Source organism: Enterobacter sp. BNK-16, assembly GCF_048684955.1.
Classification (GTDB): Bacteria; Pseudomonadota; Gammaproteobacteria; order Enterobacterales; family Enterobacteriaceae; genus Enterobacter; species Enterobacter bugandensis.
Map to the genome: position 1 here is coordinate 1 of NZ_JBLQTQ010000001.1, position 115,343 is coordinate 115,343.

Consider the following 115,343-nt stretch of genomic DNA (forward strand, 5'->3'; position numbering starts at 1 on the left):
TTGATGCCTGGCAGTTCCCTACTCTCACATGGGGAGACCCCACACTACCATCGGCGCTACGGCGTTTCACTTCTGAGTTCGGCATGGGGTCAGGTGGGACCACCGCGCTAAAGCCGCCAGGCAAATTCTGTTATCTGTATCAGGCTGAAAATCGTCTCTCTCACCGCCAAAACAGCTTCGGCGTTGTAAGGTTAAGCCTCACGGTTCATTAGTACCGGTTAGCTCAACGCATCGCTGCGCTTACACACCCGGCCTATCAACGTCGTCGTCTTCAACGTTCCTTCAGGAGACTTAAAGTCTCAGGGAGAACTCATCTCGGGGCAAGTTTCGTGCTTAGATGCTTTCAGCACTTATCTCTTCCGCATTTAGCTACCGGGCAGTGCCATTGGCATGACAACCCGAACACCAGTGATGCGTCCACTCCGGTCCTCTCGTACTAGGAGCAGCCCCCCTCAATTCTCCAGCGCCCACGGCAGATAGGGACCGAACTGTCTCACGACGTTCTAAACCCAGCTCGCGTACCACTTTAAATGGCGAACAGCCATACCCTTGGGACCTACTTCAGCCCCAGGATGTGATGAGCCGACATCGAGGTGCCAAACACCGCCGTCGATATGAACTCTTGGGCGGTATCAGCCTGTTATCCCCGGAGTACCTTTTATCCGTTGAGCGATGGCCCTTCCATTCAGAACCACCGGATCACTATGACCTGCTTTCGCACCTGCTCGAGCCGTCACTCTCGCAGTCAAGCTAGCTTATGCCATTGCACTAACCTCCTGATGTCCGACCAGGATTAGCTAACCTTCGTGCTCCTCCGTTACTCTTTGGGAGGAGACCGCCCCAGTCAAACTACCCACCAGACACTGTCCGCAACCCGGATTACGGGTCCACGTTAGAACACCAGCCATTAAAGGGTGGTATTTCAAGGACGGCTCCACGCAGACTGGCGTCCACGCTTCAAAGCCTCCCACCTATCCTACACATCAAGGACCAGTGTTCAGTGTCAAGCTATAGTAAAGGTTCACGGGGTCTTTCCGTCTTGCCGCGGGTACACTGCATCTTCACAGCGAGTTCAATTTCACTGAGTCTCGGGTGGAGACAGCCTGGCCATCATTACGCCATTCGTGCAGGTCGGAACTTACCCGACAAGGAATTTCGCTACCTTAGGACCGTTATAGTTACGGCCGCCGTTTACCGGGGCTTCGATCAAGAGCTTCGCGTTGCCGCTAACCCCATCAATTAACCTTCCGGCACCGGGCAGGCGTCACACCGTATACGTCCACTTTCGTGTTTGCACAGTGCTGTGTTTTTAATAAACAGTTGCAGCCAGCTGGTATCTTCGACTGATTTCAGCTCCGCCCGCAGGGGCTTCACCTACATATCAGCGTGCCTTCTCCCGAAGTTACGGCACCATTTTGCCTAGTTCCTTCACCCGAGTTCTCTCAAGCGCCTTGGTATTCTCTACCTGACCACCTGTGTCGGTTTGGGGTACGATTTCGTGTTACCTGATGCTTAGAGGCTTTTCCTGGAAGCAGGGCATTTATCACTTCAGCACCGTAGTGCCTCGTCATCACGCCTCAGTGTTAAAGTGAACCGGATTTGCCTGGAACACACACCTACACGCTTAAACCGGGACAACCGTCGCCCGGCTGACATAGCCTTCTCCGTCCCCCCTTCGCAGTAACACCAAGTACAGGAATATTAACCTGTTTCCCATCGACTACGCCTTTCGGCCTCGCCTTAGGGGTCGACTCACCCTGCCCCGATTAACGTTGGACAGGAACCCTTGGTCTTCCGGCGAGCGGGCTTTTCACCCGCTTTATCGTTACTTATGTCAGCATTCGCACTTCTGATACCTCCAGCATGCCTCACAGCACACCTTCAACGGCTTACAGAACGCTCCCCTACCCAACAACACATAGTGTCGCTGCCGCAGCTTCGGTGCATGGTTTAGCCCCGTTACATCTTCCGCGCAGGCCGACTCGACCAGTGAGCTATTACGCTTTCTTTAAATGATGGCTGCTTCTAAGCCAACATCCTGGCTGTCTGTGCCTTCCCACATCGTTTCCCACTTAACCATGACTTTGGGACCTTAGCTGGCGGTCTGGGTTGTTTCCCTCTTCACGACGGACGTTAGCACCCGCCGTGTGTCTCCCGTGATAACATTCTTCGGTATTCGTAGTTTGCATCGGGTTGGTAAGCCGGGATGGCCCCCTAGCCGAAACAGTGCTCTACCCCCGAAGATGAATTCACGAGGCGCTACCTAAATAGCTTTCGGGGAGAACCAGCTATCTCCCGGTTTGATTGGCCTTTCACCCCCAGCCACAGGTCATCCGCTAATTTTTCAACATTAGTCGGTTCGGTCCTCCAGTTAGTGTTACCCAACCTTCAACCTGCCCATGGCTAGATCACCGGGTTTCGGGTCTATACCCTGCAACTTAACGCCCAGTTAAGACTCGGTTTCCCTGCGGCTCCCCTATACGGTTAACCTTGCTACAGAATATAAGTCGCTGACCCATTATACAAAAGGTACGCAGTCACACCCGAAGGTGCTCCCACTGCTTGTACGTACACGGTTTCAGGTTCTTTTTCACTCCCCTCGCCGGGGTTCTTTTCGCCTTTCCCTCACGGTACTGGTTCACTATCGGTCAGTCAGGAGTATTTAGCCTTGGAGGATGGTCCCCCCATATTCAGACAGGATACCACGTGTCCCGCCCTACTCTTCGAGTTCACAACCTGTGCATTTTCGTGTACGGGACTGTCACCCTGTACCGTGCGACTTTCCAGACGCTTCCACTAACACACAAGCTGATTCAGACTCCGGGCTGCTCCCCGTTCGCTCGCCGCTACTGGGGGAATCTCGGTTGATTTCTTTTCCTCGGGGTACTTAGATGTTTCAGTTCCCCCGGTTCGCCTCGTTAACCTATATATTCAGTTAACGATAGTGTGACGGATCACACTGGGTTTCCCCATTCGGACATCGACGGGTCAAAGGTTCATATCACCTCGCCGTCGCTTTTCGCAGATTAGCACGTCCTTCATCGCCTCTGACTGCCAGGGCATCCACCGTGTACGCTTAGTCGCTTAACCTCACAACCCGAAGATGTTTCACTTCTGATTGCGAAAATTTGAGAGACTCGAACACACCATTAAAGATGTGTCGTTTCAATTTTCAGCTTGATCCAGATTTTTAAAGAGCAAATATCTCAAACGTGACTCGCAAGTCAGTTTTGAGATATGACGGCAGGTGACTTTCACTCACGAACCAGCAAGTGGCGTCCCCTAGGGGATTCGAACCCCTGTTACCGCCGTGAAAGGGCGGTGTCCTGGGCCTCTAGACGAAGGGGACACTGAAGTCTCAATCGCAAGACGCCTTGCTGCTTACTTTTCATCAGACAATCTGTGTGAGCACTGCAAAGGCAGGTTCTTTAAGGTAAGGAGGTGATCCAACCGCAGGTTCCCCTACGGTTACCTTGTTACGACTTCACCCCAGTCATGAATCACAAAGTGGTAAGCGCCCTCCCGAAGGTTAAGCTACCTACTTCTTTTGCAACCCACTCCCATGGTGTGACGGGCGGTGTGTACAAGGCCCGGGAACGTATTCACCGTGGCATTCTGATCCACGATTACTAGCGATTCCGACTTCATGGAGTCGAGTTGCAGACTCCAATCCGGACTACGACGCACTTTATGAGGTCCGCTTGCTCTCGCGAGGTCGCTTCTCTTTGTATGCGCCATTGTAGCACGTGTGTAGCCCTACTCGTAAGGGCCATGATGACTTGACGTCATCCCCACCTTCCTCCAGTTTATCACTGGCAGTCTCCTTTGAGTTCCCGGCCGGACCGCTGGCAACAAAGGATAAGGGTTGCGCTCGTTGCGGGACTTAACCCAACATTTCACAACACGAGCTGACGACAGCCATGCAGCACCTGTCTCAGAGTTCCCGAAGGCACCAAAGCATCTCTGCTAAGTTCTCTGGATGTCAAGAGTAGGTAAGGTTCTTCGCGTTGCATCGAATTAAACCACATGCTCCACCGCTTGTGCGGGCCCCCGTCAATTCATTTGAGTTTTAACCTTGCGGCCGTACTCCCCAGGCGGTCGACTTAACGCGTTAGCTCCGGAAGCCACGCCTCAAGGGCACAACCTCCAAGTCGACATCGTTTACGGCGTGGACTACCAGGGTATCTAATCCTGTTTGCTCCCCACGCTTTCGCACCTGAGCGTCAGTCTTTGTCCAGGGGGCCGCCTTCGCCACCGGTATTCCTCCAGATCTCTACGCATTTCACCGCTACACCTGGAATTCTACCCCCCTCTACAAGACTCTAGCCTGCCAGTTTCGAATGCAGTTCCCAGGTTGAGCCCGGGGATTTCACATCCGACTTGACAGACCGCCTGCGTGCGCTTTACGCCCAGTAATTCCGATTAACGCTTGCACCCTCCGTATTACCGCGGCTGCTGGCACGGAGTTAGCCGGTGCTTCTTCTGCGGGTAACGTCAATTGCTGAGGTTATTAACCTCAACACCTTCCTCCCCGCTGAAAGTACTTTACAACCCGAAGGCCTTCTTCATACACGCGGCATGGCTGCATCAGGCTTGCGCCCATTGTGCAATATTCCCCACTGCTGCCTCCCGTAGGAGTCTGGACCGTGTCTCAGTTCCAGTGTGGCTGGTCATCCTCTCAGACCAGCTAGGGATCGTCGCCTAGGTGAGCCGTTACCCCACCTACTAGCTAATCCCATCTGGGCACATCTGATGGCAAGAGGCCCGAAGGTCCCCCTCTTTGGTCTTGCGACGTTATGCGGTATTAGCTACCGTTTCCAGTAGTTATCCCCCTCCATCAGGCAGTTTCCCAGACATTACTCACCCGTCCGCCACTCGTCACCCGAGAGCAAGCTCTCTGTGCTACCGTTCGACTTGCATGTGTTAGGCCTGCCGCCAGCGTTCAATCTGAGCCATGATCAAACTCTTCAATTTAAGTTTGATGCTCGTGAATTAAACTTCGTAATGAATTACGTATGTTCACTCAGAGACTTGGTATTCATTTATTGTCCGAAGACATTAAGAATCCATGTCACTTTGAGTGCCCACACAGATTGTCTGATAAATTGTTAAAGAGCAGTGCCGCTTCGTTTTCGCTGCGGCGCGGGGTGTGCATATTACGCTTTCCCGCTTCAGAGTCAAGCGTTTGTTTCGCTTTTCTCTGCTGACCCGGCGGCGTGTGTGCCGTTGTTCCGTGTCAGTGGAGGCGCATTATAGGGAGTAATTCCGAAGCTGCAAGGATAAAGTGAAAATTATTTACTGACTGCTCACTTTCCAGGCAAAACGCATCCCAGACCTCAATTTTCGCCTGGTTTTTAAACAAAAACGAGCCGCAAGCGGCTCGTTTTTGCGTTTTGTGACTTACTGCACTGCCACAATACGATCGTCGTTGGCTTCCAGACGGATAACTTTGCCCGGAATCAGTTCTCCGGAGAGGATCTGCTGCGCCAGCGGGTTTTCGATCTGCTGCTGAATAGCACGTTTCAGTGGACGCGCACCATAAACCGGATCGTAACCATTCTCGCTCAGCAGCTTCAGCGCATCGTCGGAGATGTGAATTTCATATCCACGCTCTTCCAGACGTTTGTACAGACGCTGCAGCTGGATCTGCGCAATCGACGCAATGTGTTTCTCACCCAGAGGATGGAATACCACCACTTCGTCAATACGGTTAATGAACTCCGGACGGAAGTTATGGCTCACCACACCGAGCACCAGATCCTTCATATGGCTGTAGTCCAGCTCACCGAAACGTTCCTGAATCAAATCGGAACCCAGGTTCGAGGTCATGATGACGACCGTATTACGGAAATCGACCGTTCTCCCCTGCCCGTCTGTCAGACGACCATCATCCAGCACCTGAAGCAGGATGTTGAACACATCCGGATGCGCTTTTTCCACCTCATCCAGCAGGATGACGGAATAAGGACGCCGGCGCACCGCTTCGGTCAGGTAGCCGCCCTCTTCATAACCAACATATCCCGGAGGCGCACCGACCAGACGCGAGACGGAGTGTTTCTCCATGAACTCGGACATGTCGATACGCACCATCGCATCGTCGCTGTCGAACATAAAGTTTGCCAGCGCTTTACACAGTTCGGTTTTACCGACACCGGTCGGCCCCAGGAACAGGAACGAACCGATCGGGCGATTTGGATCGGAAAGCCCAGCACGGCTACGGCGAATAGCGTTGGAGACCGCTTCAACCGCCTCGTCCTGACCAATCACCCGCTGATGCAGATCCTGCTCCATACGCAGCAGCTTATCGCGTTCGCTTTCCATCATGCGCGCCACCGGAATACCGGTCCAGCGAGCGAGCACTTCGGCAATTTCGGCATCCGTCACTTTATTACGTAACAGACGCATGGTTTTGCCTTCAGACTGCGTGGCGATCTCAAGCTGTTTCTCCAGCTCAGGGATTTTGCCGTACTGCAGTTCAGACATACGTGCCAGGTCACCCACACGGCGAGCCTGCTCAATGGCAATTTTGGCCTGTTCGAGTTCCGCTTTAATGGTCTGCGTGCCAGAGAGGGAGGCCTTCTCGGCTTTCCACTCTTCTTCCAGCTCAGAATATTGGCGCTCTTTATCGTCCAGCTCTTCATTGAGCATATCCAGGCGTTTCTTACTGGCTTCATCAGACTCTTTTTTCAGCGCCTGCTGTTCCAGCTTGAGCTGAATGATGCGGCGGTCGAGTCGGTCCAGTTCTTCCGGCTTCGAGTCAATCTGCATACGAATGCTCGACGCCGCTTCATCGATCAGGTCGATTGCTTTATCAGGCAACTGACGATCGGCGATATACCGATGCGAAAGCGTCGCCGCCGCAACGATGGCCGGGTCAGTAATTTGCACATGGTGGTGCAGTTCATAACGCTCTTTCAGACCACGCAGGATCGCGATGGTATCTTCAACGCTTGGCTCAGCAACAAACACTTTCTGGAAGCGACGTTCCAGAGCGGCATCTTTCTCAATGTACTGACGATACTCATCAAGTGTAGTGGCACCGACACAGTGAAGTTCACCACGCGCCAGCGCAGGTTTCAGCATGTTCCCGGCATCCATCGCGCCGTCGGCCTTACCAGCCCCCACCATGGTGTGCAGTTCGTCGATAAACAGAATGACGTTGCCTTCCTGTTTCGCCAGGTCGTTAAGCACGCCTTTCAAACGCTCTTCAAACTCACCGCGGTATTTCGCACCGGCCACCAGCGCGCCCATATCCAGCGCCAGTACGCGGCGGCCTTTCAACCCTTCCGGCACTTCACCGTTTACGATACGCTGCGCAAGCCCTTCAACGATGGCGGTTTTACCGACCCCCGGCTCACCAATCAGTACCGGGTTGTTTTTGGTACGACGCTGCAGTACCTGAATCGTACGGCGGATCTCTTCGTCACGGCCGATAACCGGGTCAAGTTTGCCCTGCTCGGCACGTTCGGTCAGATCGACCGTAAATTTCTTCAAAGCCTGACGTTGGTCTTCGGCTCCCTGATCGTTCACGCTTTCACCTCCGCGCATTTTCTCAATCGCCTGAGTCACATTGGCGGTGGTCGCACCGGCAGATTTCAGTAGGTCGGTCAAGGTACCGCGTGATTCAAGCGCTGCCAGAACAAACAGCTCCGACGAAATAAAGTTGTCCCCACGTTTTTGCGCCAGCTTGTCGCAAAGGTTCAGCACGCGCACCAGATCCTGCGACGGTTGAACGTCGCCGCCGGTACCTTCTACCTGCGGTAAACGGCTCAGCGCCTGATCGATAGCGGTGCGTAACTGGCCAGCATTAATGCCAGCAGACGTTAATAAAGGACGTACCGATCCCCCTTCCTGATTCAGCAAGGCGCTCATTAAATGAAGAGGTTCGATGAATTGGTTGTCGTGCCCCAGTGCAAGGGACTGGGCATCGGCGAGAGCAAGCTGGAATTTATTAGTAAGACGATCCAGACGCATAACTCCTCCCATAACAGGTCAAATTTGCTACTGGAGATTAAATGAGGTCATCCCTCAATTATTCAAGGTTAATGACCTGAATTATGTGAAAAGAAAACGGCACGTGCCGGATCGTCTTGATTCTTTAGGTTATATCAGCCAAATGAAACTTGCCATACGACCCGTCGTCTTGTCGCGGCGATAGGAGAAGAAATCACCCTTTTCGGTGAACGTACAGCGATCGCCGCCGAAGATCTGCGTTACGCCAATATTATTCAGACGCTGGCGGGCAAGCTGGTAAATATCCGCCAGATATTTTTCCCCGGCAGGCAGGAAGGCCTCAATGGCTTGCGGATCTTTTTCCATGAATGCTTCGCGAACCTCCGGCCCCACTTCAAAAGCACGAGGGCCAATCGCCGGACCTAGCCAGGCCATGATATTGGCGGGATCATCATTGAAGCAGGCGACGGTCTCTTCCAGCACGCCCTCGCATAAGCCACGCCAGCCCGCGTGCGCTGCTGCTACCTCCGTACCGGCACGGTTACAAAACAGAACCGGCAGACAATCGGCGGTCATTACGGCACAAACCGTGCCCGGCGTATTACTGTAAGAAGCATCGGCGCGTTTGGAAGCGTAAGGTTCTCCCGTCAGCTTCAGTACCGCTTTGCCGTGAACCTGCTCCAGCCAAACCGGCTTCGACGGCAGATTTCCCGCAGCAAACAGACGCGTGCGGTTCTCTTCAACGTGTTCCAGGCTATCGCCGCAGTGTGCGCCGAGGTTTAAAGACTCCCACGCGCCCTGGCTCACGCCGCCAATACGGGTCGAACTACAGGCAGCCACGCCTGCAGGCAGCGGCCACTCCGGGACAATCAGTTTGGTCATAACCAGTCCACTTGATCCTTATGTTCTTCGAAATCGGCACGCATGGCATCAATGAGTTCCACCATATCCTGCGGGATAGGCGCATGCCATTCCATCTGGATACCACTGATCGGGTGATAAAGACGCAGCATGGTCGCGTGCAGCGCCTGACGATCGAATTTACGCAATACGCTGATGAACTCATCCGACGCGCCTTTTGGCGGACGCGGACGACCGCCGTACACCTGATCTCCCACCAGCGGATGGGTAATGTGCGCCATGTGAACGCGGATCTGGTGAGTACGACCGGTTTCCAGGCGCAGGCGCAGGCGGGTATGAATACGGAAGTGCTCCATAATGCGATAGTGCGTCACCGCCGGTTTACCCATCGGATGCACCGACATATGGGTACGTTTCGTCGGGTGACGGCTGATCGGCTCTTCTACCGTGCCGCCAGCGGTCATGTGTCCAATCGCCACCGCTTCATATTCGCGAGTAATCTCACGCAGCTGCAGCGACTCCACCAGACGGGTTTGAGCGGGAACGGTCTTCGCCACCACCATCAGACCGGTGGTGTCTTTATCCAGACGGTGAACGATGCCTGCACGTGGGACATCCGCAATCGGCGGATAATAATGAAGAAGTGCGTTAAGTACCGTACCGTCTGGATTCCCTGCGCCCGGATGAACAACAAGGTCGCGCGGCTTGTTGATCACCAGAATGTCATCATCTTCATAGACGATGTCCAGTGGGATATCCTGCGGCTCGAAGCGGATTTCCTCTTCGATTTCAGCATTGATGGCAACAGCTTCCCCACCAAACACTTTCTCTTTTGGTTTGTCCCAGATCTTGCCGTTTACCAGCACGCGCTGGTCAAGGATCCATTCTTTTATGCGTGAACGCGAATAATCAGGGAACAATTCGGCCAAAGCCTGATCTAAGCGTTGACCGAGCTGATTTTCGGAGACTGTTGCGGTGAGTTCTACTCGTTGTGCCATAAACTGCTTCTTTGTTTAACGTTGGGTTTTACGGCTTTGCCGTTTAATATAGTGTGCTATTGTAGCTGGTCTTAATCGGGAGCAGGAACAGAGTTTCTCCCGGACAAACATTTGAGGAAAGTCAAAACGTCATGACGCGCATGAAATATCTGGTGGCAGCGGCCACGTTGAGCCTGGCTTTGGTGGGCTGCTCCGGTTCGAATGAACAGGTCCCTGACAATCCGCCGAATGAAATCTATGCGACTGCACAACAAAAGTTGCAGGACGGTAACTGGAAACAGGCGATAACGCAACTGGAAGCGTTGGATAATCGCTATCCATTTGGTCCGTATTCGCAGCAGGTACAGTTAGATCTTATCTACGCCTACTACAAAAATGCCGATCTGCCGCTGGCTCAGGCAACTATCGATCGTTTCATGCGTCTGAACCCGACTCATCCTAACATCGACTACGTCATGTACATGCGCGGCCTGACCAACATGGCGCTGGACGACAGCGCCCTGCAGGGCTTCTTCGGCGTAGATCGCTCCGACCGTGACCCGCAGCATGCGCGCGACGCCTTCAATGACTTCTCCAAGCTGGTGCGCGGCTATCCGAACAGTCAGTACGTGACCGACGCGACCAAACGTCTGGTGTTCCTGAAAGATCGTCTGGCGAAATATGAGTACTCCGTTGCGGAATACTATACCCGCCGTGGCGCATGGGTTGCCGTGGTTAACCGCGTAGAAGGTATGCTGCGTGATTACCCGGATACTCAGGCAACGCGCGACGGCCTGAAGCTGATGGAAAATGCTTACCGTCAGATGCAGATGACCGCTCAGGCTGAAAAAGTGGCGAAAATCATCGCCGCGAACAGCAGCAACACCTGATATCGCTTCAATGCAAAACGGCAGCCCGAAGGCTGCCGTTTTTTTATTCAATTCAGACATCCGCTGAAGCGCTTTAGCCTCAACACATCCCGTCAACTATGACCGCAATTCGTACCTTCCACAAGGTAAATCTCATCTCTTCCTGCCCTGCCTCACAAAAAAGATTCCCTGACAAAAACCGACAAAATAACGTGATCTAAATCACACATTTTGACATTAGGTCGGGTATGCTGGAATCACCAAGACGGAAAGACAAGAGGTAAAATTTATGACAATGAACATTACCAGTAAACAAATGGAAATTACTCCGGCAATTCGCCAGCACGTCGCAGACCGTCTCGCCAAACTGGATAAATGGCAAACACATTTGATTAATCCACATATCATCCTGTCCAAGGAGCCCCAGGGTTTCATCGCTGACGCAACTATCAATACTCCAAACGGCCATCTGGTCGCCAGCGCAAAACATGAGGATATGTACACCGCAATCAACGATTTGATCAACAAGCTGGAACGGCAGCTCAATAAAGTGCAACACAAAGGTGAAGCCCGTCGCGCCGCAACGTCGGTGAAAGACGCCAGCTTCGCGGAAGAAGTTGAAGAAGAGTAATCCTTTAAATTGAGTGTACCGCCAACGCGCCTTCGGGCGCGTTTTTTATTGACAGGGTGAAAACAGTACGGGTACTTTAACGGTATCAATCACAGGATGACTTTATGAAACTTACGCCGTTCTTCTTCGCATTCTTTTTTACCTTCCCCTGAACGGGAGGCGTTTCGTCGTGTGATAAAGAATGCGAAGACGAACAACAAGGCCTCCCACACCGGGGGGCCTTTTTTATTGATAACGATAAAATGAGACAGGCAACACTATGACACCGGAAAACCCGTTACTGGATCTGCGAGTAAAAATCAGCGCGCTGGATGAAAAATTACTGGCGCTGCTGGCCGAACGTCGCGCCCTCGCCGTTGAAGTGGGCAAAGCTAAGCTGGACTCCCATCGTCCGGTCCGTGACATCGACCGCGAGCGGGATCTGCTGGAACGTCTCATCCAGCTCGGCAAAGCGCATCACCTCGATGCCCACTACATCACCCGGCTGTTCCAGCTCATCATCGAAGATTCCGTTCTGACCCAGCAAGCGCTACTCCAGCAGCATCTCAATAAAACCAACCCGCACTCGGCGCGCATCGCCTTCCTCGGGCCTAAAGGCTCCTACTCTCATCTGGCCGCACGCCAGTATGCCGCACGTCATTTTGAAGAGTTTATTGAGAGCGGCTGCGCAAAATTCGCCGATATTTTTAACCAGGTTGAGACCGGCCAGGCGGATTACGCCGTCGTGCCGATTGAAAACACCAGTTCCGGTGCCATCAACGACGTCTACGATTTACTGCAGCACACCAGCCTGTCGCTGGTCGGCGAGCTGACGATCCCTATCGATCACTGCGTGCTGGTCTCCGGTTCAACGGACCTGAACACGATCGAAACGGTCTACAGCCATCCGCAGCCTTTCCAGCAGTGTAGCCAGTTCCTGAACCGCTATCCGAACTGGAAAATTGAGTACACCGAAAGCACCTCGGCGGCAATGGAAAAAGTAGCGCAAGCCAACTCCCCAACCGTTGCTGCGCTCGGCAGCGAAGCGGGCGGCGCGCTGTATGGCTTACAGGTTCTGGAACGCAATCTTGCTAACCAGACGCAAAACATCACCCGCTTCGTGGTGCTGGCCCGCAAGGCAATCAACGTGTCAGACCAGGTGCCGGCGAAAACCACGCTGCTGATGGCGACCGGCCAGCAGGCGGGCGCGCTGGTAGAAGCCCTGCTGGTGCTGCGCAACCACAATTTGATCATGACCAGGCTGGAATCACGCCCAATCCACGGTAATCCTTGGGAAGAGATGTTTTACCTCGATATCCAGGCCAACCTGGAATCTGCATCCATGCAGAAAGCCCTGCGCGAACTGGGTGAAATTACCCGTTCAATGAAAGTGCTGGGCTGCTATCCGAGCGAAAACGTCGTCCCGGTCGATCCAAGCTAGCATTCGATAAAACGGCTTTTCTTCATCCCTGCCACATTAACCGGCAGGGTGAAGACGGCTCCGGAAAGCGGATACTTCGCCACCTCCTCCGCATCCATATTTTCCCGCGTGGTGGTAATGAACAGCGTTTTCATATCATCGCCGCCAAAGCAGACCATCGTCGGGCAACGCACCGGCATGCGGTATTCTTCCAGTTGCTCCCCTTGTGGAGAAAAACGCGCGATACGCCAGCCGTCAAACAGCGCGCTCCAGTAGCAGCCTTCCACATCCATCGCCGCACCGTCCGGTATCCCTTCTCCCGCGTTAAACTGACGAAATACCTCACGCCTGCCGGGTTCGCCCTGCTCGTTAAGCGGCGTGCGGTAAATTACGCCGTTTGGCGTGTCTGAGGTAAACATCCACTGTTTATCCGGGGTAAACGCTAAGCCGTTGTGCCCGTGAATATCGCACTGGATCACTTTCGGCGTCAGGTCGTTGTCGATGCGCATCAGCAGGGCACCGTTGTAATCTCCCGGCCCCCAGAACGTGCCCGCATAGAACCGGCCCTTATGGTCGGTACCCCCATCATTAAAACGTGCGAGCTGCGGGTTTGAGGGGTTATCGCACACCTTGCGCTGCAGGAGCCCATGCTTATCGGCAAGCCAGATGCCGTTGCGCATAGCGACGATAAAACCGCCTCGCTCACGCAGGGCAAAGCAGCCCACCTCTTCATGGAAGGAAAGCACGGTATGTTCCGCCGTCGGCAGGTGATAGCGGTGGATCTCCCCTTCCAGAATATCAGCCCAGTAAAGCGCATTTTCTTCTGCGCTCCACGTCGGGCATTCGGGCAGATGCCCGGTGTAGTTCAACAGCAGCTGCGGTTCAGCCATGACAGTTCCCCAAAATGAAAAAAGCCAGCATTGCTGGCTTTCAGTATATACATCATTGGATTACTGGCGACTGTCATTTGCCTGACGCAACAGCGTGCGGCTTTCACTCTGGAAACGAGTGGCGTAATCGCCGAACCAGTGCTCCACTTTGCGGAAGCTGTCGATAAACGCCTGCTTGTCTCCGTGCTCCAGCAGCGTAATAGCTTCGCCAAAGCGCTGATAGTAGCGCTTGATCAGCGCCAGATTATTTTCAGACGACATGATGATGTCGGCGTAAAGTTGGGGATCCTGCGCAAACAGACGCCCGACCATCGCCAGCTCAAGACGATAGATCGGTGAAGAGAGCGCCAGCAGCTGTTCAAGCTGCACGTTCTCTTCCGCCAGATGCAGGCCGTAGGCAAAGGTCGCAAAGTGGCGCAGCGCCTGAATGAACGCCATGTTCTGATCGTGCTCGACCGCGCTGATGCGGTGCAGCCTCGCGCCCCAGACCTGAATCTGTTCCAGGAACCATTGATAGGCTTCAGGCTGACGGCCGTCGCAGTAAACCACCACCTGCTTCGCCAGGCTGCCGCTGTCCGGGCCAAACATCGGGTGCAGCCCGAGCACCGGGCCCGTATGCGCAGCCAGCATCGCCTGCAGAGGACCGTTTTTAACGGAAGCCAGATCCACCAGAATGCAGTCTTTTGGTAAAGGAGGAAGCTTCCCGATGATCTGCTCCGTCACGTGGATCGGCACGCTGACGATAACCATTCCGGCATCTTTCATCAGTTCCGGTGCTTGTGCCCAGTCCTCTTTTTCCAGAATGCGCACCTGATAGCCAGAAAGCGTCAGCATTTTCTCGAACAGACGCCCCATCTGCCCAGCTCCGCCAACAATCACCACCGGACGCAGGGACGGACAGAGGGTTTTAAAGCCCTTGTCGTTTTCGCTGGAATAGGATTCCCGCATCACGCGACGCAGAACATCTTCAATCAAATCCGGCGAAACGCCCAGCGCCTGCGCCTCTTTACGACGGGAGGCCAGCATTGAGGCTTCGCGCTCCGGGACGTAAATCGGCAGGCCGTATTTGCTTTTCACCTCACCGACTTCGGCAACAAGCGCCATACGGCGCGCCAGCAGGTCCAGCAGCGCCTTATCCACTTCATCAATTTGATCGCGCAGTGCGGTCAATTCAGCAACCATAACTACCCTCTTAAGCCAGACGCGTCGCCAGCTGGCCGCTTAAATCTTTATGGATCTCACGCAGCAGCGCATCGGTGGTTTCCCAGCTGATGCAGGCATCCGTCACGGAGACGCCGTGCTTCATCGCGCTGCGCGGCTGTTCTGATGACTGATTACCTTCATGAATGTTGCTCTCAATCATCAGGCCGATAATCGAACGGTTTCCGTCTTTGATCTGTGCGACCACGGATTCCGCAACCGCTGGCTGGCGACGGTAATCTTTATTCGAATTACCATGACTGCAATCTACCATCAGTGCCGGACGCAGTCCCGCCTGTTCCATCTCTTTTTCACACTGTGCCACGTCCGCCGGGCTGTAGTTTGGCGCTTTACCGCCGCGCAGGATCACATGACCGTCCGGGTTGCCCTGCGTTTGCAGCAGGCACACCTGGCCCGCCTGGTTGATCCCAACAAAGCGGTGCGGCATGGCGGCGGCGCGCATGGCGTTGATCGCCGTCGCCAGGCTGCCATCGGTACCATTTTTGAAGCCAACCGGCATCGACAGCCCAGACGCCATCTCACGGTGGGTTTGCGATTCAGTCGTACGCGCACCAATTGCGGACCAGCTAAACAGATCGCCCAGGTATTGCGGGCTGTTTGGATCCAGCGCTTCGGTTGCCAGCGGCAGCCCCATGCTGACCAGTTCCACCAGCAGGCGACGCGCAATCTTCAGGCCTGCTTCCACATCAAACGAGCCATCCATGTGCGGATCGTTGATCAATCCTTTCCAGCCAACCGTCGTGCGTGGCTTTTCAAAATAGACGCGCATCACCAGGTAGAGGCTATCGCTGACCTCCTCCGCTAATGCTTTAAATCGACGCGCATACTCAATGGCGGTTTCAGGATCGTGAATAGAGCAAGGACCACAAACCACCAGCAGGCGCGGATCGCGGCCGGAGATAATGTCAGAAATGGTCTGGCGAGAGTGCTCGATCTGAGCCTCCTGCGCGGCGCTCAGCGGAAACTCCGCTTTCAGTTGATCCGGGGTAATCAAAACCTGTTCGTCAGTGATATGTACGTTGTTCAGCGCGTCTTTTTGCATGATAGCGATCCTGTAAAGCTCGTTTGCGATAGTTGTTTTCCTCAGTGAGGTGAAACCACGATACCATAAAAAGTAAACATTTCAATCCAAAATACGTACATATTAGTTTACAGTCGCACAATAGAGGCAAAAATCAGCCGCTAAAATCGTAAACTTTAAATTACACTCTAAATTTCTTCCGCCAGGCTATGCTGAAGAAAAAGGAGAAGGGTTATGCGATCGATTGCTTTCGTCCTGCTGGCGCTGTTTTTATCGGGCTGCCAGATTAATCCTTACACTTTCCAGCCCAACTGGACGAGCCCGGACTGGTTCAGCGCGGGTAAAGAAGACGCCATAAATGGCCTGCCGGTTAAAGATAACCAGACCCTGGCCGATAGTTTTAACGACCCCCACGTCGATCATAATGAATATCTTCGCGGCTATGCTGATGGTCAGAAGAAAGTGTGTGAAGAAGGCTTTATTCATGCATGGGGATTAGCGGGCAAATCTTATCCAGCCAGTTGTGATACTGTTGAAAATGCAGCGAAACTGCATGCGTCATGGCAAAAAGGAATGGATGAAAGTATGCGTTCCAGCAGGCTTAATTAAGTCTGCTTTTATTCTTTGGAAAATAAACAACTGTAGGATTTAGCTTAGGTCAGCCATGGGCTATTTCTGACATAATGACGGTTCTGATAAACAATGGTATTCTGCCCGCAACTCTTAAGGACATCTATTTCCGGAGCGGTACGGCGGATTCTGGTGAGAAATTTATACTTGAACTCTTTGTTCCGACTCACTCTGGTGCTAATGCTGTTCCTTATGGTGGGCCCGGCGATGGCAGGCGCGCTCTCGGAGACAGATAAATCGGTACGTTCTATTGTCTCAGGCATAGTGAGCTATACGCGATGGCCGTCGCTTTCCGGTCAGCCTAAACTCTGCATCTATGCCACTTCTCACTATACGCACGCGCTCAGCGAAAACCAGGGGCATAACGAGTTACCTTATACCCCCGTTATTGTACGTAACGATCGGGAAGCCCTGGCCGCGACATGCGATGCTGTTTATTTCGGGACTGAACCACCTGCGAAACAACTTGAATTAATAAGTCAATATCAGGGCAGAGCATTGCTATTAATCTCAGAGCAAAATCCGGAATGTGTTATTGGCAGCGCCTTTTGCCTGATAATCGATCGTGGCCAGGTGCGATTTTCCGTCAATCTGGATGCGTTGACACGCAGTGGCGTCAGGGTTAACCCGGATGTATTGATGCTTGCACGGAATAAGCAGCATGGATAAAGATTTCATCTCGACGCAGCGTCCGACGTTTAAAAGAACGCTGAGGCGAAACAGCATGATAAGCGTCATCATCACAATGACGTTAATATGGCTGTTGCTCTGTTTTGCCTCGGTCGTAACATTAAAACAATACGCGCAAAAAAATCTCGAATTAACCGGCGCCACAATGAGCCACAGCCTTGAAGCCTCTCTGGTTTTCAACGATTCACTGGCCGCCAATGAAACGCTCGCTGCGCTGGGTAAGCAGGGGCAGTTTGCCGCAGCAGAAGTCATCAACGGGCATAAAAAGCGCTTTGCCTACTGGTCCTGGAACCCGAAGGATAATAACGACACGCTGGGGGCGCTGGTCAGCCGCTGGCTTTTCCCCGTTCCGGTTGCGCAGCCCATCCTGCACAACGGCGCGAAGATAGGTGAAATACGTCTTACCGCGCGTGACAGCCTTATCAGCCATTTCATCTGGATGTCGTTTGCCGTCCTCACCGGCTGTATTCTTTTTGCAACCGTCGTCGCGCTCACCATTACCCAGTCTCTGCACCGCGGCATGGTCACGGCGCTGCAAAATATCACCGACGTTGTGCATGACGTCCGCACCAATCGCAACTTTTCCCGTCGGGTGAAAGATGGGCGCATTGAAGAATTCCATCAGTTTGGAGAAGACTTTAACAGCCTGCTGGACGAGATGGAGGAGTGGCAGCTTAAGCTACAGGCGAAAAACGCTCAGCTGCTTCGTACCGCCATGCACGACCCGCTCACCGGTCTTGCTAACCGCGCTGCGTTTCGTAACAGTATTGCGGCATTAATGAATGACCCCTCGGCAAAAACAAACTCGGCCCTGCTCTTTCTCGACGGTGATAATTTTAAGTTTATTAACGACACCTGGGGACACGCGGCAGGAGACTGCGTGCTGATTGAAGTCGCCAGCAGGATGATGGAATTTGGCGATAAACGCCATCAGTCCTACCGCCTTGGCGGTGACGAATTTGCCATGGTGCTGTACGGGGTGCATTCTGAACCAGAGGTTCAACACATTTGTGCTGCGCTAGCGCAGCAGTTTATCCGTCCGTTTGATCTGCATAACGGACAAAAAGCATCGATGTCACTCAGCATTGGCTTTGCTCTGGCGTGGGAAAATGCTTCCGTGGAAGCATTACTGGAGAGGGCTGACCGCAACATGTACCAGGTTAAAAACCAGCGTACGAAAACAATAAGTTAGAAAGGATACACTATGTTAAAACGTTACTTCGCGCCGTTAGTTATGGCCTCACTGGTTCTGGCAGGCTGTCAGTCGCCGCCCCAGGGCAAATTTACTCCTGAGCAAATCGCGGCGATGAAGTCATACGGTTTTAACGAACTGAACGGCGACTGGTCGCTTGGTATGTCGGACACCATCCTCTTTGATAAGAATGACGCCAGACTGCGTCCGGAAAGTGAAACACAGATCCAGTCCATGGCCTCTCGTCTGGCGAAAACTGGCCTGAATCACGCGCGAATGGACGGTCATACGGATAATTACGGTGAAGCAAGCTACAACGAAGCCCTGTCGTTAAAACGCGCCAATGCCGTGGCCGACGCGTGGGCGAAGGGCGCGAATATCCCGCGCAGCAATCTCACCACCCGGGGATTAGGCCAAAAATATCCGATTGCGAGCAACAGCACTGCACAAGGGCGCGCTGAAAACCGCCGGGTGTCAGTGGTTATCAGCGCGCCATAGGATTATTTAGCGGATGATTCGGTGAGCGACACGCCTGTTGCCGCTCGCCAGCGCAGCCAGTCAATCAGAACAAACAGCGCCAGACTCACGCCCATCACAGGCAAAGCCAGCCCCAGCAGTGCGCTGATGACCACGGTAACACCTCTTCCCCACCCTGACAGCGCCAGCCAGCTCTGAGTAAGCGTCTGCACCGGATTCATTGCCGACTGTGCCGGACGACGCATCCACCACATCCGGTATCCCCAGATGATAAGCACGCACAGGGCAAGGCCGAAAGCAACGAGCAGCAGCTGATTCACCAGCCCGAATAAGATCCCCATATGGAAATCCACGCCCCAGCGGGTCAGCTTTGCCATGAGCGGGAAGTCCTCGAATCGGGTTCTGTCGAGGATCTGCATCGTACCGGGATCAACCGCAACGGCGTCCACCTGAGTCGGCCAGCTGCGGTCGATTTCCGTCACTGTCCATGCGCGATCCATTGTTTTCGCCGGGCGGATCTCCAGCCTGTTGGCATCAATCCCCGCTTTACGCGCCGCGCTCAACACGCCGTCAAACCGCGTCAGATCCATCGCCATTTCCGGCATCACCATTCCGCCGTGATGGCCACGGTGTTCGGCATGTTCATCCACGACCTCATGTTGGCCGGATAGCGTCGTGTTCACCTGCGGGGTGAGCCAGTTCATCTCTGCACGCAGCTTATCCACGTTCCCGCCCGCCCACTGGGACCAGGTCAGGCCGGTTGCAGAGAAGAGCAGTATGCCCCCCAGTAATATCCATCCGAGCGTCACATGCACCCGACGGCGGTTCTGGAAGCGATTGTTAATCCGGCGTTTTGGTCGGGTATAAAACCACAGGGCAATCCCTCCCAGTGCGGCCACCCACATCCAGGAAGCGGCCAGTTCGCTATAGAGCCGCCCAATATCGCCCAGCATCAGAGAGGTATGCAGATAATCAATGGTCTGACGCAGCGGTAAAATCCCGCTGGTGCCGTACACCGTCATATCCCCCAGCACCGTGAGGCTTACCGGATCGATAAAGATCGCCCGGTTTTCCGAAGGCCCCAGCGTCGGGTCAGCAAACATCACGCGGGTGGTTTCACCTTCAACCAGCCCCGGGCGAACGGCGTGCAAACGCAAATCTGAGCCAACGGCCTTTTCCGCCGTGGCGATTTGTTCCGCCAGCGGCTTCGGCTCGCCCACGGAATCCGTATGGAGCGCGTGCCGGTAGAGCGCATTCTCGAGCTGCGGGGTCGCCACGTACAGCGTACCGGTCAGCGCGGCGAAGAAGATAAACGGGCCGACAAATAGCCCGACGTAGAAATGGAGGCGACGCAGCAGGTTTCCCCATGCCGCGCGCGGAGTGCAGGTAGTCATACTTTTCCTTTTTAAGGCAAAAAGTTATCGATTGAGTTTTTAAAGGGAAAAAGCAGACTGCCGCGGCGGCGCGCGGGTATCAGGGTAAAGCCAGGGGAAAAAGTGCCAGTGGCTGACCGCCTGACGTGGCGGCTTAACGCGAAGCCTCTGCAGCACGATACTGAGCAGCACAATCAGCGCGAGCATCACGCCCGGCACGTGGGCTAACAGCACGCAGTAGCCGCACGCCTCCGCATGGTCGACAGGCATCGTGTGCGGCATATCGCCGTGATGCTCGTCCATCGACATCATGCTCATGTCATGATGCATGCCCGGCATGGCGCTCATTGGGTCTTTCTGCAACGAGACGGAGATAAGGGGTGCCACCACGATCAGCAGGATCGCAAACAGCGCGGTCAATGCCGCTGCGCGTTTCCGGTTTTGCTGATGCAGTACGTTATCCACTTCCCCTCCATTCAAGAGGCAAGCATTGTAAATGATTTATGACGAAAGGGTTAATGCGAGAGGTGCGATGGGATAAAAAAAGGGCCAGCCTTTCGGCCAGCCCTTTCTAACAGGATGTCGCTTAAGCGAATCTTAGTTCAGACGCTCTTTAATACGAGCAGACTTACCAGTACGCTCACGCAGGTAGTACAGTTTAGCTTTACGTACAGCACCACGACGTTTAACAGCAATGCTGTCAACTACCGGAGAGTGAGTCTGGAAGACACGCTCAACGCCTTCGCCGTTGGAAATTTTACGAACAGTGAATGCAGAGTGCAGACCGCGGTTACGAATAGCGATAACCACGCCCTCGAATGCCTGCAGACGTTTTTTGGAACCTTCAACAACCCATACTTTCACTTCCACGGTGTCACCTGGACGGAAGGAAGGTACGTCCTGCTTCATCTGCTCTTGTTCAAGTTGCTTAATAATGTTGCTCATAATTTAATCTCTTATCCTGGGTAAACTGATATTCGGGAGCGTATTACGCATTCCCATCATGTTCATGCTGCTGGTGCGCGTGTTCAGTTTTGAACTCGGCCAGCAACTTTGCTTGCTCTTCAGTCAGAGCCAGGTTTTCCAGAAGTTCAGGTCTTCTAAGCCAGGTTCGGCCCAGCGACTGCTTCAAACGCCAGCGACGTATCTCGGCATGGTTTCCAGACAGTAACACTGCCGGTACTTCCATCCCTTCTAACACTTCAGGACGAGTATAGTGTGGACAGTCCAGCAATCCATCGGCAAAGGAATCTTCCGTTGCCGAAGCTTCATGGCCCAGAACCCCCGGAATAAACCGGGCGACGGAGTCAATCAGCGTCATTGCCGGTAACTCACCACCGCTGAGAACGTAATCGCCGATAGACCATTCTTCGTCAATCTCGGTTTGAATTACGCGCTCATCTATCCCTTCGTAACGACCACAGACCAGAATCAGCTTTTGATTCGTCGCCAGTTCGCTCACGCCCGCTTGATCAAGCTTGCGTCCCTGAGGTGACAGATAAATCACCTTTGCGCCTTCACCTGCCGCGGCTTTTGCTGTGTGAATGGCGTCCCGTAAGGGTTGCACCATCATTAACATCCCCGGTCCGCCGCCGTAAGGACGATCGTCCACGGTACGGTGCCGGTCATGAGTAAAGTCACGAGGACTCCAGCTCTGGATGCTCAGCAGGCCATTCTTTACTGCCCGGCCAGTTACCCCGTAATCGGTAATCGCGCGGAACATTTCAGGAAACAGGCTAATTATGCCAATCCACATAGCGCCGTCTTTTACCGTTTATCCGGAGAATTTAAAAACCAGGATCCCAATCTACTTCAATGGTTTGAGTAGCGAGATCGACTTTCTTGATAACCTGTCCATCGAGGAACGGGACCAGCCGCTCCTTGATGCCAAATGCATCTTTCAGGTTTGCCTTAATGACGAGAACGTCATTTGACCCGGTTTCCATCATATCGATGACTTTCCCCAGGCTGTAACCTTCAGTGGTGACTACCTGGCAGCCCATAAGGTCTTTCCAGTAGTAGTCGCCCTCTTCCAGCTGTGGCAACTGCGACGAATCCACGACAATTTCACAATTAGTCAGCGCATTCGCGGCATCACGATCGTCAATGCCTTTCAGCTTGATGATGATGTCCTGATTGTGGTGACGCCAGCTTTCCAGCTCGACCTCTTCCCACTTACCGGCTTTCTGGATGAACCAGGGCTGGTAATCAAAAATGCTATCAGCGTCTTCAGTGGAGGAAAACACTCTGAGCCAACCACGGATACCGTAGCAAGAACCCATTTTTCCCAATACGATCGGTTCAACAGGTGCTTTATTGCTCATCATGACCACCGTGACAGATTAAGCTGCTTTGTTTGCTGCTTTGATCAGCGTAGCAACGCGATCGGAAACAGTAGCGCCCTGGCCAACCCAGTGAGCGATACGATCCAGATCCAGACGGGTTTCTTCTTCTGCGCCAGAGGCCAGTGGGTTGAAGAAACCAACGCGCTCAATGAAGCGACCATTGCGTGCATTACGGCTGTCAGTCACAACAACCTGGTAGAACGGACGCTTTTTAGCGCCGTGACGTGCTAAACGAATAGTTACCATAACATCCTCTTGTGTGAATAAAACAACCGGGCCCCATCGAGGAACGGAGCCCGGGTGTCATATTAAAAGCCCGAAAATTTTACTCATTTTCGGGCAAAAAGCAATCTCAAAAGCGATTAACGCCCTGGAAAACCGGGAGGCATCATGCCTTTCATGCCGCGCATCATCTTCGCCATGCCGCCTTTCTTCATTTTCTTCATCATGCGCTGCATGTCGTCGAACTGTTTCAGAAGGCGGTTAACGTCCTGCACCTGCATGCCGCAACCGGCAGCGATACGGCGCTTACGGGAACCTTTGATGATTTCTGGCTTGGCTCGTTCTTTCAGCGTCATGGAGTTAATGATCGCCTCCATACGCACCAGCACTTTGTCATCCATCTGGGATTTAACGTTGTCAGGGATCTGGCCCATGCCCGGCAGTTTGCCCATCAGGCTTGCCATGCCGCCCATGTTTTTCATCTGACGCAGTTGCTCAAGGAAGTCGGTCAGATCGAAACCGTCGCCTTTTTTCAGCTTGCTGGCGAGCTTTTCAGCCTGCGCGCGGTCGACCTTGCTCTCGATATCTTCGATCAGCGACAGCACGTCGCCCATGCCGAGGATACGGGAGGCGATACGGTCCGGGTGGAACGGCTCCAGCGCTTCGGTTTTCTCGCCCACGCCGAGGAACTTGATCGGCTTACCGGTGATATGTCGAATGGAAAGCGCCGCACCGCCGCGGGCGTCGCCGTCGACTTTGGTCAGCACCACGCCGGTTAACGGCAGCGCTTCGTTAAACGCTTTCGCGGTATTTGCCGCATCCTGACCGGTCATGGCGTCAACAACAAACAGGGTTTCTACCGGGTTGATAGAAGCGTGCACCTGCTTGATTTCGTCCATCATCGCTTCGTCAACGTGCAGACGACCGGCGGTATCCACCAGCAGCACGTCGTAGAATTTCAGCTTCGCTTCTTTCAGCGCGGCGTTAACGATGTCGACAGGCTTCTGGGCAACGTCGGACGGGAAGAAGTCCACGCCGACCTGCTCGGCCAGCGTTTCCAGCTGCTTGATCGCCGCCGGGCGATAGACGTCCGCAGAGACCACCAGCACTTTCTTCTTGTGCTTTTCGCGCAGGAATTTACCCAGCTTACCGACGCTGGTGGTTTTACCCGCACCCTGCAGGCCCGCCATCAGCACCACGGCCGGCGGCTGAGCCGCCAGGTTAAGCACCTGGTTCTCTTCGCCCATCGCCGAAACCAGTTCGTTACGAACGATTTTGACGAACTCCTGACCCGGGGTCAGGCTCTTGTTAACTTCATGACCAACCGCCTTCTCTTTTACGCGGTTGATAAAATCACGAACAACCGGCAACGCCACGTCTGCTTCCAGCAGCGCCATGCGCACTTCGCGCAGCGTTTCCTTGATGTTCTCTTCAGTAAGGCGTCCGCGGCCGCTGATGTTGCGCAGCGTGCGCGACAAACGATCGGTTAAATTATCAAACATTGTCTCTCGCCTGAGTAGAAACGTTGGGCCGCATTGAGCGACACATACACAGAATTTTGCCGGAGTATAACATGAAGGCGCCTTTGTTGTTATGCAACGGTTGGAGCAGGCGTCACGTAACGTTATACTGCTTCTCTTTCTTATTAAGACAACTGTCGATGCCTATATGCCTGTTTTCGCACTGATCGCCCTTGTTGCCTACTCTGTCAGCCTCGCGCTGATTATTCCCGGACTGCTGCAAAAAAACAGCGGCTGGCGGCGCATGGCTATTCTTTCGGCGGTCATCGCACTGATAAGCCACGCGTTTGCGCTGGAATCACGCATTATTCCCGGCGACGGCAGCGTGCAAAACCTGAGCGTCCTCAACGTCGGCTCGCTGGTCAGCCTGATGATCTGTACGGTAATGACCATCGTCGCGTCTAAAAATCGCGGCTGGCTGCTGCTGCCGATTGTCTATACCTTCGCGCTGATCAATCTGGCTTTAGCCACCTTTATGCCTAATGAATTCATTACGCATCTGGAGGCGACGCCGGGGATGCTGGTGCACATCGGCCTGTCGCTGTTCGCCTATGCGACGCTGATCATCGCCGCGCTTTACGCCATGCAGCTCGCCTGGATTGATTACCAGTTGAAAAACAAAAAGCTGGCGTTCAACCATGAAATGCCGCCGCTGATGGTCATTGAGCGTAAGATGTTCCACATCACCCAAATAGGCGTGGTGCTGCTGACGCTCACGCTCTGCACCGGCCTGTTTTACATGAAGAACCTGTTCAGCGTGGAGAATATCGATAAAGCAGTGCTCTCCATCATCGCGTGGTTTGTCTATATTGTCCTGTTGTGGGGCCATTATCATGAAGGCTGGCGCGGTCGTCGCGTCGTCTGGTTCAACGTCGCGGGTGCGGGCATTCTCACCCTTGCCTATTTTGGCAGCCGCTTCATACAGCAATTTGCTGGCTAAGTTATAAAAGGAGTTCCCCCTGGAACACATCTCTACCACCACGCTGATCGTTATCCTGATCGTCATGGTGGTCATTTCCGCCTATTTCTCCGGCTCGGAAACCGGCATGATGACCTTAAACCGTTACCGGTTGCGTCATCGTGCTAAACAGGGTAACCGTGCCGCCCGCCGCGTTGAAAAACTGCTCCGCAAGCCGGATCGGCTGATAAGCCTGGTGCTTATCGGCAACAACCTTGTCAATATTCTGGCCTCAGCCCTCGGCACCATCGTTGGGATGCGCCTGTACGGCAATGCCGGGGTCGCGATTGCCACCGGCGTGCTGACGTTTGTGGTGCTGGTGTTTGCCGAAGTACTGCCAAAAACCATCGCCGCGCTTTACCCGGAAAAGGTGGCCTACCCGAGCAGCTTCCTGCTGGCGCCGCTGCAGATCCTGATGATGCCGCTGGTCTGGCTGCTGAACATGGTCACGCGCGTTTTGATGCGGATGGTGGGGATCAAAGCCGACGTCACTATCAGCAGCGCGCTTAGCAAAGAAGAGCTGCGCACCATCGTGAACGAATCCCGCTCGCAGATCTCCCGGCGCAATCAGGATATGCTCCTGTCGGTGCTGGATCTGGAAAAGGTAAGCGTGAACGACATCATGGTGCCGCGTAACGAAATTGTCGGTATCGACATCAACGACGACTGGAAAGCCATTGTCCGCCAGCTGACGCACTCTCCGCATGGGCGCATCGTGCTCTATCGCGACTCGCTGGATGACGCCATCAGCATGCTGCGCGTGCGCGAAGCCTACCGTCTGATGACCGAGAAAAAAGAGTTCACCAAAGAGGTGATGCTGCGCGCCGCCGACGAGATTTACTACGTGCCGGAAGGTACGCCGCTCAGCACGCAGCTGGTTAAATTCCAGCGCAACAAGAAAAAAGTCGGCCTGGTGGTCAACGAGTACGGCGATATTCAGGGCCTGGTGACGGTCGAAGATATTCTGGAAGAGATTGTCGGAGACTTTACCACATCGATGTCCCCTTCCCTCGCGGAGGAAGTGACTCCGCAGAACGACGGTTCGGTGCTGATTGACGGTAGCGCGAACATCCGTGAACTCAACAAAGCCTTTAACTGGCATTTGCCGGAAGATGAAGCTCGTACCATGAACGGGATGATTCTGGAAGCGCTGGAAGAGATCCCGGCGGCGGGCACGCGGGTGCGCATTGAGCAGTACGATATTGATATCCTGGACGTGCAGGACAATATGATTAAGCAGGTGAAGGTGCTGCCCGTTACGCCACTTCGGGAAAGTATTGCTGAATAAAACGTAGGCCGGGTAAGGCGAATACCGCCACCCGGCACTACAGGTAGCAAATTAGGCTTTCGCTTTCGCCACGGTTACCATCGCAGCACGAATGGTACGGCCGTTCAGGGTGTAACCTTTCTGCATCACGCCCAGCACTTTACCGGCTTCAATCTCTTCAGATTCCACCATCGCAATGGCCTGGTGAACGTTTGGATCCAGCGGCACATCGGTATCCGCAATCACTTCCACGCCAAACTTACGCACGACGTCGAGCATGGATTTCAGCGTCAGTTCGATACCTTCGATCATCGCCGCGTTGTCCGGATTCGCTTTGTCAGCCACTTCCAGCGCGCGGTCAAGGCTATCGATCACCGGCAGCAGTTCGTTGACGAATTTCTCCAGCGCAAATTTATGCGCCTTCTCAACGTCCTGCTCGGTACGACGACGCAGGTTTTCCATTTCCGCCTTGATGCGCAGAACGGTGTCGCGTTCGCGATTCTGTGCTTCTACCAGTTGGGCTTCCAGATTCGCAATTTTTTCATCGCGCGGGTCCACCTGCTCAGCAGATGCGTCTGGCTCTACAGCCTCAACTTCATCGTGCTGTTCCGTGATAATTTCTTCAGGGGCTTGCCCCTCAGGCGTTTTCTGTTCTTTACTACTCATGAATTTCTCCGCGTTTTTCTGCATTCATCTCGCTAACTTCGCTTATTATGGGGATCAGTTTCCTGGATTCAAGGGAACAAGAGAGATTGTCATCATTCATCAGGCACAAGGACCTCCAGAAAATGAATAATCATTTCAGGTGTATTGGGATCGTCGGGCATCCGCGTCACCCTACCGCATTGACGACACATGAAATGTTGTATCGCTGGTTGTGTAGCAAAGGCTATGAAGTGATGGTCGAGCAGCAAATTGCGCAGGAACTGCAGCTGAAGAGCGTCAAAACCGGCACGCTGGCGGAAATTGGCCAACAGGCCGATCTCGCCGTGGTGGTGGGCGGCGATGGCAACATGCTCGGCGCGGCACGCACGCTGGCGCGTTATGACATCAAGGTCATCGGTATCAACCGCGGCAATCTCGGCTTTTTAACCGACCTCGACCCGGACAACGCGCAGCAACAGCTGGCCGACGTGCTTGAAGGTCATTATATCAGCGAAAAACGCTTTTTACTGGAAGCGCAGGTGTGCCAGCAGGACTGTCAGAAGCGCATCAGCACCGCGATTAACGAGGTGGTGCTTCATCCCGGCAAAGTGGCACACATGATTGAGTTCGAAGTTTATATCGACGAAATCTTTGCCTTTTCCCAGCGTTCTGACGGGTTGATTATCTCCACCCCGACCGGCTCAACCGCCTACTCGCTTTCTGCGGGCGGCCCGATCCTGACGCCCTCTCTGGATGCTATTACGCTAGTGCCGATGTTCCCGCACACGCTCTCCGCGCGCCCGCTGGTGATTAACGGCGACAGTACGATACGTCTGCGCTTCTCGCACCGCCGTAACGACCTGGAGATCAGCTGCGACAGCCAGATCGCGCTGCCAATCCAGGAAGGTGAAGATGTTCTTATTCGCCGGTGTGATTACCACCTGAATTTGATTCACCCGAAAGATTACAGCTATTTCAACACATTAAGCTCGAAGCTTGGCTGGTCAAAAAAATTGTTCTGATTTTGCATCCAGTACTTTACTGTATAAAAAACCAGTTTATACTGTATGAAAACACAGTTATGGTTTTTCATACAGGAAAACAATTATGCTGGCACAACTGACCATCAGCAACTTTGCCATTGTTCGTGAGCTTGAGATCGATTTCCACAGCGGCATGACGGCGATCACCGGCGAAACCGGTGCGGGTAAATCCATTGCCATTGATGCCCTCGGCTTGTGCCTTGGCGGCCGTGCAGAAGGCGACATGGTGCGCATGGGCGCAAACCGTGCCGATCTTTGCGCTCGTTTCTCCCTGAAAGATACCCCTGCAGCCCTGCGCTGGCTGGAACAAAATCAGCTCGAAGATGGACGTGAGTGTTTACTTCGCCGCGTGATCAGCAGCGACGGGCGCTCCCGTGGCTTTATCAACGGCACGGCAGTCCCGCTCTCCCAGCTCCGCGAACTCGGCCAGCTCCTTATCCAGATCCACGGTCAGCACGCGCATCAGCAACTCGTCAAACCAGAACAGCAGAAAGCCCTGCTTGATGGCTATGCGGGTGAGTACGCGCTTACTCAGCTTATGGCGGAGCACTACCGCCAGTGGCATCAGAGCTGCCGCGAGCTCGCCCAGCACCAGCAGCAAAGCCAGGAGCGCGCCGCGCGTGCGGAGCTGCTGGCGTACCAGCTTAAAGAGCTGAACGAATTCAACCCGCAGGCGGGTGAGTTTGAACAAATTGACGAAGAGTACAAGCGCCTCGCCAACAGCGGCCACCTGCTCTCAACCAGCCAGAATGCCCTCAACATGCTGGCAGATGGCGAAGACGTTAACCTGCAGAGCCAGCTGTACAATGTCCGTCAACTGGTCACCGAACTGGCCGGCATGGACAGTAAGCTTTCTGGCGTACTGGATATGCTGGAAGAGGCCGCGATTCAAATCTCAGAAGCCAGTGACGAACTGCGTTATTATTGTGAACGGCTGGACCTCGACCCGAACCGCCTGTTTGAGCTGGAGCAGCGCCTTTCTCGTCAGATTTCACTGGCGCGCAAGCACCATGTCACGCCGGAAGAACTACCAGGCTATTATCAGTCTCTGCTCGAAGAACAGCAGCAGCTTGACGATCAGGCGGATTCGCAGGAAACCCTCTCTCTGGCCGTGAACCTGCATCATCAGCAGGCGCTGACCACGGCGAAAAAACTGCATGAGATCCGTCAACATTACGCTCAGGAGCTAAGCCAGCACATCACCGACAGCATGCACACGCTGGCGATGCCGCACGGTGTATTCACTATTGATGTCCGTTTTGAAGAGAACCACCTGACGGCAGAAGGGGCGGATCGCATCGAGTTCCGCGTCACCACCAACCCGGGGCAGCCGCTGCAGGCAATCTCCAAAGTGGCATCCGGCGGTGAACTGTCGCGTATTGCGCTGGCGATTCAGGTGATTACCGCACGTAAAATGGAAACCCCGGCGCTGATTTTCGATGAAGTGGATGTCGGCATCAGCGGCCCAACGGCGGCAGTGGTGGGTAAACTGCTGCGCCAGCTAGGTGAGTCAACGCAGGTGATGTGTGTCACCCACCTGCCGCAGGTCGCGGGCTGTGGTCATCATCACTTTATTGTCAGTAAAGAAACCGACGGCGAAATGACCGAAACGCACATGAAGCCGCTGGATAAACGCGCGCGTCTTCAGGAGCTGGCACGACTGCTCGGCGGCAGTGAAGTCACGCGTAACACGCTCGCGAACGCGAAAGAACTGCTGGCGGCATAAACTTTTTCGGGATCTCAGGGTCATACAGAACAACAAAAACGCCGCCAGACCGGTTTCAAAGTGGGGCAAGGTCTATTATCATCGGCATATTACATATGAGCCGCGTTCTGCTCGGGCCCGAAAAGGAATCAAATCACTATGCGTTGTAAAATGCTGACCGCTGCCGCAGCGGTTCTTCTGATGTTGACCGCAGGCTGTTCCACTCTGGAGAAAGTGGTTTACCGTCCTGACATCAACCAGGGGAACTACCTTACCCCTAACGATGTGTCCAAAATCCGCGTGGGGATGACACAACAGCAGGTCGCTTATGCACTGGGAACCCCGATGATGACCGATCCGTTCGGCACTAACACCTGGTTCTATGTATTCCGTCAGCAGCCTGGCCACGAAAGCGTGACCCAGCAGACCCTGACGCTGACCTTCAGCAGCGCCGGTGTGTTGACCAACATCGACAACAAACCTGCCCTGACAAAATAATCAAAAGCCAGAAATGCAAAAAGGTGCTCAACGAGCACCTTTTTTGTTTTTCTTTATCCCTTCCCCCCTTTGGGAAGAGGAACAGGGTGAGGGGAAGAAGCGCTACTTACCCGCCTTCTCCGCACGCTGGCGACGCAGCTCTTTCGGGTCGGCAATCAGAGGACGATAAATCTCCACCCGATCGCCCTCTTTCAACACGTCGCCCAGCTTCACCGGACGGCTGTAAATCCCGACCTTGTTCTTCGCCAGGTCGATATCTCTGCGAAGCTCAAGGATGCCGGACGCGCGGATAGCCGCCTCTACGGTTGCCCCCTCTTCCAGCATTACACGCTGTAGGTACTGCTTCTCCGGCAGCGCGTAGACCACCTCTACAGCAATCTTATGCGACACTGTAAACCTCTTTGGCGCGGGTGGTAAACGCCTGAACCATATTTGACGCCAGCTCTTTAAAGATGCGGCCAAACGCCAGCTCAATTAGCTTATTGGTGAACTCAAAGTCCAGATGGAACTCAATGCGGCAGGCGTCAGCGCTCAGTGGCGTAAACTTCCAGCCACCCATCAGGGTTTTAAATGGACCATCCACCAGATGCATCAAAATACTCTGATTGTTAGTCAGCGTATTGCGGGTGGTGAACGTCTTGCTGATCCCCGCTTTGGAGACATCCACCGCCGCAGTCATCTGCGTCGGGCCAGACTCCAGAACGCGGCTCCCGGTACATCCCGGGATAAACTCTGGATAAGACTGAACATCGTTCACTAACTGATACATTTGTTCCGCGCTGTAAGGAACGAGCGCAGTACGGCTAATCTGAGGCATAGCATTTTCCATGGTCACACAACGGACAAATAATAACATTTATCACCTGTTAAAAAAACGCTAAGCCTCATCTCGTGCTAAGATAGCGCGTTAGACCTCACAGGACGCAATGAGGTGACTTTTTGAAATCAGATTACCGACGGCTTTACGACACTTATGACGAAGAAAAAAGCACATAAACCAGGCTCGGCGACCATTGCGCTCAACAAGCGTGCTCGCCACGAGTATTTCATTGAAGAAGAATTCGAAGCTGGCCTTGCGTTGCAGGGCTGGGAAGTAAAATCGCTGCGCGCCGGGAAAGCCAACATCGGCGACAGCTACGTGATCCTTAAAGATGGCGAAGCCTTCCTGTTCGGCGCGAACTTTACGCCGCTGACCGTCGCCTCGTCGCACTACGTATGTGACCCAACGCGCACCCGTAAGCTGCTGCTGAACAAGCGTGAGCTGGAATCCCTCTACGGACGCATCAACCGTGAAGGTTTCACCGTGGTCGCCCTGTCACTGTACTGGAAAAATGCCTGGTGCAAAGTGAAAATTGGCGTCGCGAAAGGTAAAAAACAGCACGACAAACGTACTGACCTGAAAGAACGCGAGTGGCAGTTGGATAAAGCGCGCATCATGAAAAACGCAGGACGTTGATTCTGCACACTTATTGTACTATTCAATAAGTTAGCGTTCCGGGCTGGTATCCAGGAAGTGAAGTCTGGTATACTTAGTTCAACACTATTGGGGCTGATTCTGGATTCGACGGGATTTGCGAAACCCAAGGTGCATGCCGAGGGGCGGTTTGCCTCGTTAAAAGCCGCAAAAAAATAGTCGCAAACGACGAAAACTACGCTTTAGCAGCTTAATAACCTGCTCTGAGCCCTCTCTCCCTAGCTTCCGCTCTTAAGACGGGGATCAAAGAGAGGTCAAACCCAAAAGAGATCGCGTGGAAGCCCTGCCTGGGGTTGAAGCGTTAAAACTAATCAGGCTAGTTCGTTAGTGGCGTGTCTGTCCGCAGCTGGCGTGCGAATGTAAAGACAAACTAAGCATGTAGTACCGAGGATGTAGAAATTTCGGACGCGGGTTCAACTCCCGCCAGCTCCACCAAAATTCTCCATCGGTGATTACCAGAGTCATCCGATGAAGTCCTAAGAGCCCGCACGGCGCAAGCCCTGCGGGCTTTTTTGTGTCTGCACTTTATCCCGCAAAGTTCGTAAAATATTCCGGCAACAATGGAACATTACGCCATCAAACATTGTTTCGCTCATGCTCAATGAGCCATTCTTTGCGCGAAATACCACCGCCGTAACCCGTCATCTTTCCATCTTTGCCAATTATCCTGTGACAAGGGATCACAATCGCAATCCGGTTTGCACCATTAGCTGCAGCGACGGCGCGCACGGCATTAGGCTTATTCATCCCTAGCGAAATGGCCTGATAGTGCGAAGTCTGTCCATAAGGAACTGCACGCAACTCATGCCAGACGGATTGCTGAAAATCACTGCCCGGGGCATCCACAGAGAGCTCAAACTGTCGGCGAGTTCCGGCAAAATACTCGCTGATTTCTTTTACTGTCTGCCGGGTATGGCTGTTTTCTCCGGTGACAATTCTGGCGTTAAATAAACGCTGGATATCGCGGAATTCCGTTTCTAACATCCGGCGATCGGTAAACTCCAGCAGACACACTCCCCGCTCAGTCGCGCAGACAAACATAGGCCCAAGCGTAGTGGTAAACCGATGAATGACAATCACCTCGGTTGCCTGAGTCGGCGCTGCGCCAGTAAGCCGCTTGTAGATGTAACCAAACCCGCTCAGGGATTCATAGCCATTGTCCAGCGCAACGTCAGTAGCCGCTCGTCCGCTTTTTAGCTCCTGCAGGGCAACGTTCACCCGCTGCATTCGCTGGAAAGCCTGGAAAGTGATGCCGTGATGTTGCAGGAACCAGCGTCTTACCCGCTCCGGACTGATTCCGTGCTGGCGAAGCTGCGCGTCAGCCACACGGGATTTAATATCGCGCCTGACAAGCGCAAGCGCCTGTTCAACAAATAATGGCGCGCTGTGCGCATTTTCAGCGGGTCTGCAGACCTTACAGGGACGAAAGCCGTCCGCCAGGGCGGATTTGGCATCTTTATAAAATTCAACATTTTCGCGCCTGGGCTTTCGCGCCCGGCATACCGAAATGCAGAATACGCCAGTAGTTTTGACGCCAACAAAAAATACGCCGGTATATTCTGAATCTCGTTCGAGTAATGCCTGATACCAGATATCACACAAATTCTTATCGGTTATTTTCATCGCTAAAAAGTCCTGCAAATGACTGACGAGTTCGAATCGCATGCATTACATCACACAGCGTTGACTGCATGGCTGAATGAACAAAATTGCCCATTGAAATGCGGTTTACCCCGGCACGTTTCAGCCTGTCGAACGACGGAAGATCGGGCATACACATGACGTTCAGAGGCAGACCCGTTGCCTCTGCAATGAGGCTGATGTCTTTCTCTGACGTAAGACAGGGAACAAAAAGGCCATCAGCACCTGCGGCTTTATAGCTCTGACCCCGTAATATCGTCTCCTGCAATGCGTCATCATGCCCGAGCAGGTAAGTGTCAGTACGAATGTTCAGAAACAGGCTACAGTTTTCACTTCTCAGCGCATTGCATACTGTTCTCAGATTACGGGAAAAATCAGAGATATCGTCAAGCTGACGCTTACCATTAATGACTCTGCTGTCTTCAAGGTTAACGCCTGCTACGCCTGTCTGAGCAAGGCGCCTGAGATTAGCGACTATCTCTTCGGCTGAATCACCATATCCTGCTTCCATGTCAACGCTCAATGGCAGGCTGCTGACAGCCCGGATACGGGTGACCACATAAAATAACGCATCAAACGGCATTCCCTGCCCGTCTTCATATCCCAGCATGGACGCTATTGCTGCACTGGACGTTCCCAGTGCCTGATAGCCTGCTTCTTGCGCTGCGACAGCACTGGCAGCGTCCCAAACGTTAGCGATAAGCAGGGGCTGATCCTGGTTGTGGAGTTCTGCAAAATTCATATTCATTTCCTCTCAATAGATTGAAAATGAATCTAAGCATTCAGTATGAACGTCACAACCGAAATTCAGACGACCATTTTTTAGCAAGCGTAGTCTGGATTCGCAGACCAGTCAGATCTGTTGTAAACCAGCTGCGCTAACCTGCATTCTGAGCTTATTAATGAACCAGCGGCCAGCCGGGCCCGGAGGATGCTCTTCTAAATGCACGGCCTGCATGGCAAAACCCGGTCCGACGTCAGGCTGCATCTGCAAATTCAACGTGACCAATTTACCCGTCGCAAGATCCTCCTCAACCACTGGCAGCGGCATATAACCCCAACCAAGCCCGGCACGCAGGAAAGCGTGCTTCGCGCCCATATCGGCCAAATGCCAGGTTTTTGACGACATCACGCCAAAGCTCCGGCCCACGGTAAGCGACGAACGATCGGCCAGCACCAGTTGGACGTGTTCCGCTAAAAGCGAGCGAAGGATCGGCCCTGGCAGGCTAGCCAGCAGATGTTCAGGAGAGACAACGGCCACGGCTGGCACGTTGAGAAGGAATTCAGAGGTGCATCCAGCCGGAATATGCGGCAGCGAGCCGATAATCGCCACCCGACAGTGGCCGTCCAGCAGAGGCTGGAGAACCGCCCCTAATGCTTCCACATACAAACGCAGCGGCGTGTCGGGAAATACCTGATGAAATGCCTGCACCGCAGCGGTGAGCTGCGCAACAGGAAACATCACATCGACGGAGACCGCCAGTTCAGGCTCCAGCCCTTCGGCTAAGGTGCGCGCCTTAGCCTTGAAGGCGTCCATCCCGGCAGCGGCAAGGCGTGCCGCTTCCAGCATCGCGACGCCCGCCTCCGTCAGTTTCGGATATCGCCCCGAGCGATCGAATAATGGGAATCCGACCTGCGCCTCAAGATTGGCCAGCGTCGCGCTGACAACCGACTGCGCGCGCCGCAGTTTACGCCCGGCGGCCGAAAAACTTCCCTCATCAGCGGCGGCAATAAATGTGCGCAGTTGATCAACAGACATACCGTCCAGCATGTATCGCTCCGGCAGATGGAATCCATCTAATTATATAGGCTATTCAGATAGGACGAAGATTATTACTCTCTACGCATGTTCACTACTCTTCCTGAAGGAAATTAAGCATGAAAACAACAACTGTAGGTATTATCGGCGCTGGTGCAATTGGGCAAGCCTTTGCGAAACAGCTGGTAAATGCGGGCATGAACGTTATTCTGAGCAACAGCCGCGGGCCGGAAAGCCTGTCTGATGTGGTTGAAGGACTGGGCCGCGGGGCTAGCGCAGGCACCGCACAACAGGCCGCTGAAGCTGACATCGTTTTTGTCAGCACTAACTGGGACAAAACCGAAGCCGCGTTAAGCGGAATTACCTGGAATGGACGCATCCTGATTGACGCCACGAACCCGGTACTTTTGCCCGGCTATAAACTGGCAGAACTGGGTGGAAAAAACTCAAGCCAGCTTGTGACCCAGTGGGCGCCAGGGGCACGCGTCGTCAAAGCTTTCAATACCCTTCTTGCAGGGGTGCTGGCTCAGGATCCGGCGCAAGCGGGTGGCCATCGTGTCGTCTTTATCTCCGGAGACGATGCAGAGGCGAAGGCGGAAGTGAAAGCGTTAGCCGGGCAACTGGGCTTCGCAAGCATTGATTTAGGCAGTCTTGAGATCGGCGGGACGCTACAACAATTCCCTGGAGGGCCTCTTCCGGGGGTAAATCTGGTGCAACTGGCATAGTAAAAGGCAACGCTAACGATGACTCAGCGAACTTCCGCAGAGACGTTTGAAGAATACCTTCCCGGCAAGCTGCTCCGGGAGCATCGGGCGCAATCTTCCCGGGATGTATTCGTTCAAATTCTGGCCCGCAGACAAGTCCAGGAAAACGTCATTATTCCGGCGGTTCCGGAGCCCTTTATCGTCTGGATCCTTTCTGGTCAAGCCGTTGTTGAGGAGCGTTCCCCCGGCGAGGCGTGGTTAGCAAACCGCGTTACCGCAGGCGATTTCTTTCTCACGACGGCGGCCTCTCCCACTGAAATGCGGTGGCAAGCCGAGCCAGATAAACCGTTCGTCGTCATGCATGTGTATATCGGCGTGGCCATGATGCAGGAGTGTGAACTGCGGGAAGTCTCCGGCGCGCGCGACGAAACGCTATCCGCGCTGCTGGAGCAGATACGCCAGGAGCTGTATCTGCAAACTCCCCCAAGCGGCCCCTTTATCCAGGGGATTGCCCAAGCGCTGACGGTACACCTGGTTCGCACCTACGGCACGCATACGAAACGACACCGGGGAGGTCTGCAGGCATTTAAACTGCACCGGGTCTTTACGGCAATGCGGGAAGGGTTGGCCCAGCCGTTTGACCTGGCACGGCTGGCTAAGCTGACCGATCTCAGCGAATACCATTTTAGCCGCGCCTTCAAACAGTCGACCGGGCTTTCGCCCTCCCACTATTTTATCCGGCTACGCATGGAGGAAGCGCGTCGCATGCTGTCGGAAACCAATGATTCCATTATCAATATTGCCCTGAACGTGGGATACACCAGCCCCAGCCATTTTGCTGCCGTCTTCCTCAGGCATAACGGCGTGACGCCCTCGCACTATCGCAGCGATATCGTTCGCAGCAAAAGTCCGACAGTTTGAGCAAAAGCCCGAGCGAAGCCACCGCCTGAAACATCCATTATTGACCCGTACTTCAGACGTTCTTTCTGAAGCGTTGAAATTAACTCTCACGAGGATCAGTTATGGAACTTAAAGATAAAGTCGCTCTCATCACCGGTGCTTCAAGCGGGATTGGGGCCGCCACGGCAAGAAAATTAGCGAAACAGGGCGTCAGGGTCGGTCTCGCCGCCCGCCGCCTGGATCGCCTGCAGGCGCTGGTCTCTGACATTGAGGCTGCTGGCGGTGAAGCCATTGCGCTGGTTATGGACGTCACTGACCCGGCCTCGGTTAATGAAGGGGTCGCGACACTGCATAAACGCTATGGCCACATTGATATCGCCTTCAATAACGCCGGGCTGATGCCGATCTCTGATATTGCCAGCCTCAAAGTCGATGAATGGCACCAAATGGTAGACGTGAACGTAAAAGGCCTCTTTAACACCGTAGCGGCCGTACTACCGATTATGCAGTCGCAGCGGTCTGGTCACATCATCAATACCTCGTCGATCGCTGGGCGCAAAACGTTCCCCGGGCTTGGGGTGTACTGTGCAACGAAGCACGCCGTTGCCGCCTTCTCGGATATTTTGCGTATGGAAGTGGCGCCGCAGTTCAACATTCGCGTCACCTCACTCCAGCCGGGTGCCGTAGAAAGTGAATTATTCGAGCATATCAGTGACGAAAATTATCGTGCGCAGATGGAACAGCTGAAGGAGAAGATGACGTTCCTGAAAGCCGATGATATCGCCGACTCGATTGTTTACGTGCTGCAGGCACCGGAACATGTGGATGTGGCAGAGCTGTTTATTATGCCGACCGAGCAGCCGTGGTAAGAAAGTAAAGCGGGTCAGGCAACGGCCTGACCCGCTAATTTTCATCCGCAACGTTAGTTCGCAGATGCCGTCGGTCTGATCGTAATTTCTGTTGTATCGACACTCTCAGGCGCCTCGATGATGTGGCGCACAGCGCGGGCGATATCAGCAGGTTTGAGGGCAATAGCACGGTACGCGTCCATCGCCGCCATAGTTTCCGGGTGCGTAATGGTCGAGGCCAGTTCGCTTTCCACTACCCCAGGGTTAACGCAGGTCACGCGGATGTTCGAACTTTCCTGACGTAAACCATCCGAAATCGCCCGTACGGCGAATTTGGTGGCACAGTAGACGGCAGCCGTGGGCACCACGGACAAGGCACCAATCGAGCCGATATTAATGATTTGTCCCGAGCCCTGGGCTTCCATAATCGGCAGCACGGCGCCTATCCCCCACAGCACGCCCTTGATATTCACGTCAATGGTGCGCTCCCACTCATCCTGCTTGCCTGCCGAAAGCGGAGAAAGAGGCATGATGCCCGCGTTGTTAATCAGCACGTCAATGCGGCCCCACTTTTCACGCGCTGCCTGTACGAAGTCAGCCATCGACTGGCGGCTGGTAACGTCTAAGACTGCGGCCTCTGCTTCCCCCCTGCACTGCGGATTTCAGCAGCCAGGGCGTTGATGCGATCCAGCCTGCGAGCGCCCAGGAAAACGTTCGCGCCTGCCTTGCCTAACTCTCTGGCAATACCTTCTCCGATACCGCTTGATGCACCGGTAATTAAGATAGCTTTGTTCATATTTTGCTCCTTACGTTGAGTTCAACGTGATAATAGATACTCACCATTGTTTCTTGTATCCTGCATTTACTGGACTCACTGGTTAGCAATGTTAAACAATGAAAATCGATCTCAATCTGTTACCCGTTTTTCTGGCGGTCGCCGAGGAGCGCAGCTTTAGCGCTGCCGCCGCGCGGCTGGGCATAACCCGCTCCGCTGTCAGCCAGGGGATTAGGCGTCTTGAAGATGGTTTTCAAACCCTGCTGGTGATGCGCACCACGCGCTCGGTAAGCCTCACTGAAGCAGGGGAACGGCTGCGTAAATCGTTGCAGGCTCCCATCGCCAATATTGAAGCGGCATTTGAAGACGTCGCGTCGGACAGCACACCGCGCGGCCAGCTCAGAATAGCGGTCACCTCAATCGCGGAAGCGTTTCTCTCTGGCCCGCTGCTCGCTTCGTTTGCGGCTGCGCATCCTGCGGTATCGCTTGATATCTTCGTGTCGGACGAGGAGTTCGATATCGTGGCGGCGGGCTATGACGCCGGGGTAAGGCTGGGTGAAGTTATTGAAAAAGACATGATCGCCGTTCCCCTTACGGGTCAGCAGCGTGAGAGGGTGGTGGCTTCACCGTCCTATCTGGCGACTCACGGCGTACCTGAGCACCCCCGCGAGCTGGTGGCTCACCGGTGTATCGGCTGGCGTCCAGCCCCGGACGTTGCCCCCTATCGCTGGGAATTTGAGGAGGCGGGCGTTCCTTTCGATGTGGCGATTGAACCGCAGATCACCACAAACGATCTGCGCCTTATGCTCAGCCTGGCACTGGCCGGCGGCGGCATAACCTTAGCCACGGAGGATACATTCACTCCGTATATTGAAACGGGGCAGCTTGTTGCCCTGCTGGATACGTTTCTTCCGTCTTTTCCAGGCTTTTATCTCTATTTCCCCCAGCGTCACAATATGGCGCCCAAGCTAAGAGCCCTGATCGAGCACGTCCGCCAGTGGCGACAGCCAGCGGCAACGCACAGCGTTCAACGCTAACAAGGCCAGTAACTTTCATGCAGATTTTCCTTACCCTGCCGCTGCCCTTTGATAAACATCAACGACACCGCCCTCCTCCCATGGAAAAGTAAAAACGGACACAATTCACTCAGGGGATATGTCGTGCCGGGGATGGCTTAACGATGTATCCCGTACGCTGGACAAGACATCACACAAGGATGGAGCCTTAAAATGTACAGACCCATGGTCGTTATTTTCTTTATTCTGCTGACCCTTGCAGCCCTCATAGAAATAGGTTTTTTATCCTTCGGGTGATCCTCAAGCAAGGAAGCGCTTACCTGGGTACTTTGATCTCATTACAGTTTTTTCCTAAAGCCACCCCGCTTCGTCTGTGCCATGCTGAATCACGCTCATAACCGATAACGTTAAATGAGGATATTATGAAAAAAACAATTATCGCATTATCTGCCGTTCTGCTGGCTTCCCCAGTATTTGCTGCGACCACACATGCAACTGACGATACCGTCGCTGCGGCGAACGCAAACGCCAACGAAGCGAAGCAAAAACTGCACGAAGAGCAGAACAAAGGCGAAGAGCTGAAGCTGAAACAGCAGCATGCTGCGGAAGGTAAAAGCGAAAGCTTTGGCAGCAAAGTCAGCGAAGATTCCCAGAAAGCCTGGCATAAAACCAAAGAAGGCACCGAGAAGGGGTGGGATGCCACTAAAGAAGGCGCAGAGAAAGGCTGGAACAAAACCAAAGAAGGTGCCAGCGAGCTGGAAAAGAAAGTCACTGAATAACCGACATACTCACCTCAGGGCCGCGTTAGCGGCCTTTTTTATTGCTTCGAATAAAAGCGATACGTCGTGTATATCTGCCCCTTTTTGTTCGCCGCCTTATGACGACAGATAGGATTGATGCAAATGTCCGGATGCCCATCCCGGTGGTCATTTTTTTCACCCTCGGTATCAGGTAAATGAATGACCGTATTGAAAATACAGCAGGTTATTATATTTCTTACTCGCAGTAGCATAATTCCAACACCACATAAAAATATATTTTAAATCCCTATTAATATAATATATCCTACATCAAGAATGTTATCCTAACTTAAACCATGATTAAGCAGCTTTAAATAATAACATTTTTAATTGCATTCAAAAAGGACACTACCAATTATTAAACTACATCTAAAAAACAAATAAAAAAGCATACCGCAATCAGAAAAAATACAACAAAAACAATCTAATAATAAAATAAATACATAAACCTCATCAATAAATTAATGGCCTCTTTACGACCTACCTCTTTATTTACGAAAGCTTAATTTGCACATTCACCGTTTTCTGGCTATATCATTTTTATATCCTCAAAACCAAATCCTCTATTAATTACAGGGTTTTATAAGGCACAAAATACGCATAACAAACATTCTGTCTCGTAAGTAATTACATTCGCTCTGATGTTGCCACTCTGAATCCTGGCGGGCATCGTTCGCTCTAAAAAAGACGGTGAGTGCTGTTTAAAAAACAGTAACTCCGCCGGGGGCGCCCTTTACCTTCTCCAGAGATGGCTCGTCTTGCTCGTCGTTCACGATAACTCTGCTGGAGTAATACCTAAATGAGCCAAATCTCTGTTATATCAAAACTCACTGGCGTGGAAACGACTACGGAAGGCGCACAGGTTACGCTGAGCCATTCCTCTATCGTTGAGCTTCATGTAGAGCGAGCCGATGTCTCCCACTTCGCGCGAAGTGGTAACGATCTGGTGGTGACACTGCACTCAGGGGAAGTGATCACCCTTAAAAATTTCTATGTCACCGACGCACAGGGCGTGAGCCAGCTGGTGCTCCAGGAGAGTGACGGTGCGTTATGGTGGATTGAAGATCCCACCGGGGCCGCCACGTACGAATCCATCGCGTCCACGGACGCCTTGCTGGCCGCATCCGGGAGTGATGCAGGTGGTGCCGCCATCTGGCCGTGGGCGCTGGGCGGCATTGTCGCGGCTGGCGCCATCGCGGCGGTGGCAAGCTCCAGCGGCGGCGGCGGGGATGACGATGATGGGAATAACAACAATCCTAACCCTAACCCCAGTACGCCAGTCGATCCCACCAACCCGGATACAACACCGCCGAATGCACCCTCCGGCCTTAAGTTCTCGTCGGACGGTAAAAGCGTCACCGGTACCGCCGAGCCCGGCAGTACCATCACGCTGAAAGACGCGAACGGCAACGTCCTTGGCACCGGAAAAACCGGCAGTGACGGCAACTTTACCGTGTCTCTCGGCACTCCGCTGACCAACGGCGAACAGGTGACCGCCACCGCGACGGATGCGGCCGGGAATACCAGCCAGGGCACAACGATTACGGCGCCGGATCTCACCGCACCCGATGCCCCAACGATCGGCAGCGTGACGGACGATATTGATCCTCAAACGGGGTCGGTCACAAACGGCGGCAGCACCAACGATCCACGCCCGCAGCTCAGCGGCACTGCGGAGGCGGGTTCCACCGTAACCATCTATGACGGCGGAGTCGCCATTGGCACGGCGCTCGTCGCCAGCAACGGCACCTGGACATTTACCCCGTCAACCGATCTGACTGAAAGCACCCACCAGATTACCGTGCGGGCAACCGACGCCGCCGGCAACCTCGGACCGGCCTCACCGGTATTTACCCTCACCGTGGATCTTACCCCGCCGACCGCTCCAACCGCGATTGTGCTGACCGACGACACGGGTGCGATCAGAGGGACCATAACCGCAGGCACGCCTACCGATGCGTCAAAGCCGATCCTGGCGGGAACGGGCGAGCCCGGTGGCACAATCACTATCTACGATAACGGCGTCGCGGTTGGAACCACAACGGTGCTGCCGAACGGCACCTGGAGCGTCACACCAGACGGCCCGCTCGCGGACGGAACGCACACGATAACCGTCGTTGAAACCGATGCAGCCGGAAACCAGAGTGCGGCCTCAGAGCCGATCATCTTCACCGTGGACACCACGCCGCCGCTGGCCCCCGGCGACCTCGTCGTATCGAATGATGGCGGCACCATCACCGGCACCGCGGAGCCTGGCAGCACGGTAACCATCCGTGAAGGCGACGCTATCCTTGGCACCCCGGTGGCCGACAGCGAGGGCAACTTTAGCCTGACGCTGACCCCGCCTAAGCTCAACGGCGAAATCCTGACCGCAGACGCCACCGACGCTGCGGGCAACACGGGGCCAGCAACCTCCGCAGCAGCGCCGGATATCACCCCACCGCAGGCCCCGGTTATCGTGTCGGTGATTGACGACGTGCTGAACACAACCGGTCCCGTGGACCAGAATGGGCTGACCAACGACCGGGCGCCGACCCTGAACGGCACGGGCGAACCCGGTTCGACCATCACGATTTTCAACGGCAGCGATATCATCGGCACGGTGGCCGTCCCCTCATCCGGCCTGTGGAACTTTACGCCGCCCTCACCGCTGGCCGATGGTACGTACGTGCTGACGGCGACGGCAACGGATGCCGCCGGTAACCCGAGCGGACAATCGAACGCGTGGACCATTATCGTCGACGGGACGGCACCGGCCGCCCCGGTGATTACGCAGGTCGTTGACGATGTGCCCGGACGAACCGGCTCGCTCGACCTCAATGAGACCACCAATGATTCAACCCCGACGCTCAGCGGTACCGCCGCGGCCAACGCCACGGTCACCATCCGCGTGGATGGGGTTGATATTGGAACCACCGTCGCCGATGGCCTCGGCGCGTGGAGCTTTACTCCGGACACCCCGATCGCTGAGGGTCAACATACCCTGACCGCCGTCGCAACTGACGCGGCGGGCAACATTAGCGACGTATCCAACAGCTGGGGCATCATCATTGACAGCGTTGCCCCGGATGCGCCGGTCATTACCCAGGTGGTGGATGACGTGCCAGAGCGCCTCGGCGCGCTCAACTCTGGCGACAGCACCAATGACACCACGCCGACGCTCAACGGCACCGCGGAGCCGGGCTCAACCGTCACCATCCGCCAGGACGGCGTCGATCTCACTACCATTGTGATCGACAGCAGCGGCACGTGGACCTATACCCCAACCACACCGCTTGTTAACGGCACCTATACCTTTACCGCCGTCACCACCGATGGAGCGGGTAATACCAGCCAGCCGTCAGGCGGCTTTACCCTGACCGTCGATACTACACCGCCAGCGGCGGCCACCATCGCCACCGTAACCGATGACGTCGGCGGCGTTAACGGGCCGCTTACCAGCGGCGACACCACCGACGACACCCAGCCGCTGCTGCAGGGCACCGCGCCGGCAGATACGGTAATCACCGTCTATGACGGTACCACCCTGCTCGGCACCGCGACCCTCGACGGCAGCGGCGGCTGGAGCTTTACCCCCGTTATCCCGCTCACCGACGGCCCGCATACGCTGACGGTTCATGCCACGGATGCCGCGGGCAATACCACCATCTCAACGCCGTTTGAACTGACGGTAGATACCGTTCCGCCAGCCACGCCGGATATCCCGGCAATCACCGTCAATCCTGACGGTACAGAAACGCCGCTGAACCCGGGAGAAACCACCCGCGACACCACGCCGACCCTGAGCGGCACCGGCAATCCGGGCGATACCGTGACCATCTACAACGGTGGGGTCAAGCTTGATGATGTGCTCGTGGACGGCACCGGCAACTGGACCTGGACGCCAGCTACCCCGCTGCCTAACGGCACCTATGACATTACCCTGACCGTCACCAATATGGACGGCACGGGCAACGAAAGCGCCCCGTCCCAGCCGGTCACCATCACCATTGATACCGATGCGCCAACAGCACCAGCAGCACCGGTGATTACCGACAGCGTCAGCCAGATAACCGGCCCCGTTCCCGATGGCGGAACCACCAACGATCCGCGCCCGATCCTGAGCGGCACCGGCACGGCGAATGACGTTATCAACATCACTGATACCGTTAACGGCACACCGACCATCGTGGGCACCGTGACGGTAGACAGCAACGGCAACTGGAGCTGGCGTCCTGACAGTAATATTGGGGAAGGCAGCCACGTCTATACCGCCACCGCCACCGATGAGGCGGGCAACGTCTCTGACCCGTCGCCAGCGATTACGATTACCGTGGATACCGTAGCACCGGATGTCCCGGTGTTTGACGCCGTCGGGGGCCAGCCGAATGGGGGCTTAATCACCGATGCGACGCCAACCGTCGGAGGTACCGGCACGACTGGCGACACGGTCATCGTTTACAACAACGGCGTTGAGGTAGGACGTGTCGATGTCGTTAACGGAGAATGGAGCTTTGTCCTGCCACCACAGCAGGACGGCCTGCTGAACATCACCGTTGCGGGAGTCGATGCCGCGGGTAACGTCAGCGCGCCGAGCCCGGTCGTTTCCGTCACGCTCGATACCCTTGCGCCGGAAATCCCCGTCATTAGCGCCGTTGCTGATAGCCAGCTGTCCAACAACCAGCTGTATACGCAGGACGGCACGCCAACCCTTACCGGGACCGGTGAGCCGGGAACTACCGTGATCGTTTCCGTAAACGGCACGCCATCTGCCGTGACGGTAACGGTGCAGCCGGATGGCACCTGGAGCTGGACTGCCGACGCGACGCTGCCGGATGCTACATATACCTTCACCGTCTCTTCCAGCGATCCGGCGGGTAACCTCTCTGGCAGTTCAGCACCGCTGAGCGTGACGGTCGATACCGTCGCCCCGGCCGATCCGGGCAACATGCTCCTGGCTGATGAAGGGACACCGCTGACCGGTACCGGCGAAGAGGGAAGCACCATTACCGTGAAAGACAGCGGTGGCACGGTCATTGGTACCGGCGTTGTCGGCAGCGACGGCAGCTTCTCCATTGCGCTAAGCCCGGCGCAGCTGGATCCAACCACGCTGACCGTGACCGCCACGGACGCAGCAGGAAATGCCAGCGCTGACGTGCCTTTTATCGTCACCGACTCGCCGCTTGAGCTGCCGCAGGTTCCCGTTATTACGGCCATCGTTGATGACGTGGACCCGGTCACCGGCGATGTGAAAGGCAAAACCACCAACGACACCACGCCAACGCTTACCGGTACGGCCGAAGCGGGCAGCGTGATTACTATCTATCAGGACGGTAGCACGACGCCATTAACAACGGTGACCGCCGACGGCAGCGGCAACTGGAGCTATACGCCGGCCGCGCTTGGCGAGGGGCTGCACACCTTTGAGGTGACCGCGACCGTCAACGGTGCCACCAGCGGCCGCTCTCCGGCGGCCAGCGTAACCGTCGATCTGACCGCGCCGGGCACGCCAGCTATTGGCTCGGTCATTGACGACGTGGGTCCTGTCACCGGTCCGCTGACCAGCGGCCAGACCACCAACGACAGCCAGCCGACCCTCACCGGCACCGGCGCAGTGGGTGATACCATCTCCATCTACAACAACGGCGTGCTGCTGGACAGCGTGGTGGTTGGTAATACCGGCACCTGGAGCTACACCACGCCCGCCCTGCCAGAAGGCAGTAATGTTCTGACCATCCGCGAGACCGATCCGGCGGGAAATCAGAGCGGTCCTTCGGCGGACTTCACCATCGTGGTGGATTCCATTTCCACCACGCCGGTCATCACCAGCGTAACGGATAATGTGGGCAATACCGCCACCCCGGTAGCCAGCGGCAGCGAAACGAACGACGCCACGCCAACCCTTTCGGGGACAGCGGACGCAAACAGCATCGTGACCATTTTCGATGGCGCTACCCAGATTGCCGTGGTTACGGCTGATGGCACCGGCGCGTGGAGCTTTACGCCAGGGACCGCGCTTGTCGAAGGGCCACACGCGTTCACGGTTCAGGCAACCGATCCGCAGGGTAACCTGAGCCTGGTCTCCGCCCCGTGGAGCGTGGTGGTTGACCTTACGGCGCCGACGGTTCCAACGCTGGATACGGTAAGTGATAACGTCCCTGGCGGCGTTACGGGCAACCTCACCAGCGGGCAGGCGACCAACGACAATACCCCAACGATTAGCGGCACCGGACAGGCAGGCAGCACCATCTACATCATGAATAACGGTACGCAGTTGGGTACGACGACCGTCGACGGAAACGGTAACTGGTCCTTCACCCCGACCACACCGCTGGACGACGGCAGCTACTCCCTGCGCGCGTACGCAACGGATGCCGCGGGCAACGCCTCGGCGAACTCGTCGGTCTTCGCCTTCACCGTCGATACCGCAGGCCCTGGCGTGCCGGTGGTGACCAGCGTGATTGACGATGTCGCACCGACCACGGGGACGCTCACGTCGGGTAACAGCACTAACGACGCGCGTCCGACCTTCAACGGTACGGGCGACGTGGGTTCTACGGTGCACGTGATTGTTGATGGCAACGAAATTGGCACCGCCGTGGTCAATGCCCAGGGAAGCTGGACCTTCACGCCGGGTACCGATCTGATCGACGGACCGCATGCCATTACTTTCAACGCCACCGACGCAGCGGGCAACGTGGGTACTGCAACGGCACCGTTTAACCTGACGGTGGATACGGGCGTGCCGTCTGCGCCGGTCATTTCAGCCGCGGCAGATAACGTGGGCAGTATTCAAACCCCGCTCACTTCCGGGCAAAGCACCGACGACACCACGCCAACGCTGAGCGGCACCGCGACGGCCAACGCCACGGTCACCATCTATGAAAACGGGCAGCCTGTCGGCACCGCGCTGGCAGACGGTACCGGTGCATGGAGCTTTACGCCATCCACGCCACTGGCGGCTGGCAGCCACACCTGGACCGCCACGGTCACCGATGCCGCAGGGAACATCAGCCCCTCCTCGCCAGGCTTTACGCTGGTTGTCGATAGCACGGCACCCACCGCGCCGGTTATCAGCCAGGCGATTGACGATGTGGGGAGCATTACCGGGCCAATCACGTCCGGGCAGACGACCGACGACACCGTACCGCGGCTGGTCGGAACCAGCGAACCGTTTGCCACCGTGAATATCTATGAGGGAACCACGCTGGTCGGGACGGGCACCGCAGACGGCAGCGGCAGCTGGAGTATCTTACTCAATACCACGCTGACAGAGGGAGCGCACAGCTTCACCGCGCAGGCTACGGATGCCGCAGGCAACACCAGCGCTTCGTCCGCAAGCTTCAGTCTGACGATTGACACCGCGCCGCCAGCGCTGCCGGTGCTCACCAGCATTCTGGATGACGTCGGCAATGCGGCAACGCCAGTCGCGAACGGAGGAATAACCAACGACGCGCAGCCAACCCTCAGCGGTACGGCGGAAGCGGGTTCTACGGTGAAAATCTTCGATAACGGCGTGCAGATCGGCAGCGTGATCGCCACCGGCGGGGCGTGGAGCTATACGCCTTCTCCGGCGCTGGGCAACGGCCCGCACACGTTGACCTTTACCGCCACCGATGCGACGGGCAATGCCAGCGCGCCAACCGCCGGGTACACGATTAACGTCGATACCCTTGCTCCGGCAGCGCCGGTCATCAGCTCGGTAATTGATGATGTCGGTAGCGTCATCGGTCCGGTAACCGGTACCAACCCGACCAACGACACGCGTCCGGCCCTGAGCGGGACCGCCGAAGCGAATGCAACGGTACGGATCTACGATGGCATCACGCTGGTGGGCACCGTCACCGCCGACGGCAATGGCAACTGGACGCTGCCGGAAACCACCACGCTGACGCAGGGCACCCACAACTTCACCGCCACGGCCACCGATGCCGCAGGCAACACCAGCCCGGCATCGGCCGTGACGACGATTATCGTCGATCTGACCGCGCCAACGGCCCCAACCGGAACCTTCAACGCCGACGGTAGCGTATTAACCGGCAATGCTGAAGCAGGCAGTACCGTCACCATCCGTCTCACGGACGGCTCGACGGTCACGACCACAGCGGGCAGCAACGGCACATACAGCTACACCTTCGTTAACAAACAGACTGAAGGCCAGACGCTGCAAATCACCGCCACCGACGCGGCGGGCAATATCTCGCAGCCCGGCTCGGCGCTCGCGCCAGTGGTGCCGCTCTCCGCCAGCAATAATGTCGAAGAGCTGGATCTCAGCACCACGGCCACCGTCACCAACAGCCAGTACAGCGACTACGGCTTCCTGCTGGTCGGCGCCGTGGGCAACGTCCTGACGCTGCTCGGTAATGACACCGCTCAGGTCAACTTCACCGTGGGCAGCGGCGGCAGCGCGGATATCGTCGTGAACGCCAACGCCACGGGCGCGGTGCTCTCTCTGCTCAACACCCTTGAGCTGGTGGTTCAGCGCTTTGACACCGTTAACAACACCTGGACTACCGTAGTCGATACCGGACAGCCGCAGTTTGCCGACCTGCTGACCCTGGGGGCAACCGGCGTTTCGCTAAACCTGACCGGGCTGGCGGACGGCAACTACCGCGTGCTGAGCTATAACACCAACCTGCTGGCAACCGGCTCCTACACCAGCCTCGACGTGGCGGTGAAAGAGACCGGGCCGGGCACCGTTACGGGCGACACCAGCCTCGGCGGTAACGTGATCACCGACGTTGACCCAACCGCAGGCAGCGACAACGCTCCGGCAGGGGCAACGGTCACGGCCGTCACTAACGCCCAGGGTGTCACCACCAGCGTCACTGCCGACGGCACGGTGATCCAGGGTCAGTACGGTACGCTGACCATTAACCGCGACGGCAGTTACACCTACGATCTGACCAACACCAGCGCATCGGTGATTGGCCGGACGGAGAGCTTCAGCTACACCATCACGCATAACGGCGTCAGCGCGTCGGCGAATCTGGTGCTGTCGCTGGGCACCGGTACCGCCACCAGCGGTATTGTCGCGGTTGACGATACGAACTCGCTGACCTTCGATACCACCGTCAACGCGATTAACAACGGTACGTCGTCCCAGGGCGGCTTTACCCTGGTGGGAATCAATCTCGGCAACACGCTGGGGCTGAACCTGCTGGACGATATGACCAATCCCATCATCTATAACGTGGAGGAAGGCACTACCCGCACCATGACCATCCAGGCCTCCGTGGGCGGCGTGGCGCTGGCGTCGGTGTTTGATCTGTACGTCTACAAGTTCAACAACGCGACCCAGACCTTCGAGCAGATGCGCGTTGAACCAGGCTGGCTGCGCGCGCCGCTGCTGGGCGGCACCTCGCCTCAGCTGACGCTGCAGCTGCCGGCCGGTGAGTACCTGTTCCTGCTGAATACGGCTGCGGGGATCACCGCCCTGACGGCCTACACGCTGAACGTGCTGCAGGATCATGTCTACAGCGTGGCGAGCGTCAGCGCGAGCACTACCGGGGACGTTCTGTCGGATGATATTGCGCCAGTCGGCACGCTGGTGACGGAAGTTAACGGCGTAGCGGTGAACAGCAGCGGTCTGACGAACATTACCGGCGAGTACGGTACGCTGAGCATCAACGCGGCCGGGGAGTACACCTACACCCTGAATAGCGGCGTCGGCGTTGACCACATCAGCACCCCGGATACCTTCGTCTACACCATTACCGCACCGGACGGCACAAAAGACACGGCTTCGCTCAACATCACCCCAACCGCGCAGCCGATGAATGCGGTGAATGATGTCAGCACCGCGATGGACGTGACGTCGGTACACCACACCGCCGCGTACTCGGATACAACCGTCGGGTCGGCGAGCTGGAACGCCGCGCTGCTCGCTTCAACCCAGGGCTCCGGCTCCGGCACCTTCGTGGTGGATGCCAATACCGCGCTGCACAACGTGGTGCTGTCGTTTAACGTCGCCTCGTTGCTGACGCTTACAGGGTTGACGGTTGACTGGACGCTGACCAACGGCGCCACCACCGTCAGAACCGGCTCGTTCAACGGCGGGCTGCTGCTGGGCGGCACGGCAACGGTCAACCTGACGGGTCTCGACCTGGAGGCGGGGACCTACACCCTGAGCTATACCGGCAGAATGGGGCCGCTGGGAGTAGGAAATATCACCATCACCCCAAGCGTCACCGGCACAAGCTACTCGCTGTCGCAGTTCGACGCCACGGGCACCCACACCGTTGACGGCAACATTTTCGACGGCACCGGTTCCGCAGGGACGATGGACCAGCTGCACTCGGTGGATACCCGCGTGAGCATTACCGGCTACGACGGCGTTACCACTACGCTGGATCCCTACACCGGCAGCACGCAGTCGAGCATCACGGGTCACTACGGCACGCTGGCGATTGCCGCAGACGGCAGTTACACCTATACGCTCAACCCGGGGATATCGCTCTCTACCATTACCACGAAGGAGGTCTTTAACTACACCCTGACCGATGCCAACGGCACCACGGACACCGCGTCGCTGACCATCAACATGGCGCCGAAATTTATCAGTTCGGAGCATAACGATGTGATTAGCGGTACGGCCTACGGCGACACGCTGATTTATCAGGTGCTGAACAGCACGGCGGGCAACGCGACGGGGGGCAACATCACCAGCGCTGGCGGCGACCACTGGACGAACTTCTCCCTGGCGCAGGGAGACAAGATCGACATTGGCGATCTGCTGGTGGGCTGGGACGGTAATACCGCCTCGCTGGGGAATTATATCAATGTCACGCAAAGCGGTAGCAACACTGTGATCTCCATCGACCGTGACGGCGCAGGGAGCACCTACACTAATACTGCACTCGTTACGCTTGATAACGTGCAGACCACGTACGACGAGCTTGTGAACCAGCAACACATCATTACCTGATAGCACCTGCAGGACATGACCCGGGCGCACAGCGCCCGGGCATAAATAATAAAGCTGTACTTATTTATTAGGGACAAGACATGGGAATAAAGATGCCTTACTGGTGGCTCTCGTGCTGCCTGATATCTGTACCCGCCATCGCGGCAAACCCGGCGGCAACCATCAATACCGGACAGCTCCGCGAAACGCAGGAACTCCCCTCACTGAATGGCCGCGTCGCCCCGGTGGCAGGCAAAGCCGCTCCCGGTTCACTACAGCTTGGCGAGGCCGTTAATCGCGCCGTCACCTGGCACCCGGCGATCGCTGAAGCCGTGGGCAAACTCTACGAACAGAACGAAGAGGTCGACGTCGCCAAATCGAAATACTATCCGCAAATCAACGCCGGCATGGACAACGGGTATTCCCACGACGGCGACCAGAACGGCTTTACGCCGTCGCTGGTGCTCTCTCTTTCACAGATGCTCTACGACTTCGGCAAAGTGGCAAGCCAGGTGCGGGCCGAAAACGCCGGGGTCGCCCAGCAGCAGGCCAACGTGCTGGTCAGCATCGACACCATCGCCCACGATACCGCTATCGCCATGGTGCAGGTGCAAACCTGGCAGCAGATGGTCGACACCGCCAAAGAGCAGCTTGACGCCCTCTCATCAATAGGCACCCTGACCCGCCAGCGTAACGACGAAGGGGCCACCTCGCTCTCTGACGTGGTGCAGACCGACGCGCGCATTGAAGGGGCGCGCGCCCAGCTGATGCAGTATCAGGCCAGCCTCGACAGCGCCCGCGCCACGCTGATGAGCTTTCTCGGCTGGAACAGCCTGAACGATATCAGCAATGACTTTCCGCAGAAGCTGGCCCGCAGCTGCGATATCGCCGAGCCGGACGATCGCCTGGTGCCTGCGGTCCTCGCCGCCTGGGCACAGGCGAACGTCGCTCAGGCTAACCTTGACTACGCCGACGCGCAGATGACGCCTACCGTCTCGCTGGAGCCGGAAGTTCGTCACTATCTGAACGATCGCTACGCGGGTAACGAAACGCGGGACCGCACCCAATATTCCGCCTGGGTGAAAGTCCAGATGCCGCTCTATCAGGGCGGCGGACTCACCGCCCGACGCAACGCCGCCGGTCACGCGGTGGAAGCGGCGCAGTCGACCATTCAGCGCACGCGCCTCGATGTCCGCCAGAAGCTGCTGGAGGCCCGCAGCCAGGTCATGAGCCTGCAAAGCACGCTGCAAATTCAGGGCCGCCAGGAGGCGCTCAGCGCCCGCACCCGCGAGCTCTACCAGCAGCAGTATCTCGATCTCGGCTCACGCCCGCTGCTGGACGTGCTCAACGCCGAGCAGGAGGTCTATCAGGCGCGCTTTACCCAGCAGCAGACCCTCGGTCAGCTGCATCAGCTGCAGCTCAACTGCCTCTATAACACCGGGCAATTGCGTCATGCGTTCGATCTTGATAACCGCACCATCCAGACCGTGGAGATCCAGCCATGAAGCAACGCGACATCCCGCAGGGGGAAACGATGACGGATGAGGCGCTGGAGCAGTGGGCTCAGGCGTTTGGCTTTGTCGCCACGCGCTACCGCGTTGCCTGTTCGCCAGGCTCGCTCGTCGCGGGCGCGCCGTGGCTGATAGGCAAACCGATGGTGCCCGCGCTGACTCAGCTTGCCCGTGAAGCCGGGCTGACGTTCCAGCTGCTGACGGCCGATCAGCAGTCGATCAACAGCTGGCGTCTGCCGGTGGTGGTGGCGCTGAACGACGGAAAAATCGGCGTGATCGAGAATTTCGACGGAGACGATACGCTCGAGGTCAGCTTTTTCGACGACAAGACATACACCAACCGCCTGTCGATGAGCGCAATGTTGCCCGCCATCCGCCACGTTATCGCCCTGCGTCCGCTGGCCGCGCTGAAAGACAGCCGCGTGGACGCCTACATCTCAAAGTACCGTCCGGACTGGCTCTACCGGCTGGTGATGCGCGACCTGCGCCCCTACAGCTGGGTGATGCTGGCGGCGCTGTTTATCAATGTGCTCTCCCTCTCCGGCATTGTCTTTTCCATGCAGGTGTATGACCGGGTGATCCCCGCCCAGTCCTACCCGACGCTTTACGTGCTGACCATCGGGGTGCTGATCGCCACCCTGTTTGGCTTTGTGCTGCGCGTTGCGCGCGGGCACATTATGGATCTGCTGGGCAAACGCTCGGATCTGCGCGTCTCTGATCGCGTGTTCGGCCACGCGCTGCGGCTGCGCCACAGCGCCATTCCGCGCTCCACCGGCAGCTTTATCTCCCAGCTGCGCGAGCTGGAGCAGATCCGCGAGATGGTCACCTCCTCCACCATCTCGACGATTGTCGATCTGCCCTTCTTCTTCCTGTTTGTGGTGGTGCTGGCGATCATCGCCCCGCAGCTGGCGTGGATCGCCCCGGTGGCGGCAGTGATCATGGTGCTGCCGGGCCTGCTGCTGCAAAAAAAGCTGGCCGAGCTGGCGAAGCAGTCGGCGCATGAATCCACCCTGCGCAACGCGGTGCTGGTGGAGAGCGTGCAGGGGCTGGAGGACATCAAGCTGATGCAGGCGGAGAACCGCTTTTTGCAGCAGTGGAACAGCTATATCCAGATCACCGCAGAATCCGGCCTGCGCACCCGCGAGCTGACCCAGAACCTGATCAGCTGGGGGATGACCGTCCAGAGCCTGGTTTACGCCGCCGTGATCGTGGTTGGCGCGCCGATGGTGATTGACGGCACGCTGACCACCGGCTCGGTGGTGGCCGCTTCGATGCTGGCCTCCCGGATGATCGCCCCGATGGCGACGCTGTGCGGCGTGCTGGCCCGCTGGCAGCAGGTGAAAGCCGCCAAAGAGGGGCTGGACAGCATTATGCAGCTTCCTACTGAAAATCAGCGTGAAGAGACGCCGATCCGCCAGGACGTGCTGCGCGGACACTATCTTTTCGAGCAGGCGCAGTTCCGCTATCAGCCGGAAGATCCGCGCATGGCGCTGCGCATTAACCGTCTGGAGATCAGGCCGGGCGAGAAAGTGGCGATCCTCGGGCGTAACGGCGCGGGCAAATCCACTCTCCTGCAGGCGATGGCGGGCGGCATGGATCTGGCGGCCGGCGAGTTGCGGCTCGACAACCTCAGCCTGCCGCATCTGGACGTGGCCGACGTGCGGCGAAACGTTGGCTTTATGACCCAGAACGCGCGGCTGTTTTACGGCACCCTGCGCGAGAACATCACCCTCGGCATGCCCCGCGCCACCGACGAGGAGATCTTCGAGGTGCTGGAGATGTGCGGCGCGGCCAGTTTTGTGCAGAAGCTGCCAAAGGGGCTGGACTACCCGATCATGGAGAACGGCGTGGGATTGTCCGGCGGTCAGCGGCAGTCGATTCTGCTGGCGCGGATGCTGCTGCGCGATCCGAATATCGTGCTGATGGACGAGCCGACCGCTTCCCTTGACGAACACACCGAGCGGGAATTTATCCAGCGCCTGGGGGCGTGGCTCGGCAACCGGACGCTGGTTGTCGCCACCCACCGCGTGCCGGTGCTGGAGCTGGTGGAGCGCGTGGTCGTGCTGAAAGATGGGATGCTGGTCATGGACGCGCCAAAAGCGCAAGCGCTGAACAACAGCCGCATGCAGCAACAGCAGCAGGCAGCAACCGGACGGGAGTGGAAAAATGAAAATCAGTCAGCGTGACGTAGCCGCGATGGACGATCTGGATAATGCGCTCGACTCCGAAAGCGGCTATACCGGCGCGCGGCGGATTGTGATCTTTTCGCTGCTGATGTTTGTGGCGCTGGGCGTCTGGGCGTGGTTTGGGATGCTGGATGAAGTCTCAACGGGAACCGGAAAAGTGATCCCCAGCTCGCGCGAGCAGGTGCTGCAGTCGCTGGACGGGGGGATCCTCACCGAGCTGAACGTTCACGAGGGCGATCAAGTGCAGGCCGGACAGGTGCTGGCGCGGCTGGATCCTACCCGCTCGGAATCTAACGTCGGCGAAAGCGCGGCGCGCTACCGCGCGTCGCTTGCCTCCAGCGCCCGTCTGTACGCCGAGGTGAACGATCTGCCGCTGAAGTTCCCGCCTTCGCTGGAGAAATGGACCGAACTGACCGCCGCCGAAACGCGGCTCTACAATTCGCGCCGCGCGCAGCTGGAGGACACGCAGCGTGAACTGCGTTCAGCGTTAGATCTCGCAAACAAAGAGCTGGCAATCACCCAGCGGCTGGTAAAAACCGGCGCCGCCAGCCACGTGGAAGTGCTCCGCCTGCAGCGGCAGAAAAGCGACCTGGAGCTGAAGCTCACCGACGTGCGTTCCCAGTACTACGTTCAGGCGCGCGAGGCGTTATCCAAGGCCAACGCCGAGGTGGATATGGTCTCGGCGATCCTCAAAGGCCGCGAGGATTCCGTCACCCGCCTGACGGTAAAATCCCCGGTGCGCGGGATCGTGAAAAACATCAAAGTCACCACCATCGGCGGCGTGATACCGCCCAACGGCGAGCTGATGGAGATTGTGCCGGTGGACGATCATCTGCTGATTGAAACCCGCCTCTCGCCGCGCGATATCGCCTTTATCCACCCGAACCAGGAGGCGCTGGTGAAGATCACCGCCTACGATTACGCCATCTACGGCGGGCTGCACGGGGTGGTGGAGACCATATCACCGGACACTATCCAGGACGAGGCCAAGCCGGAGGTGTTTTACTACCGCGTGTTTATCCGCACCAGCCAGGATTACCTGGTGAATAAGGCGGGCAGGCATTTCTCGATCGTGCCGGGGATGATTGCCACAGTGGACATCAAGACCGGAGAGAAAACGGTACTGGATTATCTGATCAAGCCGTTTAACCGGGCGAAGGAGGCGCTGAGGGAGCGATAGTCTTCGCCGGGCGGCGGCTACGATCTTCCCCTTCCCCCTCTCCCTAAAGGGGCGAGGGGATGATTCGCTGCTCGCAGTAATTTGTGGGGATTCTTCAGCCCTGTGGGAGAGGGCTGGAGTGAGGGCATCATGCCGCACCCACACCACAATCCCCCTTTTCTGGAATCCGCCTCGAAGAAACCGCTTTTAATGACGCCTTCCGCTTTCCTTCAGCCTGCATCAGGGTAACATAGCCGCCAATCGAAACGCACTTGCGCACTGTGCAAGAGTGCATTATTATCCACATAGCTTCATGGAGTGGAGCTCATAAGCGCTATGATTAATCATTTTCGTGATCAATGGCTTAAGGATTTTTTTCTGTACGGGAAATCAAGCAATGTGATCCCTTCAAGCCTTGAATCAGCCTTAGCGAGGAAGCTGGATATGATCAACGCTGCCACCTCGCACCGGGAGCTGAGATCCCCGCCAGGCAATATGTATGAATCGCTGAATCCCCCGCTTGCAGGGTACTCTGCGATTCGCGTTAACAGGCAATACAGGTTGGTATTCAGGTGGTCAGAGGGTAAAGCAGACGATCTCTACCTCTCTCCGCACAAGTACACGCCATACAAATGAGGCATTACCTATGACTCTTCAACAGGCTCTACGCAAACCCACTACGCCGGGCGATGTGTTGCAGTATGAATATCTTGAGCCGCTCAATCTGAAAATTAGCGATCTCGCGGAAATGCTTAACGTGCACCGTAACACCATCAGCGCTCTCGTTAATAATAATCGTAAACTGACGGCCGATATGGCAATCAGACTAGCCAAGGCGTTTGATACCACTATTGAATTCTGGTTGAACCTGCAGCTAAACGTCGACGTCTGGGAAGCGCAAACCAATTCCCGGACTCAGGAAGAGCTGAGCCGTATAAAAACGATTGCAGAAATCATGGCAAAAAGGAAATCAGGCCAGCCGGATGTGGCCTGAATCAAACCGGCTCTATAGCGCCACCTTTAATCCCCCACTGCCCCGGCGTTTTACCGGTCCACATTCTGAAAACCTCAATAAATGCGCTGACGCTGCTGTAGCCGCAGGACAGCGCAATCCATCCCACCGGCTTCCCCGCCGCCAGCCACTCCATTGCCTGCATGACGCGCGCCAGCTGCCGCCAGTTGACGAAGTTCATTCCCGTCTGGGCGCTAAATCGACGGTTAAACGTACGCACGCTCATCCCGGCATGGCTGGCATGGCCCTTGACCGTTTGATTATCATCGACACACTGCAGCAAATGGCTGACCACGTTCTTCAGACGCGGATCCGTCGGTACGGGCAGATAAAAGTGCACCTGAGACGTCAGGGCAAGCTCATCCAGCAGCAGGGTGAGCTTTCGCGGATCGTACTCGTTTTCTGCAACGCTTAAGCGGGAAAACAGTGCATGAGTGAGATCGTCGGGCTCGAACAGCGCGGGGGCATCGGGAAGCATTGCACAGCACGCAGGGTCAAGATAGATAGCGCAGCCTTCTATCGCGCTTTCAGAAAAGGCGGCGTGCTGCTGGCCCGGCGGGATCCAGCCAATATGGTTTGCGGGTACAACCGAACGCCCCTGTTGGGTCTCAATCACCAGCAGCCCCGTTGCAATACGCCAGAGCTGTCCGGTGGGATGGCTGTGCCACGCGGTGCGGTAACCGCCGGGATGGCGGAGCGTCTCTGTACCGATCATTTTATCCTGGCCGAAAATCGTTATTCATCGACGTATTACAGAAACTGCGCCGTCGACTGTCAAGGATAATGGTGGCTCAACTACACAAGGAGCCAACATGAGCATCATCACAACCCTGATAGCCCAGCCTGACAATACCCTACAGCGCGAGAAAATGGCGTGCCTGTTAAGCCGCTTGTTCAAAGGCGAATTAGATCCCGCAGAGGTGTTCACGCCCGATTACCAGCAGTACACGGATGGTCACACGCTTGATTTTCGGGGTTTTGTGCAGCACCTGAACCACGTCCGCTCGCAGATCCGCGCGATCGCATTCAGGGTAGAAGAGCTGGCCTGTCACGAGAATCTTTTAGCAGACCGGCACTGGGCTACGGTGACGTATCCAGATGGTCGCCAGGCGGAATTAGAGGTGTATATGTTTGCCGCACTGCGCGAGGGGAAAATCTGTCGTATCCATGAAGTGACGCAGACGATCGGCGGCGATGCTTCAGACCGCGCGCTCGCCCACGCCACGCAATAAGCTCACCCTGCGCGCACAACGGCAACTGCCGTTATGCGCGCTCTGTTACAGGGAGATCTTCAGGCGTCGAACCGCTTCTTTAAGCTGCTCATCCGTTGGGGTGACGAATGACATGCGCAGCGTTGTCGGGTCCGGTTCGTTGCAGTAGAAGAACTCGCCCGGTACAAACACCACGCCGTTGCTTAAGGTTTTTTCCAGCCATTTCGCCGTATTCATGCCGTTGTTCATTTTTGCCCACAGGAACATCCCGCCCTTCGGCTTGTGGAACGACATCACATCGCCCAGCTCGGCTTCCAGTTCCGTTGCAAACGTCTGGTATTTCTGGCGATAGGCCTCGCGGATCATTTTAATCTGGTTCGCCAGACGCCCGGTTTTCAGGTACTCGTAGGTCATCAGCTGGGACAGCGTGCTGGTGTGCAGATCGGTGGTTTGCTTGAGGTTTACCACCGCGCGCTTCAGCCATTCCGGCACCAGCACCCAGCCCACGCGGGTGCCCGGCGCGAGGATTTTGGAGAAGGTAGAGGTGTACACCACGTTATCCTCATTGCCGATATCTTTCGCATGGGCAATCAGCGGGCGGAACACGTCGTCGGTGTAGTTAATTTCGCTGTACGGATCGTCTTCGATAATCACGAAATCATAGCGCTTTGATAATTCCACCAGCTGTTTACGGCGCGCTTCGGAAAGCGTTACGCCGCCAGGGTTACCAAAGGTTGGAACGATATAAACCGCCTTGATGGTTTTCTTCGCCACCAGCGCTTCAAGTTCATCGACCTTCATGCCGTCGCCGTCGGTGCCGACGGATTCAAAATTCGCCTGTGCCAGGCCAAAGACCTGCAGCGCGGCGAGATAGGTAGGACGTTCAACGACAACCGTATCGCCCGGATTAATTAACGCACGCGCCAGCACGTCCAGAGATTGTTGAGAGCCGGAAGTAATGACCACGTCATCGGCCTTACAGGCGATGCCACGCCCCTCGCAGATGCGTTTAATTTCTTCGCGCAGCCCCGGTACACCTTCCGTCAGGCCATACTGGAACGCCTCGCCAAAATTCTGTGACAACACGGCATCGGCGGCAATTTTAAGCCCTTCGCGATCGAACAGGTCCGGATTGGGAATACCGCCGCCCAGCGAAATCACGCCCGCCATTTTGCTATGTTTTAATAATTCACGGATGGCAGATGATTGCAGGCCCTGCGCGCTGCTGGCGAGTTTGTTTGCAGACATTCTTTGATTACCTTCTTTTTTTATATTGTGCCCAATCTTAGCAGAATATGAGCAATAAATTCCGTTAGCTTAGGGAGGGGACGCAAATCCTGACGCCACAGTAAATGCACCGGCCTCGGCGCGGGCGTGAACGGCTCCAGCACACGCACCAGCCTGCCGCTTGCCAGCTCTTCCGCCACCAGCACTTCCGGTTGCAGCAGCAGCCCTGCCCCGGCTCGCGCAGCCATGCGTAAGCCGTAGCCGTCGTTGCATCTTAAGATCGCATCCCGCTTCCAGCGCACCTCCCCTTCCGCACCCGGCAGACGCCACTCGTTGCGCGCGGTCCACACCGTGTGCGACAGGCACAGATGATCCACCAGATCGGCGGGCGTCTGCGGCGTGCCGTGTCGCGCCAGATAATCCGGCGCGGCGCAGATCACCATGTTGTAGGGACACAGATATTTCGCCACCAGATCGTCATTGCGGATATCGCCAATGCGAATGGCCAGATCGACCCCCTCTTCCACCAGATCGACCATCCGGTTGGTGAGATCCAGTTCGATACGCACTTCCGGGTAGCGCTGCAAAAATGTGGCCGTCAGAGGGGCGATCGCGCAGCCGCCAAACGACGTGGGGGCGGTGACGCGCAGGGTGCCGGCGGGCGCCGCGCGCAGCCGTTCAACCGCGCTTTCGGCAATCGAGACCTGCTCCAGCACGCGCCTGGCCTCTTCGAAATAAACGCGTCCGGCGTCGGTCAGGCTCTGGCGACGGGTATTGCGCTCCAGCAGCCGCGTGCCGAGCTGAGATTCGAGCAGCGCAATATATTTCCCGACCATCACCGCCGACATCTCCAGCCGCGCCGCCGCGCCGGTGAAGCTGCCGCTCTCTACCACCGCGATAAACGTCTCCATGCCGCGAAGCTTATCCATATTCCAAACCCCTGGTTAGTAATCATCTAACTTTAGCCCAGTTTATCTGACTTTTTATTTATTAAAGAATGAGGGCTCACAACATGAGGAGTCGGATATGAAAATCGTCATTATTGGTGCCAGCGGTACGGTCGGTCGTGCCGTAACCGAAGAGTTAAGCCGTCGTCACGAGATCATCCGCGTGGGCCGCACGCGGGGCGACTACCAGGTGGATATCACCTCGCAGGCGAGCGTGCAGGCGCTGTTTGAGAAAATCGGCCCGGTGGATGCGATTGTCTCCGCCAGCGGCGGTCTCTACTTTGGCCCGCTCGCGACCATGAAGGACAGCGACTTCAACCAGGGCCTGCAGGACAAGCTGCTCGGGCAGGTGCGTCTGGCGCTGACCGGCCAGCATTATCTGAATGAAGGCGGCTCGATTACGCTGATAAGCGGGATTGTGGCGCACGAGCCGATTGCGCAGGGCGTAAATGCCACCACGGTCAATGCGGCGCTGGAAGGGTTTGTCCGCGCCGCAGCTTGCGAACTGCCGCGCGGGATCCGCATTAACCTGATTAGCCCAACGGTACTGACGGAATCCGCCGAAGCATATGACGGGTTCTTCCCTGGCTTTGAAAGCGTTCCCGCCGCGACCGTGGCCCAGGCCTACCGCCGCAGCGTGGAAGGGGTGCAAAGCGGGCGGGTGTATAAGGTAGGTTACTGAGCCTTACGGGCGGAAATCAGCACCAGCATCGGGCGCTCCGCCTCTTCGGACAATGCAGGCCAGGCGTCAATCTGCGCCTGCGTTGGTCCCCACTCATTGACTTCACTTATCGTTAACCCGGCCTTTATCAGCGCGTTAAGCGTGGTGCCCAGCGTGCGGTGGTATTTAATCACTCCATCCGCCAGCCAGTTGCTGACGCGCTGGCTTTCGTCCTGATAATGGTTCACGCCCCAGAACCGCTCGCCGCTGTCGTCGGTCAGCCAGCCCTGACGGGTGGCGCAGGTGTAAATTGGGTGCTCCATCGAGAAGACCAGGCTGCCACCCGGTTTTAGCGCGCGATGAACGTTGGCGAATAGCGTGTCCAGCTCCGGCAGGTAGTGTAGCGCCAGCGAGCTGTAGACCAGATCGAGACTGTTTTCGCGAAGCTGAAGAGATTCCAGATCGCTACGCTGATAGTGAATCTCCGCGTCATCAGTCAGTTCAGCCGCGCGGGCAAGCATTTTTTCTGAGATATCGACGCCCGTAACGTCAGACGCGCCCAGCTCGCGCGCCGCGCGGCAGAACCAGCCGTAACCGCAGCCGAGATCGATAACCGCTTTGCCGGTTAAATCAGGCAGCATTGCCTTGAGCGCAGGCCACTCAGGCGCACCGTCCAGCCCCTGCACCGAGCGCGGAAGCTGAGCGTAGCCTTCAAAAAACGCCGGGTTGTCGTAGATGTTTTGTGCCATGGCAGCTCCCTCTTTAAAAATGTGCATAGCAGTATACTGCATTGTCGGGTGGCGGTTTCACCTTACCCGACCTACGATCCCATGTTGACCCGGTAAGCGCAGCGCCACCCGGATCGCTTTTAGCCAACAACACCCCAGACGAGATTCCCCTTGTGGAACGTCGCGGTACGCGGAGAAATGCGCGCCACCGCCTCGGCGGAACAGGAGGCGTCCACCAGCACAAAGCTGGCGTCGTCCTGCGCTTTCGGCCATACGCGTTCACCTTTATCGTTCAGCGGCAGCACGTCGCCGGTAGCGATGCCGAGCGCGCGGGAGAGCGTCTGCTCGTTCGGGCGAATATAGAGCTGGGCGTACAGATTGGCTTTCTCCAGCATGTCACCCAGACCGTACGGCGACCAGTGGTCGATCACGCTGTCGGTGCCGGTCATAACAAACACGCCCTTCTCCCGCAGTTGCTTCAGCGGCATGTGCAGGGTGCCAATCGGCACGGTGGAGGCGATGGTCACCTGCTGCGCCGCCATGCGGGTGGCAATCTCATCCACCTGCTGCTCGTTGAGCGTCGCCAGCGCGAAGGCGTGGCTGATGGTCAGCTTCCCCTTCAGCTCCGGCGTTTTCTCCACGGTTTCCACCATGTAGTTCACCGCCGCCACGCCCGCCGGGCTGGTTTCATGGAGGTGAATATCCACCCCTTTGTCGTAATCCAGCGCAATCTGGAACATAGTATCGAGCGATTTCTCCATCGCGCCGTCAACGCTGGTTGGGTCCAGCCCGCCTACGTAGTGCGCCCCCGCCGGCATCGCCTCGCGCATCAGCTTTTCAGCGTTGGAGAGCAGCAGGCCGTGCTGCGGGAAGGCAACGATTTCGCAGTCAAAACCTGCGCTGCGGCGCGCCAGCACCGCCTGCAAATTTTCCAGGTTTTTCAGGCCGGAAACCGGCTCAATATTGCAGTGGCTGCGGGCGATGGTGGACCCTTTGGACTGGATCAGGTCGATCAGCTTTTCGGCGCGTTCTTGCGTGTAGGGCTGTAACTCCGGCAGCAGCTTCTGCTCCAGGCGGATCATGTCCTGAATGGTGGTGCCCGCCGGACGGTTCAGGGAGCGCCACGGGCCGCCGTAGAAGGTTTTATCCAGGTGAATGTGCATGTCGCGCATCGCCGGAAGCATCAGCTTTTTACCCGCGTCGTAGTGCGGCAGGGTCGCGTCGGCGTGGCTGCCGTTGTCGCGCAGGGCGACAATTTTCCCGTCTTTAATCTCCAGCGTTTTCAGCTCGGTGCGGGTGCTCGTCGCCACGCTGCCCTCGAAATTAAACCCGGCTTCAAGCAGCACGTTGTCCAGATAGTAATGCTTTGCAGTGATGTTCATCGGTTTCCCCGTCTCGCAGGTTGCCTTTGCAGTGTCGGCAGCATACGCGACGGAGCCGGTTGCGCCAAACAGCGCGCAGGCGGTGACCATTTTGCCGCTCTGGCTGATAAACTCGCGGCGGCTTTTGTTTTCACTCATCTTATCTTCCTTCATTAACAATGTGGGTACCCGTTTCACCGCGCAGCGCCGCGGGCAGGCAGTCCGGCGAGGTGATGATCACGCGCCTGCCGCCGTGGCGTAAAAATGCCAGCGAGGCGACGATTTTGGGCAGCATGCTGCCCGCCGGAAAGTGGCCTTCGTCCATGTAGCGCGTCATCTGCGCTACATTGACGGTGTCCAGCGTCTGCTGGTCTGGCTTGCCGAAGTTAACGCAGACTTTCTCCACGCCGGTGGTTATCACCAGCACGTCGGCGCAAATCTCACGGGCCAGCAGCGCGGTGGAGAGATCTTTATCGATAACCGCATCCACGCTCTGGTAATCCCCCTGCTCGCTGCGCACCACGGGAATGCCTCCGCCGCCCGCGCCGATGACCACAAAACCTTTCTGCGTTAGCGCCTTAATCGCATCCGCCTCGACGATGCGCAGCGGCTGGGGCGAGGCCACCACGCGGCGATAGCCCCGGCCTGAATCCTCGACAAAATGCCAGTCCGGGTGCGCGAGCTGTAGCTCGTCGCGCTGCGCCTCGCTGAAGAACGCGCCGATCGGTTTTGTCGGGTGCGTAAAGCCGGGATCGTTTTTATCCACCTCCACCTGGGTGACGACCGTGACCGCCTTTTGCTCGCCGCGCGCCGCCAGGCGGTTGTTGAGCGCCTGCTGGATCAGGTAGCCGATGCCGCCCTGGGTATCCGCCACGCAGTTTGCCAGCGGGGTCAGCGGCAGCCCTTCCCGCTCGTGAGCGATCTCGGCGCGGCGCAGATCCAGCCCCACCTGCGGGCCGTTGCCGTGGGTGAGGACGATGTCATAGTCGGAGGCCAGCATTTCGAGCACCGACTCGGCCACCGCTTTGACCGCCTGCGCCTGATGTTCAACCGACTGGCTGGCGTTGTCTTTGATAATGCTGTTGCCGCCGATGGCGACGACCATAAGCTCTTTCATACGTTTTCCTTCGCAACAGTAACTTCAGCGCTCGCAACTTCGCGGCTGTCGAGGAAATGCTTCACCACAAACATGCCGCCCATCATCAGGTAGGCCGTGACGAACATCAGGGAACTGCCCTCGGCAAAGCCCACCACTGGCGCGTGGATCACGCCAAACAGCGCCAGCAGCGCGCCTCCTGCGGCGGCGACGGCCCCACGCAGCGGTTTGTTAATGATGGCGAAGATAGCGATACAGCCCCAGAGCATGCTGGCGAGCGGTGCACCGTTGCCGAGGTGCATCAGCCCCTCGTAGTAGATCCCTTTGCTGTGCAGCACGTCGGTGCCAATTTTCGCCGCGCTGGTTCCCGCCGCGCTCATCACGCTGTTCATCATGGTCAGCGCCCAGTTAGCGATCCACGGGAACAGGCAGATAAAGATGACGGGCACCTCCACTTTCGGCGTTTCCCGCACCACCTGGTTGGCGGTGACTACGCCGATAAACACCAGAATCGGCACGATAGCGGTCATCGGTATGATGGCGAGCATAAAGGCCCCCAGCCCGAACAGCGGCACGATGAACATGGTCACGCCGGACGCCAGCGTGTAGCCGATGCTCGCCCCCATCGCCTTCCAGCCGGGATGGCCCACGTAGACCGTGACCGGGAACGGGTTGCCCATCAGGCAGCCGAGCATGGAAGCCAGGCCGTTCGCCAGCATCACCTTGCGGGTCGGGTACTCATCCCCCGCCGCGTGGGCGCTTTCGATGTTCTCCAGGTCAAAGATGTAGTTCGCCAGACCCAGCGGTACGGCGGACGCCAGATAAGGCAGCGCGTGCGGCAGGCCCTGCATAAAGCTGTCCACGTGCACTTCCGGCGGATTAAAGCCGAAGGAGGACATAGACGCTTTAATGGCATCCGGGCTTTGCAGTCCGGAAATCCACGCCAGCGCCGTTCCGGCAATCAGCAGCAGCAGGCCGGTCGGGATTTTGGCGAAAATCGGCTTTTTACCGAACCAGTTAATGAAGATCAGCAGCAGAACGATGAACGACACGGTGGGCGCTTCGAACGCCTGCAACATCGGGTTCATCGCCAGCAGCAGCAGGCCAAGACCGGACAGGCACGACAGCAGCACGGTACGCGGGATCATCTTGCGAATGGTCTCCCCCAGGAACGAGCCGCCCGCGAGGATCATTGCTTCCACAAAGCACCACACCAGGCCAATCTGAATCGCGAAATCCGCATCCCCGGTTTGCTGGTAGACGGGCATCAGAACCAGAAAGGTCACGGTAAAAATCGAGGGTGCGCTCGGGCCGGACGGCAGCGCGGTGACGTCCGTACGTCCGGTGGTGCGCGCCATTTGCAGACCAAACCATGTGTAGCATAAGCTCGCTACCAGCACCGCCAGCCCGAAGGCCGGCGCGATGCGTCCATAAACAATCTCCTTCGGGATGCCGACGACAAAAATGAGCAACCCCATCATGGTCAGCAAATTAGTCAGGTTGTTGGTCATCAACCCGAAATAGGCCGCCCAGTCACCTCTTTTCCACTCCAGTTTCATGTTTTTCATGGATGCATACCTTATAGAACGTAGCGATCGCGGAAGGTCAACAGCGCCTTTTCAAAACAGCTAAACGGCGGGTGAACGATGCCCGCCCCAATCATGCCGATGCCCGCGTCTTTGTGGGCAATGGCGGTGTTGATCACCGGCAGAATGCCGCTGCCCGCCACTCTGGTGATGTCGATGGCGGTTGGAATGCCCATAAACGACAGCAGCGGAATGGTGACGTTCGGGTTCTCGCCGAGGGTGATTTCGCGCATCTGGCGCGAGAAGTCGATGGCTTCCTCCACCGTGCCGCCCACTAGCGCAACGATGGCCGGTGCCGTCGCCATCGCAAAGCCGCCGATGCCGTAGGTTTCGGTGATGGCGCTGTCGCCAATATCCAGTCCGGAGTCTTCCGGCTTGTAGCCCGCGAACATCGGGCCAATCACCTGTTGCGCCGGGCCGGTAAACCACTGCCCCGGCAGGCCGGAAACGCGCAGGCCGAACTCGTAGCCGTTGCGCGCCATGGTGGTCACGACGGTGCTGTATTCAATGCCGTGAGCGGCATCCAGCGCGGCTTTACACATCGCCATCCACGTCGGGCCGGAGAAGTAGTCGCTGCTGGCGACAAACTCGAACACCTCACGCTGCTGCTCCACCGGGTAGCCCGCCTGAATCAGCCCCGGCGTCAGCGCCTGGATCAGCAGCGTGGTGCCGGCGTTGTTGCGGTTGTGGCACTCGTCGCCCATGTGCAGCGCCTGGGCCAGCATCAGGCGCAGGTCGATTTCGCCGATGATATTCATCGCGTCGCGCAGCATCGGGCCGAGCACGTCGCGCATCCAGTTCAGACGGTCGATCACGCTCTGGTCGTTAGCCCCCATGCGCAGGATCTTCGCCATCTGCTCGCTGAGGTTGGTGAACGCCCGGTTGCCGTAGGTTTTGTTCTCAACGATGTGCATAAACATTGACGCGGAGGTGACGCCCGCCATGGAGCCCACGCAGTCGTGCTCGTGGCACGACGAGAAGGTGATCTCACCTGAAGCCGCCAGCCTTGCGGCATCCTCCAGATCCGTTGCCAGCCCTTCAAATACCAGCGCACCGGTAACCGCGCCCTTCATCGCCCCGCACATGTTTTCCCATGCGACGGGCGGACCGGCGTGCAGAATGGTGGTGCGGGTCATGCCCGGCACTACGTTAATGGCCTGGTCATAGCCCACCAGCACCGGGTGAGACTGGATAATGCGCTCAAGGGCGATTTTGTTCGCGGCGGCGATCTTCTCCGCCAGCGGTTTCTCTGCCAGCTGGTCGAGCGCTTCAACAACCTGCATATTGCCCTGCCCCGGCGGCGTCCAGTCGAGCTGGGTCACGGGAACGTGCTGCTTTTTGAGGTCGTCGCTGAACATCGCAATGCCGACGTTAATGACGTTAAGCGGCTGGTTGAATAAAGTGGTCATTATGCTTTCTCCCCTTTGCAGACAAATTCGCGTGCCAGTAATCCGGTGTTGGTGCTGCTGCTGGCCCAGATGACGCCTGCGTCGGTCAGCCGCTGGCACTGCTGCGCCAGCGACTGCGGATCCTGGTCGGTGCCGAGCACGTAGCCGAGGATCTCCAGCGGACGGTTATCGGCTTTCGCGATCGCCTGTGCCTCTTTGATCGCGTCGATCATCACCCCCACCGGATCCTCGTGCGCGCCAAAGCCGAGCACGAAGTCCATCACGATGACGCCCACCTGCGGATCGCGCGCCTCCTGTAGCAGACGGCTGATGCGGTTGGTCGGGTCGATCATTGGGTGCGGTTTGCCGTTGGTGAAGTCGTCGTCACCGAAGTCAAGGAAGGTGTGGGCCTGGCTGACGCTGATGTCCTTCAGGCGCTTAGCCGGATCGGGCTGGATGTTGCTCCAGACATCGTCGAACTTCTCCAGCGCGGCAAACATCGCCTCGTCGCACAGGGTGCCGCCGCAGAACAGGCCGCGAATGTACTTCTGCTGTGGGGTCAGGCGGGCGCGCACCTCTTCAATCAAAGGCCAGTTGAGCGGATGCAGATCCAGGGACTCTTTTTTAATGCCGGTAAGCAGCACCGCCTTCAGCGCCGCTTCTTTGGTGCCACGCGCAAACTGCAGGCCGTCTTCATCGGCGGGCGGTTCGCTGCGGCCGAGGAAGCAAACAACCACCGGCTTGCGGCAGGCCCTGGCGCGGGCCAGCACCTTTTCTGCCACCGCTGGCGCAGGCGGCTTGGAGATGAGCGCAATCACCTGAGTGCCCTCATCCGCCTCAAGCATGTCGATGGCGTCGAGCATCATCAGGCCGCCGATTTTTTCGCTGAGATCGCGCCCGCCGATGCCGATCAGCTGCGACACGCCGCCGCCGAACTCGTGAATGCGCACGCTCAGCTCCTGGCTGCCGGTGCCGGAGGCGCCAACAATCCCAATCGGCCCGCGACGCACCGCGTTGGCGAAGCACAGCCCCGCACCGTTGATGATGGCGGTCCCGCAGTCTGGCCCCATCATCAGCAGCCCTTTCTCATGCGCAAGCTGTTTCAGCGCCAGTTCGTCCTCCAGCGACACGTTATCGGAAAAGAGCATGACGTTAAGATCGTTTTCCAGCGCCTGACGCGCTTCGCGGGCGGCAAAGGTGCCGTTGACGGAAATGACCGCCAGGTTGCTGTCCGGGCGATGAGTTTTGGCGCTGGCAATCGTCGCGTAGCGTGCTTCATGGGTGCCGCCGCTCGCTTTATGGGTAAATAAAGCTTCTATTTCCGCCAGCGTTTCATCGTTCGCCGCGTCGCCTTTAATCACGATCATCAGGTCGCCATTTTTGGCTTCCGCTAATTCCGGCGTGAGCAGCCCGAGGTTTTTCAGAACGCCTTTATTCATTTCCGTCGCCATCGCCACAAACGCCTGTTCGACGCCCGGCAGTTTATTGGCTTTGGTGGAAACCGACATTAAGGAAACCGAATCGAAATACGTGTTCTTTTTTATGACGATTTTGGTTGGCATTGTTTTCTCCTGAATACGGATAAAAGGGGGCCGCCGTCGCGCAGAATGCACGTCGGTAAAAATACTGTTTGAATTAACGGCCAGCCGGACGTGGCTGGCCGAATGCGTTATGCGCCCGCCGCCAGCAGCAGGTCGGCTATTGCATCGAAGCCTTTTTCCCGCGCCAGTTCGAGCGGGGTTTTGCCGTATTTATCGGTCATGTGCGGGTTCGCGCCGTGGTCCAGCAGCAGCTTCACAATTTCCTGCTGCTTTGCGCCGCCGTCATTCAGCACGATGGCTTCCAGCAGCGGCGTCCAGCCGACAAAGTTAGTGTGGTTGACGTTAATATCGGTTTTTTCCAGCAGCTCGCGCACGATTTCAACGTGGCCTTTTTCACTGGCAGGGGTAATGCCCACGCCGCCGAAGCGCGTCAGACGGTCGAGATCCGGATTAGCCGGAAGAACGATGCGCAGCAGGGTTAAATCATTAGTCAGGCAGCTTATCAGGAAGGGGTTAAAACAGGTCTGGTCCTGTTTATCAATATCCGCGCCGGCGGCAATTAAAAATTCCACGCAGGCATAATGCTTTTTCAGGCTGGCAATAATAATGGCGGTTCTTTTCTGGCGGTTGGTGGCGTTAATATCCACGCCGTTATCCAGGCAGGCTTTTAGCGCGTCGATGTTGCCCTCTTCTGCCGCCAGCAGAAATTCCGTAACGAGTGCGTTTGCAGACATATTCAGTCTCCCAATGTTTCACTTCTGATGACCTGAGAATAGCAACAGCCTGGTCACAAAAGAATCCGCTTAAAAATGATTCATCGACACGCAATTCATTGTTGAGTTAAATTCAACAGTCAGGCTAAAACGTGCGTCTGTGCAACCTTTTTCTTATGGTTTACCGATTTTTTAGCGCCTCAGACAGCATTATCCTTATGGTTGTAAAAGCCTTGCAGGACGCGGCTCAGCGTAAATAGTCAGAACTGTGACACACTTCAAATATGATGTAACGGCGCTGTTAAAATATGTTCAAAACTGATGGCTGAGGATGCTGTGATATGAATTCCATCTTTACCGAAGAGAACCTGCTGGCCTTCACCACCGCGGCACGCTTCGGCAGCTTCAGCAAAGCCGCCGCCGAGCTGGGTGTGACGACCTCCGCCATTAGCTACACCATTAAACGCATGGAGACCGGGCTGGACGTGGTGCTGTTTGTGCGCAACACGCGCAGCATCGAACTGACGGAGTCCGGGTTTTATTTTTACCGTAAGGCCACCGATCTGTTGAACGACTTCCACGCCATCAAGCGCGGGATTGATACCATTTCGCAGGGCATCGAGGCGCGAGTGCGCATCTGCATTAATCAGCTCTTGTATACGCCGCGCCATACCGCGCGTTTGCTGCAGGTGCTGAAAAAGCAGTTTCCCACCTGCCAGATCACGGTGACGACCGAGGTGTATAACGGCGTCTGGGATTCGATCATCAACAATCAGGCCAACATCGCGATTGGCGCGCCGGATACGCTGCTGGACGGCGGCGGGATTGATTACACCGAAATTGGCGCCATTCGCTGGGTGTTTGCAATCGCGCCGGAACATCCCCTCGCCTTTGTTCCCGAACCGATAGCGGAGAGCCAGTTGCGCCTGTACCCCAACATCATGGTGGAAGATACCGCGCATACCATCAACAAGAAGGTCGGCTGGCTGCTGCACGGGCAGGAGGCGATTCTGGTGCCGGATTTCAACACCAAGTGCCAGTGCCAGATTCTGGGGGAAGGGATTGGCTTTTTGCCGGAATACATGGCAAGAGAAGCGATGGAAGACGGTCTGCTCATCACGCGGCGTATTAACAATCCGCGTCAGGACTCGCGCATGCTGCTCGCCACGCAGCATGCGGCGACCGGCCAGGTGACGCGCTGGATCAAACAGCAGTTTGGCCCGGAAGGCGTGTTAACCGGTATATACAGTGATTTACTGTGGCGTGCTTAGTTTTTCGTCTGCACCCAAAACGCGTGGATAAGGCCCGGGAAGTAACCCAGGATGGTCAGAAGGATATTCAGAATAAACGCCCAGCCCAGTCCCTTGCCAAGCAGCACGCCCAGCGGCGGGAGAATAATCGTAAAAACAACGCGCCAAAAACCCATAATCACTCCGTGCAAGCTAACCAATTGAAAATTAAAAAGAGACATTTCTCTAAGCATAGCCAGTTTACGGGTTACTGCCATTCGTCTCTCGCGCTTTTACCTGCTTTTACCCTCTTTACACTGGCTTAAGCCCTTCCTTAAATGTTCTACTACTCATAAATTGACCGTAAGGAAACACCATGTCTCTTTCTCTTATTTCGCCACAGCAGGCGAACGCGCTTATTAAAGAAGGCGCAAAACTGATTGATATTCGCGATCCCGACGAGTATGCCCGCGAGCATATTCCGGCAGCACGCTCCATACCGCTGGATTCTTTACCCGGCGGGCTCAACGCTGCCCCTGGTGAAACGGTGATTTTCCACTGTCAGTCCGGGAGACGGACATCAAACAATGCTGCGCGACTTGCGCAGGCAGCGTTGCCGGCTCAGGCCTTCGTGGTTGAGGGGGGCATTCAGGGCTGGAAGCAGGCCGGGCTGCTGACCGTTGAAGATAAATCCCAGCCGCTCCCGCTGATGCGGCAGGTACAAATTGCCGCCGGGCTGCTGATCCTCTGCGGCGTGGTGCTGGGTTATAGCGTCTCCAGCGGCTTTTTCCTGCTGAGCGGTTTCGTCGGTGCCGGGCTGCTGTTCGCCGGTGTGACAGGTTTTTGCGGTATGGCACGGTTGCTGAAAGTGATGCCGTGGAACCGTCATACCTCATAAGCAGTAATCAATGAATTACGCTGTACCCGGCATCAGACGTCGGCTAAGGTGAAGATCGCTAAAACGATGAGGAGGTTATATGTTTTCTGTCGGTGATTATGTGCAACCGCTTAAAGGCGGCCCAAAGCTGAAAGTGCTCGAAGTGAACGGTGAAAACGTGGTGGCGGTACAGGCCAGCAATGAACAAGGCGAGAAATATACGCTGAAAGCGGCCGATTTGGCGCCGTATACCGAAGAAGGTGATTTCGGCGTCTGCTGAACAGACAACCGGGCGGCTTGTTCCGCCCGGTCCACGTATTAGATCAGAAAATCATCCAGTGATTTACCCTCTGCCAGCGCTCTGGCAATAGGCTTCGGCGTGCGGCCCTGGCCGGTCCACGTTTTTTCTTCACCGTTCTGGTCAATAAAGCGATATTTCGCTTCACGCGGTTTACGCTTTTTAGTCGGTTTACCCGCCTGCGCCAGTTCTGAACCCAGCAGGTCAGTCGGAGAAATACCATCGGCTTTCATCAGTTCCAGCAGGGTATTAATTTTTTCCTGCTGTTCAGCGCGCTGCTGCTCTAATTCCGCCAGCTCATTGCGTTTTTCTTCAGTAACGACCCTGACCTTTTCCAGCATTTCCTCAAGAACGTCCAGGGTTAATTCTCGCGCCATCGCGCGCAGGGTTCGGATATTATTAAGATTCTGTAACGTCAAAGACATATTATTGAAAACCTTTTCTTTGGGGTAAATAGATAAATCGCCCCAAGAATAATTCATTTCAGTTGAAATATCTACCCAAAGGTCCAAACGGGCATAAATGTAAATATATTTAAATATCGCCGTTAATAATAGTGCATAGCATTGGCGGGAAACACGTAGATCTAATCACCGAATCAATATAAATGGTCAACTTTAATCCAAATCACAGCATACTGCGCTCTCATCAGGGGAGTGGATTTCTGCGTCAAAAGCAGAACACCTAAGCCACTGATTTATATAAATAAAATATTTGATGAGACAGATTATAACGAACCGGATAAAAAACAATCAATTTTAGAGAATTTTGTGGACAAAAGGCGAGTAAATAAAAATTAATCACTAGTTGTTAGTTCAAACATAGAGATATACGCTATACACCTCAAACAAACCAACCTAAAGCACTAGCCGCTGAAGGAAAACCGATTCCACTGCGTTCTTCTCAAGGAGTTCAGACATGTTCTCGCCGCAATCTCGCCTGCGCCACGCGGTGGCGGATACATTCGCGATGGTTGTCTACTGTTCCGTTGTGAACATGCTGATTGAAATATTCCTCTCCGGAATGACCTTCGAGCAGTCACTTTCTTCTCGTCTGGTGGCGATCCCGGTCAATATTATTATCGCATGGCCTTACGGGCTATACCGCGATGCCGTTATGCGTTTCGCGCGCCGCATCAGCCCGGCGGGCTGGATGAAAAATCTTGCCGACGTGCTGGCGTACGTCACGTTCCAGTCGCCGGTCTACGTGGCTATTCTCCTGACAGTGGGCGCGGACTGGCACCAGATCGCCGCAGCGGTCAGTTCGAATATCGTGGTATCAATGCTGATGGGTGCGGTATACGGCTATTTCCTCGACTACTGCCGCCGCCTGTTTAAGGTCAGCCAGTACGGCCAGGTAAAAGCGTAATGTGAAGCGACTGGCGAAAGCCAGTCGCAGATTTACTGTACGTCGCCAAACAGTCCCTTCAGAAACCGCTCCAGCGCCATACGCGAACTGAAACCGTGCGGAATACCATAATGCTCATGCCGTTCACCGCCTAAATAGAGCGGAAATTGCTGATAGTGATCGCAGGTTTTAATATCCGAGGCAGGCTCAGCAAATGACAGACTTCTGTCTTTCAGCGTCGGGTGAATAATGAGAGCGGTACGTCCCATCCTGGCTTCACGATTAACATAAACATAATTCTCGCCGCGGCGATATCCATACGCTTTTGGCGTCACCTCATCCATGGTGAATCCCTCTTTTTCAAGAACGCGTGCCACCTCGTCAGGTCGTAAATACATATCTTTTCCTCGTTATCTTTTCCTGCCCGGCAACCTTACAGTAATCAGCATTAGCAGGGCTTTCAGAATAGTCCATAAACTGGCGGATAACGCGTGACGCGCTTCAGATATTAAATTTCTGAACTAAACTAAACGGGAACACAAAATTACGGAGGATCGTATGTTTAACAGACCGAACCGAAACGATATTAACGACGACGCGCAGGATATTCGTAATGATGTCAGCCAATTAGCGGACACGCTTGAGGAAGTGCTGAAATCCTGGGGATCCGATGCGAAGGATGAAGCAGATGCTGCGAAACGTAAGGCTCAGTCTCTGCTCCGTGAAACCCGCGCCCGTATGAACGGACGTTCACGCGCTACGCAGGCGGCCTGCGACATGGCAAGCTGTGCTACGACCTTCGTACGTGAAAAACCACTGTGTACACTGGGAACCGTCGCGGCGGTCGGCATTTTTGTCGGAGCCCTGCTCAGCCTGCGTAAGTAAGCCCGCATTCTCAACCCCGGTAGCCTCAGGCGCCGGGGCTTTTTTATGCCTGTAAGCCTGAAAAACCCGTACAGCCCGCCCTGCCCCGCTGTGCTCATCATCAGGGCAATATTAATCTGAATTTCCCATATCTTGTATGGTTGAATCTTTTATCAACTACATCTAGTATTCTCTATAGAAAGACATACACTCTATGACGCGTTAACTCGCGCCGTTTTCTCATTCTAAATGGAAATACGAATCATGAGCATTATTATTTACACTCGTAACGATTGTGTTCAGTGCCACGCCACCAAACGGGCGATGGAGAGCCGAGGCGTGGCGTTTGAGATGGTAAATATCGACCTGGTGCCCGATGCCGCGGATACCCTGCGCGAACAGGGATTTCGTCAGCTTCCGGTGGTGGTTGCCGGTGATACCAGCTGGTCTGGCTTTCGCCCGGACATGATTAACCGCCTGAGCGCTCAGGCCACGCGTGCATGAGTGGGCTGGTCTTCTTCTCCAGCAGCTCAGAAAACACGCTGCGCTTTATTGAGCGCCTCGGGCTGCCAGCGGTGCGTATTCCGCTCAATGAGCGGGAGCGCATTCAGGTAGACGAACCTTACATTCTGGTGGTGCCCAGCTATGGCGGCGGCGGTACGGCAGGAGCAGTACCTCGCCAGGTGATCCGCTTTCTGAACGATCCTCATAACCGGGTACTGATTCGGGGCGTGATCGCGGCGGGCAATCGTAATTTTGGCGATGCCTTTGGCCGCGCCGGGGATGTCATCTCTCGAAAATGCGGCGTGCCGTATCTCTATCGTTTTGAACTGATGGGGACACAGCAGGACGTAGAAAACGTGCGTAAAGGAGTGAACGAATTTTGGCAACGACAACCGCAGAACGGGTAATTCAGGCGACGCCGGACTACCACGCATTAAACGCGATGCTTAACCTCTATGACCGGGAGGGGCGCATTCAGTTTGGCAAAGATCGCGAGGCGGTAGAGGCTTTTTTCGCCGCCCACGTGCGGCCCAACAGCGTGACGTTTGCAAGCCAGAATGAACGTCTCGACTATCTGGTTAACGAGGGCTACTACGAGGAGCGCGTCCTGGCCCGCTACGATCGTCCCTTCGTGGTAAGACTGTTTGAACGTGCGCACGCCAGCGGTTTTCGCTTCCAGACGTTTCTTGGCGCATGGAAGTATTACACCAGCTACACCCTGAAAACCTTCGACGGCAAACGCTACCTGGAAAGCTTTGAAGATCGCACCGTGATGGTGGCCCTGACGCTGGCCCAGGGCGATGAAGCGCTGGCTGAACGGCTGACGGAGGAGATCCTCTCCGGCCGCTTCCAGCCCGCCACGCCGACGTTTCTCAACTGTGGTAAAGCCCAGCGCGGCGAGCTGGTCTCCTGCTTCCTGCTGCGCATCGAAGACAATATGGAGTCGATTGGCCGTGCGGTGAACTCGGCGCTGCAGCTTTCCAAACGCGGCGGCGGCGTGGCGTTTCTGCTCTCGAACCTGCGGGAAGCGGGCGCGCCGATCAAGCGCATCGAAAACCAGTCCTCGGGCGTGATCCCGGTGATGAAGATGCTGGAAGATGCCTTCTCCTACGCCAACCAGCTTGGCGCGCGCCAGGGGGCGGGGGCGGTTTACCTGCACGCGCACCACCCGGATATTCTGCGTTTTCTGGATACCAAACGTGAAAACGCCGACGAAAAAATCCGCATCAAAACCCTGTCGCTCGGCGTGACGATCCCGGATATCACGTTTAAGCTGGCCAAAGAGAATGCCGACATGGCGCTCTTCTCGCCGTATGACGTGGAGCGGATCTACGGCAAAGCGTTTGGCGACGTGGCGATAAGCGAGCTTTATGACGAGCTGGTTGCAGACGATCGCATCCGCAAGAAATACATCAACGCCCGCGATTTCTTCCAGACGCTTGCGGAAATTCAGTTTGAATCCGGCTATCCGTACATCATGTACGAGGATACGGTAAACCGCGCCAACCCGATTGCCGGGCGCATTAACATGAGCAACCTGTGCTCGGAAATTTTGCAGGTCAACAGCGCCTCCGCTTACGACGAAAACCTGGACTACGCGGAGATCGGCAAAGATATCTCCTGCAACCTCGGGTCGCTGAATATTGCCCACACCATGGATTCGCCGGATTTTGGCCGCACGGTGGAGACTGCCGTTCGCGGGCTGACGGCGGTATCGGACATGAGCCACATCCGCAGCGTGCCGTCCATCGAGGCGGGCAACGCCGCATCGCACGCCATCGGCCTGGGGCAGATGAACCTGCACGGCTATCTGGCACGGGAAGGCATAGCCTACGGCAGCCCGGAAGGGCTGGATTTCACGAATCTCTATTTCTACACCGTCACCTGGCATGCGCTTCATACCTCAATGATGCTGGCGCGCGAGCGCAACCAGCGGTTCGCAGGCTTTGAGCAGTCGCGCTACGCCAGCGGGGCGTATTTCAGCCAGTATCTGGAAGGCGACTGGCAGCCGAAAACCGAAAAAGTGCGCGCGCTGTTTGACCGCGCCGGCATTACCCTGCCGACGCGCGAGATGTGGCAGCAGCTGCGCGACGACGTGATGCGCTACGGCATTTATAACCAGAACCTGCAGGCGGTGCCGCCAACCGGTTCGATTTCCTACATCAACCACGCCACGTCGAGCATTCACCCGATCGTGTCGAAGATTGAGATCCGTAAGGAAGGCAAAACCGGACGCGTCTACTACCCTGCCCCGTTTATGACCAATGAGAACCTGGCGCTGTACCAGGACGCGTACGAGATCGGCCCGGAAAAAATCATTGATACCTACGCCGAGGCGACAAAACACGTGGACCAGGGGCTGTCGCTGACGCTCTTCTTCCCGGACACCGCCACCACGCGGGATATCAACAAAGCGCAGATTTACGCCTGGAAGAAAGGCATCAAAACGCTGTACTACATTCGCCTGCGCCAGCTTGCGCTGGAAGGCACCGAAATCGAAGGCTGCGTGTCCTGCGCGCTGTAAGGAGAAAGGATGAAACTGTCACGCGTGAGTGCCGTTAACTGGAACAAGATTCAGGACGATAAAGACCTGGAGGTGTGGAACCGCCTGACCAGCAACTTCTGGCTGCCGGAAAAGGTGCCGCTCTCCAATGATATTCCAGCCTGGCAGACGCTGAGCCACGCCGAACAGCAGCTGACGATCCGCGTCTTTACCGGTCTGACGCTGCTGGACACTATTCAGAATACCGTCGGTGCGCCCGCGCTGATGAGCGACGCGCTGACGCCGCACGAAGAGGCGGTGATGTCGAACATCAGCTTTATGGAGGCGGTACATGCCCGCTCCTACAGCTCGATTTTCTCGACGCTGTGCCAGACCAAAGACGTGGACGCGGCCTACGCCTGGAGTGAAGAGAGCGCGTCATTGCAGCGCAAGGCGGAACTGGTGCTGGAGTATTACCGCGCCGACGAGCCGCTGAAGAAGAAGATCGCCAGCGTGTTCCTGGAATCCTTCCTCTTCTATTCCGGCTTCTGGCTGCCCATGTACTGGTCGAGCCGGGGCAAGCTCACCAACACCGCCGATTTGATTCGCCTCATTATCCGTGACGAGGCGGTGCACGGGTATTACATCGGCTATAAGTATCAGAAAGGGCTGGAGAAAGTCAGCCCGGAAAAACGCGAGGAACTCAAAGGTTTCGCCCTCGATTTGCTGATGGATCTGTATGACAACGAGTTGAGCTATACCGAAGAGCTGTACGCCGGAACGGGCTGGGAAGAGGACGTGAAGGCGTTTCTCTGCTACAACGCGAATAAAGCGCTGATGAACCTGGGCTACGACGCGCTTTTCCCGCCGGAGATGGCGGAGGTAAACCCGGCGATCCTCGCGGCGCTGTCGCCCAATGCGGACGAAAACCACGATTTCTTCTCCGGGTCCGGATCGTCGTACGTGATGGGTAAAGCGGTGGAGACAGAAGATGAGGATTGGGATTTTTAATGTATGAATTAACGTTCATTAATTAAATATAAATCTCATTATTTCCATACCACTATTTCACCAGGCACTACACTGTAATTTCCCCGTCATATTCGCCTGAATCACACCGATTCAGGCGAATTTCCCGACGCAGCAGCAAAAAATTGAGAAAAATTCAAACCGCCCTCAGCCCTTTATTCATGGGAAATTCAGCCGTTTCGCTTGCAGCAAAATTCCGGCGTCAGGCCAACTCAGGGTTGTCTCAGATTCTCAGTATGTTAGGGTTATGCCCGTTAACAATTTACCATGGTAATCATATCGACATAAACAAATAACAGGACACTCTCTATTGCATGGCAATTAAATTAGAAGTGAAAAATCTTTATAAAATATTTGGCGAGCACCCGCAGCGCGCATTCAAATATATTGAGAAAGGCCTTTCGAAAGAGCAAATTCTGGAAAAAACCGGGCTGTCGCTTGGCGTTAAAGACGCCAGTCTGGCCATTGAAGAAGGCGAGATTTTTGTCATCATGGGGTTATCCGGTTCGGGTAAATCCACTATGGTTCGCCTTCTCAATCGCCTGATTGAACCCACCCGCGGACAGGTGCTGATTGACGGCGTGGATATCGCCAGAATCTCAGACGCAGAACTCCGCGAGGTGCGCAGAAAGAAGATCGCAATGGTGTTTCAGTCATTCGCGCTGATGCCGCATATGACGGTGCTCGATAATACCGCCTTCGGTATGGAATTAGCCGGCACGCCTGCTCAGGAACGTCAGGAAAAAGCCCTGGATGCTTTGCGTCAGGTTGGGCTGGAAAATTACGCTCATGCCTACCCGGACGAGCTTTCGGGCGGGATGCGTCAGCGCGTCGGATTAGCCCGCGCGTTAGCCATTAATCCAGACATATTATTAATGGATGAAGCCTTCTCCGCTCTCGATCCTTTAATTCGCACCGAGATGCAGGATGAGCTGGTAAAATTACAGGCCAAACACCAGCGCACCATTGTCTTTATTTCTCACGATCTCGATGAAGCCATGCGTATTGGCGACCGCATTGCCATTATGCAAAATGGCGAAGTGGTGCAGGTCGGTACGCCGGATGAAATTCTGAATAATCCGGCGAATGATTACGTGCGCACCTTCTTCCGCGGCGTGGATATTAGCCAGGTATTTAGCGCGAAAGATATTGCCCGACGAACGCCAAACGGCATTATTCGAAAAACGCCAGGCTTCGGCCCGCGCTCCGCGCTGAAGCTGTTGCAGGATGAAGACCGTGAATACGGTTATCTGGTTGAACGCGGCAATAAATTTGTCGGCGTTGTCTCCATCGACTCTCTGAAAAACGCCCTGAGCGAAAACCAGGGAATCGATGCGGCGTTGATTGACGCTCCGCTTGCCGTGGATGCCGAAACGCCGCTTAGCGAGTTGCTCTCTCACGTGGGTCAGGCGCCTTGCGCCGTGCCGGTTGTCGGTGAAGAACAACAGTACGTTGGCATCATCTCAAAACGGATGCTGCTACAGGCTTTAGATCGCGAGGGGGCAAACAATGGCTGATCAATCAAACCCATGGGGTACCACTGAAGCTGCGGACAGCGCGGCGCAATCTGCCGATGCGTGGGGTTCCACGCCCGCACCTGCCGACGGCGGCGGCGCAACGGACTGGCTCAACAGCGCACCCGCGCCTGCGCCAGAGCATTTCAATATTATGGATCCGTTCCACAAGACGCTGATCCCGCTGGACAGCTGGGTGACAGAGGGGATCGACTGGGTCGTTACCCATTTCCGCCCGGTGTTCCAGGGGATCCGCATCCCGGTGGATTACATCCTGAACGGCTTCCAGCAGCTGATGCTGGGCATGCCTGCGCCCGTGGCGATAATCCTGTTCTCGCTGATCGCATGGCAGTTCGGTAGCGCGGGTATGGGCGTCGCCACGCTGATCTCCCTGATTGCCATCGGCGCGATTGGCGCGTGGTCTCAGGCGATGATTACCCTGGCGCTGGTGCTGACTGCCCTGCTCTTCTGCATTGTCATCGGCCTGCCGATGGGGATCTGGCTGGCGCGCAGCCCGCGGGCGGCGAAGATTATTCGTCCCCTGCTGGATGCGATGCAGACCACCCCGGCGTTCGTCTATCTGGTGCCTATCGTGATGCTGTTCGGCATCGGTAACGTGCCGGGCGTGGTGGTGACCATTATCTTCGCCCTGCCGCCGATTATTCGCCTGACGATCCTGGGCATTAACCAGGTGCCTGCGGATCTGATTGAGGCCTCGCGCTCGTTCGGCGCCAGCCCGCATCAGATGCTGTTTAAGGTTCAGCTTCCGCTGGCGATGCCGACCATTATGGCGGGCGTTAACCAGACGCTGATGCTGGCGCTGTCCATGGTGGTGATCGCCTCGATGATCGCCGTTGGCGGTCTCGGCCAGATGGTGCTGCGCGGTATTGGCCGTCTCGACATGGGGCTGGCGACCGTCGGCGGCGTCGGGATTGTGATCCTCGCCATTATCCTTGACCGCCTGACCCAGGCTGTCGGTCGTGATTCACGCAGTCGCGGCAACCGTCGCTGGTACACCACCGGCCCTGTCGGGTTACTGACCCGCCCATTTACAAAATAAGGAACAACGATGCGACATAACGTTCTTTTTGCCACAGCGTTTGCCACCCTTGTCTCCACCAGCGCGTTTGCCGCTGACCTGCCGGGCAAAGGCATTACCGTGCAGCCGGTGCAGAGCACCATTTCGGAAGAGAGCTTCCAGACCCTGATCGTCAGCCGCGCGCTGGAGAAGCTGGGCTATACGGTCAACACGCCGAGCGAAGTGGATTACAACGTGGGCTACACCTCGATTGCCTCCGGTGATGCCACCTTTACCGCCGTGAACTGGCAGCCGCTGCACGACGACATGTATGCCGCCGCAGGTGGCGATAAGAAATTCTATCGCGAAGGTACCTTCGTGACCGGCGCGGCGCAGGGTTATCTGATCGACAAGAAAACCGCTGATAAGTACCACATCACCAATATTGAGCAGCTGAAAGATCCGAAGATCGCCAGACTGTTCGACACCAACGGTGACGGAAAGGCCGACATGATGGGCTGCTCGCCGGGCTGGGGCTGCGAAGCGGTGATTAACCACCAGAACAAAGCGTTCGATCTGGCGAAAACCGTCGACGTGAGCCACGGCAACTACTCCGCGATGATGGCCGACACCATTGCCCGCTTTAAAGAAGGCAAGCCGGTGATCTACTACACCTGGACGCCGTACTGGGTCAGCGACGTGCTGAAGCCGGGCAAAGACGTGGTGTGGTTACAGGTGCCCTTCTCCTCACTACCGGGCGAGCAGAAAGATATCGACACCAAACTGCCGAACGGCATGAACTATGGCTTCCCGGTGAACACCATGCACATCGTGGCGAACAAAGCCTGGGCGGAGAAAAACCCGGCTGCGGCGAAGCTGTTCTCGGTGATGAAGCTGCCGCTGGCGGACATCAACGCCCAGAATGCGATGATGCACGCGGGCAAATCCTCTGAGGCGGATGTTAAAGGCCACGTGGATGGCTGGATCAAAGCCCACCAGCAGCAGTTTGATGGCTGGGTGAAAGAGGCGCTTGCGGCGCAGAAGTAAAAACACAACACAACCTTACCCCTCACCCCGGCCCGCCCCTCCTCTGGGGAGAGGGTTAGGGTGAGGGGATTAACCGCACAAACACACACATAACAATCCCCCAACATTCACAATCATTAGCTATTATGGTTTCCGGAAAAATAATCACTTAACTCACGATTCCTGAAACTAATGACAAAAACATCTCAGGGGCTTAGCCCCGCACTCATCCTTTTAATGTCCGTGGCAACGGGTCTGGCAGTCGCCAGCAACTATTACGCACAACCTCTGCTTGATACTATCGCGCGCGCCTTCGATCTTTCAGCCAGCTCCGCCGGCTTTATCGTCACCGCTGCGCAGCTCGGCTATGCGGCAGGGCTGCTGTTCCTGGTGCCATTGGGCGATATGTTTGAGCGTCGGATGCTTATCGTCTCTATGACGCTTCTGGCGGCAGGCGGCATGCTGATCACCGCCAGCAGCCAGTCGCTGACGATGATGATCGTCGGTACCGCGCTAACGGGGCTTTTCTCCGTCGTCGCGCAAATCCTGGTGCCTCTCGCCGCAACGCTCGCCTCGCCGGAAAAACGCGGCAAAGTGGTCGGCACTATCATGAGCGGCCTGCTGCTGGGCATTCTGCTGGCGCGAACCGTTGCCGGGCTGCTTGCAAGCCTCGGCGGCTGGCGCACCGTCTACTGGGTGGCGAGCGTATTGATGGTGGTGATGGCGCTGGCGCTGTGGCGCGGGCTGCCGAAGGTGAAGCAGGAGAACCACCTGAATTACCCGCAGCTTCTGGCCTCCGTGTTTAGCCTGTTCACGCAGGATAAACTGCTGCGCACCCGCGCTCTGCTGGGGTGTTTAACCTTCGCCAACTTCAGCATTCTCTGGACGTCGATGGCGTTTCTGCTGGCAGCACCGCCGTTCAATTATTCCGAAGGGGTGATTGGTCTGTTCGGTCTGGCCGGTGCTGCCGGTGCACTGGGCGCTCGCCCGGCAGGCGGGCTGGCTGATAAAGGTAAATCGCACATGACCACGACAGCCGGACTGATTTTGCTCCTGCTCTCCTGGGCGGCCATCTGGTATGGGCACGTCTCGGTGCTGGCGCTGATCGTCGGTATTCTGGTGCTCGATCTCACCGTACAGGGTGTTCACATCACCAACCAGACCGTGATTTACCGCGTGAAGCCCGAGGCGCGTAACCGCCTCACGGCCGGATACATGACCAGCTACTTCATTGGTGGTGCGGCGGGTTCGTTAATATCAGCGTCGGCGTGGCAGCATGCCGGCTGGTCAGGTGTGTGCGGGATAGGGGCAATCGTCGCCGCGCTTAACCTGGTTGTATGGTGGCGCGGCTATCATCGTCAGGAAGCAATTCATTAAGTTTTACATTGCTTTGGGCCTCTTAGGGTGTAAAGGGGCCCGGCAGTCTGTTAATGTAAACGTAATCATTTATCCCAGAAATTTTAATGTGGGTGACATATCTACAATTGGCATGAATAGTTCAGACCCCCGTCCCCACATCCTCTCTTCAGCGGGTTTATACCCTACGCTTTCTGTGCTCACCGGGTCACGGACTTACCCGGCGCTCTTTGATGGTGGCATTCGTTTGGCGGATATAACCGCACAAATAATTCATTTACATTATTTGTCACCATCGTTACTATATCGGCTGTAATTAATGAGGTTATGCCCAAAATGGATAGTTCGTTTACGCCCATTGAACAAATGCTTAAATTCCGCGCCAGTCGTCATGAGGACTTCCCGTATCAGGAAATCCTGCTGACCCGCCTGTGCATGCACATGCAGGGTAAGCTACTGGAAAATCGTAATAAAATGCTGAAAGCTCAAGGGATTAACGAGACGTTGTTTATGGCGTTGATTACGCTGGAGTCTCAGGAAAACCATAGCATTCAGCCTTCTGAGCTGAGCTGCGCGCTGGGATCGTCCCGTACCAATGCGACCCGTATTGCCGATGAGCTGGAAAAGCGCGGCTGGATTGAGCGCCGTGAAAGCGATAACGATCGCCGCTGCCTGCATCTGCAATTGACCGATAAAGGTCACCAGTTCCTGCGTGAGGTGCTGCCACCTCAGCACAATTGCCTGCACAAACTCTGGTCTGCCCTCAGTACTTCCGAGCGCGACCAGCTTGAGCATATCACTCGCAAGCTGCTCACCCGTCTGGACCAGATGGATGAAGAAGGCGCTGTTCTTGAGGCGCTGCGCTAACGCGACGACACGCTCAACAATCCAGATTTATATAAGAAAACCGACAGGCCAGCACGTCACACTGCTGGCCTTTCTGACAACAGGTCGGCTCAGCCGATGTGAAAATAAGAAGATCGTGGAGAACAACAATGAGCGCAAATGCGGAGAGCACTACCCCGCAGCAACCGGCCAATAAGAAAGGCAAACGTAAAAGTGCCCTTCTTCTGTTGACCTTGCTCTTTATTATTATTGCCGTGGCATATGGGATCTATTGGTTTTTAGTATTGCGTCATGCAGAAGAGACTGACGACGCATACGTGGCAGGGAACCAGGTACAGATTATGGCGCAGGTGTCGGGCAGCGTGACGAAAGTCTGGGCTGACAATACCGACTTTGTGCAAAAAGGCGATGTGTTGGTGACCCTCGATCCAACCGACGCCCAGCAGGCCTTTGAGAAAGCCCAGACCGCGCTGGCCTCCAGCGTCCGTCAAACCCGCCAGCTGATGATCAACAGTAAACAGCTGCAGGCCAACATCGACGTGCAGAAAACCGCACTCGCGCAGGCGCAGAGCGACCTGAACCGCCGTGTACCGCTCGGCACCGCTAACCTGATTGGCCGTGAAGAGCTGCAGCACGCGCGCGACGCGGTTGCCAGTGCCCAGGCACAGCTGGACGTGGCGATTCAACAGTACAACGCCAACCAGGCGATGGTGCTCGGCACCAGCCTCGAAAACCAGCCCGCCGTACAACAGGCGGCGACTGAAGTACGCAACGCATGGCTTGCCCTGCAGCGTACCAAAATCGTCAGCCCGATGACCGGCTACGTCTCCCGCCGTTCCGTCCAGCCAGGGGCGCAGATTAGCCCGACCACGCCGCTGATGGCGGTCGTGCCAGCAGACAACCTGTGGGTAGACGCCAACTTTAAAGAGACGCAGCTCGCCCATATGCGTATCGGCCAGACCGCGACGGTCGTCAGCGACATCTACGGCGATGACGTGAAGTACACCGGGAAAGTGGTGGGTCTGGATATGGGGACCGGCAGCGCCTTCTCCCTGCTGCCTGCGCAAAACGCCACCGGCAACTGGATCAAAGTGGTTCAGCGTCTGCCCGTGCGTATTGAGCTAGATGCCAAACAGCTGGCGGATCACCCGCTGCGTATCGGCCTCTCAACGCTTGTGACGGTCGATACCGCCAACCGCGACGGTCAGATCCTGGCAAGCCAGGTGCGTAGCAGCCCGGTTTATGAAAGTAACGCCCGTGAAATTAGCCTCGATCCGGTCAACAAACTGATCGATGACATCGTGAAGGCAAACGCCGGTTAAACCGAAGGTGAGCGTTATGCAACAGCAAAAGCCGCAAAAACCGCTGGAAGGCGCGCAGCTGGTCATTATGACCATTGCGCTGTCGCTGGCGACATTCATGCAGGTGCTGGACTCCACCATCGCAAACGTGGCGATCCCAACCATCGCCGGCAACCTTGGCTCGTCGCTGAGCCAGGGGACCTGGGTCATTACTTCGTTTGGGGTGGCAAACGCCATCTCCATCCCTATCACCGGCTGGCTGGCGAAGCGCGTCGGTGAGGTGAAGCTGTTCCTCTGGTCCACGGTAGCGTTTGTTCTTGCCTCCTGGGCGTGCGGCATGTCCAGCAGCCTGACGATGCTGATTTTCTTCCGCGTCATTCAGGGGATTGTCGCCGGGCCGCTGATCCCGCTGTCGCAGAGTTTGCTGCTGAGCAACTACCCCCCAGCAAAGCGTTCGGTCGCGCTGGCGCTGTGGTCAATGACCGTTATCGTCGCGCCTATCTGCGGACCGATTCTGGGCGGGTACATCAGCGATAACTACCACTGGGGCTGGATCTTCTTTATCAACGTACCGATTGGCGCCGTCGTGGTATTGATGACGCTGCAGTCGCTGCGGGGACGAGAGACGCGCACCGAACAGCGCCGTATCGACAGCATCGGGCTGGCGCTGCTGATCCTGGGTATCGGCAGTCTGCAGATCATGCTCGACCGCGGTAAAGAGCTCGACTGGTTCAACTCGCAGGAGATCATCATCCTGACCATTGTCGCGGTGGTGTCGATAAGCTTCCTGATTGTCTGGGAGCTGACGGACGACAACCCGATTGTCGATCTCTCGCTCTTCAAATCGCGAAACTTCACCATCGGCTGCCTGTGTATCAGCCTCGCCTATATGCTCTACTTCGGCGCGATTGTTCTGCTGCCGCAGCTGTTGCAGGAGGTGTATGGCTATACCGCGACCTGGGCGGGTCTGGCCTCAGCGCCCGTTGGGGTGATCCCGGTTCTGCTGTCGCCGATTATTGGCCGCTTCGCCCACAAGCTCGACATGCGTCGGCTGGTGACGTTCAGCTTCATTATGTACGCCGTGTGCTTCTACTGGCGCGCGTATACCTTTGAGCCGGGAATGGACTTTGGCGCCTCGGCGTGGCCGCAGTTCATTCAGGGCTTTGCGGTGGCGTGCTTCTTTATGCCGCTGACCACCATTACGCTCTCTGGCCTGCCGCCTGAGCGTCTGGCGGCGGCATCAAGCCTGTCGAACTTCACCCGTACGCTAGCAGGTTCCATCGGGACGTCGATCACCACCACCCTGTGGACCAACCGTGAATCGATGCACCACGCCCAGCTGACCGAAGCGGTGAACCCGTACAATCCGAATGCCCAGCAGATGTACAGTCAGCTTCAGGGCATGGGGATGACGGAGCAGCAGGCATCCGGCTGGATTGCCCAGCAGATCACCAACCAGGGGCTGATTATCTCGGCAAACGAGATTTTCTGGATATCGGCGGGGATCTTCATCGTCCTGCTGGGGCTGGTGTGGTTTGCCAGACCGCCGTTTGGCGCCGGCGGCGGCGGCGGAGGGGCGCACTAATTCGCGTTGTCCAGAACGCGACAGCGATTGTCAGTTTCGATAAAGCAGCGCTCCTGAAATCAATTCACGATAGTGAAAAGACAACAGGAGCGCATCATGCTGAACACACCCGCCGACAAATACCAGCCTTATCCCACCGTTTCATTGCCCGACCGCCGCTGGCCGGAGCAGACCATCACCCGCGCGCCGCGCTGGCTCTCGACAGACTTACGCGACGGCAACCAGGCGCTTGCCGAGCCGATGGACAGTGCGCGCAAGCTGCAGTTCTGGGATTTGCTGCTGGGCTGCGGATTTAAAGAGATTGAGGTCGCCTTCCCGTCCGCCTCGCAGACCGACTTCAACTTTGTCCGCCAGCTTATCGAAGAGAACCGCATTCCGGATGACGTCACGATTCAGGTGTTAACACAGGCGCGGGAAGATCTCATCCATCGTACTTTTGAATCCCTGCGCGGCGCGAAGCAGGCCACCGTCCATCTGTATAACGCCACCGCCCCGCTGTTCCGCCGCCTGGTGTTCGGTATGGAGAAAGCGCAGATCGTCGAACTGGCCACCCGCGCCACGCGGCTTATCCGCCAGCTTTGTGAAGAGAACCCTGAAACCCGCTGGCAGTACGAGTACTCCCCGGAAACCTTCTGCTTTACCGAGCCGGAGTTTGCGCTGGAGATTTGTGAAGCCGTGGCGGAGATCTGGCAGCCGTGCGATGAACGGCCAATGGTGATCAATTTACCCGCTACCGTCGAGGTCAGTACGCCGAACGTCTATGCCGACCAGATCGAGTATTTCTGCCGCCACTTCAGCCGCCGCCGCGACGTGTGCATCAGCGTGCATCCGCATAACGACCGCGGAACGGGCGTCGCCAGCGCGGAGCTGGCGGTGATGGCCGGGGCCGACCGCGTAGAGGGCTGCCTTTTTGGCAACGGCGAACGCACGGGCAACGTTTGCCTGGTAACGCTGGCGATGAACCTCTACAGCCAGGGCATTAGTCCCAATCTGGACTTTAGCGATATGAATCGGGTGGTCGAAACGGTAGAGGCCTGCAACCAGTTGCCTGTCCATCCGCGCCATCCGTGGGCAGGACGGCTGGCCTATACCGCCTTCTCCGGCTCGCACCAGGACGCCATCAAGAAAGGCTTTGATGCCCGCAGGCCTGGCGATCGCTGGGAGATGCCCTATCTGCCCGTCGATCCGCAGGACATCGGCTGCACCTACGAAGCGGTGATCCGCGTGAACAGCCAGTCAGGAAAAAGCGGCAGCGCCTGGCTTATTGAGCAAAACCACGGCCTGAAGCTGCCCCGCGCCCTGCAGCAGGATTTTAGCCAGCACGTGCAGCATGAAACGGATCGCCACGGGAAAGAAATGACGCAGAACGCGCTGTGGCAGCTATTCCGCACCCGCTACGGGCTGGTAACGACCCCGCAGCTGGCGCTGCAATCCTACCGCAGCGACGGCCAGCAGGACGGCCAGCTGCGGCTGACGGCAAGCGTCGTCACGCAGGGGGGAACGCGCCAGCTGGAGGGTCAGGGCAACGGTCTGCTCTCCGCTGCCGCGCAGGGCCTGAGCCGCTGGGTCAACGCGCCGTTTGTGATTAAGGATTATCACGAACATACGCTGGGCGAACGCAGCGACAGCCGTTCGGTGGCCTATATCCGCTGCCTGTTCCAGGACGGCACCAGCAGCTGGGGCGTGGGCATTGACAGCGACGTGGCGCGCGCGTCGCTTCAGGCGCTGTTTAACGCCGTCAGTCGTTCTTAAAGTAATCGCTGGGTGAGATACCCATCGTCCGGCGGAACATCGCCGTAAAGGCGCTGTGGCTGCCGTATCCCAGATCCAGCGCCACGCGCAGCACCGGCTGGCCCTGCGCCAGCCGCACTAAGGCTTCCAGCAGGCGCGCCCTTCTCACCCACTCGCCGTAGCTTAACCCGGTCTGCTGCTGAAAATGGCGGTTCAGCGTACGCTCGCTCATGCCGAGCAAGCTCGCGCTCTGTTGACCGCTCCAGCTTTCAGCTGGTAACTGACGGACCTGCCGACACAGCTGGCGTAACGCTTCACTTTCCGGTTCCGGCAGGTGAAACGGCAGCACCGGCATGATGCGAATTTCATCCAGAATGAGCTCATACACGCGCTCGTCACGGCTTCCCGGCGAGTACGACTCAGGTAGCGTCAGGGAGGTGAGGATCAGCTCGCGCAGCAGCGGGGAGATCTGCACGATCTGACAGGTCGCCGGGAGATCGGCTCGCGCCAGCGGATCGATAAACAGCGTGCGGGCTGCAACGTTGCCGGTGATGCGAAGCGAGTGCTGTGTCCCCGCCGGTAGCCAGACGCCGCGCCCGGGCGGCACTACCCAGCAGCCGGATGCGGTATCGACCCGCACGACGCCCGTCAGACTGTGCAGCAGCTGCGCGCAGTCGTGCTCATGCCACGGCTCGCTATCGCCATGAGCATAATCATGCGAAAACGGCACAAGCGGGCGATGGGTAAAGGAGAAGGTGGTGGTTGTCGTCATGAGGATTGTAGGCCCGGCCAGCGAAGCGCCACCGGGCATCCACAGGCACAATACTAGATGTGCAGCTCCTGCAGTTTTTCTTTTGGCAGGGCCAGCTCTTCATTGCTGTTTACGCGAACGTCACGCTCGATGATGTGACGGGCAATTTCCTGGGCTTCTTCCAGAGAGTGCATCTGGTAAGTGCCGCACTGGTAAACGTTCAGCTCAGGGATCTGGTTCTGCTCTTTCACTTTCAGCACGTCTTCCATCGCCGCTTTCCACGCATCGGCGACGCGTTTCTCTTCAGGCTGACCAATCAGGCTCATGTAGAAGCCGGTACGGCAGCCCATCGGAGAGATGTCGATGATCTCAACGCCGTTGCCGTTCAGGTGGTCACGCATGAAACCGGCGAACAGGTGTTCCAGGGTGTGAATGCCTTTCTCCGGCATCACTTCTTTATTCGGCACGCAGAAGCGCAGATCGAAGACGGTGATCGTGTCGCCGTGCGGGGTGTGCATGGTCTTCGCCACGCGGACTGCAGGTGCTTCCATACGGGTATGGTCGACAGTAAAGCTATCTAATAACGGCATACGTCACCTCCGATAGTGATTTTTTTTAAAATAAACTGAACTCTTCTACAGAATGCACGTCTGAGTATATGAAAGACGCGCATTTGTTATCATCATCCCTGAATTCAGAGATGTATATTTTGGCCACAGCGATGTGGCCTTTTTCTTTTCTGCTTAAGCCTGCTTCGCCAGAAACGCCTCAAACGACTCCGTATCCGCCGCTTCAACCTCTTTCTGACGCACCAGGGACGCGTCGCGCTCCGCGACAAAATCCGCTTCGCTCAGGATCTCTAACGGCTCCTGCATCAGCATCTCACGGTACTCCGCTGAGAGTGAACGCCCCGTGCCGCCAATCCCCTGCTCGATCATGGTGCGCAAAATGCGCGCAGAGAACGTCAGTTCCGGGTTATCAAAGCATTCAACCAGCTGGTCGCAAATCTGTTGATACGCGTCGCCGCCGTCGATGCTGTCCAGAGTGCGGGCAACACGCTTCAGGTCACGGAACAGATCCTTACCTACCTTAGCCAGCGGGAACTGCGCCGTTTCGCAGCCAATACCCAGCGTCAGACCCGGTTTACGGCCTTCCAGAATCACGCGGTTCCAGTTCGTGCGCGTACAAAGCAGTTCGTCTGAACTCATTTCCGGCGCATCCGCCAGCGCGCACCAGACCATAAACAGATCCAGGAAGCGAACCTGCTGCTCGTCAACGCCAATCGGTGAGAACGGGTTGATGTCCAGCGAGCGCACTTCAATGTATTCAATGCCGCCGCGCTGCAGCGCATCCGACGGCGTTTCACCGCTGCGCGTCACGCGCTTCGGACGAATTGGCGCATACAGTTCGTTTTCAATCTGCAATACGTTGCTGTTGATTTGCAGGCGCTTTCCGTCTTTTTCGAGGCCGATTTTCGCGTACTCTTCCGACGGAGTTTTAATCGCCCGCTTCAATCCTGCCACATATTCGTGCAATTCGTTAAACGTAATACCGAGATTGCTTTGCGATTTATTGGTATAGCCCAGATCGCTCATGCGCAGAGAAGTCGCGTACGGGAGATAGTACATGCCACACTCGGTTTTTTCGAACGGCAGCGTAGTCGGTTTCCCCTGCAGGAACGATGAACAAATGGCAGGCGACGCGCCAAACAGATACGGAATCACCCAGCCAAAACGGTAATAGTTGCGGATCAGACGGAAATAACCGGCGGAGATCGCTTCTTTATCCGTATCTCCCCCCTTCGCCTGCCAGAACGCCATCGGCAAAGAGAAATTGTAGTGCACGCCAGAGATCGTCTGCATCAGCGCGCCGTAGCGATTTTTAAGACCTTCGCGATAGAGCGTTTTCAGCCGACCAATGTTTGACGTGCCGTACTGCGCCAGCTCAATCTCCTGGCCCTGCTCGATATAGCACGGCATGCTGAGCGGCCACATACGTTCATCGCCGAGATTGCGCGCGGTGTAGCGATGGATGTCGCGCAGGATCGTCAGCATATGATCAATATCGCCGTCCACCGGCGTAATGAACTCCAGCAGCGCTTCAGCGAAATCGGTTGTGATCCATTTATGTGTCAGCGCCGAGCCTAACGCCTTCGGGTGACCCGTCGTCGCTAAGCTACCGTCCGCGTTAACGCGCAGCGTTTCACGCTCAAGACCACGCTGAATACCCTTCAGAGCCTGAGGGTGGTTTTCCAGCCAGGCCAGCGCCTGAGATACGTCCGGGATCAAATTGACCTCCCGCCTGTCAAAGTAATGTTACTCAGCATAATTGTAATGGTTGACGATTGAAGGTCGCGTATTCATTCCACCAATTAGTGCCACCACGTCATACCCTGTAGTGTTGCCCACGCCACGAGAACATAGCGCAACGCCTTGCCAAGGCACAAAAAAAAGAGCACCGGTCCCCAGGAGATGCGCATCCATCCCGCCAGCAGACACAGTAAATCGCCTATTACAGGCATCCAGCTTAATAACAGCGTGGCAGCGCCATAGCGTTTTAGCCAGCCGACTGCCTTTTCCTGCCAGCGCGATTTTTCGCGCAGCGGAAAGAAACGCCCAAGAATAACGTTAGTCAGCCCTCCAAGGCTATTACCCATTGTTGCTATTAATACAAGCAGCCAGGGCTGACTCACGCCGGACAACAGCATCGCCACCAGTACCACTTCCGAATTTCCCGGTAACAGCGTGGCGCTTAGAAAACTGCTGGCGAATAATGAGGCAAGTGACAGCGCGTCACTCACAGTAAGCGCACATCCACCGCCGCCATTCCGGCATCACGCGCGGCCTGAATACCGAAGTCGGCATCTTCAAACACGACGCATTTTGCCGCCGGTACGCCCATTAATTCTGCGCAAAGCAGGAAGGTGTCCGGCGCGGGCTTGTGATTTTTAACATGATCGGCGGCCACCACGGCAGAAAAATAGTGGCGCAGGCCAAGATGGTTGAGCAACGCTTCTGCTATCGCGCTCTCGCTGCCCGTCCCGACAGACATCGGGCGACGCCCGTGCCACTCTTTTACCACATCAATCAGTGGCAGAGGGCGTACGGTATCTAAAAGCATGGCTTTTACCGCATCGGTTTTTTCACGCGCGAGAAGGTGTGGGTCGAGATCGGCCTGATTCAGTTCAATCACGGCCTGCGCAATACGCCAGGTTGGGGATCCGTTGAGGGCAATCATCGCCTGAAGGTCGAAACGCATGCCGTAGCGGCCAAGGACCTCGGTCCAGGCTTGACGATGCGTGGGTTCAGTATCCAGGAGGGTGCCATCCATGTCGAAGATCAAACCGTCATACTGTGCGTACATCGTGCTCTCGCTAAACGATTAACAAAGCATTACTTTATCGTAAAAGGGGGTTTTTGTCGCTGACAGAGAGTGTGATTGCTGACGGAACGTCGAAGGAATAGACAAAAGAAGAGAAGATGGTGCATCCGGGAGGATTCGAACCTCCGACCGCTCGGTTCGTAGCCGAGTACTCTATCCAGCTGAGCTACGGATGCATCGGGGAAATGCTTTTAGAAACAGTAAATGGTGCATCCGGGAGGATTCGAACCTCCGACCGCTCGGTTCGTAGCCGAGTACTCTATCCAGCTGAGCTACGGATGCATCAGGGAACTGCTTTCAGAAATAGTAAATGGTGCATCCGGGAGGATTCGAACCTCCGACCGCTCGGTTCGTAGCCGAGTACTCTATCCAGCTGAGCTACGGATGCATCGGGATTTACTACTGTACTGCTCGATATTCATATCACTTCGAAAGCAATATGAAGTAATAGATGGTGCATCCGGGAGGATTCGAACCTCCGACCGCTCGGTTCGTAGCCGAGTACTCTATCCAGCTGAGCTACGGATGCAAAATGGCGGTGAGGCGGGGATTCGAACCCCGGATGCAGCTTTTGACCGCATACTCCCTTAGCAGGGGAGCGCCTTCAGCCTCTCGGCCACCTCACCACACAACGCCTCTTTCGAGTGCTTCGAGCAACTCGTTAAGAGCTTCTCGTCGCTGCGTGGCGCATATATTACTTTCTGGGACTTATAAGTCAAACAATTTTCCAAAAGCTTTTATCGTTTGCACAAATCACACGCAATTCGCATGTAAAAGCCGCAAAGAGGGTGTTTTATAAGCGGATTTTGCAGGCAACGCCACAGAAAACATCTGCCGAAATGGCGGTATTGAGATGAGTTAAGGGTAACAGAGTGGTTAAAAAGAGAGCGATTGAAATTAAACGGTAACTTTGAGCAGGAAAAATAGCGGGAGGGTTGCGTCTCGCCCGACAGCGAGACGCGACAATATCAGTAACTGGACTGCTGGGATTTTTCAGCCTGGATACGCTGGTAGATCTCTTCACGGTGGACAGATACTTCTTTAGGAGCGTTAACACCAATACGTACCTGGTTACCCTTTACCCCTAAAACTGTCACGGTGACCTCATCCCCAATCATGAGGGTCTCACCAACTCGACGAGTCAGAATCAGCATTCTTTGCTCCTTGAAAGATTAAAAGAGTCGGGTCTCTTGTATCCCGGCATTATCCATCATATAACGCCAAAAAGTAAGCGATGACAAACACGTAAAGTGTAAGCAGTCACGGCATCACATTCTGTTAAACGTAAGTTTAGCCGATATACACAAACTCAACCTGACTTTATCGTTATCGATAGCACAGTGAACAAGACGCCATAACGTTGCCGCTATGGCGTCTGCTTGTGCTTTGTAGTTATTACAGTTTCGCGCTTACCCAGCTTTCAACGCTGGCTAATGCCGCAGGAAGTGCCGCCGCATCCGTACCACCGGCTTGCGCCATGTCCGGACGACCGCCACCCTTGCCGCCCACCTGCTGAGCGACCATACCAATCAGTTCCCCTGCTTTAACGCGGTCGGTCACATCCTTAGAGACGCCCGCAATCAGAGAAACCTTACCTTCTGCCACTGTCGCCAGCACGATAACGGTAGAACCAAGCTGGTTCTTGAGATCGTCGACCATAGTACGCAGCATCTTAGGCTCAACGCCCGCCAGATCGCTGACCAGCAGTTTGACGCCCTTAATGTCTACAGCCTTGCTGGAGAGGTTTGCACTCTCCTGCGCCGCAGCCTGCTCTTTCAGCTGCTGCAGCTCTTTTTCCAGCTGACGCGTGCGATCCAGCGCAACGCGCACTTTCTCGCCCAGATTCTGGCTATCGCCTTTCAGCAGCTGCGCGATGTCGTGCAGCTGATCGCTCTGCGCATGCAGGCTGGCGATTGCGCCTTCACCGGTCACCGCTTCAATACGACGCACACCTGCAGCCGTACCGGATTCGGAAACAATGCGGAACAGGCCGATGTCACCGGTGCGCGAGGCGTGAGTACCGCCGCACAGTTCGGTAGAGAAGTCGCCCATGCTCAGCACGCGAACGCGCTCGTCATATTTCTCGCCAAACAGCGCCATCGCACCTTTTTTCTTCGCGTCCTCAAGATCCATGATGTGGGTCTCAATTGGCAGGTTACGACGGATCTGCGCGTTCACCAGGTCTTCCACCGCGCGAATTTCAGACGGCTTCATCGCTTCAAAATGCGAGAAGTCGAAGCGCAGCACTTTATCGTTTACCAGAGAACCTTTCTGTGCAACGTGGGTACCCAGCACGTCGCGCAGGGCTGCGTGCATCAGGTGGGTTGCAGAGTGGTTCAGACGAATGCGCGCACGGCGTGCTTCATCAACGTTAGCCTGTACGCCCTCGCCCACTTTCAGAGAACCGGATACCAGTTTGCCCTGGTGACCGATCGCCTGACCGTATTTCTGGGTGTCGCTGACGCTGAAGCTAAAACCGTTGCCTTTCAGTTCGCCTTTATCGCCAACCTGACCGCCGGATTCCGCATAGAACGGCGTTTTGTCCAGAATGACGACGGCTTCCTGACCCGCGCTGATGCTGTCTACGGCTTTACCGTCAACAAACAGGGCGGTCACTTTGCCGGTCAGTTCCAGCGCTTCATAACCTTTGAATTCAGACGCGCTATCAACGCGGATCATCGCGTTGTAGTCTGCACCGAAACCGCTGGACTCACGCGCACGACGACGCTGCTCTTCCATCGCGGCTTCAAAGCCTGCTTCATCAACTTTGATGTTGCGCTCGCGGCAAACGTCCGCCGTCAGGTCAACCGGGAAGCCGTAGGTGTCGTACAGGCGGAAAGCGGTTTCGCCATCCAGCGTGTCGCCCTTAAGCTTCGCCAGTTCTTCGTCCAGCAGCGCCAGACCGCGCTCCAGCGTACGAGCGAACTGCTCTTCTTCGGTTTTCAGAACCTGCTCAACCTGCGCCTGCTGGCGTTTCAGCTCGTCGCCGGCTGACCCCATCACGCCAATCAGTGGCCCAACGAGTTTATAGAAGAAGGTGTCCTTCGCGCCCAGCATGTTGCCGTGACGGATCGCACGGCGAATGATACGACGCAGCACGTAGCCACGGTTTTCATTCGACGGAATAACGCCGTCGGCAATCAGGAACGCACAGGAACGAATATGGTCTGCGATAACGCGCAGCGATTTGTTGTTCAGATCGGTCGCGCCGGTAACGTTCGCAACGGCTTTGATCAGAGTGCTGAACAGGTCAATCTCGTAGTTGGAGTTAACGTGCTGCAGAACCGCGGCGATACGCTCCAGGCCCATACCGGTATCAACGGATGGCTTCGGCAGCGGCTCCATGGTGCCGTCAGCCTGGCGGTTGAACTGCATGAAGACGATGTTCCAGATCTCAATATAGCGATCGCCGTCTTCTTCCGGGCTGCCTGGAGGGCCGCCCCAGATATGGTCGCCGTGATCGTAGAAGATCTCGGTGCACGGACCGCAAGGACCGGTGTCGCCCATCTGCCAGAAGTTATCAGACGCATATGGCGCGCCTTTGTTATCACCGATGCGAATAATACGCTCGCGCGGGATACCCACTTCTTTTTCCCAGATTTCGAACGCTTCGTCATCGGTTTCGTAGACGGTCACCCACAGACGCTCTTTCGGCAGGTTGAACCAGTTTTCACCGGTCAGCAGCTCCCATGCGTATTGAATGGCATCATGTTTGAAGTAGTCGCCGAAGCTGAAGTTACCCAGCATTTCGAAGAAGGTGTGGTGGCGCGCGGTGTAACCGACGTTTTCCAGGTCGTTGTGTTTACCGCCCGCACGCACGCAACGCTGTGAGGTTGTGGCGCGGGAATAATTACGCTTGTCGAGACCAAGGAACACATCCTTGAACTGGTTCATCCCGGCGTTGGTAAACAGCAGAGTCGGATCGTTGTTCGGTACCAGGGAGCTGCTGGCAACAACCTGGTGTCCCTTACTATGGAAAAAATCGAGAAACGCCTGACGGATCTCAGCGGTGCTCTTGCTCATAATTATCCTGAAATCAAGCTAACGAAATGTCGTAGCCAGCCTGTATCGGTAAACCGTTGGACGGACCAGCTACTGGAAAAAGTGGGAATAAGATAAGTTTTCTTTAGTGGGAAGTAAAATCCCGCATGCGTTCAATCGGCAAAATTACGCCAGATATCCTGAATATCTTCCATCAGAAAGCCGCGGTAGAGCAAAAAGCGCTGGATTTTGACTTTTTCTGAAAATTCACGCGGCAACGGTTCGCCGTACTTACGAATCGCCTGCTCTTTTGCCAGTTCGCACCAGTCGATGTCGCTTTCGCGCATCGCTTTTTCGATGGACTCTCTGGCTACCCCTTTCTGGTTCAGCTCCTGGCGGATGCGCGCGGGCCCATACCCTTTGCGACCACGGCTGGCGAGAAAACGCGAGGCAAACCGGTCATCGTCCAGGTAATGATGCTCATAGCACCAGGCCACCACGCGGTCGTAGTCTTCCGCAGTGGCATCAATCTCCTCCGGCCCGTTTTTGCTCATGACGGGCGCTGACAGCTTCCGCCGCAGCTCCTGTTCACTGTGGTCGCGCACGGCGAGAATGCGTACCGCACGATCCAGCAAGCGCGCGTAGGCGGGTCGGCGTGATGTCGGTTCACTCATAAAAAACCTGCAGAATCAGAAATGCAAAAAGGGCCGCGTCAGCAGCCCTTCATCTTTACACGAGAGACTTAAAAGTCTTCGTTGGTTTCTTCAGCATCCGCGGCATCCACCACGAAATCAGGTTTGGAGTCCTGGTTGTTCAGCAGAAGCTCACGCACCTTCTTCTCAATCTCTTTCGCCGCAGCCGGGTTCTCTTTCAGCCAGGAGATAGCATTCGCTTTACCCTGACCAATCTTGTCACCGTTGTAGCTGTACCAGGCGCCCGCTTTTTCAATCAGCTTCTCTTTCACGCCCAGGTCAACCAGCTCGCCGAGGAAGTTGATACCTTCGCCGTAGAGGATCTGGAATTCAGCCTGTTTGAACGGTGCTGCGATTTTGTTCTTCACAACCTTCACGCGGGTTTCGCTACCCACCACGTTCTCGCCCTCTTTCACCGCGCCGATACGGCGGATATCCAGACGGACAGAGGCGTAGAATTTCAGGGCGTTACCACCGGTGGTGGTTTCCGGGTTACCGAACATCACACCAATTTTCATACGGATCTGGTTGATGAAGATCAGCAGCGTATTGGACTGCTTCAGGTTACCGGCCAGCTTACGCATCGCCTGGCTCATCATACGTGCCGCGAGGCCCATGTGAGAGTCACCGATTTCACCTTCGATTTCCGCTTTTGGCGTCAGCGCCGCAACGGAGTCGACGATGATCACGTCAACCGCACCGGAACGTGCCAGCGCGTCACAAATTTCCAGCGCCTGCTCGCCGGTGTCCGGCTGGGAACACAGCAGGTTGTCGATATCAACGCCCAGCTTACGGGCATAGACCGGGTCCAGCGCGTGCTCGGCATCGATAAACGCACAGGTTTTACCTTCGCGCTGCGCCGCTGCAACAACCTGCAGGGTCAGCGTCGTTTTACCTGAGGATTCCGGACCGTAGATTTCTACGATACGCCCCATCGGCAAACCGCCCGCGCCCAGTGCGATATCCAGAGAAAGCGAACCGGTGGAGATAGTTTCCACATCCATGGAACGGTCTTCACCCAGGCGCATGATGGAGCCTTTACCGAATTGCTTTTCGATCTGGCCCAGTGCTGCCGCCAACGCTTTCTGTTTGTTTTCGTCGATAGCCATTATTACTCCTGTCATGCCGGGAGAAGCAACTGCGCTTCACCATGGACTTCTGTTCTGTTGGTGCAATTATACTGTATAGTCATACAGTATCAAGTATTTTGTAGAAATTGTTGCCAGAGCGTTTTTAACGCATAAACGGTAGCCTGACGACGCACGCTTTCGCGATCGCCGCTGAAGCACTCCCGGCGGGTGATCCCTTCCCCTTTGGACGTGGCAAACCCGAACCAGACGGTGCCGACAGGCTTCACGTCGCTGCCGCCGTCCGGCCCCGCGATGCCGCTGATGGAAATGGCGTAATCTGCCCGTGCCTCTTTCAGCGCGCCAATGGCCATTTCAATGACAACCGGTTCGCTGACCGCGCCATGCTGTTCCAGCGTGGCTTCGCGCACGCCAATCATCTGCGCTTTAGCTTCGTTACTGTAGGTCACAAAGCCACGTTCAAACCAGGCGGAACTGCCGGCGATATCGGTAATCGCTTTCGCCACCCAGCCGCCGGTGCAGGATTCCGCGGTGGTAATAGTCGCGCCACGCTGCTTCAGGGCAAGGCCAACGATCTCGCTAAGCTGCATCAATTCATGGTCAGTCATTCTTGCTCCAGGCTTGAGAAAAACGTGCAGCACAAGATAGCACTTTCTCGTCAGATATGGGGATGCGCTTCAGGTTTTACGAGGGGGCTTCAGAAAAAAGCCGGTGCGGGCACACCGGCTGTAAAAATATTATTTCATGCTGTTCGCAAGCGTATCGACATTATGGCGAAACGCCTTAACGTAGGTGTCTGCTGCCCCACCTTTTGCCGACAGGGCTTCCGGGTAAAGTTCGCCGCCCGGCTGTACGCCCGTCGCCGACGCAATCTGCTTCACCAGACGCGGATCGAGCTGGTTTTCCATAAACCACGTTTTCACGCCGTCGGCTTTAATCTGCTTGATAATCTCCGCCACCTGAGACGCGCTGGCCTCGCTCTCTGAAGAGAGTCCTTGAGGTGCCATGAAGGTTACGCCATAAGCGCGGCCAAAATAACCAAACGCGTCATGGCTGGTCAGCACTTTGCGCTTTTCCTGCGGGATCTGGCTAAAGCGCGTTTTGGCCCAGCTGTCCAGTTGAGTCAGTTGCGCAATGTATGGTTTTCCTGAAGCCTCCAGCGCCGCTTTGTCTTCCGGATCGGCTTTCACCAGCCCGTTCAGAATATTTTGCGCATACAGCGCACCGTTCGCGGCGCTGTTCCAGGCGTGCGGATCGGTCACGGTCTTTCCATCTTCCTCAAGCGTGTGGGTTTTCACCCCGTTTGAGGCAACGACCAGCTGGCCTTTGAACCCGGAGGCTTTCACCAGGCGGTCGAGCCAGCCTTCCAGCCCCAAACCGTTGACCACGACCACGTCAGCCTTGCTCAGCGCCGCGCTGTCCTTAGGCGACGGTTCGAAGGTATGCGGATCGCCGTCCGGCCCCACCAGCGTCGTCACGTTTACACGATCGCCCCCCACCTCCTGCGCGATATCCCCCAGTATCGAAAAGCTGGTGACCACATTCAGCGTTTTCGCCATCACGCTATGCGACATCATCCCCAGCGCTAGCGCCATGATTAATCCTGTACTTTTCATCGTTTCCCCTTGCGTTAATAAAGCGCCCGCAGGCTGCCAGCCAGCCTGCTGCGCGTGCCAAATAAAACGGAAATAAAGAACAGCGCGCTGGCGGTCAGCACAATAGATGGCCCCGCGGGTAAACTTGCCGCCCAGGAGAGGCTTAGCCCCAGCCACGCGCAGAAAATACCGCTGATACCAGCCATCAGGAGTAATCCGGGTAAGGTGCGGACCCAACAGCGCGCCGCCACCGCCGGGAGCATCATCAGCCCGACGGCCATCAGCGTGCCGAGCACCTGAAAACCGGCCACCAGGTTCAGGACCAGCAGCGCCAGAAACAGACCGTGCAATACGCCGGGTAGCCAGCGGGCATTCACCTGCAGCCAGGCGGTGTCAAACGCCTCCGTCACCAGCCCGCGGTAAAAAAGGGCCAGCATGATAAGGGTGAAGATGCACACGCCGGTCACAAACAGCGCGGCGTCGTTGTCCACCGCGAGGATTGAGCCAAACAGCAGATGCAGCAAATCGACATTCGAGCCGCGCAGAGATACCAGCGTGACGCCCAGCGCCAGTGACCCCAGGTAAAAACCGGCAAAGCTGGCATCCTCTTTCAGCGGCGTGCGGCGGCTGACCAGCCCGGCCACCAGCGCAACGGCAATCCCGGCGATAAACCCGCCGACGGTCATAGCCAACAGCGACATCCCGCTGAGCAAATACCCCACGGCGACGCCGGGCAAAATGGCGTGAGAAAGCGCATCGCCCATCAGGCTCATCCGGCGCAGCTGAAGAAACACGCCGAGCGCGGTGGTGCTGACGGAGAGCGCCAGGCAAACCACCAGCGCGCGGCGCATAAAGCCGAATTCGATAAACGGCTGGAAGAATGTGTGCCAGATCATGCCACCCTCACCCGTTCGGTTTTCCACTGGGGGGCGTCAGTATCCAGCCGCAGCGTCTGCGGGAAGTGGCGCGCCACACGCTCGCTGTCGTGCAGTACCGCGAGCAGCGTTTGCCCCTGCATATACATCTCCAGCATCAGATCCATCAGCACGTTGCAGGTCGCTTCATCAACGCCGGTGAAGGGCTCGTCGAGCATCACCAGCGGCGCCTGCTGTACTAACACGCGGGCAAAAAGCATGCGCTGAAACTGGCCGCCGGAGAGTTCATCAATGGTGGAGAGCGCCATCGACTCCAGCCCCACGCGCTCAAGTGCACCACTAATGCGCAGACGCGCTTCGCGACGAAAACCGGCGAAAAGCGAAATTCCGGGCCAGCAGCCCATGCTCACCACGTCCTGCACGGTCAGCGGAAACTGTGCTTCCAGCGCGTGACGCTGGGCCAGCCATCCGATTACTGGTCGTCTACCCTGCCAGTGAAATCTGCCGCTGACGGGCGGAATAAATCCGGCGAGGGTTTTCAGCAGCGTGGATTTGCCGCAGCCGTTGGCGCCGATAATCGCGGTCATGCTGCCGCGTTCAATCCCGCCCGAAAGCGGACGCGTGACGGGCTGGCGGTCGTAGCCCGCAACCAGTGCGTTCATCACGATCATGGCAGCGCCACCGCCCAGCGCACGGCCAGCCCGAGAAACAGAATGAGCACCATCGCCAGCAGCAGCCGAATCGGGGATGAGAGAGAAAACAGGGACATGGATATTTCAACTCAAAAATAATGTTATAACATAACAATAATGAAAGGCGATGAAGATGTAAACGGCGGGAATGAAATGGGAGTGTGGCGAAATGTTTCTGCGGGAAAGAGGTGCGCGCGGGTGCCCTCTCCCACAGGGAGAGGGCGGAATAAGGCGAGTTACTGACTAAACGGCGACGCCGCCGGGACGCGAGCCTGCGATACCGCCAGCCCCAGTTGCCACACCGCCATCGCATAGTGGGTGCTATGGTTGTAGCGGGTGATGGTGTAGAAGTTCGGCATGCCGTACCAGTACTGGTAGCCGGTTCCCACGTCCAGACGCAGCAGGCTCACCTGGTCAACATTGCCCAGCGGCTGGGTTGGCGTTAAGCCTGCCGCCGTCAGCTGCGCAACGCTGTATTTGGTTTTAAAGCCGTTTTCCAGACCAAACGCTTCGCCGTTCGCCTGCACGGCAACCTGGCCGCCCGGCGTCCAGCCGTGTGCTTTAAAGTAGTTCGCCACGCTGCCGATGGCATCCACCGGATCCCACAGGTTAATGTGACCATCCCCGTTAAAGTCGACGGCATACTGCTTATAGGAGGACGGCATAAACTGGCCGTAGCCCATCGCGCCGGCAAATGACCCTTTCAGATCGAGCGGATCGTCCTGCTCGTTGCGCGCCATCAGCAGGAAGGTTTCCAGCTCGGAAGAGAAATACTCCGCGCGGCGCGGGTAGTTAAAGGAGAGTGTCGCCAGTGCGTCGAGGATGCGGGTTTTGCCCATCACGCGCCCCCAGCGGGTCTCTACGCCGATAATCCCGACGATGATTTCCGGCGGCACGCCGTAAACCTGCCACGCGCGGTTGAGCGCATCTTCATACTGGTTCCAGAACGCCACGCCGTTTTGCACGTTGTCCGGGGTAATAAACTGTTTGCGGTAGCGCAGCCATGCGCCGTTCGGCCCGCTCGGCACCTGGGCGGACGGTGCCTGCCTGTCCATCAGGCGCAGAACGTAGTCCAGACGCTTCGCCTGAGACAAAATTTCATGCAGCTGCTGGCGGTCGAAACCGTGTTTGCTCACCATTTTATCGATGAACTGCTCGGCCGCCGGGTTATTCGCGAAGTCGCCTCCCATCTGCATCATATTGTGCTGCGGCTCCAGCAGGAATCCCCCGGAAGGCGCGCCCGCCGTTTGCTGAACGGCTTCGGTCTTAGGTTTGCTGCTACAGGCAGACAGCAGGATAAGCGCAGGCAACAGCGCTGCATAACGACGCTTGAACATGAGACATCCATTTAACGGGTTCGATAAGAATCCAGTATGGTAAAGCATCCGCAACACCTCAAGGAAGCGGTACGCGCCTCCACAACGCAAATCCGCGCTTTTTTCCACCGAAAATCATTCACCCCATCAATTAACTTTCAAAATAATACATTTTTCTTTCATTGTGAGATCTAATTAACACTTTAAAACCTTTCAAAGTGATTATTATTAGCCGCAGTTATACAAAAACAAAAAAGCCCCACAGGAGAGAAGAATGATAGAGACCATCACCCACGGCGCCGAGTGGTTCATCGGGCTGTTTCAGAAAGGCGGAGAAGTGTTCACCGGCATGGTGACCGGGATCCTGCCCCTGCTGATCAGCCTGCTGGTGATCATGAACGCGCTGATCAACTTTATCGGCCAGCAGCGCATCGAACGCTTTGCCCAGCGCTGCGCCGGTAACCCGCTGTCCCGCTACCTGATATTGCCATTCATCGGCACCTTTGTTTTCTGTAACCCGATGACCTTAAGCCTCGGCCGCTTTATGCCGGAAAAATACAAGCCGAGCTACTACGCCGCCGCCTCCTACAGTTGCCACTCGATGAACGGCCTGTTCCCGCACATCAACCCCGGAGAGCTGTTTGTCTATCTCGGGATCGCCAGCGGCCTGACCACGCTTGGCCTGCCGCTCGGCCCGCTGGCGGTGAGCTACCTGCTGGTTGGCCTGGTGACCAACTTCTTCCGCGGCTGGGTGACTGACCTCACCACCGCTATTTTCGAGAAAAAAATGGGCATCCAGCTTGAACAGAAGGTCCATCTTTCAGGAGCGACAGCATGAACCGGATCCGCATTGAGAAAGGCACGGGCGGCTGGGGCGGCCCGCTGGAGTTCGACGCCACCGAAGGCAAAAAGATCGTCTACATCACCGCGGGCACGCGCCCGGCGATTGTCGACAAGCTGCGCGAGCTGACCGGCTGGGAAGCGGTTGACGGCTTTAAAGAGGGCGAGCCGCCGGAAGCGGACATTGGCGTGGCGGTGATTGACTGCGGCGGCACGCTGCGCTGCGGCATCTATCCGAAGCGCCGCATTCCGACGGTGAATATTCACTCCACCGGGAAATCCGGCCCGCTGGCGCAGTACATCCTTGAGGACATTTATGTCTCGGGCGTGAAGGAGGACAACATCACTCTGGTGAATGGCACTGCCGCGCCGCAAAAAGCAGCCCCGCGCGAGTACGACACCAGCAAGAAAATCACCGAGCAGAGCGACGGCCTGCTGGCAAAGGTCGGGATGGGGATGGGCTCCGCCGTGGCGGTGCTGTTCCAGTCCGGGCGCGACACTATCGACACGGTGCTGAAAACGATTCTGCCGTTTATGGCGTTCGTCTCGGCGCTGATCGGCATCATCATGGCGTCCGGTCTGGGCGACTGGATTGCCCATGGCCTCGCCCCGCTCGCCAGCCACCCGCTCGGGCTGGTGACGCTGGCGCTGATCTGCTCCTTCCCGCTGCTGTCGCCGTTCCTCGGCCCGGGCGCGGTGATTGCCCAGGTCATCGGCGTGCTGATAGGGGTGCAGATTGGTCTGGGCAACATTCCCCCGCACCTCGCCCTGCCCGCCCTGTTTGCCATTAACGCCCAGGCGGCGTGCGACTTCATCCCCGTGGGGCTGTCGCTGGCCGAAGCGCGCCAGGACACCGTGCGCGTGGGCGTGCCGTCCGTGCTGGTGAGCCGCTTCCTGACGGGCGCGCCGACGGTGCTGATTGCCTGGTTTGTCTCCGGCTTTATCTATCAATAAGAGGTTCCTGCAATGAACGTCATTTACCAGACCACCATTACCCGCATCGGCCAGAGCGCAGCGGACGCGCTGAGCGACCAGATGCTGATCACCTTCCGCGAAGGCGCTCCGGCGGATATCGAAGAGTTTTGCTTTATCCACTGCCACGGCGAACTGAACGGCGAGCTGAAGGCCGGAAGCCAGCTGGAGCTGGGCGAGGCGCGCTATGCCGTCACCGCCGTCGGCGACGTGGCGGAGCAAAACCTGCGCGAGCTCGGCCACATCACCCTGCGCTTCGACGGCCAGCCGCAGGCGGAATACCCCGGTACGGTTCACGTGGATGGCCCGGTTCCGCAGTCTGTCACCCCAGGCTGCACGTTAAAATTTGTTGCGTAATTAAGGAGAGTCACATGAGTCAGGTTGCCGTTGTCATTGGTGGGGGACAAACCTTAGGCGAGTTCCTCTGCCGTGGGCTTGCCGCAGAGGGCTACCGCGTGGCGGTAGTGGACATTCAGAGTGAAAAAGCCGCCCGCGTGGCGGACACCATTAACACCGAGTTTGGCGAAGGGATGGCATACGGGTTTGGTGCCGACGCCACCAGCGAGCAGAGCGTGATGGCGCTGGCCCGCGGCGTGGACGAGATTTTTGGGCGCACCGACCTGCTGGTCTACAGCGCGGGGATTGCGAAAGCGGCGTTTATCAGCGATTTCGAGTTGGGGGATTTTGACCGTTCGCTGCAGGTGAATCTGGTGGGCTATTTCCTCTGTGCCCGCGAGTTTTCCCGCCTGATGATCCGCGACGGCATTCAGGGGCGCATCATTCAGATCAACTCAAAATCCGGGAAAGTGGGCAGCAAGCACAACTCCGGGTACAGCGCGGCGAAGTTTGGCGGCGTGGGGCTGACGCAGTCCCTGGCGTTGGATCTGGCCGAATACGGGATTACCGTGCACTCGCTGATGCTGGGCAACCTGCTGAAATCGCCGATGTTCCAGTCCCTGCTGCCGCAGTACGCCACCAAGCTCGGCATCAAGGCTGAGGAAGTGGAGCAGTACTACATCGATAAAGTGCCGCTGAAGCGCGGGTGTGACTATCAGGACGTGCTGAACATGCTGCTGTTTTACGCCAGTCCGAAAGCGTCGTACTGCACCGGACAGTCGATTAACGTGACCGGTGGGCAGGTGATGTTCTGATCGAGCGGCCTGATGCCCTCACCCTAACCCTCTCCCACCGGGAGAGGGAACAAAACAAGGAGTCGATATGGTAACCGCACTCATCACCGTCGCTGCCCTCGCCTGGCTGTGCCAGATGGCGTTTGGCGGCTGGCAGATCCACCAGTTTAACCGCGCGTTTGATGCGCTGTGTCAGAAGGGCCGCGTCGGCGTCGGGCGTTCCGGCGGACGCTTTAAACCGCGCGTGGTCGTCGCTGTAGCGCTGGACGAGCACGACCGGGTGTGCGATTCCCTCCTCATGCGTGGCATGACGGTATTTGCCCGTCCGGCCAAAATCCAGGCAATCAACGGCCTCTTGTTACAGGAATTGCAGCCTGATGTGATCTTTCCCCATGATCCACTCTGTCAGAATGCACTATCATTAGCGCTCAATCTGAAACATGGATAATTTCGTTGTGAAAGTTATAGACTTGCGAAATTATCATTTCGCAACCTAAGGAACGAAGCGCCTATGAAACCACGTCAGCGGCAGGCGGCCATTCTCGAACATCTACAAAAGCAGGGAAAATGCTCGGTAGAGGATCTGGCCCACTACTTTGACACCACCGGCACGACAATACGCAAGGACCTGGTATTGCTCGAAAACTCTGGCGCCGTGATTCGCACCTATGGCGGCGTGGTTCTCAACAAGGACGAAGCGGACCCGCCAATCGATCACAAAACGCTGATCAATACCCACCAGAAAGCGCTGATTGCCGAAGCCGCCGTGAAATTTATCCAGGACGGCGATTCCATCATCCTCGACGCAGGCAGTACCGTCCTGCAGATGATCCCCCTGCTCAGCCGCTTTAACAACATCACGGTGATGACCAACAGCCTGCACATCGTCAACGCGCTGTCGGAGTTCGACAGCGAGCAGACCATCCTGATGCCCGGCGGCACCTTCCGCAAAAAATCGGCGTCCTTTCACGGCCAGCTGGCGGAGAACGCTTTCGACCACTTCAGCTTCGATAAACTGTTTATGGGCACCGACGGCATCGACCTGAACGCAGGCGTCACGACGTTTAACGAGGTGTTCAGCGTCAGCAAAGCCATGTGTAACGCCGCGCGGGAAGTGATTTTAATGGCCGACTCGTCGAAGTTTGGCCGCAAAAGCCCCAATATTGTCTGTAGCCTCGAAAGCGTTGATAAGCTGATTACCGACGCGGGTATCGATCCGGCGTTCAAAAAAGCGCTGGAAGAGAAAGGGATCGACGTGATCGTAACCGGAGAAAGAGATGAGTGATTTTCTGTTAGAAACGGGCCGCCAGACGCTGATGCTGGAGCTGCAGGAAGCCAGCCGCCTGCCGGAACGTCTGGGCGAGGATTTTGTCCGCGCCGCCAACACCATTATCCACTGCGAAGGCAAAGTGATTGTGGCGGGCATCGGTAAATCCGGCCATATCGGCAAGAAGATTGCCGCGACGCTCGCCAGCACCGGAACCCCGGCGTTCTTCGTGCATCCGGCAGAGGCGCTGCACGGCGATCTCGGGATGATCGAAAGCCGCGACGTGATGCTGTTTATCTCTTACTCCGGTTCGGCCAAAGAGCTGGATCTGATTATTCCGCGCCTGCAGGAAAAATCTGTCGCCCTGCTAGCGATGACCGGGAAACCCCGCTCGCCGCTGGCGCTGGCCGCCAAAGCGACGCTGGATATTTCCGTTGAGCGTGAAGCCTGCCCGATGCACCTCGCCCCCACCTCCAGCACCGTTAACACCCTGATGATGGGCGACGCGCTGGCGATGGCGGTAATGCAGGCGCGCGGATTCAATGAGGAAGATTTTGCCCGTTCGCATCCGGCAGGTGCGCTCGGCGCGCGACTGCTCAACAAGGTTCACCATCTGATGCGCACTGACGATGCCATTCCGCAGGTCAAACTCGATACCAGCGTGATGGACGCGATGCTGGAGCTGAGCCGCACCGGTCTGGGGCTGGTGGCGGTATGCGATGACGGCGGAAACGTGAAGGGCGTGTTCACCGACGGCGACCTGCGCCGCTGGCTGGTGGGCGGCGGCAGGCTGGAAACAAACGTGTCTGACGCCATGACCAAAGGCGGGCTGACGCTCAACGCCGACAGCCGCGCCATTGAAGCCAAAGAGGTGCTGATGAAGCGCAAAATCACTGCCGCACCGGTGGTGGACGAGCACGGCAGGCTGTGCGGCGCTATCAACCTGCAGGACTTCTACCAGGCCGGGATTATTTAACCCTTCAGCCCAAGACGCTTCGCCAGCCGGTGCAGGTTGGCGACGTCCATCTCCAGCGCCCGCGCGCACGCCGCCCAGCTGCGGTTATTCTGCTCCAGCGCGCGGGTAATCATCTGACGCTGAAACTCTTCCGTCGCTTCGCGCAGGTTTTCGATTGCGATCTCAGGCACAGCAGGCTTCACGGTCGGAGCATTTTCCTCATGCAGCGCAAAATGGCGCGCATGAATCACCACTTCATCCCCCGAGCGCGTCGCCCTCGCCAGCACCACCGCGCGGTGAATCGCATGCTCCAGCTCGCGCACGTTGCCCGGCCAGCCGTAGCTGAGCAGATGCGCTCTCGCCCCCGGGCTAAGCACCACGCGGGACAGCCCCATTTTGAGACGGCACTGTTCGCAGAAATAACCCGCCAGCAGCACCACGTCGTCTCCGCGCTCACGCAGCGGCGGCACGGACAGCGGGAACACGCTCAGGCGATGGAACAGGTCGGCGCGGAACTGCCCGGCCAGCACCGCTTCGCGCAGATCCCGGTTGGTCGCAGCAAGGACCCGCACGTCCACCCGCAGGCTGCGGTCATCCCCCACGCGCTGGATGTCGCCGTACTGCAATACGCGCAGCAGCTTGGCCTGAAGTGAAAGGGAAAGCTCGCCAATCTCATCAAGAAACAGCGTGCCGTTATCGGCCATTTCAAACTTGCCGCTGCGGTTGCTGATGGCCCCGGTAAACGCCCCTTTGACGTGACCGAACAGCTCGCTCTCCGCCACGCTTTCCGGCAGCGCGGCGCAGTTGAGGTACACCAGCGGGTTGACCGCGCGCGGCGAAGCTTCATGGATGGACTTCGCCACCAGCTCCTTACCGGTACCAGTCTCTCCGAAGATCAGCACGTTCAGATCGGACGCGGCAACAATCTCAATCTCTTTTTTGAGCTGCGCCATGCCCGGTGAAAGGCCGATCATCTCGGTGTGCGCCACCGGCTCAAACGCCGTCGGGCTACCGGGAAGAATATTCTGGCTCTCCAGTTGCTCTATCAGCAGCGCATTATTCAGCGCCCCGGCGGCCAGCGCCGCAATCAGGCGCAGTTCTTCGTCGCTGAAGGTGTCGAACTGATCCGGCGACATCCCGTCGAGGGTTAATGCGCCAATCAGATTCTGCCCGGCGAACAGCGGCAGGCCAATACAGGCGTGCACCTTCAGGCTCTCCTGCCCCGGAATCAGGCCGTCGTACGGATCGGGCAGATCGCTATCTGCCGGGAAACGCACCACGTCGCCCGCGCGGGCGATGGTTTCCAGACGCGGGTGGCCCTCCAGCGTAAAGCGCCGCCCGAGTACGTCCTTCGCCAGGCCGTCGATAGCCAGCGGAATAAACTGCCGCCCTTCGTAACGCAGCAGCGCCGACGCATCGCAATCCAGCACGTGGCGCAGCGTGGAGATCAGGCGCTGAAAGCGGTCCTGATGGCCGATACCGGTTTGCAGTTCTATGGCGATCTTCGCCAGGACGTCTACGGAAAAGCTCATGTCTGCCTCACTGTCATTTTGACAATGCATAATGTCATATTGACTCTTTTTAGGATAGTCATAATGACTACTCATTATGGGGCGTTAAATCACAACTTATTGAATATTAATAAGTTAAAAAGTTGGCACGCAACTTGATATAAGCAAACCATCTTCTTTGAAAACGCTGTATTAAGTTGAGGTTGCTATGTCTATTCTGGTTAAAAATAACATTCATTGGGTGGGTCAACGTGACTGGGAAGTACGTGATTTTCACGGCACGGAATACAAAACGCTGCGCGGCAGCAGCTACAACAGCTATCTCATTCGCGAAGGTAAAAACGTCCTGATCGATACCGTCGATCACAAATTCAGCCGTGAGTTCGTGCAGAACCTGCGCGGTGAAATCGACCTGAATGACATCGACTACATCATCATCAACCATGCGGAAGAGGACCACGCCGGGGCGCTGACCGAACTGATGTCCCACATTCCGGATACCCCAATCTACTGCACCACCAACGCCATTGATTCAATTAACGGCCACCACCACCATCCGGAGTGGAACTTCCACACCGTAAAAACCGGCGACACGCTGGATATCGGCAACGGCAAGCAGCTGATCTTCGTCGAAACCCCGATGCTGCACTGGCCGGACAGCATGATGACCTACATGACCGGCGACGCGGTGCTGTTCAGCAACGACGCCTTCGGCCAGCACTACTGCGACGAACGCCTGTTTAATGATGAAGTGGATCAGACCGAGCTGTTCGAACAGTGTCAGCGCTACTACGCCAACATCCTGACCCCGTTCAGCCGTCTGGTGACGCCTAAAATTACCGAGATCCTCGGCTTCAACCTGCCGGTGGACATGATTGCCACCTCCCACGGCGTGGTGTGGCGTGAAAACCCCACCCAGATCGTCGAGCTGTACCTGAAGTGGGCCGCGGATTACCAGGAAGACCGCATCACTATCTTCTACGACACCATGTCCAACAACACCCGCATGATGGCGGACGCGATTGCCCAGGGTATCAATGAAGTTGACCCGAACGTGGCGGTGAAAATCTTCAACGTGGCGCGCAGCGATAAGAACGAGGTATTGACCAACGTCTTCCGCTCCAAAGGCGTGCTGGTGGGTACCTCCACCATGAATAACGTGATGATGCCGAAGATTGCCGGCCTGGTGGAAGAGATGACCGGCCTGCGCTTTCGTAACAAACGCGCCAGCGCCTTTGGCTCTCACGGCTGGAGCGGCGGCGCGGTAGACCGTCTTTCCACCCGTTTACAGGATGCGGGTTTTGAGATGTCCATGAGCCTGAAGGCGAAATGGCGTCCGGATATCGACGCGCTGGAAATCTGCCGCCAGCATGGCCGCGACATCGCCCGTCAGTGGGCGCTCGCCCCGCTGCCGGAAACCGCCCCCGCCGCGGCGGTTCCGCCGGAAGCCGAAGCGGAAGCCGTCGCTGCCGACCTCGGGCCTTGCATGCAGTGCAGCGTATGCCAGTGGATTTACGACCCGGAACGGGGCGAGCCGCTGCAGGATGTTGCCCCGGGCACGCCGTGGAGCGAGGTGCCGGACAACTTCCTCTGCCCGGAATGCTCCCTCGGCAAAGACGTCTTTGATGAACTGGCAACGGAGGCAAAATGAGCCACGGCATCGTTATCATCGGCTCGGGCTTTGCTGCCCGCCAGCTGGTGAAAAATATCCGCAAACAGGATGCAAACGTGCCGTTGACGCTGATCGCCGCCGACAGCATGGACGAGTACAACAAGCCTGATTTAAGCCACGTCATCAGCCAGAATCAGCGCGCCGACGAACTCACCCGCCAGACGGCGGGGGAGTTCGCAGAGCAGTTCAACCTGCGCCTGTTTCCGTACACCTGGGTTACGGATATTGACGCCGACGCCCATGTGGTGAAAGCGAAAGATCATACCTGGCAGTACGACAGGCTGGTGCTGGCGACCGGGGCATCTGCGTTTGTGCCGCCGGTTGAGGGCCGCGAGCTGATGATTACCCTCAACAGCCAGCAGGAGTATCAGGGCAGCGAAACCCTGTTACGCGATGCGCAACGGGTGATGATTGTCGGCGGCGGGCTGATCGGCACCGAGCTGGCGATGGACTTATGTCGGGCGGGAAAATCCGTGACCCTGGTTGACCACGCAGCGAGCATTCTGTCGGCGCTGATGCCCGCAGAAGTAAGCAGTCGCTTACAGCATCGTCTGACCGATATGGGCGTGCATCTGATGTTGAAATCGCAGCTACAAAGCCTGAGCAAAACCGAAGGCGGTATCCGTGCCACGCTCGGCCGAAGCCGCAGCGTAGAAGTGGATGCGGTGGTTGCCGCGACGGGCCTGCGCCCGGAAACCGCGCTGGCGCATCGCGCAGGGGCTGAAATAAACCGCGGCGTGAAGGTAAATAGCTACCTGCAAACCACGCGGCCGGATATTTATGCCCTGGGCGACTGCGCGGAAATTAACGGCCAGGTGCTGCCCTTCCTGCAGCCGATACAATTAAGCGCCATGTATCTGGCAAAAAACCTGCTCGGCGGCAGCGCGCCGCTGAAATTACCCGCCATGCTGGTAAAGGTCAAAACGCCGGAATTGCCGCTGCATCTTGCAGGTGAAACGCAGCGTCGGGATCTGGACTGGCAGATTGCCCTTTCGCCGCAGGGCATGGTGGCGCGCGGCACCGATGCAGACGGTCAGATACGCGCCTTTGTCGTCAGCGAAGACAGGATGAAGGAGGCTTTCGCGCTGCTGAAATCGCTGCCTGCTTAACCCTCGTATTGCCGGGTGGCGCTCCGCTTACCCGGCCTACATGCAGACCCGCGCAAGCGTAGCGCCGCCGGGTAAAACAGGGTGGGGAGTTCAGGAACGCACCACCAGCGCGTCGTAGCCGCGCCAGCGATAGTTGGCCATGGAGATGAGCCAGCAGGCAACGAACAGCCCGACAACCACAAACCCGGCGTTGCCCAGGTTGTCATTTACCGCGCCGATCAGATCCCAGATGCCGCCGCTGAGGGCAAATTTATCCATCAGCAGGCCCAGCGCTTCCAGCCCGCCGATAAACAGCGCCACCACCACGGAGGTGCCGGTGATGGTCATGTTGTAGTAGAGCTTGCGCTGCGGTTTATCAAACGCCCAGCCGTAGGCACCGACCATCAGCAGGTTATCGAGCGTATCCACCAGCGCCATGCCGCTGGCGAAGAGCGCCGGGAAGATCATGATTGACCACACGGACATCCCGCTGGAGGCGCTGGCGGCGGAGATCCCCAGCACGCCAATTTCGGTGGCAGTGTCAAACCCGAGGCCAAACAGGAAACCCACCAGATACATCTGCCAGCTTTTATTGACGAGGCGGAAGGTTTTACCGAACAGCCAGTTCATAACGCCCCCCTGGGCAGGCAGCGTGACGTCACCCTGCACCGTCTGGCCCTTTTTCAGCGCCTGGAAACTGCGCCAGACGCCGCGCAGGATCACCATATTCACCAGCGCCATCGCCAGCAGGAAGGTGGCGGATACCGCAGTGCCAATCAGGCTGCCGGTTTCGTGGAACCATTCCATGTTTTTCTGAAACGCCGTGGCGGTGGCGGCGATGGCAATGGAGGCCAGCACCACAATGGTGGAGTGCCCCAGCGAGAACCACGCCCCCACCCCGCACGGGCGTTTGCCCTGCTGCATCATCTTACGCGTCACGGTATCAATGGCCGCGATGTGGTCGGCATCCACCGCATGGCGCAGCCCGTAGCACCACGCCAGCAGGCTGGCGGCCATCAGCGCCGTGCTGCCGCTAAAAGAGTGCCATGCCCATCCCCAGGCCAGCAGGTTTGCCATTACCAGAGCCAGCAGCAGAAGCGCGGCGCGAGGTTCGTTGCGTAACAGTCGTAACATTTTAAATCCTTTTTGAACATGACCGGGCAGCGGCAACCACCGCCTGCCCGAAGGAGATCGCTCCGTCACCTGCGGGCAGGCGCGAAGGAAAAAGAAGCGTAAAGTCAGAGAGATGATGACGCAGGCGAGCGCGCAGCAGGCGGTTGTGCAACACGCCGCCGCTGAAGCAGATTGTCGAAATCGATAAGCGTCGGGCATGGCGCGCGGCGAGCTGAGCCAGCCCTTTTGCCAGCGCGTCGTGAAACGCCCACGCGCGCTCGCAGGGCTCCGCCTGCCAGTTCAGCCACTGCTGCCAGAACAGCGCAAGGTTATTCGCTTTCAGAATCACCGGATGGTCAACGCCCGCGCACTGCGATGCCAGCGCCTCCAGCCTGCACGCTGCCTCGCCTTCGTAGCGCTGCGCGTCAATGCCCAGCGCGCAGGCGACCGCGTCAAACAAACGACCGCAGGACGACGCCTGCGGCGCGTTGATGCCACGCTGGATCGCCGTTGCCAGCAGCGGCCAGCTGTGGCGCTGAACCGCTCGCGTTTCCGGGTAGCGTTGCCAGTCCGGGACAAACGCCAGGCAGTGGGCGAGCAGATTACGCCACGGCTGCTTTGCCGCCAGATCGCCGCCCGGCAGCGCCACGGCAGGCAGGCCGCCGAGCCGTTCGCAGTCGAGATAGTTCACCCGCAGGCACTCTCCTCCCCACAGCGCGCCGTTCTCGCCCATGCCGATCCCGTCCAGCGTCAGAGCGATAGCGTCTCCGCCGCCGAGCGGCCAGCCGTTCTCCGCCAGGCACGCCGCCGCGTGAGCGTGATGATGCAGCACGGTTTCGACGGGCAGCGCCTGCTCCTGCGCCCACCGGCGCGCGCGATACCCCGGATGGGCATCGCACACCAGCTTATCAGGCTGGAAAGCGTAGATGTCCTGCATCGTCGAGAGCGCGCTGCGCCACTGCGCCTCTACGCCCTCGTCGCTCAGATCGCCAAAGTGCTGGCTCAGCACCGCCTGGTTGCCGCGCACCAGGCAGAAGGTGTTTTTCATCTCTGCACCGGTACACAGCATGGCGGGGATATTCTCAAAACCCGCGGGCAACGTGACGGCATCGGGCACAAAACCCCGGGCACGACGCAGGATAGCGCCATCCCGATCCATCACCGAATCATCCATGCGCTGCAGGATGTCGCGGTTGTGCAGCAGGAAGCCGTCCGCGATGCCGCCGAGCTCCTCCAGCGCCTGCGCGTTGGTGACGGCAGGCGGCCTGCCACTGAGGTTGCCGGAGGTCATCACCAGCGGGCGCCGGCAGTCCATCAGCAAAAGATGCTGGAGCGGGTTCGCGGGCAGCATCACGCCTACGCAGTCGAGCCCTGGGGCAATTTCCTCGGGAAACGCGGGAAGCGAAGCTTTCGGCGTCAGCACGATCGGTGCCGCGGGCGAGCGTAACAGCGTCTGTATCGTCTCCGGCAGATCGTCCGCATCCGGTAGCATCACCGCCAGCGGCTTCGTCGGGCGCTGCTTGCGTGCCCGCAGCGTCGCCACTGCCTGCGGGTTAAGCGCGTCGCAGACCAGATGAAATCCCCCCAGCCCTTTAACCGCCACGATCCCGCCGTTTTTCAGCCTCTTCACCGCCGCATTTAAGGCCGATTCGCGAGTGGCAATAGTGTCTCCGGCTCGCCATTCCAGCTGCGGCCCGCAGTCCGGGCAGGCCACCGGCTGGGCGTGGAAGCGGCGGTCGGCCGGGTTGCGGTACTCGGTTTCGCACGGCGCGCAGAGCGGGAATGTGGCCATCGACGTGGCCGGACGGTCGTACGGCATGGCGCGGATAATGGTAAACCGCGGCCCGCAGTGGGTGCAGTTGATAAACGGGTAACGATAGCGGCGCTCGCGGGGATCGCGC

The 115,343-nt window shown here is 56.8% G+C and carries 102 protein-coding genes, 6 tRNA genes, 3 rRNA genes, 1 other RNA gene, 1 pseudogene and 1 other annotated feature (1 of these 114 running past the window's edge); of the genes and pseudogenes, 54 read left to right on the forward strand and 59 right to left on the reverse strand.

All coding sequences use genetic code 11. From position 1 onward, the window contains the following. Positions 1–5 precede the first annotated feature (5 nt). The 7 genes from rrf to rluD all read right to left on the reverse strand — a co-directional run bounded on the left by rrf (position 6) and on the right by rluD (position 9,812). Positions 6–121 (reverse strand): 5S ribosomal RNA (rrf, locus tag ACMGGH_RS00005). Between the two features lie 66 nt (positions 122–187). Continuing rightward, a 23S ribosomal RNA gene (locus ACMGGH_RS00010) occupies positions 188–3,090 on the reverse strand. A 183-nt stretch (positions 3,091–3,273) separates the two neighbouring features. Next, a tRNA-Glu gene (locus ACMGGH_RS00015) sits at positions 3,274–3,349 on the reverse strand. Positions 3,350–3,434: 85 nt separating this feature from the next. Further along, a 16S ribosomal RNA gene (locus ACMGGH_RS00020) occupies positions 3,435–4,974 on the reverse strand. Together the 16S, 23S and 5S rRNA genes with 1 tRNA gene alongside form the textbook arrangement of a ribosomal RNA operon. Before the next feature lie 426 nt (positions 4,975–5,400). Next, on the reverse strand, positions 5,401–7,974 hold the full coding sequence (gene clpB / locus ACMGGH_RS00025) for an ATP-dependent chaperone ClpB (RefSeq protein ID WP_041908644.1): 2,574 nt from the start codon (positions 7,972–7,974) through the stop codon (positions 5,401–5,403). A gap of 129 nt (positions 7,975–8,103) precedes the next feature. Beyond that, the gene (gene yfiH / locus ACMGGH_RS00030) at positions 8,104–8,835 is read right to left on the reverse strand and encodes a purine nucleoside phosphorylase YfiH (protein ID WP_041908642.1); all 732 of its coding nucleotides are present in this window, start codon (positions 8,833–8,835) and stop codon (positions 8,104–8,106) included. Then, positions 8,832–9,812 (reverse strand): 23S rRNA pseudouridine(1911/1915/1917) synthase RluD, encoded by a 981-nt coding sequence (gene rluD / locus ACMGGH_RS00035; protein WP_028014116.1) that lies wholly within the window; start codon positions 9,810–9,812, stop codon positions 8,832–8,834. Before rluD ends, yfiH begins: the two co-directional genes overlap by 4 nt. 131 nt (positions 9,813–9,943) lie before the next feature. Between rluD and bamD the strand changes: the two genes are divergently transcribed. The 4 genes from bamD to pheA all read left to right on the forward strand — a co-directional run bounded on the left by bamD (position 9,944) and on the right by pheA (position 12,711). Further along, positions 9,944–10,681, forward strand: a complete 738-nt coding sequence (gene bamD, locus ACMGGH_RS00040) for an outer membrane protein assembly factor BamD (protein ID WP_023308867.1) — start codon at positions 9,944–9,946, stop codon at positions 10,679–10,681. 268 nt (positions 10,682–10,949) lie between these two features. After that, a complete protein-coding gene (gene raiA, locus ACMGGH_RS00045) occupies positions 10,950–11,291 on the forward strand; it encodes a ribosome-associated translation inhibitor RaiA (RefSeq protein WP_003863162.1) in 342 nt (113 codons plus the stop codon). 103 nt (positions 11,292–11,394) lie between these two features. Continuing rightward, positions 11,395–11,520: a sequence feature (Phe leader region), on the forward strand. Continuing rightward, the gene (pheL, locus tag ACMGGH_RS00050; RefSeq protein ID WP_100249759.1) at positions 11,396–11,443 is read left to right on the forward strand and encodes a pheA operon leader peptide PheL; all 48 of its coding nucleotides are present in this window, start codon (positions 11,396–11,398) and stop codon (positions 11,441–11,443) included. It overlaps the preceding feature by 48 nt. 30 nt (positions 11,521–11,550) lie before the next feature. Then, the gene (gene pheA / locus ACMGGH_RS00055; RefSeq protein WP_028014117.1) at positions 11,551–12,711 is read left to right on the forward strand and encodes a bifunctional chorismate mutase/prephenate dehydratase; all 1,161 of its coding nucleotides are present in this window, start codon (positions 11,551–11,553) and stop codon (positions 12,709–12,711) included. On the opposite strand, the gene ACMGGH_RS00060 is transcribed toward pheA, so the two are convergent. Genes ACMGGH_RS00060 through aroF form a run of 3 tightly spaced genes read right to left on the reverse strand, consistent with a single transcriptional unit; the run spans position 12,708 to position 15,843 of the window. Then, a complete protein-coding gene (locus tag ACMGGH_RS00060) occupies positions 12,708–13,580 on the reverse strand; it encodes an SMP-30/gluconolactonase/LRE family protein (protein WP_069732809.1) in 873 nt (290 codons plus the stop codon). The two genes, pheA and ACMGGH_RS00060, sit on opposite strands and share 4 nt — an antisense overlap. Before the next feature lie 60 nt (positions 13,581–13,640). Then, positions 13,641–14,762, reverse strand: coding sequence for a bifunctional chorismate mutase/prephenate dehydrogenase (gene tyrA / locus ACMGGH_RS00065; protein ID WP_028014119.1), 1,122 nt, complete (start codon positions 14,760–14,762; stop codon positions 13,641–13,643). Between the two features lie 10 nt (positions 14,763–14,772). Further along, positions 14,773–15,843 carry a 3-deoxy-7-phosphoheptulonate synthase AroF gene (gene aroF / locus ACMGGH_RS00070; protein WP_136344228.1) on the reverse strand — a complete coding sequence of 357 codons (1,071 nt, stop codon included), beginning with the start codon at positions 15,841–15,843 and terminating at the stop codon, positions 14,773–14,775. A gap of 213 nt (positions 15,844–16,056) precedes the next feature. Between aroF and ACMGGH_RS00075 the strand changes: the two genes are divergently transcribed. From ACMGGH_RS00075 to ACMGGH_RS00090, 4 genes are all read left to right on the forward strand, one after another. Continuing rightward, positions 16,057–16,431, forward strand: coding sequence for a DUF2799 domain-containing protein (locus ACMGGH_RS00075; protein WP_136344229.1), 375 nt, complete (start codon positions 16,057–16,059; stop codon positions 16,429–16,431). A 228-nt stretch (positions 16,432–16,659) separates the two neighbouring features. Beyond that, entirely contained in the window at positions 16,660–17,121 is a 462-nt protein-coding gene (locus ACMGGH_RS00080; protein WP_370528543.1) for a YfiR family protein, read from the forward strand. Beyond that, a complete protein-coding gene (gene dgcN, locus ACMGGH_RS00085; protein ID WP_232948883.1) occupies positions 17,114–18,334 on the forward strand; it encodes a diguanylate cyclase DgcN in 1,221 nt (406 codons plus the stop codon). Before ACMGGH_RS00080 ends, dgcN begins: the two co-directional genes overlap by 8 nt. Before the next feature lie 12 nt (positions 18,335–18,346). After that, positions 18,347–18,832, forward strand: coding sequence for an OmpA family protein (locus tag ACMGGH_RS00090; RefSeq protein ID WP_028014123.1), 486 nt, complete (start codon positions 18,347–18,349; stop codon positions 18,830–18,832). Positions 18,833–18,834: 2 nt separating this feature from the next. On the opposite strand, the gene ACMGGH_RS00095 is transcribed toward ACMGGH_RS00090, so the two are convergent. From ACMGGH_RS00095 to ffh, 7 genes are all read right to left on the reverse strand, one after another. Next, positions 18,835–20,205, reverse strand: coding sequence for a PepSY-associated TM helix domain-containing protein (locus tag ACMGGH_RS00095; RefSeq protein WP_232948882.1), 1,371 nt, complete (start codon positions 20,203–20,205; stop codon positions 18,835–18,837). A 39-nt stretch (positions 20,206–20,244) separates the two neighbouring features. Continuing rightward, positions 20,245–20,649, reverse strand: a complete 405-nt coding sequence (locus tag ACMGGH_RS00100) for a DUF2946 domain-containing protein (protein WP_049136908.1) — start codon at positions 20,647–20,649, stop codon at positions 20,245–20,247. 132 nt (positions 20,650–20,781) lie between these two features. Then, the gene (rplS, locus tag ACMGGH_RS00105; RefSeq protein WP_002914145.1) at positions 20,782–21,129 is read right to left on the reverse strand and encodes a 50S ribosomal protein L19; all 348 of its coding nucleotides are present in this window, start codon (positions 21,127–21,129) and stop codon (positions 20,782–20,784) included. A gap of 43 nt (positions 21,130–21,172) precedes the next feature. Continuing rightward, positions 21,173–21,940, reverse strand: a complete 768-nt coding sequence (trmD, locus tag ACMGGH_RS00110; protein ID WP_014832949.1) for a tRNA (guanosine(37)-N1)-methyltransferase TrmD — start codon at positions 21,938–21,940, stop codon at positions 21,173–21,175. A 31-nt stretch (positions 21,941–21,971) separates the two neighbouring features. Next, positions 21,972–22,511, reverse strand: coding sequence for a ribosome maturation factor RimM (gene rimM, locus ACMGGH_RS00115; RefSeq protein ID WP_028014127.1), 540 nt, complete (start codon positions 22,509–22,511; stop codon positions 21,972–21,974). Between the two features lie 15 nt (positions 22,512–22,526). Then, the gene (gene rpsP, locus ACMGGH_RS00120; protein WP_022649067.1) at positions 22,527–22,775 is read right to left on the reverse strand and encodes a 30S ribosomal protein S16; all 249 of its coding nucleotides are present in this window, start codon (positions 22,773–22,775) and stop codon (positions 22,527–22,529) included. Between the two features lie 116 nt (positions 22,776–22,891). Beyond that, a complete protein-coding gene (gene ffh, locus ACMGGH_RS00125) occupies positions 22,892–24,253 on the reverse strand; it encodes a signal recognition particle protein (protein WP_003863132.1) in 1,362 nt (453 codons plus the stop codon). Positions 24,254–24,419: 166 nt separating this feature from the next. On the opposite strand from ffh, the gene ACMGGH_RS00130 reads away from it, so the two are divergent. Together ACMGGH_RS00130 and ACMGGH_RS00135 are read left to right on the forward strand one after the other, a co-directional pair. Continuing rightward, a complete protein-coding gene (locus tag ACMGGH_RS00130; RefSeq protein ID WP_032645009.1) occupies positions 24,420–25,211 on the forward strand; it encodes a cytochrome C assembly family protein in 792 nt (263 codons plus the stop codon). Between the two features lie 19 nt (positions 25,212–25,230). Next, positions 25,231–26,517: an HlyC/CorC family transporter gene (locus ACMGGH_RS00135; protein ID WP_032644905.1), complete on the forward strand. Its 1,287-nt coding sequence runs from the start codon at positions 25,231–25,233 to the stop codon at positions 26,515–26,517. A 51-nt stretch (positions 26,518–26,568) separates the two neighbouring features. On the opposite strand, the gene grpE is transcribed toward ACMGGH_RS00135, so the two are convergent. Next, the gene (gene grpE, locus ACMGGH_RS00140) at positions 26,569–27,162 is read right to left on the reverse strand and encodes a nucleotide exchange factor GrpE (RefSeq protein ID WP_032644906.1); all 594 of its coding nucleotides are present in this window, start codon (positions 27,160–27,162) and stop codon (positions 26,569–26,571) included. Between the two features lie 122 nt (positions 27,163–27,284). Here grpE and nadK point away from each other — a divergent pair, with 122 nt between their 5' ends. From nadK to bamE, 3 genes are all read left to right on the forward strand, one after another. Continuing rightward, the gene (gene nadK, locus ACMGGH_RS00145) at positions 27,285–28,163 is read left to right on the forward strand and encodes an NAD(+) kinase (RefSeq protein ID WP_008502500.1); all 879 of its coding nucleotides are present in this window, start codon (positions 27,285–27,287) and stop codon (positions 28,161–28,163) included. A gap of 85 nt (positions 28,164–28,248) precedes the next feature. Continuing rightward, entirely contained in the window at positions 28,249–29,910 is a 1,662-nt protein-coding gene (recN, locus tag ACMGGH_RS00150) for a DNA repair protein RecN (RefSeq protein ID WP_232948881.1), read from the forward strand. A gap of 138 nt (positions 29,911–30,048) precedes the next feature. Next, positions 30,049–30,387 (forward strand): outer membrane protein assembly factor BamE, encoded by a 339-nt coding sequence (gene bamE / locus ACMGGH_RS00155; RefSeq protein WP_028014132.1) that lies wholly within the window; start codon positions 30,049–30,051, stop codon positions 30,385–30,387. Between the two features lie 102 nt (positions 30,388–30,489). Here the strand turns inward: bamE and ACMGGH_RS00160 are convergent, their stop codons facing one another. Both ACMGGH_RS00160 and ACMGGH_RS00165 read right to left on the reverse strand, forming a co-directional pair. Further along, positions 30,490–30,777, reverse strand: a complete 288-nt coding sequence (locus tag ACMGGH_RS00160) for an RnfH family protein (protein ID WP_126345014.1) — start codon at positions 30,775–30,777, stop codon at positions 30,490–30,492. Next, on the reverse strand, positions 30,767–31,204 hold the full coding sequence (locus ACMGGH_RS00165; protein WP_008502504.1) for a type II toxin-antitoxin system RatA family toxin: 438 nt from the start codon (positions 31,202–31,204) through the stop codon (positions 30,767–30,769). Before ACMGGH_RS00165 ends, ACMGGH_RS00160 begins: the two co-directional genes overlap by 11 nt. A gap of 156 nt (positions 31,205–31,360) precedes the next feature. Between ACMGGH_RS00165 and smpB the strand changes: the two genes are divergently transcribed. Continuing rightward, entirely contained in the window at positions 31,361–31,843 is a 483-nt protein-coding gene (gene smpB / locus ACMGGH_RS00170; RefSeq protein WP_024908331.1) for an SsrA-binding protein SmpB, read from the forward strand. Positions 31,844–31,932: 89 nt separating this feature from the next. Further along, positions 31,933–32,296, forward strand: a transfer-messenger RNA (tmRNA) gene (gene ssrA / locus ACMGGH_RS00175). Between the two features lie 141 nt (positions 32,297–32,437). On the opposite strand, the gene ACMGGH_RS00180 is transcribed toward ssrA, so the two are convergent. The 3 genes from ACMGGH_RS00180 to ACMGGH_RS00190 form a co-directional block, all read right to left on the reverse strand. Next, complete coding sequence (locus ACMGGH_RS00180) at positions 32,438–33,484, reverse strand: bifunctional transcriptional activator/DNA repair enzyme AdaA (RefSeq protein ID WP_045631577.1); 1,047 nt, start codon at positions 33,482–33,484, stop codon at positions 32,438–32,440. After that, on the reverse strand, positions 33,468–34,244 hold the full coding sequence (locus tag ACMGGH_RS00185; RefSeq protein ID WP_063155577.1) for an isocitrate lyase/PEP mutase family protein: 777 nt from the start codon (positions 34,242–34,244) through the stop codon (positions 33,468–33,470). The genes ACMGGH_RS00180 and ACMGGH_RS00185 overlap by 17 nt, the downstream gene beginning before the upstream one ends. 111 nt (positions 34,245–34,355) lie before the next feature. Then, on the reverse strand, positions 34,356–35,261 hold the full coding sequence (locus ACMGGH_RS00190) for a LysR family transcriptional regulator (RefSeq protein WP_313900718.1): 906 nt from the start codon (positions 35,259–35,261) through the stop codon (positions 34,356–34,358). Positions 35,262–35,380: 119 nt separating this feature from the next. Between ACMGGH_RS00190 and ACMGGH_RS00195 the strand changes: the two genes are divergently transcribed. From ACMGGH_RS00195 to ACMGGH_RS00205, 3 genes are all read left to right on the forward strand, one after another. After that, entirely contained in the window at positions 35,381–35,986 is a 606-nt protein-coding gene (locus tag ACMGGH_RS00195; protein ID WP_063155575.1) for an NADPH-dependent F420 reductase, read from the forward strand. Positions 35,987–36,004: 18 nt separating this feature from the next. Next, complete coding sequence (locus tag ACMGGH_RS00200; RefSeq protein ID WP_063155574.1) at positions 36,005–36,886, forward strand: helix-turn-helix domain-containing protein; 882 nt, start codon at positions 36,005–36,007, stop codon at positions 36,884–36,886. 101 nt (positions 36,887–36,987) lie between these two features. Then, positions 36,988–37,734 carry an SDR family oxidoreductase gene (locus ACMGGH_RS00205; RefSeq protein ID WP_232948880.1) on the forward strand — a complete coding sequence of 249 codons (747 nt, stop codon included), beginning with the start codon at positions 36,988–36,990 and terminating at the stop codon, positions 37,732–37,734. A 53-nt stretch (positions 37,735–37,787) separates the two neighbouring features. On the opposite strand, the pseudogene ACMGGH_RS00210 reads toward ACMGGH_RS00205, so the two are convergent. Further along, positions 37,788–38,509: pseudogene (locus ACMGGH_RS00210) on the reverse strand (SDR family oxidoreductase). 98 nt (positions 38,510–38,607) lie between these two features. On the opposite strand from ACMGGH_RS00210, the gene ACMGGH_RS00215 reads away from it, so the two are divergent. The 8 genes from ACMGGH_RS00215 (at position 38,608) to ACMGGH_RS00250 (ending at position 57,039) form a co-directional block, all read left to right on the forward strand. Beyond that, entirely contained in the window at positions 38,608–39,525 is a 918-nt protein-coding gene (locus ACMGGH_RS00215) for a LysR family transcriptional regulator (RefSeq protein WP_049136901.1), read from the forward strand. A gap of 401 nt (positions 39,526–39,926) precedes the next feature. Next, complete coding sequence (locus tag ACMGGH_RS00220) at positions 39,927–40,283, forward strand: hypothetical protein (protein ID WP_028014145.1); 357 nt, start codon at positions 39,927–39,929, stop codon at positions 40,281–40,283. 820 nt (positions 40,284–41,103) lie between these two features. Further along, positions 41,104–51,210 (forward strand): BapA/Bap/LapF family large adhesin, encoded by a 10,107-nt coding sequence (locus ACMGGH_RS00225; RefSeq protein WP_232948878.1) that lies wholly within the window; start codon positions 41,104–41,106, stop codon positions 51,208–51,210. Between the two features lie 80 nt (positions 51,211–51,290). Continuing rightward, complete coding sequence (locus ACMGGH_RS00230; RefSeq protein WP_041908566.1) at positions 51,291–52,694, forward strand: TolC family outer membrane protein; 1,404 nt, start codon at positions 51,291–51,293, stop codon at positions 52,692–52,694. Continuing rightward, the gene (locus tag ACMGGH_RS00235) at positions 52,691–54,886 is read left to right on the forward strand and encodes a type I secretion system permease/ATPase (protein WP_420299052.1); all 2,196 of its coding nucleotides are present in this window, start codon (positions 52,691–52,693) and stop codon (positions 54,884–54,886) included. Before ACMGGH_RS00230 ends, ACMGGH_RS00235 begins: the two co-directional genes overlap by 4 nt. Before the next feature lie 10 nt (positions 54,887–54,896). Beyond that, positions 54,897–56,066 carry an HlyD family efflux transporter periplasmic adaptor subunit gene (locus ACMGGH_RS00240; protein WP_088204896.1) on the forward strand — a complete coding sequence of 390 codons (1,170 nt, stop codon included), beginning with the start codon at positions 54,897–54,899 and terminating at the stop codon, positions 56,064–56,066. Between the two features lie 315 nt (positions 56,067–56,381). Further along, complete coding sequence (locus ACMGGH_RS00245) at positions 56,382–56,681, forward strand: type II toxin-antitoxin system RelE/ParE family toxin (protein WP_048957972.1); 300 nt, start codon at positions 56,382–56,384, stop codon at positions 56,679–56,681. Positions 56,682–56,691: 10 nt separating this feature from the next. Next, positions 56,692–57,039: a HigA family addiction module antitoxin gene (locus ACMGGH_RS00250; protein ID WP_047367527.1), complete on the forward strand. Its 348-nt coding sequence runs from the start codon at positions 56,692–56,694 to the stop codon at positions 57,037–57,039. 1 nt (position 57,040) lies between these two features. On the opposite strand, the gene ACMGGH_RS00255 is transcribed toward ACMGGH_RS00250, so the two are convergent. Continuing rightward, a complete protein-coding gene (locus ACMGGH_RS00255) occupies positions 57,041–57,772 on the reverse strand; it encodes an AraC family transcriptional regulator (RefSeq protein ID WP_232948877.1) in 732 nt (243 codons plus the stop codon). 97 nt (positions 57,773–57,869) lie between these two features. On the opposite strand from ACMGGH_RS00255, the gene ACMGGH_RS00260 reads away from it, so the two are divergent. After that, positions 57,870–58,289, forward strand: coding sequence for a nuclear transport factor 2 family protein (locus tag ACMGGH_RS00260; RefSeq protein WP_232948876.1), 420 nt, complete (start codon positions 57,870–57,872; stop codon positions 58,287–58,289). 45 nt (positions 58,290–58,334) lie between these two features. Here ACMGGH_RS00260 and ACMGGH_RS00265 read toward each other — a convergent pair whose 3' ends face one another. Together ACMGGH_RS00265 and ACMGGH_RS00270 are read right to left on the reverse strand one after the other, a co-directional pair. After that, positions 58,335–59,516, reverse strand: a complete 1,182-nt coding sequence (locus ACMGGH_RS00265; protein ID WP_232948875.1) for a PLP-dependent aminotransferase family protein — start codon at positions 59,514–59,516, stop codon at positions 58,335–58,337. Between the two features lie 20 nt (positions 59,517–59,536). Then, positions 59,537–60,424, reverse strand: a complete 888-nt coding sequence (locus ACMGGH_RS00270) for a LysR family transcriptional regulator (protein ID WP_045260881.1) — start codon at positions 60,422–60,424, stop codon at positions 59,537–59,539. Positions 60,425–60,521: 97 nt separating this feature from the next. Here ACMGGH_RS00270 and ACMGGH_RS00275 point away from each other — a divergent pair, with 97 nt between their 5' ends. Then, the gene (locus ACMGGH_RS00275; protein ID WP_047367523.1) at positions 60,522–61,124 is read left to right on the forward strand and encodes a short chain dehydrogenase; all 603 of its coding nucleotides are present in this window, start codon (positions 60,522–60,524) and stop codon (positions 61,122–61,124) included. Here the strand turns inward: ACMGGH_RS00275 and ACMGGH_RS00280 are convergent. The 7 genes from ACMGGH_RS00280 to ACMGGH_RS00310 all read right to left on the reverse strand — a co-directional run bounded on the left by ACMGGH_RS00280 (position 61,118) and on the right by ACMGGH_RS00310 (position 69,537). After that, complete coding sequence (locus ACMGGH_RS00280; protein WP_232948874.1) at positions 61,118–61,852, reverse strand: class I SAM-dependent methyltransferase; 735 nt, start codon at positions 61,850–61,852, stop codon at positions 61,118–61,120. The genes ACMGGH_RS00275 and ACMGGH_RS00280 overlap by 7 nt on opposite strands. Positions 61,853–61,971: 119 nt before the next feature. Continuing rightward, positions 61,972–63,351: an amidohydrolase family protein gene (locus ACMGGH_RS00285; RefSeq protein ID WP_232948873.1), complete on the reverse strand. Its 1,380-nt coding sequence runs from the start codon at positions 63,349–63,351 to the stop codon at positions 61,972–61,974. A 1-nt stretch (position 63,352) separates the two neighbouring features. Then, entirely contained in the window at positions 63,353–64,309 is a 957-nt protein-coding gene (locus ACMGGH_RS00290; RefSeq protein ID WP_088204887.1) for a carbamate kinase family protein, read from the reverse strand. Further along, entirely contained in the window at positions 64,306–65,856 is a 1,551-nt protein-coding gene (locus ACMGGH_RS00295; protein ID WP_045629909.1) for a hypothetical protein, read from the reverse strand. Before ACMGGH_RS00295 ends, ACMGGH_RS00290 begins: the two co-directional genes overlap by 4 nt. Before the next feature lie 11 nt (positions 65,857–65,867). Continuing rightward, positions 65,868–67,283 carry a DUF1116 domain-containing protein gene (locus ACMGGH_RS00300; protein WP_232948872.1) on the reverse strand — a complete coding sequence of 472 codons (1,416 nt, stop codon included), beginning with the start codon at positions 67,281–67,283 and terminating at the stop codon, positions 65,868–65,870. Continuing rightward, positions 67,283–68,824, reverse strand: coding sequence for an acyl-CoA synthetase FdrA (gene fdrA / locus ACMGGH_RS00305; RefSeq protein ID WP_420299053.1), 1,542 nt, complete (start codon positions 68,822–68,824; stop codon positions 67,283–67,285). Before fdrA ends, ACMGGH_RS00300 begins: the two co-directional genes overlap by 1 nt. Before the next feature lie 107 nt (positions 68,825–68,931). Next, positions 68,932–69,537 (reverse strand): ankyrin repeat domain-containing protein, encoded by a 606-nt coding sequence (locus ACMGGH_RS00310; protein ID WP_041908539.1) that lies wholly within the window; start codon positions 69,535–69,537, stop codon positions 68,932–68,934. Positions 69,538–69,857: 320 nt separating this feature from the next. On the opposite strand from ACMGGH_RS00310, the gene ACMGGH_RS00315 reads away from it, so the two are divergent. Then, positions 69,858–70,787, forward strand: a complete 930-nt coding sequence (locus tag ACMGGH_RS00315; protein WP_028014168.1) for a LysR substrate-binding domain-containing protein — start codon at positions 69,858–69,860, stop codon at positions 70,785–70,787. Here ACMGGH_RS00315 and ACMGGH_RS00320 read toward each other — a convergent pair. Then, a complete protein-coding gene (locus ACMGGH_RS00320) occupies positions 70,784–70,942 on the reverse strand; it encodes a YqaE/Pmp3 family membrane protein (protein WP_032644909.1) in 159 nt (52 codons plus the stop codon). The genes ACMGGH_RS00315 and ACMGGH_RS00320 overlap by 4 nt on opposite strands. A 179-nt stretch (positions 70,943–71,121) precedes the next feature. Here ACMGGH_RS00320 and ACMGGH_RS00325 point away from each other — a divergent pair, with 179 nt between their 5' ends. Then, the gene (locus ACMGGH_RS00325; protein WP_232948870.1) at positions 71,122–71,643 is read left to right on the forward strand and encodes a rhodanese family protein; all 522 of its coding nucleotides are present in this window, start codon (positions 71,122–71,124) and stop codon (positions 71,641–71,643) included. Positions 71,644–71,722: 79 nt separating this feature from the next. Further along, positions 71,723–71,902: a hypothetical protein gene (locus ACMGGH_RS00330; RefSeq protein ID WP_028014170.1), complete on the forward strand. Its 180-nt coding sequence runs from the start codon at positions 71,723–71,725 to the stop codon at positions 71,900–71,902. Between the two features lie 38 nt (positions 71,903–71,940). Here ACMGGH_RS00330 and stpA read toward each other — a convergent pair whose 3' ends face one another. Beyond that, on the reverse strand, positions 71,941–72,345 hold the full coding sequence (gene stpA / locus ACMGGH_RS00335) for a DNA-binding protein StpA (protein ID WP_232948869.1): 405 nt from the start codon (positions 72,343–72,345) through the stop codon (positions 71,941–71,943). 493 nt (positions 72,346–72,838) lie between these two features. On the opposite strand from stpA, the gene alaE reads away from it, so the two are divergent. Further along, a complete protein-coding gene (alaE, locus tag ACMGGH_RS00340) occupies positions 72,839–73,288 on the forward strand; it encodes an L-alanine exporter AlaE (protein WP_028014172.1) in 450 nt (149 codons plus the stop codon). Positions 73,289–73,320: 32 nt separating this feature from the next. Here the strand turns inward: alaE and ACMGGH_RS00345 are convergent, their stop codons facing one another. Continuing rightward, positions 73,321–73,665: a DUF2002 family protein gene (locus tag ACMGGH_RS00345; protein WP_023308923.1), complete on the reverse strand. Its 345-nt coding sequence runs from the start codon at positions 73,663–73,665 to the stop codon at positions 73,321–73,323. Positions 73,666–73,825: 160 nt separating this feature from the next. Here ACMGGH_RS00345 and ACMGGH_RS00350 point away from each other — a divergent pair, with 160 nt between their 5' ends. From ACMGGH_RS00350 to leuA, 13 genes are all read left to right on the forward strand, one after another. Next, positions 73,826–74,152 carry a DUF883 domain-containing protein gene (locus tag ACMGGH_RS00350; RefSeq protein WP_023308924.1) on the forward strand — a complete coding sequence of 109 codons (327 nt, stop codon included), beginning with the start codon at positions 73,826–73,828 and terminating at the stop codon, positions 74,150–74,152. 243 nt (positions 74,153–74,395) lie between these two features. Beyond that, positions 74,396–74,635, forward strand: a complete 240-nt coding sequence (gene nrdH, locus ACMGGH_RS00355) for a glutaredoxin-like protein NrdH (protein WP_041908533.1) — start codon at positions 74,396–74,398, stop codon at positions 74,633–74,635. Further along, the gene (gene nrdI, locus ACMGGH_RS00360) at positions 74,632–75,042 is read left to right on the forward strand and encodes a class Ib ribonucleoside-diphosphate reductase assembly flavoprotein NrdI (RefSeq protein WP_045260890.1); all 411 of its coding nucleotides are present in this window, start codon (positions 74,632–74,634) and stop codon (positions 75,040–75,042) included. The genes nrdH and nrdI overlap by 4 nt, the downstream gene beginning before the upstream one ends. Continuing rightward, on the forward strand, positions 75,015–77,159 hold the full coding sequence (gene nrdE, locus ACMGGH_RS00365; RefSeq protein ID WP_150144955.1) for a class 1b ribonucleoside-diphosphate reductase subunit alpha: 2,145 nt from the start codon (positions 75,015–75,017) through the stop codon (positions 77,157–77,159). Before nrdI ends, nrdE begins: the two co-directional genes overlap by 28 nt. 9 nt (positions 77,160–77,168) lie before the next feature. Continuing rightward, positions 77,169–78,128, forward strand: a complete 960-nt coding sequence (gene nrdF, locus ACMGGH_RS00370) for a class 1b ribonucleoside-diphosphate reductase subunit beta (RefSeq protein ID WP_045260892.1) — start codon at positions 77,169–77,171, stop codon at positions 78,126–78,128. Positions 78,129–78,460: 332 nt separating this feature from the next. Then, positions 78,461–79,663, forward strand: coding sequence for a glycine betaine/L-proline ABC transporter ATP-binding protein ProV (proV, locus tag ACMGGH_RS00375; RefSeq protein ID WP_028014177.1), 1,203 nt, complete (start codon positions 78,461–78,463; stop codon positions 79,661–79,663). Further along, on the forward strand, positions 79,656–80,720 hold the full coding sequence (gene proW / locus ACMGGH_RS00380; RefSeq protein WP_232948868.1) for a glycine betaine/L-proline ABC transporter permease ProW: 1,065 nt from the start codon (positions 79,656–79,658) through the stop codon (positions 80,718–80,720). Before proV ends, proW begins: the two co-directional genes overlap by 8 nt. Before the next feature lie 9 nt (positions 80,721–80,729). After that, entirely contained in the window at positions 80,730–81,725 is a 996-nt protein-coding gene (gene proX, locus ACMGGH_RS00385) for a glycine betaine/L-proline ABC transporter substrate-binding protein ProX (RefSeq protein ID WP_045260894.1), read from the forward strand. A 171-nt stretch (positions 81,726–81,896) separates the two neighbouring features. Next, positions 81,897–83,081, forward strand: a complete 1,185-nt coding sequence (locus tag ACMGGH_RS00390) for an MFS transporter (RefSeq protein WP_047367513.1) — start codon at positions 81,897–81,899, stop codon at positions 83,079–83,081. 315 nt (positions 83,082–83,396) lie between these two features. After that, positions 83,397–83,927, forward strand: a complete 531-nt coding sequence (mprA, locus tag ACMGGH_RS00395) for a transcriptional repressor MprA (RefSeq protein ID WP_041911975.1) — start codon at positions 83,397–83,399, stop codon at positions 83,925–83,927. Between the two features lie 128 nt (positions 83,928–84,055). Next, complete coding sequence (emrA, locus tag ACMGGH_RS00400; RefSeq protein WP_021241959.1) at positions 84,056–85,228, forward strand: multidrug efflux MFS transporter periplasmic adaptor subunit EmrA; 1,173 nt, start codon at positions 84,056–84,058, stop codon at positions 85,226–85,228. 16 nt (positions 85,229–85,244) lie between these two features. Continuing rightward, positions 85,245–86,792, forward strand: coding sequence for a multidrug efflux MFS transporter permease subunit EmrB (gene emrB / locus ACMGGH_RS00405; RefSeq protein WP_028014182.1), 1,548 nt, complete (start codon positions 85,245–85,247; stop codon positions 86,790–86,792). A gap of 96 nt (positions 86,793–86,888) precedes the next feature. Further along, entirely contained in the window at positions 86,889–88,544 is a 1,656-nt protein-coding gene (gene leuA / locus ACMGGH_RS00410) for a 2-isopropylmalate synthase (RefSeq protein WP_232948867.1), read from the forward strand. On the opposite strand, the gene ACMGGH_RS00415 is transcribed toward leuA, so the two are convergent. The 19 genes from ACMGGH_RS00415 to mltB form a co-directional block, all read right to left on the reverse strand. Next, on the reverse strand, positions 88,531–89,295 hold the full coding sequence (locus tag ACMGGH_RS00415) for an AraC family transcriptional regulator (RefSeq protein WP_232948866.1): 765 nt from the start codon (positions 89,293–89,295) through the stop codon (positions 88,531–88,533). The two genes, leuA and ACMGGH_RS00415, sit on opposite strands and share 14 nt — an antisense overlap. A 53-nt stretch (positions 89,296–89,348) precedes the next feature. Next, positions 89,349–89,864 carry an S-ribosylhomocysteine lyase gene (luxS, locus tag ACMGGH_RS00420; RefSeq protein WP_008499539.1) on the reverse strand — a complete coding sequence of 172 codons (516 nt, stop codon included), beginning with the start codon at positions 89,862–89,864 and terminating at the stop codon, positions 89,349–89,351. 153 nt (positions 89,865–90,017) lie between these two features. Next, the gene (gshA, locus tag ACMGGH_RS00425) at positions 90,018–91,562 is read right to left on the reverse strand and encodes a glutamate--cysteine ligase (RefSeq protein ID WP_045260896.1); all 1,545 of its coding nucleotides are present in this window, start codon (positions 91,560–91,562) and stop codon (positions 90,018–90,020) included. 83 nt (positions 91,563–91,645) lie between these two features. Beyond that, the gene (locus ACMGGH_RS00430; protein WP_008499541.1) at positions 91,646–92,074 is read right to left on the reverse strand and encodes a YqaA family protein; all 429 of its coding nucleotides are present in this window, start codon (positions 92,072–92,074) and stop codon (positions 91,646–91,648) included. Beyond that, positions 92,071–92,637: a fructose-1-phosphate/6-phosphogluconate phosphatase gene (gene yqaB / locus ACMGGH_RS00435; RefSeq protein ID WP_045260897.1), complete on the reverse strand. Its 567-nt coding sequence runs from the start codon at positions 92,635–92,637 to the stop codon at positions 92,071–92,073. Before yqaB ends, ACMGGH_RS00430 begins: the two co-directional genes overlap by 4 nt. Positions 92,638–92,754: 117 nt before the next feature. Further along, positions 92,755–92,831: transfer RNA gene (locus tag ACMGGH_RS00440), tRNA-Arg, on the reverse strand. A gap of 29 nt (positions 92,832–92,860) precedes the next feature. Then, a tRNA-Arg gene (locus ACMGGH_RS00445) sits at positions 92,861–92,937 on the reverse strand. Between the two features lie 29 nt (positions 92,938–92,966). Next, positions 92,967–93,043 (reverse strand) — tRNA-Arg (locus tag ACMGGH_RS00450). A 64-nt stretch (positions 93,044–93,107) separates the two neighbouring features. Continuing rightward, positions 93,108–93,184: transfer RNA gene (locus tag ACMGGH_RS00455), tRNA-Arg, on the reverse strand. 4 nt (positions 93,185–93,188) lie between these two features. After that, a tRNA-Ser gene (locus ACMGGH_RS00460) sits at positions 93,189–93,281 on the reverse strand. A gap of 342 nt (positions 93,282–93,623) precedes the next feature. Further along, the gene (csrA, locus tag ACMGGH_RS00465; protein WP_000906486.1) at positions 93,624–93,809 is read right to left on the reverse strand and encodes a carbon storage regulator CsrA; all 186 of its coding nucleotides are present in this window, start codon (positions 93,807–93,809) and stop codon (positions 93,624–93,626) included. A 241-nt stretch (positions 93,810–94,050) separates the two neighbouring features. After that, a complete protein-coding gene (gene alaS / locus ACMGGH_RS00470) occupies positions 94,051–96,678 on the reverse strand; it encodes an alanine--tRNA ligase (protein ID WP_028014187.1) in 2,628 nt (875 codons plus the stop codon). A 131-nt stretch (positions 96,679–96,809) separates the two neighbouring features. Next, positions 96,810–97,310 (reverse strand): recombination regulator RecX, encoded by a 501-nt coding sequence (gene recX / locus ACMGGH_RS00475; RefSeq protein WP_061097291.1) that lies wholly within the window; start codon positions 97,308–97,310, stop codon positions 96,810–96,812. A gap of 68 nt (positions 97,311–97,378) precedes the next feature. Then, complete coding sequence (gene recA, locus ACMGGH_RS00480; protein WP_028014189.1) at positions 97,379–98,437, reverse strand: recombinase RecA; 1,059 nt, start codon at positions 98,435–98,437, stop codon at positions 97,379–97,381. A gap of 89 nt (positions 98,438–98,526) precedes the next feature. Continuing rightward, entirely contained in the window at positions 98,527–99,024 is a 498-nt protein-coding gene (gene pncC / locus ACMGGH_RS00485) for a nicotinamide-nucleotide amidase (protein ID WP_028014190.1), read from the reverse strand. Positions 99,025–99,153: 129 nt separating this feature from the next. Beyond that, on the reverse strand, positions 99,154–100,032 hold the full coding sequence (locus ACMGGH_RS00490) for a metal ABC transporter substrate-binding protein (RefSeq protein WP_232948865.1): 879 nt from the start codon (positions 100,030–100,032) through the stop codon (positions 99,154–99,156). A 14-nt stretch (positions 100,033–100,046) separates the two neighbouring features. Then, complete coding sequence (locus ACMGGH_RS00495; RefSeq protein WP_188246054.1) at positions 100,047–100,907, reverse strand: metal ABC transporter permease; 861 nt, start codon at positions 100,905–100,907, stop codon at positions 100,047–100,049. Further along, entirely contained in the window at positions 100,904–101,557 is a 654-nt protein-coding gene (locus ACMGGH_RS00500; protein WP_232948864.1) for a metal ABC transporter ATP-binding protein, read from the reverse strand. Before ACMGGH_RS00500 ends, ACMGGH_RS00495 begins: the two co-directional genes overlap by 4 nt. A gap of 257 nt (positions 101,558–101,814) precedes the next feature. Beyond that, positions 101,815–102,915, reverse strand: a complete 1,101-nt coding sequence (gene mltB / locus ACMGGH_RS00505; protein WP_168733281.1) for a lytic murein transglycosylase B — start codon at positions 102,913–102,915, stop codon at positions 101,815–101,817. Positions 102,916–103,168: 253 nt separating this feature from the next. Here mltB and srlA point away from each other — a divergent pair, with 253 nt between their 5' ends. From srlA to gutQ, 7 genes are all read left to right on the forward strand, one after another. Next, entirely contained in the window at positions 103,169–103,732 is a 564-nt protein-coding gene (srlA, locus tag ACMGGH_RS00510; protein WP_003862164.1) for a PTS glucitol/sorbitol transporter subunit IIC, read from the forward strand. Then, on the forward strand, positions 103,729–104,688 hold the full coding sequence (gene srlE / locus ACMGGH_RS00515; protein WP_045261264.1) for a PTS glucitol/sorbitol transporter subunit IIB: 960 nt from the start codon (positions 103,729–103,731) through the stop codon (positions 104,686–104,688). Before srlA ends, srlE begins: the two co-directional genes overlap by 4 nt. A gap of 12 nt (positions 104,689–104,700) precedes the next feature. Beyond that, complete coding sequence (gene srlB / locus ACMGGH_RS00520) at positions 104,701–105,063, forward strand: PTS glucitol/sorbitol transporter subunit IIA (protein WP_041908503.1); 363 nt, start codon at positions 104,701–104,703, stop codon at positions 105,061–105,063. A 14-nt stretch (positions 105,064–105,077) separates the two neighbouring features. Continuing rightward, a complete protein-coding gene (gene srlD, locus ACMGGH_RS00525; protein ID WP_023294411.1) occupies positions 105,078–105,857 on the forward strand; it encodes a sorbitol-6-phosphate dehydrogenase in 780 nt (259 codons plus the stop codon). Between the two features lie 67 nt (positions 105,858–105,924). Then, positions 105,925–106,284, forward strand: a complete 360-nt coding sequence (gene gutM / locus ACMGGH_RS00530; RefSeq protein WP_028014197.1) for a transcriptional regulator GutM — start codon at positions 105,925–105,927, stop codon at positions 106,282–106,284. A 63-nt stretch (positions 106,285–106,347) separates the two neighbouring features. Next, positions 106,348–107,121, forward strand: coding sequence for a glucitol operon DNA-binding transcriptional repressor SrlR (gene srlR, locus ACMGGH_RS00535; RefSeq protein ID WP_010434430.1), 774 nt, complete (start codon positions 106,348–106,350; stop codon positions 107,119–107,121). Continuing rightward, positions 107,114–108,079 (forward strand): arabinose-5-phosphate isomerase GutQ, encoded by a 966-nt coding sequence (gene gutQ, locus ACMGGH_RS00540; protein ID WP_041908497.1) that lies wholly within the window; start codon positions 107,114–107,116, stop codon positions 108,077–108,079. Before srlR ends, gutQ begins: the two co-directional genes overlap by 8 nt. On the opposite strand, the gene norR is transcribed toward gutQ, so the two are convergent. Further along, entirely contained in the window at positions 108,076–109,590 is a 1,515-nt protein-coding gene (gene norR / locus ACMGGH_RS00545) for a nitric oxide reductase transcriptional regulator NorR (protein WP_193532027.1), read from the reverse strand. The genes gutQ and norR overlap by 4 nt on opposite strands. Before the next feature lie 187 nt (positions 109,591–109,777). On the opposite strand from norR, the gene norV reads away from it, so the two are divergent. Together norV and norW are read left to right on the forward strand one after the other, a co-directional pair. Further along, positions 109,778–111,220 (forward strand): anaerobic nitric oxide reductase flavorubredoxin, encoded by a 1,443-nt coding sequence (norV, locus tag ACMGGH_RS00550; protein ID WP_232948863.1) that lies wholly within the window; start codon positions 109,778–109,780, stop codon positions 111,218–111,220. Continuing rightward, positions 111,217–112,350 carry an NADH:flavorubredoxin reductase NorW gene (gene norW / locus ACMGGH_RS00555; protein WP_232948862.1) on the forward strand — a complete coding sequence of 378 codons (1,134 nt, stop codon included), beginning with the start codon at positions 111,217–111,219 and terminating at the stop codon, positions 112,348–112,350. Before norV ends, norW begins: the two co-directional genes overlap by 4 nt. 90 nt (positions 112,351–112,440) lie before the next feature. Here norW and ACMGGH_RS00560 read toward each other — a convergent pair whose 3' ends face one another. Continuing rightward, on the reverse strand, positions 112,441–113,463 hold the full coding sequence (locus ACMGGH_RS00560) for a HoxN/HupN/NixA family nickel/cobalt transporter (protein WP_045261259.1): 1,023 nt from the start codon (positions 113,461–113,463) through the stop codon (positions 112,441–112,443). A gap of 1 nt (position 113,464) precedes the next feature. Further along, positions 113,465–115,343, reverse strand: partial view of a carbamoyltransferase HypF gene (gene hypF, locus ACMGGH_RS00565; RefSeq protein ID WP_126326384.1) — the 3' portion only. 338 nt of this gene lie beyond the right edge of the window; only the last 1,879 of its 2,217 coding nucleotides appear in the window; the start codon falls outside the window, past its right edge — the gene reads right to left on this strand; its stop codon occupies positions 113,465–113,467.

Bases quoted from the DNA above. Each gene is read 5' to 3' on its own strand.
- clpB (WP_041908644.1), bottom strand. From the start codon at position 7,974: ATGCGTCTGGATCGTCTTACTAATAAATTCCAGCTTGCTCTCGCCGAT.
- yfiH (WP_041908642.1), bottom strand. From the start codon at position 8,835: ATGACCAAACTGATTGTCCCGGAGTGGCCGCTGCCTGCAGGCGTGGCT.
- rluD (WP_028014116.1), bottom strand. From the start codon at position 9,812: ATGGCACAACGAGTAGAACTCACCGCAACAGTCTCCGAAAATCAGCTC.
- bamD (WP_023308867.1), top strand. From the start codon at position 9,944: ATGACGCGCATGAAATATCTGGTGGCAGCGGCCACGTTGAGCCTGGCT.
- raiA (WP_003863162.1), top strand. From the start codon at position 10,950: ATGACAATGAACATTACCAGTAAACAAATGGAAATTACTCCGGCAATT.
- pheA (WP_028014117.1), top strand. From the start codon at position 11,551: ATGACACCGGAAAACCCGTTACTGGATCTGCGAGTAAAAATCAGCGCG.
- ACMGGH_RS00060 (WP_069732809.1), bottom strand. From the start codon at position 13,580: ATGGCTGAACCGCAGCTGCTGTTGAACTACACCGGGCATCTGCCCGAA.
- tyrA (WP_028014119.1), bottom strand. From the start codon at position 14,762: ATGGTTGCTGAATTGACCGCACTGCGCGATCAAATTGATGAAGTGGAT.
- aroF (WP_136344228.1), bottom strand. From the start codon at position 15,843: ATGCAAAAAGACGCGCTGAACAACGTACATATCACTGACGAACAGGTT.
- ACMGGH_RS00075 (WP_136344229.1), top strand. From the start codon at position 16,057: ATGCGATCGATTGCTTTCGTCCTGCTGGCGCTGTTTTTATCGGGCTGC.
- ACMGGH_RS00080 (WP_370528543.1), top strand. From the start codon at position 16,660: ATGGCAGGCGCGCTCTCGGAGACAGATAAATCGGTACGTTCTATTGTC.
- dgcN (WP_232948883.1), top strand. From the start codon at position 17,114: ATGGATAAAGATTTCATCTCGACGCAGCGTCCGACGTTTAAAAGAACG.
- ACMGGH_RS00090 (WP_028014123.1), top strand. From the start codon at position 18,347: ATGTTAAAACGTTACTTCGCGCCGTTAGTTATGGCCTCACTGGTTCTG.
- ACMGGH_RS00095 (WP_232948882.1), bottom strand. From the start codon at position 20,205: ATGACTACCTGCACTCCGCGCGCGGCATGGGGAAACCTGCTGCGTCGC.
- rplS (WP_002914145.1), bottom strand. From the start codon at position 21,129: ATGAGCAACATTATTAAGCAACTTGAACAAGAGCAGATGAAGCAGGAC.
- trmD (WP_014832949.1), bottom strand. From the start codon at position 21,940: ATGTGGATTGGCATAATTAGCCTGTTTCCTGAAATGTTCCGCGCGATT.
- rimM (WP_028014127.1), bottom strand. From the start codon at position 22,511: ATGATGAGCAATAAAGCACCTGTTGAACCGATCGTATTGGGAAAAATG.
- rpsP (WP_022649067.1), bottom strand. From the start codon at position 22,775: ATGGTAACTATTCGTTTAGCACGTCACGGCGCTAAAAAGCGTCCGTTC.
- ffh (WP_003863132.1), bottom strand. From the start codon at position 24,253: ATGTTTGATAATTTAACCGATCGTTTGTCGCGCACGCTGCGCAACATC.
- ACMGGH_RS00130 (WP_032645009.1), top strand. From the start codon at position 24,420: ATGCCTGTTTTCGCACTGATCGCCCTTGTTGCCTACTCTGTCAGCCTC.
- grpE (WP_032644906.1), bottom strand. From the start codon at position 27,162: ATGAGTAGTAAAGAACAGAAAACGCCTGAGGGGCAAGCCCCTGAAGAA.
- nadK (WP_008502500.1), top strand. From the start codon at position 27,285: ATGAATAATCATTTCAGGTGTATTGGGATCGTCGGGCATCCGCGTCAC.
- recN (WP_232948881.1), top strand. From the start codon at position 28,249: ATGCTGGCACAACTGACCATCAGCAACTTTGCCATTGTTCGTGAGCTT.
- bamE (WP_028014132.1), top strand. From the start codon at position 30,049: ATGCGTTGTAAAATGCTGACCGCTGCCGCAGCGGTTCTTCTGATGTTG.
- ACMGGH_RS00165 (WP_008502504.1), bottom strand. From the start codon at position 31,204: ATGCCTCAGATTAGCCGTACTGCGCTCGTTCCTTACAGCGCGGAACAA.
- smpB (WP_024908331.1), top strand. From the start codon at position 31,361: ATGACGAAGAAAAAAGCACATAAACCAGGCTCGGCGACCATTGCGCTC.
- ACMGGH_RS00180 (WP_045631577.1), bottom strand. From the start codon at position 33,484: ATGAAAATAACCGATAAGAATTTGTGTGATATCTGGTATCAGGCATTA.
- ACMGGH_RS00185 (WP_063155577.1), bottom strand. From the start codon at position 34,244: ATGAATTTTGCAGAACTCCACAACCAGGATCAGCCCCTGCTTATCGCT.
- ACMGGH_RS00190 (WP_313900718.1), bottom strand. From the start codon at position 35,261: ATGTCTGTTGATCAACTGCGCACATTTATTGCCGCCGCTGATGAGGGA.
- ACMGGH_RS00195 (WP_063155575.1), top strand. From the start codon at position 35,381: ATGAAAACAACAACTGTAGGTATTATCGGCGCTGGTGCAATTGGGCAA.
- ACMGGH_RS00200 (WP_063155574.1), top strand. From the start codon at position 36,005: ATGACTCAGCGAACTTCCGCAGAGACGTTTGAAGAATACCTTCCCGGC.
- ACMGGH_RS00205 (WP_232948880.1), top strand. From the start codon at position 36,988: ATGGAACTTAAAGATAAAGTCGCTCTCATCACCGGTGCTTCAAGCGGG.
- ACMGGH_RS00215 (WP_049136901.1), top strand. From the start codon at position 38,608: ATGAAAATCGATCTCAATCTGTTACCCGTTTTTCTGGCGGTCGCCGAG.
- ACMGGH_RS00220 (WP_028014145.1), top strand. From the start codon at position 39,927: ATGAAAAAAACAATTATCGCATTATCTGCCGTTCTGCTGGCTTCCCCA.
- ACMGGH_RS00225 (WP_232948878.1), top strand. From the start codon at position 41,104: ATGAGCCAAATCTCTGTTATATCAAAACTCACTGGCGTGGAAACGACT.
- ACMGGH_RS00230 (WP_041908566.1), top strand. From the start codon at position 51,291: ATGGGAATAAAGATGCCTTACTGGTGGCTCTCGTGCTGCCTGATATCT.
- ACMGGH_RS00235 (WP_420299052.1), top strand. From the start codon at position 52,691: ATGAAGCAACGCGACATCCCGCAGGGGGAAACGATGACGGATGAGGCG.
- ACMGGH_RS00240 (WP_088204896.1), top strand. From the start codon at position 54,897: ATGGACGATCTGGATAATGCGCTCGACTCCGAAAGCGGCTATACCGGC.
- ACMGGH_RS00245 (WP_048957972.1), top strand. From the start codon at position 56,382: ATGATTAATCATTTTCGTGATCAATGGCTTAAGGATTTTTTTCTGTAC.
- ACMGGH_RS00250 (WP_047367527.1), top strand. From the start codon at position 56,692: ATGACTCTTCAACAGGCTCTACGCAAACCCACTACGCCGGGCGATGTG.
- ACMGGH_RS00255 (WP_232948877.1), bottom strand. From the start codon at position 57,772: ATGATCGGTACAGAGACGCTCCGCCATCCCGGCGGTTACCGCACCGCG.
- ACMGGH_RS00260 (WP_232948876.1), top strand. From the start codon at position 57,870: ATGAGCATCATCACAACCCTGATAGCCCAGCCTGACAATACCCTACAG.
- ACMGGH_RS00265 (WP_232948875.1), bottom strand. From the start codon at position 59,516: ATGTCTGCAAACAAACTCGCCAGCAGCGCGCAGGGCCTGCAATCATCT.
- ACMGGH_RS00270 (WP_045260881.1), bottom strand. From the start codon at position 60,424: ATGGATAAGCTTCGCGGCATGGAGACGTTTATCGCGGTGGTAGAGAGC.
- ACMGGH_RS00275 (WP_047367523.1), top strand. From the start codon at position 60,522: ATGAAAATCGTCATTATTGGTGCCAGCGGTACGGTCGGTCGTGCCGTA.
- ACMGGH_RS00280 (WP_232948874.1), bottom strand. From the start codon at position 61,852: ATGGCACAAAACATCTACGACAACCCGGCGTTTTTTGAAGGCTACGCT.
- ACMGGH_RS00285 (WP_232948873.1), bottom strand. From the start codon at position 63,351: ATGAGTGAAAACAAAAGCCGCCGCGAGTTTATCAGCCAGAGCGGCAAA.
- ACMGGH_RS00290 (WP_088204887.1), bottom strand. From the start codon at position 64,309: ATGAAAGAGCTTATGGTCGTCGCCATCGGCGGCAACAGCATTATCAAA.
- ACMGGH_RS00295 (WP_045629909.1), bottom strand. From the start codon at position 65,856: ATGAAAAACATGAAACTGGAGTGGAAAAGAGGTGACTGGGCGGCCTAT.
- ACMGGH_RS00300 (WP_232948872.1), bottom strand. From the start codon at position 67,283: ATGACCACTTTATTCAACCAGCCGCTTAACGTCATTAACGTCGGCATT.
- fdrA (WP_420299053.1), bottom strand. From the start codon at position 68,824: ATGCCAACCAAAATCGTCATAAAAAAGAACACGTATTTCGATTCGGTT.
- ACMGGH_RS00310 (WP_041908539.1), bottom strand. From the start codon at position 69,537: ATGTCTGCAAACGCACTCGTTACGGAATTTCTGCTGGCGGCAGAAGAG.
- ACMGGH_RS00315 (WP_028014168.1), top strand. From the start codon at position 69,858: ATGAATTCCATCTTTACCGAAGAGAACCTGCTGGCCTTCACCACCGCG.
- ACMGGH_RS00320 (WP_032644909.1), bottom strand. From the start codon at position 70,942: ATGGGTTTTTGGCGCGTTGTTTTTACGATTATTCTCCCGCCGCTGGGC.
- ACMGGH_RS00325 (WP_232948870.1), top strand. From the start codon at position 71,122: ATGTCTCTTTCTCTTATTTCGCCACAGCAGGCGAACGCGCTTATTAAA.
- ACMGGH_RS00330 (WP_028014170.1), top strand. From the start codon at position 71,723: ATGTTTTCTGTCGGTGATTATGTGCAACCGCTTAAAGGCGGCCCAAAG.
- stpA (WP_232948869.1), bottom strand. From the start codon at position 72,345: ATGTCTTTGACGTTACAGAATCTTAATAATATCCGAACCCTGCGCGCG.
- alaE (WP_028014172.1), top strand. From the start codon at position 72,839: ATGTTCTCGCCGCAATCTCGCCTGCGCCACGCGGTGGCGGATACATTC.
- ACMGGH_RS00345 (WP_023308923.1), bottom strand. From the start codon at position 73,665: ATGTATTTACGACCTGACGAGGTGGCACGCGTTCTTGAAAAAGAGGGA.
- ACMGGH_RS00350 (WP_023308924.1), top strand. From the start codon at position 73,826: ATGTTTAACAGACCGAACCGAAACGATATTAACGACGACGCGCAGGAT.
- nrdH (WP_041908533.1), top strand. From the start codon at position 74,396: ATGAGCATTATTATTTACACTCGTAACGATTGTGTTCAGTGCCACGCC.
- nrdI (WP_045260890.1), top strand. From the start codon at position 74,632: ATGAGTGGGCTGGTCTTCTTCTCCAGCAGCTCAGAAAACACGCTGCGC.
- nrdF (WP_045260892.1), top strand. From the start codon at position 77,169: ATGAAACTGTCACGCGTGAGTGCCGTTAACTGGAACAAGATTCAGGAC.
- proV (WP_028014177.1), top strand. From the start codon at position 78,461: ATGGCAATTAAATTAGAAGTGAAAAATCTTTATAAAATATTTGGCGAG.
- proW (WP_232948868.1), top strand. From the start codon at position 79,656: ATGGCTGATCAATCAAACCCATGGGGTACCACTGAAGCTGCGGACAGC.
- proX (WP_045260894.1), top strand. From the start codon at position 80,730: ATGCGACATAACGTTCTTTTTGCCACAGCGTTTGCCACCCTTGTCTCC.
- ACMGGH_RS00390 (WP_047367513.1), top strand. From the start codon at position 81,897: ATGACAAAAACATCTCAGGGGCTTAGCCCCGCACTCATCCTTTTAATG.
- mprA (WP_041911975.1), top strand. From the start codon at position 83,397: ATGGATAGTTCGTTTACGCCCATTGAACAAATGCTTAAATTCCGCGCC.
- emrA (WP_021241959.1), top strand. From the start codon at position 84,056: ATGAGCGCAAATGCGGAGAGCACTACCCCGCAGCAACCGGCCAATAAG.
- emrB (WP_028014182.1), top strand. From the start codon at position 85,245: ATGCAACAGCAAAAGCCGCAAAAACCGCTGGAAGGCGCGCAGCTGGTC.
- leuA (WP_232948867.1), top strand. From the start codon at position 86,889: ATGCTGAACACACCCGCCGACAAATACCAGCCTTATCCCACCGTTTCA.
- ACMGGH_RS00415 (WP_232948866.1), bottom strand. From the start codon at position 89,295: ATGACGACAACCACCACCTTCTCCTTTACCCATCGCCCGCTTGTGCCG.
- luxS (WP_008499539.1), bottom strand. From the start codon at position 89,864: ATGCCGTTATTAGATAGCTTTACTGTCGACCATACCCGTATGGAAGCA.
- yqaB (WP_045260897.1), bottom strand. From the start codon at position 92,637: ATGTACGCACAGTATGACGGTTTGATCTTCGACATGGATGGCACCCTC.
- csrA (WP_000906486.1), bottom strand. From the start codon at position 93,809: ATGCTGATTCTGACTCGTCGAGTTGGTGAGACCCTCATGATTGGGGAT.
- alaS (WP_028014187.1), bottom strand. From the start codon at position 96,678: ATGAGCAAGAGCACCGCTGAGATCCGTCAGGCGTTTCTCGATTTTTTC.
- recX (WP_061097291.1), bottom strand. From the start codon at position 97,310: ATGAGTGAACCGACATCACGCCGACCCGCCTACGCGCGCTTGCTGGAT.
- recA (WP_028014189.1), bottom strand. From the start codon at position 98,437: ATGGCTATCGACGAAAACAAACAGAAAGCGTTGGCGGCAGCACTGGGC.
- pncC (WP_028014190.1), bottom strand. From the start codon at position 99,024: ATGACTGACCATGAATTGATGCAGCTTAGCGAGATCGTTGGCCTTGCC.
- ACMGGH_RS00490 (WP_232948865.1), bottom strand. From the start codon at position 100,032: ATGAAAAGTACAGGATTAATCATGGCGCTAGCGCTGGGGATGATGTCG.
- ACMGGH_RS00495 (WP_188246054.1), bottom strand. From the start codon at position 100,907: ATGATCTGGCACACATTCTTCCAGCCGTTTATCGAATTCGGCTTTATG.
- ACMGGH_RS00500 (WP_232948864.1), bottom strand. From the start codon at position 101,557: ATGATCGTGATGAACGCACTGGTTGCGGGCTACGACCGCCAGCCCGTC.
- mltB (WP_168733281.1), bottom strand. From the start codon at position 102,915: ATGTTCAAGCGTCGTTATGCAGCGCTGTTGCCTGCGCTTATCCTGCTG.
- srlA (WP_003862164.1), top strand. From the start codon at position 103,169: ATGATAGAGACCATCACCCACGGCGCCGAGTGGTTCATCGGGCTGTTT.
- srlE (WP_045261264.1), top strand. From the start codon at position 103,729: ATGAACCGGATCCGCATTGAGAAAGGCACGGGCGGCTGGGGCGGCCCG.
- srlB (WP_041908503.1), top strand. From the start codon at position 104,701: ATGAACGTCATTTACCAGACCACCATTACCCGCATCGGCCAGAGCGCA.
- srlD (WP_023294411.1), top strand. From the start codon at position 105,078: ATGAGTCAGGTTGCCGTTGTCATTGGTGGGGGACAAACCTTAGGCGAG.
- gutM (WP_028014197.1), top strand. From the start codon at position 105,925: ATGGTAACCGCACTCATCACCGTCGCTGCCCTCGCCTGGCTGTGCCAG.
- srlR (WP_010434430.1), top strand. From the start codon at position 106,348: ATGAAACCACGTCAGCGGCAGGCGGCCATTCTCGAACATCTACAAAAG.
- gutQ (WP_041908497.1), top strand. From the start codon at position 107,114: ATGAGTGATTTTCTGTTAGAAACGGGCCGCCAGACGCTGATGCTGGAG.
- norR (WP_193532027.1), bottom strand. From the start codon at position 109,590: ATGAGCTTTTCCGTAGACGTCCTGGCGAAGATCGCCATAGAACTGCAA.
- norV (WP_232948863.1), top strand. From the start codon at position 109,778: ATGTCTATTCTGGTTAAAAATAACATTCATTGGGTGGGTCAACGTGAC.
- norW (WP_232948862.1), top strand. From the start codon at position 111,217: ATGAGCCACGGCATCGTTATCATCGGCTCGGGCTTTGCTGCCCGCCAG.
- ACMGGH_RS00560 (WP_045261259.1), bottom strand. From the start codon at position 113,463: ATGTTACGACTGTTACGCAACGAACCTCGCGCCGCGCTTCTGCTGCTG.